Below are 99996 nucleotides of genomic sequence, written 5' to 3'. Positions count from 1 at the left end.
AAAAATGAATTGGCAAGGGTCTAGTTTCGTATTGCCTAAAAGTTACTTTAAGCGTATCTAGATTTTCAAGGTAGTTTGATCATTTTCGCCCATTCGCTTGAATTTAACTGTACAAAATACAGTTAGTCCCCCATGCAAGCTTGGTCGCACCGAAAGTTGAGTGCTAAAGACCAACAAATTTGCAGGTCCTGCAGAGGATTTTCATCGAACTGATTCCACCGAACTTATTAAATGCCGGGGATCTTCTCCCGTTTATGCTTCGTACGGAGGTAATGCTTCTCTAGCTTCTCGGCGCTGGCCGGGTCAATCTCCTTACCTTCCAGGTAGCTGCTGTTATCCTCATACGAGACGCCCAGCTCCTTCTCGTCGGTCTGTCCTTCCCACAGTCCGGCTGTAGGCACCTTGTCGATGACGCTGCGCGGAACACCGAGCTTCTCGGCCAGTTGACTGATCTGCCGCTTGTTCAACGAGCTGAGCGGATTGATGTCGACCGCACCGTCCCCATACTTGGTGAAAAATCCGGTTAGTGCCTCAGAAGCATGATCGGTGCCGACAACGATCAAATTCAGCTCGAAAGCCAAGGCGTACTGTACGACCATTCTTGTACGAGCCTTGATGTTTCCTTTACCCGGAATGCTGATATGTTTGTGAATTCCAAGCCCCTTCAGGCTGTGTTCGACCTCCAGGGCGATTTCATCCACCGCCTCCTCAATATTCGTCTCCGCCTTATATTTCAAGTCGAACGCCTGCGCCACCGCGTAGCTGTCCTCAATATCCTCCTGCCGGCCATACGGCTGGAAAACTCCGAGGGTCATATATTCCTTACCCTCCTCCTGCGATAATTCGTCCGTTGCCTGCTTGCACAGACCGGCGGCTACCGCGCTGTCCAATCCTCCGCTGATGGCTATGAGCAAACCGGAGGTCCCGCTGTCCTTAACATACCTCTTAAGAAAATCGACTCTCTTGCGGATTTCCGCATCCACATCAATGACCGGCTGTACTCCGAGTGCTTCAATAATTTGACGCTGCAACGACATGGCCACTTCACCCTTTCCCTTTCATTTCAATAAATGGATTCAAGCACCGAATTTATCGGCTTGCTTTTGTTTCTCTGCTATCAGTTTAACCTTAGTTTGCGGAAAGCGCCCGCCAAAATCAAGTGGATTTTTGCCTGTACTTTTGTTAGGATGACAGAAAAGACCCTGGTTGCATAGAGCCAATGGATAACATTCCATAATAGAGAGGAGAATCAGGATGATTGATATCCATTGCCACATCTTAGACGGCGTAGACGACGGGGCGAGCGACCTGAAGGAATCTGTCGCCATGGCCCAAGTAGCTTATGTAGACGGTGTCCGCCATATCGTGGCCACTCCCCATTTCAATACAGTGTATCATGTCCCTAAATCCGTGACTTATCATAAAGTAAGACAGCTTCAGGATGCCCTGGAGAAAGCGGGCCTTCCGATCACCGTATCCTGCGGCCACGAAGTGACGCTTAAGAGCGCCGAGCAGTTCTATCAGCAGACGGAGAATGAAGAATACTGGCACTTGGACAGTGATAAAACCTTTATTCTGCTGGAGCAGCCCTGGGCGAATTACATGCCGGATTCCATTGAGGTCATCGACTACCTGATCTCCAAGGGAGTGACTCCGATCGTTCCCCATCCGGAAAGACATGTATTCTTTAGGGAGAAGCCGGCCTTATTAACGGGTCTCATCGAACGGGGAGCCTGGACTCAGGTATCGGCAGACAGCCTTGCCGGCCGCAACAATGAAGATGCCAGGAAATTCGCTCTGTGGCTGCTTGAGAATGACCTCGTTCACACACTGGCTTCCGATGCCCATAACGTCCGGCGCAAGCCTAATGTCGGAGAAGGCTACCGAATCATCGTCGAGCATGCCGGGGAAGCCAGGAAACATGAAATCATCGAGCGAATGAATCAAATCATCCCCGATGACGGGCAAGCAAACAAAAATCCTGTTACGGCTTAATCGCCTAACAGGATTATTTGTTACCCTCAGTTACCCTCAATATAGAGTCTGCAGTATCACCGGCAATATTTATCGAAGGCTTGAGTCAGATCGTTCGCGATCATCTCTGCGGAACGGTCTTCAATCTGATGGCGCTGGATGAAATGGACCAGTTCCCCGTCTTTAAACAAGGCAATGGAAGGAGATGAAGGCGGATACCCGGTAATATATTCGCGGGCTTTAGCCGTCGCTTCCTTATCCTGCCCGGCAAATACGGTGAAGAGATGGTCCGGCTTGGCATCGTGCTCAAGAGCTCTAGCCACTCCCGGACGGCATTGGCCCGCGGCACAGCCGCACACCGAATTGACGACAAGCAGCGCGGTTCCCTTGGCGTTCTCCAAGTTCTCGACCACTTCTTCCGGGGTCCGCAGCTCCTTCACACCGATTCGGGTCAGTTCATCCCGCATCGGCTGAACCATATCTCTCATATATGCGTCAAAGGACATTGACATATCGTTCACTCCCTATATTCTAGTGTATAATCTTTATTTATTATACCGCCCCGGGGAGTGAATGCAAAGGCAGTCTTTGCAGGAAGCCCGGGCTTTGCTCGGCCCATCCTTCCTTATTCTTGTTCTTGCCCGTTTTTTCGCTTCCCTGAATCCTCTTCCGGCTCCCCCCTGCCCAGATTGAACTTGTAGGAGGAGTTTTTGTCCGGATGCATGAAAATCCCGCTTTGCGGAGGAATGCCTTTCTCAAAGTAATCGCGATTCTCATTCGAATGAAACCCGGTATCTTTGAACGGATGGACCCATTGATCCCCTGCCATCACTGCCGGATCGGTGTCTGTTGTCCACTGCTCCAGCGGAGAATTCTCGGATTCATAATCATGGTCTCCGATAACCACTCCGAACGAATTGACGAATGGCTTCCGAGGACCGCGACCCTTACGGAATTCCGGCAGAAAGTTTATTTCGAATGGATCGAGGTCTTCTTGTCCTGTCTGATCCCTTATCGATCCCTCGTCCATCTCCTGTTTACGTTCATCCATCTTCTTACCAACCTCCTAGGTAGATGGGCGGTTAGGTCCGTCCAGCTTCTTGCCGCGAGCCATCTCCATCTCCTGCTCCTTACTGCGCCGCTCGTTCTGCTTTTCCTGCAGCTGCTGTTCCTTGGAGTTGTTGGATCGGTTCTTCATCGTCATCGCTCCTTTCTGCCAGTATTATGTGCCAACCCTATTCGATTTATCAGCCGCTTGCAGAAGATTCATTTCTATTCCTAAGGCCTTTAAGGTACAATATAAAGGTCTACAAGTTCTGAAGTGAAATGAGGTTCGTAATGGAATGGACTATGATGTAATCGTCATTGGAGGAGGTCCTTCCGGCTTAATGGCCAGTATTGCCGCCGCCTCTCACGGGGCGCGGGTGCTCGTTGCGGATAAGGGAAACAAGCTTGGCCGCAAGCTTGGAATTTCCGGAGGCGGCCGATGCAATGTAACGAATGCGAAAGACATAGATGAGATCATTCTTAATATTCCGGGGAACGGGCGGTTTTTGTACAGTGCCTTCGCCGAGTTCAGCAACAAGGATATTATTGCCTTCTTCGAAGGCTTGGGAATTCCGCTTAAAGAAGAGGACCGGGGTCGAATGTTTCCGGTATCGGACCGGGCGCAAACCGTAGTGGATGCCTTGATCCGCAAGGTTCGCAGCCTCGGAGTCGACATTCTCGTCAACCAACCGGTGGAGCGCGTGCTCTACAAGGATGGGAGAACCGCCGGAATCCGTCTGGCATCAGGGCAAGAAATACGGTCGTCCTGCGTCATTATCGCTACAGGCGGCAAGTCGGTGCCGCATACCGGAAGCACCGGAGACGGGTATCCGTGGGCGGAGGAAGCCGGGCATACCATCACCGAATTATATCCGACCGAGGTGCCCATAACGTCTGGTGAATCCTTCATCCAGAGCAAGGAGCTTCAAGGGCTGTCCCTGCGTAATATTACTCTTTCCGTTTGGAATGCCAAAGGGAAAAAAATCATTACCCATGAAGGAGACATGATTTTCACGCATTTCGGCCTGTCCGGTCCGGCAGCGCTTCGCTGCAGCCAATTCGTCGTCAAGGAGCTTAAACGCTCCAACAAGACGACGGTCACTCTGACCATCGATCTCCTCCCGGAGCAAAACGCCGGGCAGCTTAGCGATGAATTGCTGGCACTGGCGCGGAAAGAATCCAGGAAAGCGATCAAGAATGTCCTTAGAGAGAGGCTTCCGGACAAAATGATTCCCCTTCTATTAAAGAAGGCGGGCCTTCGCGAAGACGTTACCTATGATCACCTTCCCAAGCAGCCTTGGGAGGAGCTTGTCCGGACGATCAAAGCCTTCCCCGTCGAAGCGAATGGTACGCTGTCGCTTAAAGAAGCATTCGTTACCGGGGGAGGCGTCCATCTGAAAGAGGTTGATCCGCGAACGATGCAGTCCAAGAAGATGCCCGGCCTATTTTTCTGCGGAGAGGTGCTGGACATCCATGGCTATACGGGGGGTTATAACATTACGGCGGCCTTCGCCACAGGCTATACCGCAGGCAAGAACGCCGCGGCTGCCAGCCGGTAGTAGCCTCCTAGGGTCGCGCGGAGGCTTGGACGGGGACGGACAACGTCCTTTTCTTAAGATCCGATAAGTAGTCGCCGAACCGCGCCGCCATAGGGCCGTTCTTGTCTTCTCCTCAAGAGGAATTAGTTAAAGTTGAAAAAAGACCCGCAATTGTGCAGGTCTTTTTCATGGTTTTGCTTGAAATCGGCCAAAGACATGCAATTGTGCAGGTAAATTCCGCCATTTTACTTGAATTTCGCGATTTTACGGTGAAAGACCTGCACTTTTGCTCGTCTTCTTCAATGTTGGCGCAGGAGCACTAGCGCCAGCACCGGTGCCGCACCAGTGCACCATTTTCAGCGGATGATTAGAGCAGGGACAGCCCCCAACCGGCGAGCGCGGCGAACGCTACCACCATCCAGGGCGGAAGCTTCCCGTATACCAGGAGAGCGAAAGAAGCCAGAGCCAGGCTGAAATCAGCGGAAGTATGAATCGAGCTCGTCCATACCGGGTTATAAAGGGCAGCCAGCAGTATGCCTACCACCGCCGCGTTCACCGCTGCAAGCATTCCTCTGGCTGCGGCATGACGGCGGATGCGTTCCCAATACGGCAGCACCCCGATCACGAGCAAAAAGGCGGGCAGGAAGATAGCGAGAGTAGCCACTATCGCTCCCCACCAGCCATTCGCTACCGTCCCCAGATATGCCGCGAAGGTAAACAGCGGACCGGGCACAGCCTGTGCAGCCCCGTAACCGGCGATAAACTGCTCCTGCGTGATCCAGCCTGCGGGAACTACTTCCCTCTCCAGAAGCGGAAGGACTACGTGCCCGCCCCCAAACACGAGCGAGCCCGAGCGGTAGAAGCTGTCGAACAGAGCGAGCGTGTCCCAGGCAAGCAGCGCCCGCAGCACGGGCAGCAGGACGAGCAGCAAGCCAAACATAGCCAGCGCTACCGCCCCGGCAGTTCTGCTGATCGGTACACGGGAGAAGGGACCGGGCTCCCCGTTATTCTGCCTGTACAGCACCCAGCCTAGTCCGCCCGCGGCGGCCAGCAGAAGGAGCTGGGTCCAGGCGGAGGGCCACAGCAGAGAAGTGATCGCAGCCCCGAACAATATGGCTATGCGACCGCGGCCCGGTGCCAGACTTTTTCCCATCCCGAGCACCGCCTGCGCCACCACCGCAACGGCTGCAATTTTCAACCCGTGAACCCAGCCTGTATCGGCCCATCCCAAGCCTTCAACCGCATAAGCGAACAGAATCATAAGCAGGACAGAGGGCAGAGTAAAGCCCAGCCATGCCGCCACAGCCCCGGTCCAGCCTCCCCTCATCAGGCCGATTCCAATGCCGACCTGTGAGCTTGCAGGTCCGGGCAGAAACTGGCATAACGCGACCAGATCCGCATAGCTGCGGTCATCCAGCCATTGTCTGCGCTCAACATACTCATTGCGGAAATAGCCCAAATGGGCAACCGGTCCCCCGAAGGAGGTCAGTCCCAGCTTGGCCGAGACTTTAGTTATTTCCCATATCGAAGCCCAGGCGGGCTGCCTGGTTTTCCTGCGGCCTCGGTGATGCTCCACCCTACTTCCCCCATTCCTAAAAAAACTCGCCAAAATTCCTTATGGCGCTAATCATATACCACATCAAGCAAAACAAGGATAAACGGCTTTCGCCGTCCTTTGGACAGGCGCGTTTACCGATGAAATATAAGAACAGGTATAAAGTAAAACTTAAACTTTCTTATATTTTGAAAACAGCCCGAGCTCGCCAATGAGCGGTTCGGGCCATTTTTTAATCTAACCTTAATAAACTTTCATCGATTTCTCGTACTCCTTCTTCTCCCCATTCGCCAAAGTGACTCGTACCTCTACGGTCCATTCCCCGGAGAATGCCAGCGAGGAGCCCTCGTAACTATATACATACTGTGTATATCCGGGAAACCAGCCCTGTTCCTTATTGGCGGAAGCCGGCTGCAGCGGAATCGGGATCGGTTCAATTCCGTCTTCGTTAATATGCTTAAGAATCATCTGAACCTTCTGCGGCTCCTCCTCTTCCTTAGGAACCCAGACTTGAAGGGTGAACGTGTTGCGCGCTCCAGGTATATTCGGAGCAATCTTGGCCGTCATATGGAGCTCTTCCCCCATCTCATGCCAGTTCAATGGCTTGTTGGGGGGCAGCGGATTCAGAGCAGTCAGCACTCCGACAATGGAAACTATCGCTACCATAAGTCCGATTTCGATTTTGACGGCCGTCATTAAAGAACTGAATTTCTTCTTCTTAATAAAGCGTCTGACGATAATCCCGGCTCCAATCACGATGAGCACCAGACTTATCTTGATCAGCAGCGCGGTTCCCCACTGGGTATACAGCAAATAAGCAGGGTTCGGAAGGAACAGGAGCAGAATAAACACGCCTGACAGAACGAGCAATATCATGCTGTCCAGTGCCAGGAAAGAAAATTGCGGCAGAAACTGCAGAGCATGCTCTCTGTTCCTGCGCCAATGCGCCGTAAGGTATAGCAGTCCCCCGACCCAGACGGCCGCAGCCAACAGATGGATCAGATCGATCAGCACCGCATTCTTGCCGTCTACCAGGCCATTGGCGTGGCCGGTGAAGCTCTTGGCTGCCAATAGCAGCACAAGCCAGGCCGCATCGGCCAGCCTGGAACGATGCAGAATAACAAATCCGAGCAGGGACAAGCCGATGGATACCATCCATGAAATGGCCTTGGAGGTCCCGATGAATGAAGTGAGGTTCTCCGTCGTCCATTCTCCCAATGCGGACGGCAGCTCCACTGCGACGAGCAGGATAAGCACCAGAAGATAGGCCCGCTGCAAGCCTAACGACCACTTCCGGTCAATCTGGGCGACCGATTCGGGTGTCCTGCGATAAAACAATCTCCAGAACACCCATCCGGTCAAGCAAAGCAAGCTAATGTAATAAAGTATTCTGATGAGATAAGCAGCATATTCTAACAGCCCCATCTTCCAGGAAAGCTTGCCGGAGCCGCTTAATGCCGATCTCTGGGCCGCCAATTGGGCGGGATCCGGCTCTCCGATGGTGAATACGTAAGATCCGGCGACGGTATGACCATCCGCGGAAGAAACGCGGTACGTGACGGTGTACGTACCATTCTGAAGCTTGGGCAGCCCGACACTAAGCTCCTGCCTGTCCTCGCTCAAAACTGCTTTCTCCCGGGTGACTTCGTTCTTGCGGTAATCCACCACTTTGATCTGCACGTTAGGCTCCAGCGCCTGATTAAACGTAAGCACAATCCTTTCCGGAGATTCCTCCAGCTGGCTATCCTCTCCGGGAACTGCCTGGATCAAGGATGCATGTGCCGATACCTGCTGAGGCCATATAAACAGCATCAGCAGCGCTATAATTAACCAATGCCTTGCTTTAAGCAATTGCTTCGGTCCCCTTCCTGCCTTTATCTAGTCTGAATGTTACAATAAATTCGGCTAAATGCACAACGATTTTATATTGGAGAAAAGTGCATGTCTTACGCCTATCTCTTCACCATATCGATTGACGCCCACGAACGGTATGGCCCATTAGGGCTATAATCATGAACTTTTAATGGCAAAACAAAGAGCCAAACCGGGATATGCCGGTTCGGCCTTCTTGTCAATCGCGCCTTGTTCCAGGCTGATGGATTATCATTATGATTATCTTTCATCCAATCTTATACGGTAAGCGTCATTATGATACCTTTCTTCGTCTTGCCCAGCTTCAAATGATTCCAAATGCCGGGCTTGTCCGAAATGACCTCAATGAGTTCCCCGTTATCATCATATACGAAGATCACGTTGTTGCGGTCAAACTCGGTATCACATTGAACGCAGTACCAATGCTTAATCGATGAGATGAAATTAACGTTATGTGTTTTCTGGCAAACCGGACATTTCTTAGCCTCTTGCTTCTGTTTCCTTCTTCTGGATCTTGTGGATGCTTTCGCTTCCTGAGGCTTTGCCGCAGATTTTACATTAAATTTATCCAGCCAGGATTTGACGGTTTGTGGTGTGGTGATCATCATCCTTTCCTCCCTTGCATTGAAAATGCCAAAGACAATTTCAACTGATTTCTTATAAGGATACATTGCTTACCTTAATTTGAAATTAAAAAAATGTGACTAAAAAGTACACATTTTCTTAAAAATTTATTAAGTTTTTAAGATTTTCGGCACATTCGGCGATTTCTTTAAGTTTTTTGCAGCTTTTCAAAAGTTTGTACTTATACAGAATATCGTAGTCAGAGCTTTTTCACAATAGTTTGGTTAAAGACACCGTCACTCCTTCCGGCCGACGATATTCTAAAGGCGGTTGCAAATTGGTTAAACGGGCTGTAACTTTTACCAATCTTAAACGTGTATTGGGTGAAGGGGGGAGTCAATGAAACGAAAATCGTTGGACGAAATCTATCAACTATACATGAAAGACGTGTACCGTTATTTGCTCTCCCTTTCCTGCGACCATCATACGGCTGAAGATTTGGTCCAGGAAACCTTCTACCGGGCGTATTTGTTCTTGGAGCAGTGCCGGGAAGACAAAATCAAACCCTGGCTTTTTAAGGTGGCTTATAACGCATTTGTTGATTTCAAGAGAAAAGAAAAACGAAGCGATGCAAAAGAAGCCGGTTATTTTGAACAGCTTTCCGATGCCGGCACCCCGGAAACGGAAATCATGCGCCGGGAATATTGGGGAGGCATTGAACGGACGATTGCCGGTCTGCCCGACCATCAGAAGCAAGCAATATTGCTGTACGATTTTCACCAGTTGTCCTATAAAGAAGCCGCCGGCATTATGGGAGTCAGTTTGTCCCATTTTAAAATATTGCTGTTCCGGGCGAGGCAAAAACTGCGGCTAAATCGAGAAAGGAATGATGTCGATTGAGCGAGCGCTTTAAACAACAACTGAAAGATTACGCCGAAGGCAAGCTTTCAGCCGAAGAAAAGGTGGAAGTGGAGAAAGAGCTGGAGAAGATGGAGACTTATCAAGCCTATTTAGATGAAGTCATGGGCGAAGAAAACCGGGTGGCCGGGCAAGAACTCCAGCAAGATGAGAGTGATCCCCAAGCGGCCAAAAGAGAAAGAAGGATCATTCAGAAAGGGAAATGGCGCGCCCGGATCAGCAATGCATTCACGGTACTGGCGATTTTTATAGTCTTCTCGATCGTCAGCTCCCTCATTACTGCTCTGTATTTCGGCACAGGCTCTCCGAACCGGGGTGAACTATATCGAGACGTTATTCGTTCGGCTGTAGCGGTTACTCAACCTAATATTTCGTTAAATTTAAGCTTTAATACCAACGCATATTACAACGTCGATTTTAAAGGCCAATTGAACAAACAGATCGGCGATGCGCGCATCAATATCGGCGATTTTTCCATGAATATGTTTCTTGGCCTGCCCCGCAGCAAAGACGTTGTATGGCGAACGGAAACGGAACCGCAGCGTTTCGTATTTGCCGACCCGAACCGGACTAAACTGTATCAGGGGGAAAAGAAGAAGAGTGCGGAATCGGGGTTTGCGGGAGAATGGGCGACTCTGGATAAGCTGCCTGAAGGTACGGTGGCGGAAGCTTTTCTTTCCCTGGACCGATTTTATTCGACTGAGGAGCTTCTGAAGATGTTCGATGGCAAAAATATGTCTCCGGAATGGTTCGCCGTCTATACCGGAGATGATTCCGGAACCATGAGTCCGATTGGCTTTCCCTATTATCCGATGTGGCACCATGACGATTGGACCATGACCGGTCAAACGGTAGAGAAACGCGGTCTGTTCGGAAAAACTGTCTCACGGGGGTATTCCGCCCCTCCGGTCGATTCATTGGACGGCAAGATTCGGAACGAAAATTTTATAAAGACACTGTACTTGCTGCAGAAGTATAAAAGGATTGCGAATTATGTGGCGTTTGATCTGAATTTAGATGCACGGATTTCCTACCTTGAAGAGAACGGAATCCAATTGTATGGAGTTGCTGTTACCGGGCCGACCAAAGAACTGTTAAAGCTGCGGGACGAAGACTGGATCGCTTCGATACAACTGGGCGAAGTCCGCTTATGGAACTGGAATAATCGTTAGCCGCCGTCCAAGAATAAATCCATCCATCCAAGGAATATTAAAAACGGATTTCATATTCAATGGAGGAGGGATTTCATGGCGGTTACTGAAGCCATAAACCAGGCAGCGGCCGCGCCGCCCCGGCTCAAGGATCAAATTGCTGTCGTTACAGGAGCCGGCTCCGGAATCGGTCGTGCCGCGGCATTAAAGTTGGCGGAGCATGGGGCAAAAATATGTCTTGTCGATTTGAAGAACAACCGCAGCGAAGCCGTCGAGCAGCAGATTAAACAGGCGGGGGGCGAAGCGGTCTTCGTCGATACGGACATTTCCGACCCTCAGCGGGTCCAACAAGCCATCCGGGCAGCAGCCGACCAATGGGGGAGGATTGACATCGTCTTCGCCAATGCGGGAATTAACGGGACCCTGTCCCCTATCGAAGACCTGACCCCCGAAGATTGGGATCAGACGCTAGCGACGAATCTGAAGGGTACTTTCTTAACGGTCAAATATGCCATTCCGCATATGAAACAGAACGGGGGCAGCATCATCATTACAAGCTCCATTAACGGCAGCCGCAAGTTCTCCGGCTTCGGCATGTCCGCTTACAGCACGTCGAAAGCGGGACAGCTCGCCTTTGCCAAGATGGCCGCTCTGGAATTGGCGCGTTATAAGATCCGGGTAAACGTCATTTGTCCGGGAGCCATTCAGACGAATATACAGGAAAATACCCATCCGACACCGGCCGTAGAAGCTATTAAAATTCCGGTTAACTATCCGCAAGGCAATCAGCCGTTGGAGCATGGGCCGGGGCAGCCGGAGCAGGTCGCCGATCTGGTCCTGTTCCTCGCCTCTAACGAATCCAGCCATATAACCGGTACGGAAATATTCATTGATGGCGCCGAATCGCTTCTTTAAACCGGAAAATGCCGCGAATTCGCGGCATTTTTTTAATGTGTCCGTATAAAAGCTTATATAGCAAAGCAGCAAGCGGGCATCAGACGTCGGGTGCTTCCATTGGCAGAGCGAGCCCTATTCTTGCTTAACGCCCATAATAGCGCTCATAGAGCTCCAACGCTTCCGCTCTCTCTTCATCATTGCCGTAAAATAGGTTTTTAAGCAGAGCCTTCTTCCTTTTAATGGAAAATGGCTTTCGGGGCTGCAGCAGCGGAAGCTCCTCTTCCTTGACATCGTTCCATAGCCGATAGATCAATACTTCCGCATTGCGGTCATACCGGATCAGACGGGATGGACGGAAGCGCAGCCCGGCAAATAACGGCAGATTCTCGGGCATGGCCGGACCGCACTCATCCCGGACAAGTGCCTCCAGCGTCCGCTCATTCTCGAAGGTCACCGCAATCGCCTGGCATATGCGTGTTTCCCAGGCCGGATGAAGCTTCCCGTGCCGGGAAGTAATTCTTCTGCGGGAAATTCTCGTCAAATCCGACACCAGCAGGGTGGTTTGGCCTTGCGGAAGTCCGCGAAGCTTCCCCACCGTAAAGACGTTGGCATATTCCGTCTTGCGCTGGCTGGTGGCCGGGATGACGGTAATATCCTCAAAATACGGATTATCCTCCCAGACCACAGCATAATGCCCCCCGCTATATTCCGATCCGACACCCGAAAATTTGCAGTGAACGATATCCCTCCGCTCGTAATGGGGAGTAAATTTGCCTCGGGCATCTTTAGCGAGCCTCACCTGCTCGCATTCCGAAAATAAACGCAGCTTAAACCATAAGGAGTTTATGTTTGGTGTATATTCGCCCTCCAGGAAGGGGGCTGCCGACGGCCCGAACAGCATTGGAGCGGGCAGTCCCATCGCAGAAGACGCTTCCTGGGTCTTTCCATTTGGGGGTCCGTTCTCATGAAGTACGCTTGAAGCTTCGCTCATGAACCCGTTAGGCATTCCGAACGTATTATGCTGCGCCTGATGATCCCCTGTCGGAAACAGCGAATGATCCACGGCCACCGGCTCCTTTCTTTCCCTGCTCGCCAAGATGTGCTTTTCAGAGATTTAGTTTGCCGGCAGACCGTTCTCTTTATTCAATGGAAAAGGCAATTCTCCCATGGTCCGTTGGAACTTCCTCCATCCCCTCGGCGCGGCGAAACTCCAAATCGGATATAAGGACGCCTTCCCTTAACACTTGCTCAAAACGGCGAACAGCCTGTTTTCCTTCGTCATCCCCATCAATAACCAGTCGAATCCGCTTGTCGATGGGCAGCTTCATTTTTTTCCGCTGATCCTGAACCGCCCTTACCAGCTCGCGTACAGCTCCCTCCTGCACAAGCTCAACGGTGAGGCGGGTATCGAGGGTAACGGTGATCCCCGCTCCGGATGCGGAAGCAAAGCCTTCTTTGGGAAGCTGATCCACCAGCAGCTCATCCAATTCAACCCTCATCGCTTCCCCGTTTTCCATCCATTCGAAGAAGCCCTTACTCAGTCCCTCCCGAATCTCGTCGGGGCTTAAGTCCTGCAGACGCCGTTGTATTGCCGAGGCCGCCTTGCCGAATTTGGGACCGGCCAGTTTCCAATTCAGCTTGACGGTATAGTCTACGAAGCGCTCCAGATCATCGGATCGTTGAACGGTCTTCACATTGATTTCTTCCGCAATGGTTTCCTCATAGGCAGCAAGATCGAAGTCGTCGGCCAGTGTCACCGTAAGTCCGGATAATGGCTGTCTCGTTTTGATCCCGGTATCGTTGCGAACACTACGGGCCAACTCTACAATCTTGCGGGCGGTTCCCATCCCCTGCTCCAGACCAGGGTCGATCTGCGCTTCATCATATACGGGGAATGGCGCCAGATGGACGCTGGACTTCTCCCCTCCCAGATTGAGGTACAAATCTTCCGCGATAAACGGGGCATACGGAGCAATCAGCCGGCTAACCGTCAGAAGAACGGTCCGCAATGTCTGGTAAGCGGAAATTTTGTCCCTGATCAGGCCACTTCCCCAGAAGCGGTCCCGGGAGCGGCGGATGTACCAATTGCTCAGTTCATCTATGAACGCTTCTATAGTTTTGGCCGGATTGAGGAAATCATAGCCTTCCAATCCGCGTGCCGCCGCCTGAATGGTGCTGTTTAGTCTGGAGAGAATCCAGCGGTCCAGCGGGTGGTCCGGCCGCAACGCTTCGTGCTCTTCATGGCGGAACCCGTCGATTCCGGCATACAGCACATAGAAGGAATGGGCGTTGGTGAGTGTATCGATCACCTTCGATTTGGCTTCCGCTACAAGCTGCTTCGAGAATCTTTTGCTGTTCCACGGAGCGCTGTCAGCCAGAAGAGCCCAACGGAACGCATCGGCGCCGAATTCCTCGATCACTTCCCAGGGGTCCACGACGTTGCCCTTGCTCTTGGACATTTTCTGACCATTCTCGTCGAGGATATGTCCCGTAGACATGACGGCTTTATAGGGAGCCCGGCCATTTAACAGAGTAGAAACGGCCAGGAGACTGAAGAACCATCCCCGGGTCTGATCAATTCCTTCGCAGATCATATCGGCGGGATATTGTTCTTCGAATACCCGCTCGTCACCGAACGGGTAATGGTACTGGGCAAAAGGCATCGATCCGCTGTCAAACCAAACATCGATCACTTCGGGGGTGCGCTCCATCTCCCCGGAGCATTGCGGACAGCTCAATCTGATTTCGTCCACGTACGGCTTATGCAGCTCGATATCCGTCCCCAGAGGGGCCGCTGCACGGCGCCGCAAATCTTCCCGGGACTCCGGTGCGTATTCGCAGCCGCAATCACGGCACAGCCATACATTCAGAGGGGTTCCCCAGTAACGGTTGCGGCTGATGTTCCAATCCACCAGCTCCTCCAGAAATTTGCCGAACCTCCCTTCCCTTATATGGCCCGGATACCAATCGACCTGACTGTTGTTCTCGATAAGCTTCTCTTTGACGGCTGTTGTCTTGATGAACCAGCTTTCCATCGCATAATACAGCAGCGGAGATTTGCAGCGCCAGCAGAACGGATAGCTATGCTCGTAGCGCTCCTTGGAAAACAGCAGGTTCCGGGAGGCAAGGTCCTTCACGATATCGATGTCGCAATCTTTGACGAAGCGGCCGGCGAACGGCTGCACAGCCTCCACATATCGGCCGGAGGAGTCCACGACCTGCAGCATGCTGATGCCGTTCTCCTGGCAGGCCCGGTAATCATCTTCCCCGTGTGCCGAAGCGATATGGACAATCCCCGTTCCATTCGCATCGCTGACGAAATCGGCTCCTATAACGATATGGCCCTGTTCGACCGAAGCGAAATCGAAGGGAGGCCGGTAAGCCGTCCCGATTAATTCGGAACCCCGGTGTACCGATAAAATCTCATAATCGCCGTTCATAACTTGTGCGACACGATTCTCGGCCACGATGAACACTTCATCCCCCTGCCGGACTCTCGCATAGGAAAGCTTGGGATTAACCGCCAGTGCCGTATTGGCCGGCAAGGTCCAAGGGGTGGTCGTCCATGCGAGGAAGAGGTCGCCTGTCGTCATGGAAGCAAATTTGACCGTGGCACTTAAATCTTTGACATCCTCATAGCCCTGCGCGACTTCATGGGAGCTGAGCGATGTCTGACAGCTTGGGCAGTATGGGCTGACGCGGTGTCCTTTGTAAAGCAGCCCCTTCCCATGAATCTGGGACAAAATATACCAGACACTTTCGATGTAATCATTGGTCAGCGTCACGTAGGGGTTATCCAGATCGGTCCAATATCCGATGGCCTCGGTCAAATCCCGCCACTGCTTCTCATATTCGAAAACGCTGGCCTTGCACCGGTCCACGAATTTCGCTACGCCATAGCGTTCGATTTCCTGTTTGCCCGAGATGCCCAGCTGCTTCTCAACTCCAAGCTCTACCGGAAGCCCGTGCGTATCCCAGCCGGCCTTGCGGACGACCCGGTAGCCCGTCATCGTCTTGTAGCGGCCGATAAAATCTTTGATGACCCTGCCGAGCACATGCCCGATATGCGGCGCTCCATTGGCCGTTGGGGGCCCTTCGTAGAACACAAAATTCGGCCGGCCGGCTGCCTGTTCTACGGATTGGGCAAACGTGCCGTTCTTTTCCCATTCCTTAAGGATTCTTCGTTCCCGTTCTCTGGCTTTTTCCTTTACGTCCACCGGTTTCATAAACGATATCCCCTTTCTTCTTCCAATCCATAGGTCCCGTTCAGATCAACAGATTGAACAGAACCGGGTCTTTGTTCAGCTCGACGTATTGGAAGCCTTTCTTCTCCATTCTGTCGATAAGAGGCTTGTAGTCCTCCCGGCTCTTCAATTCAATTCCGACAAGCGCCGGCCCGTTATCCTTGTTGTGCTTCTTCGTATATTCGAAGCGGGTAATATCATCGTTCGGACCGAGCACATCATCCAGAAATTCACGTAATGCCCCTGCGCGCTGCGGGAAATTGACGGTAAAGTAATGCTTCAAGCCTTCGTAAATCAGAGACCGTTCTTTAATCTCCTGCATCCGGTCAATATCGTTGTTGCCCCCGCTCACAATGCAGACGACATTCTTGCCTCGGATTTGCTCCCGGTACAGGTCCAGTGCGGCAATGGCAAGGGCGCCGGCCGGCTCGGCCACAATGGCATTTTCATTGTACAAATCAAGAATGGTGGTGCAGACCTTGCCCTCCGGCACCAGCAGCACATCATCCAGCACCTCTTTACAGATGGCGCTGGTCAGCTCTCCTACCCGTTTGACCGCAGCCCCGTCGACGAATTTATCGATGTTATCCAGCGTAACCACTTCGTTATTCGCTATCGCCTGACTCATGGAAGGAGCCCCGCTCGGTTCCACACCGATCACCCGGGTTGCGGGGCTGATCGTCTTGACGTAGGTGCCTACCCCGGAAGCCAACCCGCCGCCGCCAACGGTAACGAACAGATAATCGACGGCACCGTCCATGCTCTCCAATATTTCCATTCCGACGGTTCCGTTGCCCGCTACAATCTGGGGATCATCGAACGGATGAATAAAGGTCATGCCGAATTGTTCACAGGTTTTTATCGCTTCGGAGTAGGCGTCATCGAAGGTATCCCCGGTCAGAATGACTTCTACGTATGGGCCTCCGAACAGCTTCACTTGCTTGACCTTCTGCCTTGGGGTTGTGCTGGGCATAAAGATTTTCCCTTGAATCTGCAGAAGATTGCAGGAATAAGCCACCCCCTGGGCATGGTTTCCTGCGCTTGCGCATACGATTCCGCGAGCCAGATCCTCCTCCGGCAAGGTACGGATCAGATGATAAGCCCCCCGGATTTTGAAGGACCGGACGACCTGCAGGTCCTCTCTTTTCAAGAATACATTGCACTCATAGCGGTCGGACAAAATCTTGTCCCTCTGCAGCGGGGTTCGCACAATCACTTCCTTCAGCACATGATGCGCATAAACGATGTCTTCCATGCCGACCGCTTTTTTCGTGTTCGATTTGTTCATTATTTTTGGCCCCTTCTTTTCAAGGATTGTTACTTAATAAATGTTGCAACGGACTTCAAACCGGGCTGCAGAGCCGGAGCTTGAGGAGCGTGTTCAACAGAATTTACTTGCAGCAGCAAATAAAAAAAGCCCCGCCCCAACAAAGGGACGAGACTTTAGCTCGCGATACCACCCTAATTCCGCCGTGCCTGCTCCAATAATATACGCAAACAAGCACTGCGACACTCTGCAACGTACCATCATACGCGTTCCTTGTAACGGCGGACTCCCGGTAAAGCTTACTACGAACGTTCAGCTTTACTTCTCTGAGATGATTTTCAGCTATGTTCTGAACATTGGCTTTCAGCGGCATGCCAACTCTCTGGGGAACAAAATCACAGCCTACTCTTTCTCTTCAACGAATTTATCAGAAAATTAATTTAATAATAGTTATACCTCGTTTTATTTTCGTTGTCAATGCCCGGGTTTACAGATGGACCCCTGCGGAAAAATGGTTATAATCTTCCCCGGACGGATCAAACGGCTCTTGTTCTTCGTCCCCTGGAGTGTCATCCGATAATAGCGCCCCATCCGAATGAAGATATTGCTCCGGCCAGTCCTCGTTCACGGTATGAGCAGGAATAGGGACCGCATCCATGTCATAGGCCGAGGCCAGCACCGTTTCTTCTTGACCGTTCTGCGTTTCCCGCAATCGGCCGCCATATGCCTGGGCAATTTCCAATGCGGAGGTAAGATCTCCTTGCTCAATCTGAATATGGACTACCGCTTTGCTTTTATAGCCCAGCTCATTCAGCATATCACAAGCCTGAGCGGCCGATCCGGGCTGATCGAACTCAAAGGCAACGGTATCTTTCATTAAGATCAACTCCTAAGCATGGTCGTAGTTAATGATAGGTTAACCTTTAGGAAGAAGCTTAATACCCCCCATTTGCATCGGCCGTTCTTAATCCTGTACTTGATCCGGATTTTTCTGGTTATTTTTCAAACATCGTCAGGACACCCGCTGCCCAATAAGCGAACATCCCTCCAACGGGTAGCAGCAGCAGAGCCCCCCACCAGGAAAATAGAGCCGCCCCCATCACCGCGCTGATCACCGCAAAACCGGGAATTACCGCCAAGCCCACCGATTTGCGGGCCGCCTCGCGAATCACTCCGTCCTTCCACGGGAACATTCCGAGCAAGGGGCCGGACCGGGTCTCTTTCGCCGCAAGCTTCACCATGCTCGCCAGCAGAAATGCCGCCGCCAGCCAAAGCACCCATTTCATCGGGTCAGGCAGGGTCAGCATGGCGAAGGAACAGACGGAAACCAGCTGAATGTACAGCATCACCGACGATCTATTCCGGAAAAATAATTTAATCCCCGCCTCGGCCAATCCGTTAACTGAGTTTCTCTTCTTAAACAGCCGGTTGGAAGAACGGAACAAGAAAGGGCGTTTGCGGCTGGATTTCGGCCGTGCGGGAACGGAGTAAGCGAGAATAAAGCCCGCCAGCAGCATTTTCGCTTCGTAATCACTCTTGATATCCTGCTGGATCGTCCTCAGATCCCCTACCTTGCTCCGCCATAGGATCTGTCCTGTTAATACAAGCACAAGGGATATTAGAAGAGCCAGCGGCTGAATCGGCAGAAGCCAATAACTGACGGAGATATAAACGGCGCAGGAAATGACGAACCAAACGATATGCAGCCAAAGATTTCTCAAACCCGGATACTTGCTGTCCAGCCATTTCTGAATGAGCTGCAAATTCCATTTGCTTAGAAAGGTAAAGATACCGAGCCAAACGACAAACGGAACATTAACCGAATAAATCCGTATCAAAAAAGGAGCCAGCAAAGCCATTATGAGGGCCGTCAACAGGAACTGTTTCGTCAGACTGTAGATCAGTCCCGTTCTCCGGAGCTCCCTGATCCAGTGAGGATGCTGCAGCAAAATCAACTGGTCGGCATTTTCCAGAAAAAATCGGAGCTTACCCGAACAGACATATAAAAACAGTACGAAAGCACATAGCGGGAAAGGAATGAAGGCGAACCAATCCGGAGGGGACGATATCCAGGTATAATATTGCAGCCCTGCGAAGAACAGCGCGGGAATGACAATATACAGCGCCACAGTCCAGTCCACGGCCTGCCTTAGAGCTTTCCACTGAAATCCGGCGTTCTCTTTAATTCTCCGCCTAACCAATAGCTTTGGTGTGATCATGGTATATCTTCTCCTGTTTCGGACAGTCCTGATCCCTTTCAGGTTATTAGGCCGCCCTGTATCTATAACAATTGGTGATTCGGGTTCACAATAGGGAGTTGAAGCATTCAAAGAGCGTTTCGCCCGGCAGCCCGCATTGCTGCTGAATCGATTCCAGATCGCCCCGGGCGGCCAATCGCCCTTCATTCATAAGCAGGAAGGAATCGCATATCCTCTCCGCCGTATCCAGCACGTGTGTCGACATTAACACACCGGCGCCCTGCTTGCGTTTCTCATTCAGCATATCGAGAAAATCTTTAATTGCCCGGGGATCCAGCCCTATGAAAGGCTCATCCACGATATAGAGGGCGGGCTCGTGCAGAAACGCCAGGATGAGCATGACCTTCTGCTGCATCCCTTTGGAGAAGCTGGACGGGAGATGATGGCGGACCTCCGTCATTCTGAAGGTGGCCAGCAGCCTCTCCGCCCTTGCCTCGAATACGTTCTGATCCAACTCCCAGGCGCTGGCGGCCAGCTCCAGATGCTCCCACAAGGTCAGTTGATCATAGAGAATTGGCTGCTCGGGAATATAAGAATAAGTTCCAGCCATCGAAATTTCGCCGCGGAAATCCTGGAGGAGGCCTAAAATAGCTTTTACGGTCGTGCTCTTACCGGCCCCGTTGGGGCCTATCAGTCCAACTAATTGCCCGGGGCGGATGGAGAATTGAATCTCTTTAATGACTCCATCCCGTTCAGCGTATCCTGCCCGCTCTATGTTAACCCGTAACAGTTCGTCCGGATTGAGTGGTGAAGTCCCGGCGGATTCCTGTGTGGATATGGATGTTTGTTCGGTTTGCATGGCTTCCCTTCTTTCTTTCAAGATAAACCGAAACCGTTTTGCTTATAATAGCCTCGCTAGAAGCTTTCTTTTATTACTCTATTACGTTATCCGGATGCGATCCGTTTCAAGCTTCCCAATTAATATCTATAGCATTATAGCCCCTATAGGCCGTTTTTAACGCTTCACCATTTCCATTTCACTTTTATTCCTCTCCTCTATAGCTAGAACCTCCCTTGCTGCTTCTATGAAAGATAAGATGATAGGTGAAAGCCATTTGTCTTTATGCCATAGCATCTGTGTATACACGTGCAGGTCCGGAATTTGCCAAGGAAGAGCAACAAGATCGCCCCGTTCAACTTCGGCCACCGCTGTTACTTCAGGAAGAAAGGCGATACCGATTCCCGTAATGGCACATTGTTTAATGGCTTCGGCATTATGAAACTCTAAATACGTAATACTATCAATGCCCTCTTTCTCAAATTGCCGGTCAAACATGGTTCGATAGGGACAACCCTTTTCATTCGTAAGGAACACTTGTCCGTGAAAATCCTCCAGCCGCAGTACATCCAGTTTCGCGAGTGGATGGTCTGGAGCGACGAATAAGCGGAAAGTTTCTTCCACCAGCGGCTCCACTGCAAGTCCGCTTGAGCGAATGGATTCGTCCAGCATAAAGACGACATCCGCAGTTCCCTCAAAGAGCGTTTGCTTGAGCTCTTGATTTGGAACGGAGCGGAAGATGAGACGCACTCCCGGATGGCGCGAACGAAATAGGTGAAAGACAACAGGAAGCCGGTAGGCGCAAAGAACCTCGTTGGCACTTATCGTTAGGGTGCCGCTTAAATCTTCATTGTCATGAACGACGCTGCGAGCTTCGTCCAATTTGTTTAGCACGCCTTGGATATGAGGTAATAAGCGTTTACCTGCGCTTGTGAGAACGAGCTGCTTGCCCAAGCGGTCAAAGAGACGAACACCTAGCTCATCCTCCAATGCTTTTATTTGCATCGTGACATTGGAGGGGACATAGTTCAGCACTTCCGCAGCCCGACTGAAATTTAAAGTGGATGCAACCGTACAGAACGTAATCAGTTGGCGCAATTCCATCATACGATCCCCTTTCACTTTCAATATAATTGAACATTAGATTGAATTCTATTCACTTTTCTTGAGACTATCACAGATCTATACTAACAACAAGAAAGACATTCTAGAGGTATGTTTCATTTTGAAGGGAGAGACAATACGATGGATTATGAGATTTTTGATTTGGGTGACGTAACCCTGCAATCAGGAGTGACATTACCAAGCGCTTTTCTTGCTTATAAAACTTATGGAAGATTGAATGAAAAGAAAGATAATGTCATCGTCTATCCAACCGCTTTTGGCGACCAGCATCCTCAGAATGAATGGTTGATTGGAAACGGCATGGCACTAGATCCGCAAAAATATTTCATTATCGTTCCCAATCTGCTTGGCAACGGATTATCTTCGTCTCCCAGTAACACGCCTCCCCCATTCGACCGGGCTTATTTTCCGCAGGTAACCATCTATGACAACGTTAAATTCCAGCATCGGCTGGTGACCGAAAAATTCGGCATTCAAAAAATCGCTCTCGTCGTTGGATGGTCAATGGGAGGCATTCAAGCATTTCAGTGGGGGGCAAGTTATCCCGACATGGTGGAACGAATTGCGCCTTTCGCCGGAATTGCCAAGACCTGGCCTCACACGTATGTTGTTCTGGACGGGATGAAAGCTGCGCTCATGGCTGCAGTAGGCTTCGATTTAAGCAAACTAAATCAGTTGACTTCTGCAGATATGCGTGCCGTTGGTCGTGTCTATGCGGGATGGGGCTTATCGCAGGCATTTTACAGAGAGGAACTTTATCGTGAGTTGGGATATGACTCTTTGGAAGATTTTGTGGCTGGCGTCTGGGAAGATAGCTTTATGAAGATGGATCCGCACAATGTATTGGCCATGTTGTGGACAGGGCAAAATGCCGATATTAGTGCAAACCCGACCTATAACGGAGATTTCGATAAGGCACTCAAGAGCATTAAGGCGCTTGCCTGCATTATGCCGGGGAGTACGGATCTCTTCTGCTCAGCGGACGATAACGAATACGAGGCTAAACTTATACCTAATGCTGTTTTTAATCCGATCGATTCGGTCTGGGGCCATATTGCCGGTCGTGGAATCCACAGTGCCGACAATCAATTTATTGATGAAAACCTAAAACGCTTGTTGTCGCTTGTTACAAACGGATAGTGCGGATGGTATAATGTCATGCCGCCGAACGGCTTACAGTACTCATAACACCACGGGCGGGATTCTATCCCATTCCGCTGATCATCGCCCACGAATATCGGATCCCGTCGGTGGTCGCGACGGGCAGATCGTGGCGTGAACGGTACGACGGGCGAAATAACGGTGCAGTTAGCATCAACTGCGAGAGTGCCGATGACAATCGGCACTCTGAGCCTGGAAGGAGGTTATCATCCGTTATTGCACCATCTATTGCAGGCCTAGAATAAATTGACCAGCTTATAAATGACATAGGCCAGAACCATGGAGATAGGAATCGTAATGACCCAGGTCATGATCATCCGTCCGACGGTTCCCCAATTGATAGAACGGTAGCGGACGGCACTGCCTGTCCCGATAATAGCCGACGTAATGACATGTGTTGTCGATAAGGGCATTCCGAAATGTGTAGCGGTCTGCAGAACGACGGTAGATGTCAAGTCCGAAGCAAATCCATTCATCGGCTCGATTTTAATAATTTTCTTACTTACGGTTTTGATAATCTTCATTCCGCCGAAGGCTGTTCCAAGTCCCATCGCGGTAGCCGCGGCTGCCTTAACCCAGAAAGGCACATGCAGCTCCTGTTGGAAATCTCCTGCCACCAGGGCAAAGACGATAATCCCCATCGCCTTCTGAGCGTCGTTCGCGCCATGAGAGAAGGCCTGCGCACCGGCAGATACGATCTGCATCAGGCGGAAATTGCGGTTAACCTTGCTGGGTGAGCGATTCCCCAACAGAAGGATAATCCAGCGAATAATATGCAGCACGATAAAGCCGACTGCAAACGCGATGATCGGAGACAGAATAAGTATAATGATGATTTTGTTGAAGCCGGTCCAATTAATCGCATCCATCCCGGCCCCGGCGAAGACAGCCCCTCCCAACGATCCAATCAATGTATGAGAGGAAGAAGAAGGAATACCGAAATACCACGTTACCAAGTTCCAGACGATAGCGGATATTAATGCTGCAATGACAATTTGCATACCATTCTCGATATGGAAAGGGTCGGCAATGCTCCCCCCTACATTCTTGGCCACTCCTTCGAACAGGATCGCACCGACGAAATTGAGAACCGCCGCGTACATAATTGCGACTCGGGGTGTCAAGGCTTTGGTAGATACCGAGGTAGCTATGGCATTGGCCGTATCATGAAACCCGTTGATAAAATCAAAAATAAGCGCCAGTAAGACAATTATAATAATAACAGTCACGCCGGATCCCCCTATTAAGTATTAACTTTTGCAGAATTTATGGAATGCCAGAGGCTTATTTTCGTCTGTCATTTGTTTCGAGAATGAAACAACATTCAAATGATACCATAAAAAATTGAGATTTCGTAAATATTTTTTGACTTTATTCTACACCGTTCGAGCGGACGTTAACGAAACTTTAACATTTATCCCAATGGGCTACAATCATCCATAAGCATGTCAAAAAGAGCGATAGAAGAATTACTCTCTATTCTTCCCATCGCTCCAAAATTCCATCAATTAAAAATAAAAAGCCCGACTTTTAGAACTTTTTAATGATAGCGGTTACAAAACCTCCCACCAAACCGGCAAGCAGGAATAAAACAGCCGCCCCTGTAAGTAGAAACATGACTCTCTGAGTATATGGCTCTAACTGGCTGTCTCCGCAATGCGGGCACCATTTGGTTGTCTTCGATATTTCTTTAGCGCAGGTCTTGCACTTCGAATTAAGACCCATAGCTCCTGCCTCCGATCATCCGCTCGTAATAAAATAATCCAACAATACCATCTTTATATATACGACATCTTCACAGGCTGTTATGTTCCGGTCCAATATAAATTTATTTCCTCCATTCGGCCGGGCCGGATCGAGAAGGCAGACGGCTGTAAAAATGATATTACACAAGAAATTACATACTTACATACTCGCTTACTCCTCAGGGCTTACTACCGCCACAGAGCGATAATGATTCTCATTATCGAGCGACTCAATAAAAAAAATTTCCCTCTATCTTAATTATATGAAGGCCAGGCTTTATTGTCGACCAAATCACGGTAACCTTTGTTAACATTTAGAGAAATTTGCATTCAGCACATGCGCCGAACAGACGAATTTTTGAGCTTCCAGTGCGCTTTTTCTTAGTTTAAATAGCATCTTGAAAAACACAACAATTTATGATATAGTTAATACTTTCTCTAAAAAATACCCATAAAACGATGGCGAAGCGCGGTGAACTTGAACTTGCCTGATTAGGCGCAACCCGCCTGAAACGTCAGGTCGCCGGTTTCCCGTATGGAGGTAACTGATTTGGATTCTACCCGTCAAAGTGCCTATCAAGAGGAACGTCATCATCTGGAGCGGACCCTGTCCGTTCTCGAGTCCCGGCTCCAAGAGCTGGAAGCGATTGCAAGGTATTACGGAACAGACTTCACGGAGCAGGCGCTCGAATCTGCCCGGGAGAAGGCCCGGCAGAAGCTGGCTAAGGCTCTGGTGGAGCCATACTTCGGCCGTCTCGATTTCCAGGAGGAAGGCAGCGAACAGAAGCAGACGCTCTATATCGGCAAATCCGGAACAGAGGATGAAGATTCCGATAATCCGCTAGTGGTTGACTGGAGGGCGCCGATTGCGAGCCTGTTCTATTCCTTTACCGGCGGAGACGGCCCTGCAACCTATGTTTCGCCCGACGGCCCGATATCCGGAACCGTCCATCTTAAACGCAATCTGGTGATCCGAAACCGGGAACTGTCGAGAGTGGTGGACACTTACGTCCGGGGCAGCGCCAACCTGGGAGTAACGGATGAATTTCTCCTTTACCGGTTAGGAGAGAACAAGGATCATCGACTTAGAGACATTGTTTCCACGATTCAATCCGAGCAGGATCAAATTATCCGCGCACCCAAAAATACGGCGCTGGTCATTCAGGGAGTGGCAGGAAGCGGCAAAACGACCGTCGCCCTGCACCGTCTAGCCTATTTATTATATCAATACCGGGAGAATATCCGTGCCGAACGCATGATCATCTTCGCCCCTAACCGGATGTTCCTGGATTACATCTCGGGTGTGCTCCCCGAATTGGGTGTAGGGGACATTCAACAGACTACGTTCACGGATTGGGCGCTCGAACTGCTTGATAACGAAGTGACTCCAGCCGACCCTTCCCCCCATCTCGCTTATTGGTTCAGGCCCGGTCCCGATCGTCCATCAATCCATGAACAGATCCCCGGACTATATAAAGGCTCCACAGCCTTCAAGGATCTGATCGACAGTGCTCTCCAATACTACGATGAGAATGGTGTCCCCTCGCAGGACTATGAGCCTTTCCCCGGAAGCTTGCTGCCGGCCGCAACTATCCGCCATTGGTATTACGTGGATAACCGGCATGAGCCTCTGGCCAGGAAGAGGGAACGCACCTTAGCCCGGATCAAAAGATGGCAGGAGATGGAGCTCGATAATATATGGGAGGCCCATCTGAAGAAAGAGTACAAGAAGAAAGCCAATGCCAAATGGAGAGCCTTCGCCAAGGGCTGGCACGAGATGACTCCTCTCATTTTCTACTCCCAGCTCTTTGACCCGGCCAAGCGGTTGATTGATTTTCCCCCTGCTTTATTAGCCCGGATTCCCCGCCCTGTGGCGGAGCTTACGGCCAAAATATTAAAGAAGAAACAAGCGATGTGGGAAGACTTGGCACCCCTTGTTTATATACGCCACCGTTTATACGGTATAAGCGGACTCCGCTTTGACCATGTAGTCATTGACGAAGCCCAGGATTTCTCCCCATTCCAGATCGTCCTGCTGAAGCTTCATACCCCCGGGGATTCCTTCACTATTCTCGGTGATTTAGCGCAGGGCATTCATTCCTACCAGGGAATAGAGCAATGGGAAGCCTTCATCGAGCTGTTTCCGGAAGATCAATCCGCTTTCTACCGGTTAAGCAGAAGCTACCGATCTACAATGGAAATCATCCGGTTCGCCAACGCCGTCCTCTCGGAATACTCCGAGAGTTTCCGTCCGGCGGTCCCTGTATTCCGCAGCGGGGAGAAAGTAAAGCTGGTCCGGCTCTCTGAAGGGCAAACCGTCGATTGGGTCCGGAAAATGGCGATTCGGCTTCGGAAGGGCTCCTCCGAAACAGCGGCCGTGATTACCCGAACCGGCGAACGATCCGCAGAAATTCATGCGGCGCTGGAGGCTGCAGGGATCCCAGCCACACTTATCCAAGCGGATAAGACGGAATACGCCGGGGGGCTATCGGTTCTGCCGGTGTATTTGGCCAAGGGACTGGAATTCGATGCGGTACTTCTGCTCGATGTGGATTCCTTCCATTATGACGGCGGTGTCCAGGATGCCAAGCTGCTGTATGTAGGAGCAACGAGAGCGCTCCATGAGCTGTGGGTGCTGTACGAAGGGGAACCCTCTCCGCTCTTGCAGTGGGAAATCGGGGATTTTGCCGAATTTGTCGACGGGGATATTTGATCGTTTAGGGGAAATATCCCGCAAAGTGAACGTATGTATTCTCTTCCGCATCCTATCAGGGGCAGCATCTAAACCTGCCTCTAACTACGGTCGCTCCCCCTGGCTTAACCTCGAAAGAGGGGCAATACGTTACTTCGCGGGGGGCCCGGAGCAACGGCTTCCGACTCGGCGGTTGACTCTTTAATGAGAGAATCCTCGGAGGACGCCCCTCCGTTAGCCACAGTCACAATGACATAGCTGAGAATAACGATGAACGACAGAAACCCTAATAGGGAAGGTCCTTCCGTATTATAATCGTCCATTAGTTTCCCTCCTAACGGTCATATTTTCCATTAGGATGGTTAATAATGGGCTTTTCTATTCTTAAATATCGCAGAAATAGCGACGCAAGGATAAACGGCTATATTTAAACAAAGCCCGGGACAGAGATCCCGGGCCTTTCATCGATACAGCAGATTAGCTTGATTTATATCTTTCGTAAGCCGTCGAATAAATTTCCAAATACTCGTCTAACCCCATCTTTTTAAGCGTATCCACATAGGTATCCCATTCCGAGAACGGGGCTGCCCCTGTAATAAATTTCGCTCTCATCTCTTCCATATAAGCATTGATATCCGGGTGCAGGGACTGATATCTCTCGGACTCCTCCTCCGTAAAGGTAAATACCGGCCACACCTCTTTCGTCAAATACGGCCTCAGCTTGTCGGTTGCTTCTATAGAAGCAGGCAAGGATTCCGCCCCTTTGAAATATTTCTGCCGGACAATTCCCGGATAGCTGCCGCCCGGCCATGTCACATATTTAACCAGTGCCTGTTCCAAGGTTAGTCCTTGCGGATTGTTCTTAATTTCATCCGTATATTCAATTTGTCCATCCGCTGTTTCAATATAGCTCTTGTCCTTGAAGCCCATGAAGAACATCTTGTTGCCTTCCTCGCTATAGAAATAGTCCATCCAGCGGACAGTGGCTTCCGGATATTTATTCTTGTCGGTAATGACGAACGCTCCAGCCCCGGTAAGTGAAGAACGGCTGGGCACAAGGCGATCTCCGAACGGCCCTTGCAGTGCCGGCAAGCCAACGAAGCTCTTCTGATTCATCAGAGTCTCCGGGCTTGTCGTAAGTACGACCCCGTAAGTATTTTCCGCACCTTTGGCAAAGAACTCATTAGCCTTCAAAGTAAAGATCTCCGGCTCCAACAAGCCTTCTGTATATAACTTATTTAAAAATTGCAGCAAGTCCTTGTACCGTTCATCAGCCGGAACATAGCGAAGCTTGTCCGTCTCCGGGTTCATATCGATATTGCTATTGGCTACCCCGCGGTTCATCAAGCCCCAATATCCGCTAAGCTTGGTGATCACATCCGAGATACTGTAAGAACCGAACGGAATTTCATCCGGTTTCCCGTTCCCGTTCAGATCCGTCTTCTTAATGGCTACAAGAAACTCGTAAAATTCATCCACCGTTTCCGGCTCCTTGACGCCCAGGGCATCCAGCCATTCTTTGTTATACCAAAGCTTCGATCCCATCAGAACGGAAGTAAAATCCGGGTCGTAAATCGTCGGCATTCCGTATATATTTCCGTCGGGTAAGGTCATTCCCTTGCGCAGATCGGGATTTTCATCCATTAATTTCTTAAGGTTGGGGGCATACTTGTCTATCAGATCATTCAATGGGATAAATATCCCCTGGGAGCCGTACTTGGCCAGGTCCTGAGTAGTAATCCGGGCGGTATGGAAGGCATCCGGGTAATCTCCGCCGGCCAGAACCAAATTGCGTCGTTCCGTCAAGTTATCGAAGGGGACCAGTTGAAAATCCACATTAATATTTGTCATCTTCGCATATTCCTGCCAAAGCATCGTCTCATTCCAGTTATTGGCGGTTGTCGCCGACTTCCCCGTGAAGAAGGCCAGGTTTATCGGTTCTTTCATGATCGGAAACCCGGTCGCATTGAAATTGCTTTCCTCCTTGGGCGTCCCTCCGTCACCTCCGTCTCCCTCTGTACCGCTCCCGCTGCCGTTACCGCCGCCTCCGCCGCATGCTGCCAATAAAGATACGGACATAGTTGCTGTCAGCATAACAGCTCCCCACTTCTTAACTTTCATTTCTAGACCTCCCTGAGATAGAGTTTAAAAATGTATTTTTATGAAGCGGAATGCCGCCTGCATCTGAAGACGGCTGTCCGCAGTTCATACGGGCTAACCTTTCAATGCGCCGATCATAACCCCTTTGACGAAATACTTCTGCAAGAAGGGATACAGCGCAAGAACCGGCAAGTTGGCGACAACGACGACCGCATATTTGATCGCCTCAACCTCCATGACCTTCTTGGCAAGCGAATCGTCGGCCATATCGATCATATCCTGCATCTGTCCTTGAATAAGAATTTCCCTCAGGACCAATTGAAGGGGATACTTGGCACGGTCCGTTAAATAAATCAACGCATTAAAGAAAGCATTCCAGTGGCCAACCGCATAGAAGAGGATCATGACCGCTATAATAGGCATGGATAACGGCAGCACCACTCTGAATAAGATCTGAAAGTTATTGCAGCCGTCAATCGAAGCGGCCTCCTGGATTTCGTACGGAATGCTGCTCTGGAAGAAGGTTCTCATAATGACGATGTTCCAGACGGATACCGCATTCGGAATAACCAGCGCCCAGAAGGTATTAAGCATTCCGAGATTTTTAACCAACAGATAAACCGGAATCAAACCTCCGCTGAAGAACATCGTAAACACTATGAATGCCGTAATCACGTTGCGCCCCTTAAAGTCTCGGCGTGACAGCGGATAAGCCGCGCACGTTGTCATGACCAGATTGATTGCCGTTCCCAGCAAGGTATAGAAAATTGTGTTGCGGTATCCCGTAATGATGTCGTTATTCTCGAAAATTCTTTGATAGCCAACGAAGGTTATATCTTTGGGCAGCAGCCAAAGCTCCCCTTTAACCACTGCATTCGGGCTGCTTATCGATGCGCTGAGAACAAAGACGAGCGGATACAGCACAATGATAGTAAGCACGATCAGCAGCAGCGTATTGACGAAATCGAATATTTTGTCTCCCCGGGAATGATCTACCATATATTCCGCCCTCCTGTCACCATAGGCTGGTTTCGTTAAGCTTTCTCGCCGTAAAATTGACCAGCACCAGCAAAATAAAGTTAATCACAGCGTTGAACAAGCCGACCGCAGCCGAGAAGCTGTACTGCGCCCCCAGAATCCCGCTACGATATACATAAGTCGCTATAACATCCGAGGCTTCCATATTTAGCGAGTTCTGCATCAGGAACACTTTCTCAAAGCCGACTCCCATGATCGATCCCACATTCAGGATCAGCAGAATGACAATGGTCGGCAGAATCCCCGGCAGATTCACATGCCAGATTCGCTGCAGACGGGTCGCCCCATCCACCTTGGCGGCTTCATGCAGTTGCGGATCTATCCCGGCCAGGGCAGCCAAATAAATAATGGAGCTCCAGCCCATTTGCTGCCAGACACCTGACAACACATAAATCGTCTTGAACCACTTCGGCTCGGACATGAAAGCAATCGGCTCTCCGCCGAAGAAGACGATAATTTGATTAACCAAACCGCTCTGCGGCGACAGGAACATAAGGAGCATTCCGACCAGCACGACGGTGGATAGAAAGTGAGGAGCGTACGTCACCGTCTGTACGAATTTACGGAAATACTTCATGCGCACTTCATTAATCATCAAGGCCAGAATAATCGGAGCGGGAAAACCTACGGCCAGCTGATACAAGCTGATGCCGAGAGTATTCTTGATCAGTCTCCAAAAATAATAGCTGTCGAAAAACCTTTCAAAATGTCTGAATCCGACCCATGGACTTCCCCATATTCCTTTCGTGGCTATAAAGTTTTTGAAGGCAATCTGAACCCCGTACATTGGGAAATACTCAAAAATGATGTAATAAAGGATAACCGGAGAAATAATGACGTAGAGCTCCCAATTTTTACGAAACGGCTTTAAAGAGCGGGACAATTTAGAAGGCCGGGTTGCCGGCGCTGAATTAGGAACGGTTGGATTTGGCAACGATTCATTCACCTCTTTTTTTGTAACGGAAATGTTATCATTGGTTTCTCCTAAGAAGACAAGCTCTTTCTCTATGACGGAGAAATATAATAGCGCTTTCATTCTTTGCTTGCATCAAATTGCAATATGTGCCGGCTTTACTCAATCATTTGATAACATAATTATGATAGCGCTTTCCATAAAGTGACTTCCCTTAATGCATTTTTCACCCCCTCGAATATCCGGAGCTTCATTGTTAGATAAATTCGTTCTTTAACATCCTATTTTTGATTCCGCTGTACAATACTTTCCTGTTAAGGCTAATCCTTTACTTGATGTGGTCGTGTTACTAAAGGAGCAGAATAACGCGAAGAGGAAGTGACAATATTTCCAATTAAGTGCATTTTTTTGTAATAAAATTATCTCATTACAGGTGGGCTGTCAAGGAAAATACCTCCCGGTTTACGTTAATTTAATGTAAAGCCTGGATGAAGCCTTGCGGGACCGGCAGTCGTTGTCCCTCATAAAGAGCAACAAAAAAAGACAATAAGAAAACAGTACCAAGCGAACAAAATACAGTCCCTAATTGTTCGTATTCAGCACCGGGTTTTCTCATCGTCTCTACCCGTCATACCTATTCCCAAACTTAAGATATTCAATTTTTCATACCCGGCTTGTTTCTACAATAGCTCGAGCAAGAATGTAACAGAAAGTTACAATTTACGTAGAAAGCGTTTTCTTAATCTAATAAATATTATCGTTTGTATTGATCAATATTGCAATAGATATCAGAAAATTTACTTTATTTTTAATATTATTTTTTTCAATAAATATATTGTTTACAATTAAACACATTGACTAGCGGTCAATTTCTCCAGATTTTTTTGCCAAAAAACCCAAACAAATTCATATAATAAATTCATGAACAAATTATTGCTATTCTTTAATTAGTCATGTATTATGACTAATATAACATGTAAACGCATACACCAAGGAGGAATGACATTTGAGTGGATTAGATTGGGGCGTTATCGGTTTATATTTCTTATTGATGGTCTTCATTGGTTTTTCGGCTTTCAAGAAAGTGCAAGGATCTAAAGATTTCTTCGTTGCCGGAGGAAAGCTGCCGTGGTGGTTATCCGGAATTTCTCATCACGTTTCCGGTTATAGTGGAGCGGTGTTTGTAGCTTACGCCGGTCTTGCATATACCCATGGATTCAGCTTATATGTATGGTGGGCTATTCCGATTGCTATTTCAGTCATTGCAGGTGCTTATATTATGGCTCCCCGCTGGGCCAAATTAAGAACGAAGCTGGATATTGAATCCCCCACCGAATATTTGGCCATGCGATTCAATATTCCGACTCAGCAGCTAATTGCCTGGAGCGGAGTTTTGCTGAAGCTGTTTGATGTCGGTGCCAAATGGGCGGCTATCGGTATCCTGCTCAACGGCTTTACAGGCATCCCGATTATTTACGGAATTTTAATCTCGGGGATTGTCTCGCTCATTTATATTACCGTGGGCGGATTATGGGCGGACATCTGGACGGACTTTGCCCAATTTGTCGTACAAATTATCGCGGGAATTGTCATGTTCGTTGTCGTGGTGCAAACTCTCGGCGGCATAAGCTCCATTACCGGTATGTGGGATCAGCTCCCTCCGGCCAACAGCCAGCCGTTTAACGAGCCTTATTCTCTCGGCTATGTCATTGTATACGTTTTCGTTGTCTTCTTAAGCTACAACGGCGGTACTTGGAACCTTGCAGCGCGGTATATCTCTTCTCCTTCAGGCAAAGAAGCGAAGCGTGCCGGTTTGCTCTCGGGTATTCTTTATCTTATTTGGCCGCTTATTTTGTTCTTCCCGATGTGGGCGGCTCCAATTATTCTGCCGGGTCTCAGCCAACCGGATCAGTCCTATTCCCTGCTGACTCAGGAGCTTCTGCCGGTTGGACTTATCGGACTTGTACTCGCTTCCTTGTTTGCGGCAACCATGTCCATGACCTCCTCTGATGCCAATACCATCTCGGCGGTCATCACGCGGGATATTCTGCCGGTCATGAACAAAAAGTTCAGAGGCATCGATCAGAAGCTTTCGTTGAAAATTGCGCGGATTACTACGTTTACCTTTACATTTATTACACTCGTGATCGCTATTTATTCCGACGTGTTCGGCGGCGTACTCGGCCTGCTGATCACTTGGTTCGCCGCTCTGGTAGGTCCGGTTTCCATTCCAATGCTGCTCGGACTGCTGCCGGCCTTCAAACACAGCGATTCCAAAGCCGCAATAGCTTCCATTCTTGGCGGGTTCATTATGTTCGCCTTTACCAAGGTGGTTGTCGAATGGCCACTATATATTGAAATCGGGGCACCTGTCTTCACTGCCGGTATTATCTTCATCTGGATGGGGCTTATTAACCGGGGCAAACCGGTACGGCCGGAAATTGAAGACCTGCTGCAATCCATCAGCAAAAGTGATGAAGATTTAGCCAAAGACATGGCAAATTAGCTATATAAATGCGGCACACCCCTGAACTGCGAATGGAATTAGCCAAATATAGCTCTTTACTGATATCCTCATGCTAAGAGGATAGATAGAGAAAAGAGGGATCATTATGGCAATCAAAGGGCCTGGCTTGTTAAGAGAGCAAAATCAGAAGAAGCTTATCCATTTACTCAGGAAACATAAGCAAACCTCCAGAAAAGATCTGGCCAAGCTAATGGGGGTCAGTAAAAATACAATCTCCTTAATCGTCGATCAATTTATCCATGAAGGTGTGATTAAAGAAGTTGGGATCAAGGACAGCCGCAGGGTGGGCCGTCCCAAAATATTGATCGAGCTTAATGCCGATGCCTTCAAATCGCTCGGTGTTACTCTATCCAACGAATCCGTTGATTACGTTGTAACGGATTATTGCCTCAATATCATCGATAAAGGCTCCGATAAAGTGGACAGCCGGCAGGTAGGCGAAGTAGTTGCCTGCCTGACCCGGCTCATTCAAAGGACCAAGCAAGCACATGACGGATTGATTGGCGTGGGAATAGGCATCCCCGGAATCGTAAATACGGATGAGGGCATTGTGTATGTTTCCACGAAGCTGGAATGGAAGGATGTCCCCCTCCATTCCTTGCTCACCCAATCCGCCGCGCTTCCCGAGCATATTTCCCTAACTATCCAAAACAGCGTGAAAATGACGGCCTTATGCGCTTCGTTAACGGAAGAGCTTCACCATAACCCCAGCTTCTTTTATATTCGCATTGGTGAAGGGATCGCCGGGGCCTTCTTTCAACACGGACAAATTTGGGACGGGGTCAGCTGGACTTCGGGGGAGATCGGCCATCTTCCTGTGGAGCCAGCGGGACCGCAATGCAGCTGCGGCCAAACCGGCTGTCTGGAGCAGATGATCAGCATCCGCTCCTACGCCCAATGGATGTCCGAGCACGAGCAGGCTCCCACCCAGGAGCAAATGGATGATCTGCTGAAGCAATACGGTAAATATTTGGGCGTGGCATTAATCAGTGTAATCAACATTATGAATCCTGGCCTCATAGTCATTGACAGCCCGTATAATTCGAACGCTTATTTCAAACAGGCCTCGCTGAATTATCTTGCGGCCAACGCTCTGGAGATTCCTCTGAGCAAAACTAAAATCGAGTTCAACGAACAGCCGTACATGCAATCACTAGGCGCGGCCGTCGCGGTTATTCATAATTATGAGCATTGAAGTGGCGAGAGTCTGATCACCCACTGTTCTTGCATCACAGATGAAAACTCCAACTTTTAAGTGGAAAGGTTCATTTCATTCATGTGTTGGTGCCCGTCCAGCAAAGAATCAATTTACATCCCAAGGCCATTTTTCAAAGCTGGTTAATTGATCCGCCTTACACTATAATAATTTTTAGTGACGAAGAACGTCCCGATCCATTCCAACAAGGAATGGAGGGGCGTTCTTTTATTTTATCGGGGAGGTGCAGGCTGAAATGAATGTGAATTTTCGAAGAGGCCCATACTGAGTTTATCCAGAAGCCTGGATAGCGTGGCGGAACGGGAAATCATCCTTTATGCTTGCTCGGGCTCTGCGTCCCATCGATGTGAGAACTCATTTAAACATCAACCAGCGCACTGCAGTGCGCATGCTCAAATCTCTGCAATAAAGGCTGGTTTACGCTGGTAACCGGCTCGACAGGCAAGCATGTGGTGCGTTATGAACTTATACGAGGCATCCTGCAGCTTTGATAGAAAAACTGTACGGAGAAAGCCGACAGAACCTGAGCAGCAACGCGCTTTCCCGGCATGCATTACAGAAGATGCCACTCATCGCTTTAAGCGCAAAAAGAGCCGTCCATTAGACAGGACAGCTCTTTTCGCTTATTAAAATTGTAGGATGCCTGACGAATGCAGAAATACGAGAAATACAAGTACAGGCGCAACATAACGCAGCATGAACAGCCATACCCGAAACCAGCCGGCACTCAAGCCGGAAGCCTCGGCAGCCCCCTTCCAATAATAACCCGCAAATACCGTTATGGCGAAACCGCCGATCGGCAGCATAAGATTGGAAGTAATAAAATCAACCCAATCAAAGAACGATTTGCCGCCAAACGTAAGAGCGGACACGTGGCCCAGGGATAAGACAGACGGAATTCCTAGGACAAAAAGAATCGCTATTATAATGCAAACGGCCTTGGCCCTCCCCCAGCGAAACCGCTCCATTGCGTAGGAAACCGGAACTTCTAGCAGGGATACGGCCGAAGTCAGTGCTGCAAAAGCAAGCAGTATAAAGAACAATCCGCCAAACAGCATGCCGAGCGGCATTGCCGAGAAGGCAGCCGGCAACGCAATGAAGACTAGCGAAGGGCCCTGGTCTGGAGCAATGCCGAAGGAGAACGTCGTCGGGAATATGATCAACCCGGCAATGAAAGCATAGATAAGATCCCCCGCTCCGATAGCCAGCGATGCTGTTCCGAGCGATTGCTCCTTGCGCACATAAGAGCCGTACGTAAGAAGAATTCCCATTCCAAGCGACAATGAGAAGAAGGCATGTCCAAGCGCTACTAAAGCGGATTCCGCCGTCAACTGCGAGAAGTCCGGCTTCAGAAAGAAAGAAACTCCCTCGTCCGCGCCAGGCAAGGTAACAGCTCTTATCATCAAAATCAGGAGAAGAACCACCAAACTAGGAATGATGAGCTTGTTAAACTTCTCAATCCCTTTGGCAATCCCGAGAATCACGATTCCTCCCGAAATAAGCAGGGCGACCAACTGCCATACGACCGGCCAATAACCGGAAATAAATCCGGAGAATTGACTGCTGAAATCCTCGCCGCTATACAGCTTGCCGCTAAAGGAAAATACCGCATAATGCAGTGTCCACCCCGCGACGATCATATAGAAGGTTAAAATTAAGAAAGGAGCAATAACCTGCAGCAAGCCGACGCTCTTCCAGCCCCGGCCCCCGCCTGCTCTGACGAACGACGTTGCCGCACTTCCCCTTCCGCTTCTTCCTATAGCCAGTTCGGCCAGCAGAACAGGCAAACCAATAATAATCAAACATAGGATGAACAGCAAGAAAAAAGCGGCCCCGCCATGTTCACCCGTAATATACGGAAATTTCCACATATTTCCTAATCCGACAGAACTTCCGATTGCCGTCAGAATAAATCCGGCGGATGAAAAGCGCTCTTGCTTTTGACTAAGCTCATAGTTGCTGAATTTCTGCTCGTCCATTAACTCGACTCCAATTATTTTTGCGTTTGAATGCATTATACAATATTCGTTCTAAATTTCGTATATGTACTTTTATCCTATAAGGTATATGTATAGAAAGGCTCATTTTTCTTTATGCCTACTAGGACCGACGGGGCTCCACAAAAAACCCAAAAAAACAAGGTGCGCTTATTCAGCACACCCCGTTTGTTCCATTTAACCGAGCTTCACCGGCTGGCCCTTCTTGATCGACTCATAGGCGGCAAGCGCCACTTCGGTCGATCTTAATCCGTCCTCCCCGGTAATCGGCACTTCGCGATTATCACGAATAGCATCCAGGAAGCCGCGCACGAGGCCTTCATCCATTCCGTCGGCCCAACTGCTCCATTGAGCCTTCATCTTCTCATCATTATACACTTCGTTCTTCTGTGCGAAGGAATCTACGGAGATGACCCCGCGGGTTCCGATAATCTCCATCGTGACGTCTCCCCAGGTCGGGAATGACTTCGGTCTGGACCAGCTTGTATCGAGCACGGCCACGACTCCATTCTCGTACTTGACATGAACGAGTCCGGCATCATCCACTGCAATATCATGGAATAAGGTTCCCGCTTCTGCGTAAACTTCCTTCACCCTGCTGCCCAAGAACCAATTCATTAAGTCCATGACATGGACGGTATGATCTAGAACCGCTCCGCCGCCGGACAAGGACGGCTCAATGAACCAGCCGCCCGGCATGGTTCCGCGGTTAGTGCCTTTGATCGCGAGAATTTCGCCGATTTCTCCACGTTCAATCGCTGCCTTCGCTTCGGTTACTGCAGTAATATACCGACATGGAAACGCAGTCATCAACTGCACTCCGTTGTCCTTGCAGACGCGGATCATCTCCTCCATCTCTTCAACCGAGACTCCCAGAGGCTTCTCACATAGGACATGCTTGCCCGCATTGGCCGAATCGATCGTCAACTTCGCATGGTGCACGTTCTCCGAACAAATCACCACCGCATCGATATCTGTTTCCAGAAGCTGACGATAGTCTTCATAATAAGGGATCGAATGCTTCTCCGTTAATTCCTGAACACGGCTTTTCACTTCATCGGCAATTCCGGCAACTTCCACATTGGGGATGTTCATCAGCGCCCGGAAATAACTGAAGGCATGGCCGTGGGCAAAGCTGATCATTCCGACTTTAAGCGCTGCTGTCATACGTTCTCCCTCCCGGCTTCACTTTGAAACTGGCGCATATCAATGACCGCTCCCGTACGAATAGATTCGAGCGCAGCGAGAGAAACCTCCACCGCCCGGTATCCGTCCTCCGCTGTAACAAGCGGCTCGGCTCCTGTCCGAATGCACTCCAGAAAATGTTCCAACTCATAATAATACGGATCGCGCAGCGTAGGACTGGCAGTGCGGGAAACCGTCTTGCCTCCGTCTTCGCTGTCTGCTGTTTTATGAATGCGTACTGAATGGGTCTGCTCACTGTTAAAGCGGACCACCCCTTTATTGCCGGCCACTTCCACTGCCGTAGTGAATGGCCCCGGGTAACCCCAGAACGCTTCCAGATTGGCCATAGCCCCATTATCGAATCTTAAAGTAACTAAAGAATAGTCCATATTTTCCGTGCTGCGCTCCATGGCATAAACGCTCTTGATCTCTCCGGCAATTCCACGGACAAAATCGATATCGTGAATCATCAGATCCATAATGACTCCGCCGCTCTTGCTCCTGTCGTTATACCAGGCTTTGGTTTGTCCCGGACGGCCGCCGATTCTCTTCGTATGTACAACTCCAACATTTCCTACGGCGCCATTCATGACTTGGCGGGTAATATCCTTGTAGCTCGGGAAGAACCGGACGACATGAGCGATGAATAAACGGACGCCGTTGTTCTTACAGACTTCTATCATTTCGCGGGCTTCGGACAAAGTTGGAGCCATTGGCTTTTCACAAATAACGTGCACGCCGCGCTCCGCCGCCTTGATCACATACTCCTTGTGCAAGTGGGTGGGCAGGCAAATGCTGACCGCCTCCGGCTTGGCCTTCTCGATCATGTCTTCAAAGGAAAAGTAAGGCTGCGTCTCATATTGCTCTGCCGTCGCCCTGGCTGCTTCTTCAACGAAGTCGCATACTCCGACCAATTCTGCGCCGGGCAATTCGCGATAGGCGTTCGCATGAGTTTTCCCCATAATTCCGCAGCCGATGACTGCTACCTTCATATCGAAAACTCCTCCTACGTCTTAATTAAGATTGTTTAAAAAAGAAACTGTCGGGTACGAACCCGCCCACTCGGATGCGGAAGGATCAGCCCCCATGGACATTGTACAACTTATTGCGCACAAAAAATACATGAAAAGAAAAAATAATTTTTTTGTTGAAGAATTAACCGGAGCTTTAATCCTCAAATCCTCAACCTCCGCAGCATCACTTTATATCCGCCTGCCGTACAATTCACGGAACTCGGTCGGGGTCATCCCTTCGTGCTCAAGAAAGCGCTTGTTGAAATAGCTTGCATTCGGATAACCGCACTCTTCGGCAATCCGTTTAACCGGCCAGTCCGGCCGCTCCAGAAGCCGCTCCTTGCCGGCTTGGATTCTGCACAAGGTGATGAAGGCCAGCGGTGTCATTCGGGTGGCCCGCCGGAACAATTTGCAGAAATAGAAGGTGCTCACTCCGGCTTGCTCCGCCCAATAGTCGAGGTTAAACGGCTCGCAAGCTTGCTCCTGCATAAGCGGCAGCAGCCCGTCAATCCGTTCCGTTGAAGGGGCCGATCCTTTAGCCGGCATGAAGGGAACCGCCTGCGACATAAATTCGACCAGCAAAGCATACATAAGTGTCGTCAGCTTCGCATCGTGAAGCAATACATGTCGCTCCGCTTCCTCCATAAGCCGCTGATGGGCCTCTTCCAGCGGTTCCAGTTGCCTGATCGACCAGAGTGTGGAGCGTTGAATCCCCATTCCGATCAGAAATTCATTCAGCTTCTTCCCGTAAAAATGGACCCAGCGGATACTCCAAGGCTCTTCTTCGGAGGAATAGTAACGCTGCCGCTCATAAGGGTAATACAGGAATGCATCCCCTCTCCCAAGAGTATGGATAGCGCCATCGAGTTCGACATATCCTTTGCCCTCCAATACAAAATGAATACTGTAATCGTTCCATGCCCCTTTGCTGCGGTCAACTATGTGCTCGGGCTCGTCCCAATACCAGCCTACCGAAACCGGAAGACAGAGCAGGCGGTGCTCCGGTATGGTGGGCAGATGCCTCTGCCGCATCACCATGGCCATCCCCTCCCCTCGAGGACAAAATCGTGTTATTGACATCAATATTTTATTATATTCATTTTAAAATTGCTGGTTTATAATAACAATAAATTTTTAACAAGGAGCTGAAGACATGAGCAGAAAGCTTCGCTGGGGCGTAATGGGATGCGCCAATATTGCCATAGGGTCCGTGATACCCGGGATTCAACAGTCTTCCCGGGGAGAAGTAATCGCCATTGCGAGCCGGGACGAATCCAAGGCGCGGGAAACCGCCGGAAAGCTCGGAATTGCCAGATCATACGGAAGCTACGAGGCGCTTCTGGAGGACGAATCGGTCGATGCCGTATACATCCCCCTCCCTAATCACCTGCATAAGGAGTGGACCATCCGCGCCGCAGAAGCAGGCAAGCATGTACTGTGTGAGAAGCCCTTCTCCATCGATGCCGGAGAAGCGGAGGAAATGACCGCAGCCTGTTCCCGGGCGGGCGTTCACTTGGCCGAGGCATTCATGTACCGTCATCATCCCCGGTATAACAAAATCCAAGAGATCATTGCCTCCGGAGAGCTTGGGGACCTGCGTGGAATCCATGGAACTTTCACCTTCAACAGCTCGGCGAATACCGGCAATTTCCGTTTTAATCAAGCAATGGGAGGCGGCGCTTTATATGATATCGGGGTATATCCGATCAGTGCGGCTCGTTTGGTTACCGGTTCGGAGCCGGAAGCGGCCATTGTTCATGCCTTCTTCTCCGAGCACCATGACGGCGTCGATATGATGGCTTCCGGGCTGCTGGAGTTCCCGGGCGGGATCGCTCTGACCTTCGATTGCGGAATGTGGGCCGCCTCCCGTAACACACTCGAGATCTTGGGCACGGATGGCCGGATTGAAGTACCGTCTGCCTATGTGTGCGATCCGAACAGCCCTAGCGTCTTCTACGTCACCGTACGCGGACAGAGACGGGAAGTCGAATTTCCGCCGATGAACCATTATTCCCTTCAGGCGGATGATTTTGCCGCTGTAGTATTGGACGAAGCCGCGCCGGCCTTCGGACAGCAGGATTCCGTTCGGAATATGCGTGTGCTGGATGCGTGCCTGGAATCGGCCCGGACACGTTCGAGAGTTGTTATTCCACATTAGGAGGTTAGAAGCGATGAATTTTATCTCCATTGATGGTTTAGAGACGAAAGTATCGCAGCTCATTATGGGCTCGGACTATTTCATGCCGGAAAAGATCGATCTAGTGAGCGAAATCCTAGAGGCCTATATCCGTATCGGCGGGAATACTATCGATACCGCCCACATCTATTGCGGGGGCAAAAGCGAAGTCGCTATCGGCCTGTGGTTGAAGCAAAGAGGCAAACGTGAGGATATCGTGATACTGACCAAGGGGGCGCATCACGATGCTGCGGGGCCGCGAGTTCATGCGGAAGCCATTCGCCAAGACTTGCTGGAAAGCCTCGAAAGACTGCAAACGGATTATGTAGACCTCTATGCCCTGCATCGTGATGATCCGAACGTTCCCGTCGGCCCGATTATGGAAGCGCTCAACAGCCACATCGAGGCCGGACGAATCCGGGCCATCGGCGCCTCCAACTGGACGCACCAGCGGATTCAGGAGGCCAACGATTATGCTGCCCGGCACGGACTGACGGGCTTCTCCTTCAGCAGCCCCAATCTGAGCTTGGCCAAGGCCAAGGAGCCTTATTGGGAAGGCTGCGTGTCCGCAGACGCGGATACGTGCGCCTGGCATACGGCCAGCGGGCTTCCGCTGCTGTCATGGTCGTCGCAGGCCCGCGGCTTCTTCACGGGAAGGTACCGCCCCGATGACCTGAGCGATCCGGACACGGTCCGCGTGTTCTACAGCGAGGCCAATTGGGAGCGCCTGCGCCGGGCGGAAGAGCTGGCCGCCAAGCGGGGAGTCACGGCGATTCAGATCGCTCTCGCTTACGTTCTGAATCAGCCCTTCCCGACCGCCGCCCTGATCGGGCCCCGGAATCAGGCCGAGATGGAGTCCTGCGCGGAAGCGACCCAAATCCGGCTGACACCGGAGGAAATTCGTTGGCTGGAAGACGTGGAAGCCTGATTTTTTTGTATCACTTGTATCACCCTCTATACTTCAAATCAAGCGGAGAACCTGATATAGGTTCTCCGTTTTTTGTATTCAGCAATCCTTTCAATCCTTTCCTGCAATCACGTATCTTACGGCGAAATTTTGGGCAAACCAACGAGGAAATCCTTTTTGGAAGGGAGAGTTCAATCTTGTTAAGAAACGAATCGGATCGCACGGTCGAAGCCACGGACAATGGACAGATTTCCGATATTCACCAGATCACCACACTAATCGTTAACCTCTATATGATCGGAAAACCGAAGGAATCCGGTGCGGCAGACTGGGTGCTGGTCGATACAGGCATCGGCCGCTTTGCGAACAAAATTATCGGTGCTGCCGAAGAACGATTCGGAGTAGGCAGCAAGCCGAAGGCGATCATTCTCACCCACGGACACTTCGACCATGTAGGCACCGTTATCGAGCTGGCCGATCATTGGGAAGTTCCCGTCTTTGCGCATTCGCTCGAGCTTCCTTACCTTACGGGGCGCAAGGATTACCCCCCTGCCGATCCTACCGTCGGAGGTGGGCTGATGGCCGGAATTTCTCCCCTCTATCCCAATGAAGGGATAGACTTGGGCGGCCGGATCGAGCCCCTGCCATCGGACGGCAGCGTTCCTTCCCTGCCGGAGTGGCGATGGATTCACACGCCAGGGCATACCCCCGGACACGTTTCCCTGTTCAGGGAGAAGGACCGGACGGTCATCGCGGGTGACGCTTTTATTACGGTCAAGCAGGAATCCGCTCTGTCCGTCATGACTCAGACCAGGGAAATCCATGGTCCGCCCGCCTATTTCACAACCGATTGGCAGCAAGCCCGAGAATCGGTTCGGAAGCTCGCTGCATTAAATCCGGCCACTGCCTATACAGGTCACGGTCAACCGATGTTCGGCCGGGATCTCGCCGGGCAGCTAGAGACTCTGGCCCGGGATTTCGACCGCTTGGCCATTCCGGACCAAGGCCGCTACGTTCACCAATAATCTGGCAGGTTTTGATGCTCATAATCCGGGAAACATCATATCACACTAACGGGGAGTGAGGAGGTGAGATAATGAAGAAGATCAGCTTGACCCTTATGTCTTTAGCTCTGTCCTTCATGTTTGCTTTGACGGCTAGCGCCGAGTCTTCTCCTGCTCCTACGACAACCAATCACACTTACGGAGTATCGGAGCCGACGGATAAAACGACCGTACCGACTCCCCCGGCAGGCTCACCTGATCCAAATACGACTGTAGATGGAGTTAGAGGTACCGGTCTAGACGGGACGCCCCGCGGCACAACCACTATGGATGGGACTAGAGGTACCGGCACAGACGGAACGACTCGCGGCACGGGCGTGACCTATAGACCTTACGGAACAAGAGCCCAGACCTACACTACCCGAGAAACGGGGAACTACGGAAACTGGAGCTGGTTAGGTTTGTTGGGTCTGGTGGGCTTGGCCGGCTTGACGGGCCGTAACCGCGAACGGAACGGAGACCGGGATCCCCAACGTTAATCTTCGGCATGAACCAAACTTCAAGATGGCTTGAATATCCAGGCGGATTTTCAGGCCGTTTTTTTCATCGGATGATAAGGAGATGCAGACGAGCATGAATGGATATGAGCCGCTGGATGCCCGCATTGAATACACGGTGTGGTACGATAACGGGCAGGATGACCAAGGTGTGGCTGAGTTCAACAATCGTGAGGAAGTGGATCAATTTAGCGCCCATAACCGGGTCATTCGCACGGAATTATTTATAGGAAACAAAGAATAGCAATTCGGATAGCCGTTCCGGTTCACGAAACAACCCGCTTTAATAGCGGGTTGTCGTCATCAATAGTAATTAGATTACCATCGAAAGTTAAAAAAATACTATAGGATTTCAACGTCTCCTTCGTTTACAATCTTATTTGTAATCGTTTTCAATTAGTTGATCATAACGAAGGGGATGAAAGGATTGAAGAATGTTAAATTCGGTACCACATTCATGCTGTTATGTTCGCTAGTCTTGATTTTATTCCTTGCCGCCTGTAATTCGGATAAGGGAGCTAACGAGCCGACACCGACGTCGGACACCACCAACAACAACAAGGATGGGGACCAAGGGCAAGGGCAGTCCAACTCTAACGATAAGAAGCTCACGCTGAAATGGTTCGTAAACGGCTCCAACAATTCAAGCTTGCCCCCTAAAGACAAAGACTTCGTAAGAAAGACCATTGAAGAAAAATTCAATGTCGACCTGCAAATTGAACATATGCAGCTCGGTGCGGATTTCACGACCAAGCTGAATCTGATGATGGCCGGCCGGGACGTGCCCGATATGTTCATGTCGGACGGTGCCGCATCCAACAATTACATTAAAGACGGGCTGACCCTGGATATGACCGGGCTCGTAACTCCGGAGAAAATGCCGAATTACTTCAAATACTGGGTTAAAGAGGATGAGCTGGAGCGTTATCAGGTACAGAACAAATTTATGCGCGCCCCGGTTCCGTTCCCCAAACAGCAATATGTTTCCTACTACGTTCGCAAGGACTGGATCGACAATCTGAAGGCCAAAGGGGTCGATGTCGATATCCCGACAAATTATGATGAAATGATCGAGGTCATGAAGGCGTTTACCTTCAATGATCCTGATAATAACGGGAAGGATGATACCAAAGGGTTTACAACCTTCGGCAACGGAACTCTCCCTTATGTCTATTGGCCGGAGTATTTGAAAAACGGGCTCTATGGATTGGGACTTGTGGACGATCAATTGGTCGACGGATATTCCGACCTGAAGGTCGGGCAAGTGCTGGATGATATTCGCAAGGTCATCGATATGAAGGTTGTGGACGAAGATTGGTATTTGCAAAAATCTGGCGAAGAACTCAATAAAGCTGCACAAGGAAAGGCCGGAATTTTCTGGGGATCCGCTCGATTCGCTGGACTCGACAACGATCCGAACAGCGTCCAGTTCAAAACAAAAGAGATTCTGAAATCCGCCGGGAAAACCGAGGATGCGGAAAAGGTTGATTGGCAGCCGTTTCATCCCTTTGCGGACACTGGTGTTGCGACAGAAGCCTTGCCCGGTGCCCCCTTTATGTTCGGTAAAGATGCACCGGCAGAGAATGTAGAAAGAACTCTGCAAATTCTGGACTGGATGGCCAGCGAGGAAGGGTTCCTGCTGGTCCGCTACGGGCAAGAGGGCGTTCACTACAAGAGAGACGGCAATACCATTACGCTGGATGCGGATGCCTACAAGCGGGATGTCGTCGACCAGGGGGATTTCCTGAACATATACCAGTTCTTCGCTGCGGCGGATGAGCCACAGGTGTTCGGGCTTGAGGTGGTCCGTCCCACGGAGACAGATCGCGACCGCGCCATCCTGGAGAAACTGAGAACTTATAAATACCTTCCTTCTATCGGAACGAACGTAGCTCCGCCGGAAGGGTATAATCTGGCCGATTTCCGTAATCAGTTATATTCGGTTCTGAGCAAGATCTTGTTCGAAGAACAGGATGCCTCCAACTGGCCGACATACCGCGAGGAGCTGATGGATAAATACGGCGGGCGGGCCGTCTTCGAAGCCTATGCGGAACAGATGTCCAAGGCTCATGGGCGTACAATTACTTTCAGAGACAAATAAATAAGTCGTTGTCGTATGGCGCTTGATGGTATGAATTGGCGGATATCGCGGGGAAAGCTACCTTTCTCTGCGGTATCCGATTTTTCAACAGACCAGCCAAGCTATTAATTTCTCGACAAAGGAGTCTGTGCAGATGAAACCAGAAATCGCTATGCCGCTAAAATCGAAAAAATCGAAGCCTAAAATCCAGTGGAAATCGATTTATCGGGCCCGTTGGTTTTACCTGATGATGCTTCCCGGTTTGGCTTACTATCTTATCTTCTCCTATTTGCCGATGGGCGGACTGATCATTGCCTTCAAGGATTACAACCTGCTCAAAGGAATTTGGGGCAGCGAATGGGTGGGGCTGGATAACTTCCGGAGAATTTTTGCCTCCCCCGATTTTTTCATCATTTTCCGCAATACGGTTCTTATAAGCTTTTATCGCATTATTTTCGGGATGTTCCCCGATGTTCTGCTGGCCTTGATCCTCAATGAAATCCGGGTAGCCTGGTTCAAGCGGATCGTACAGACCATTACTTACGGCCCCCACTTTCTCTCCTGGGTCATTGTATTCGGACTTGTATTCGCCTTCCTTGCTCCCGGCTCCGGGCTGTACACCCAGTTCCATCAGAACATGGGGTGGGGAGAGGTCAATCTGATGACCGACAAAAGCTTCTTCCGCCCACTGCTAATTATTACGGACTTATGGAAAAGCACCGGCTTCGGCGCCATCATCTACCTGGCTGCCTTAAGCTCCATTAACAGCGAGCTGTATGAAGCCGCAGTCGTTGACGGGGCCAGCCGCTGGCGGCAGATCTGGCACATTACGCTGCCGGGGATCCGGGATGTCTTCCTGCTGCTGCTTATCTTGCGTATCGGACATATTTTGGATGCCGGATTCGAGCAGGTGTTTATTTTCCTGAATGCCCGCGTTTATGAAGTCGGCGACATCATCGATACCTGGGTTTACCGGCAAGGTCTGGAGAAGCTGGAATTCAGCATTTCGTCCGCTACAGGCTTCTTTAAATCCATAGTCGGCTTTATTCTCGTCCTGGGAGCCAATAACCTATCCAAGAGAATGGGCGGCTCCGGAATTTGGTAAAAGTTGAACTTTAACTAGCATCAGGTTAGGAGGCATAGTTATGTCATTAGTACTGCATAAAACGAAAACAGATCGTGTCGTTGACGCCATTCTGTATATTATTCTCGGCTTGTTCGCCCTCGCCTGCTTGTTTCCAATCTATTATGTATTCATAATGTCCATTACGCCATTCTCGGAGGTGTTGAGCCGGGGCGGCTTCGTCATCATACCGAATTCCGTTACCTTCGATGCCTACAAGGAGATTTTCTCCAGCCAGCGCATTCCGCAGGCATTGAAGATTACCGTATTCGTTACCGTGGTAGGAACCGCCTTGAACCTTGCCACGACCATTCTGCTAGCCTACCCGCTATCCAAGAAATTCGTTCCGGGACGCAATTTCTTCCTGCTGGCCATCGTGTTTACGATGCTTTTTAACGGCGGACTGATCCCTACCTATCTCGTCGTCCGTGGAGTCGGATTGACCAATACGATCTGGGCGTTGATTATCCCGGGACTGGTCTCCGCTTTTAATATGCTGATTGTCAAGACTTACTTCCAGAACCTCCCCGACGAAATAGAAGATGCGGCGAAGGTGGACGGCTGCGGCGACTTTCAGACCATGTTTCGCATCGTGCTGCCCCTCTCCATGCCGATCATTGCAACGATAGGACTCTTCTACGCCGTCGGACATTGGAATGATTTTTTTAAGGCCATTCTGTATATAAGTGATAAATCCCTCTATCCTATCCAGCTTGTACTGCGGAATATGATCCAGAATCCGAACGTCAGCCAGGAGCTGCAATTGATGAACAGCCAGCTTATGCAGCAGCTTCCTCCGGAAACGATCAAGATGGCCACGGTCGTTGTAGCGATTCTGCCGATCCTTGCGGTTTATCCGTTTTTGCAAAAGTATTTTGTCAGAGGAATGCTGATCGGTGCGGTTAAAGGGTGATATTAAAGGGTTTCCCGGCCTTCTGATCGAATGAATAGATATCAACTTCATTCCCGGTTGGGAGGTCTGCCATGAAATTACTGCATTGGTTTGCAAATCGGTGGGTTGAGTCCCTCCAGCTTCGTCTCACGGTTTACTTTCTGCTCATTCTGATTCCACTCGTCTTCATTAGTTTGTATGCCAACTTCAAATCGAAATCGATCCTCGACCAGCAAGTAAGCGAGCGCATACAGAACGCCATGTCGGGAGCGATGGAATACATTGATCTCACCATACAAAATGTAGAAGAGCTCTCCATGATTGTCGCCATGGACGGCAATATCAATCAGAAGCTGACCCAACTGGATACGAAGACGCTTCCGCAGTCCAACTTCGACTTCGGTCAAGTATTGGCCAGCATATCCAACATTAATACGATTAATCCTTTACTGTCTCAAATATCGATTCTGCATGCCAAATCCGGTACTATCCTGTCCACCCGTTTCGGAGGAAAGCGCATCGAGGATCTGGAAGCCCAGATGTGGTATCAGGCGGTCATTAGCCATAATAAAGGGGCCGGCATCTGGTTAGTCCCACGCCACAATGAACCCGGCTACGATATAGAGCTGGAATCTATCTTCAGTCCGAAGAGCGTCACTCTGATGCGGTTGATGGATTATTTCAGCCCCGACGCCAATAATGTCCTGATGCTTACGATCAACAAGCAGAAGCTGCTGCAGATGATCAGCAATCTGTCAGGCTCCGAGCAGGAGAACGTCTATCTGTTCAATGAGAATATGCAGTTGATAGTGTCCACCACGGAGGAGCCTCTGCCCTCTATGGCCGATACTCTGACCACCAAGAACGGAATGGTCGAAACGGCGACGGATCATGACAATGAGCTGTTTATCCGGCGGATTAATTCCAAGGAAACCGGGTGGTCTCTTATTCTGCTGCAGCCGATTCATGCCATTCACCAGTCTTCGAATCATTTAAGCCAATACACTTACTATATAGTTGCTGTCAGTATTGTTCTAGCCGTTATTATTGCATGGGTCATCTATCGCGGAATATCGTCCCCTCTTGCCTCTCTGGCCTACGGCATGAAACAAATGAGGCAGGGAAATTTGAATACCCGCCTGCCTATGGACCGAAAGGACGATTTCGGCAAGGTCACCCGCTCATTCAATGATATGGTAAAGGAGCATCGGGACTTGATCAAAAATAATTATGAACAGCAGCTATTGATGGCAAAAACGGAATTGAGATTGCTGCAATCTCAGATTAACCCGCATTTTCTGTACAATACGTTGGACTCCATTTATTGGAAGGCGGAAAATTACGAGGCTGAAGAAATCAGCGAAATGGTACTGAATCTTTCGAAATTTTTCCGGACCAGTCTAAGCAAAGGGAAGGATGTCTTTACCATTGAGGAGACGGTGGAGCATTTAACCTATTATTTGACGGTTCAGCGGCTGCGCTATGCAGATCATTTCAGCGTACGCTTCGATATCGAAGAAGAGAGTAAACCGGTTCCGCTTCTCAAGCTGATTCTGCAGCCTTTAGTGGAGAATGCCATCCTTCATGGGCTGGAGAAGAAGCCGGAAGGGGGAGAACTGAAGATTTCCAGCCGGATACGGGATGGCCTCCTTATTCTAACGGTGGAAGATAACGGTAAAGGAATCGACAGCGAGAAGCTCTCGGCCATTCGTCGGCAGTTGGATAAAGTCTCTTATAATGACTATGCGAAATTTAGCGGGATTCAGCCGGTTTACTATGAATTTTTCGGTCTGAGGAATGTGAAGGCACGCTTGAAGCTGTTCTACAAGGAACAGGCTGATTTGGAGATTGAAAGCACACTGAATGTCGGAACGGCCATTACGATTACCATTCCCTTGGAAAGCTGCTATGAGATCGGAAAAGGACAAGAGGAGGACTAGAGCCCGTGGATTTGATGATCGTCGATGATGAAATTCAATTGCTGGACAATATGGCCCGCAACATCCCGTGGGATGAGCATGGCATCGAGGTTGTCGCAACAGCGGAAAACGGCGCCGAAGCCTTGGAGCTCTTCCAGATCACCAAGCCGGATATCGTCCTGCTGGATATCCAGATGCCGGAGGTCGACGGCCTGACAGTAGCCCAGCAGATTACGGCGGCCAATCCCCGCGTCAAGATTATTATCCTCAGCGGTTATGACGACTTCTCCTACGCCCAGAAAGCGGTGGAAATTAATGTCGTGAAATACTTGTTAAAGCCGGCCGGCTTCAAGGAAATTACGAATGCGGTTCTGGAAGCCAAGCGATTGATCAAGCAGGAGTTGGATGCTCTGTACAAGCAGGAGCAGCTGCAGAAAGCTTGGGAGGATCATCTGCCGGAATTGCGCAGCAACTTTTATTTAAACTGGGTGCTGGGGCAATATACCGGATGGGAGCTGGAAAAGCGCAGCCAGGACCTTATGATCGATCTGTCTTCGGTCCAGTACTACGCCGTTATCATTGTAGATATGGACCCTTTGGAGGAAACGGAGACACGCTTTACCGAAAGAGACAATTCCTTGCTCCGGTTCTCCCTGAATCAGATGGCCAAGGAATACTTACACGACATTCCCTGCCAAGTCCTGAAGGATTACGATGATTCCACCATCCTGCTGTTTATGGAGAAGAACGAGAGGAAATCCAGTGATTTCATGACGGAGATTCACCGGCTTACCTCCCGCCTGCTGGTCCTCGTGAAGGAATACTTAAAGGTAACGGCCAGTGCGGGAATCGGCAATGCGGTCGCCTCCAAGGAATCCATCTTCGAGTCCTATCAGCAAGCCCGCCGGGCGCTTCAGGAAAGAGTCATTTACGGGCATGATTTGGCCATCCCCTATCGCGGGCAGAAAGACAGAATGGCGGAAATTCCGTATAATCCGCCATTGGAAAAGATGCTCTCCAATGCATTGAAAGCCGGAAATGAGGACAAAGCTATTGAAGTCGTCGATGAACTGGTCCGGCTGGGAATCCATCGGGCGCAATCTGTAGAGCAGGTGCGGGAGATCGCTCTGTATTTCAGCAGCCTGTTCGTCAGGACGGTACATTCCCAAGGCTGGGCGATGCAGGAAGTCGTCGGGGACAATTATGTTTATTTCCAAAACCTGCATTCTCTGCAGACGAAGGAGAAGATTGTCCAATGGCTGTACAGTACGGTCCGCAGCATAACCCGCTATGCCAAACAGCTCAGCAGCTCGAACAGCCACCAGATTGTCGAGGAAATTATGAAATTCGTCGAGGCCGAACTCGACCAGCCGATCAACCTGCATACGATAGCGCAGAGATTATATGTCAATTCGTTCTACCTGTCGCGATTGTTTAAACAGGAAACCGGACAGTCATTCTCCCACTATGTGCTGGACAAGAAAATGAAGCTGGCCATGGAAAGGCTGAACGAGGGAACGAAGGTTTTGGAGACGGCGCGCTCGCTCGGTTATAAGGATGTCAGCTATTTTACTAAAGTATTCCGCAAATATTGGGGAGTTACCCCCGGTGAAGTAAGGGGTTAGGCATCTCGGGAGGCTCAAGGATAGCAGGCCGGATAAAAAGGAGTTTCTATTGAAGCCCGGCACAGAAGATGAACAACCCGGTATTAGAGGCAGCTTTTTTTGCCGGGTGGAAAATTATTCGATCCTATGTGGTAAGAAAAGCTTCTATATGAAGCAATTTCGGGGATGTTGTAAAATTGTTCCTTACCAGACGCTTTTCATGGCATGTGGGGAATTATTCCATGCGGTTTGCAGCTAGCTTGCTCCGAATCTGGGGTGAAATTTGAAAACTAAATGGATTTCATACAGTTAGATTTCTATATTCGGAAGAAATATGGAAACTAACTGGAAAACCTACAGCTAGTTTGCGCCAAAACAGCCGTTTCGCCCAAAGTTGCCCATTTTAACTGTAGTTTATCCAGTTAGTTTGATCATTTTCGCCCATTCGCTTGAATCTACCTGTACAAAATACAGTTAGACGTGCCGCTCCGCTTGCAACGAATTTACCTGCATGAAATACAGTTAGGCGCCCATTCATGCCGCTTGGCCGCACCACCAGATGGTGAAAACAAGCCAGCGGATTTAATTTTCAAGATAGTTACGTCAGTTTCATTCCAAACCCGCAGGTATGAAGTGCAGTTGTGCCCTGGACACAAGACCGCGGCCTTTAGCCTGGTCTGGTCAGGCCTTAGCTTGCTGAAGCCTCGGCCTTGGCGGACGTCAGACCGGCACCCACACTTTCGGGACGCAGTGTCCCGTCGGGCCTCGATAGCCTCCGTTGGTACAGATTGTTGGCGATCAACGCTCCCATGACGAGCAGGGTTCCGCTCAGATCGTACGGAGTCATTTGGTAGCCTTGGGCCGCACTCACTACGAACGTGGTCACCGGGATAAAATTAATAAATAAAATTCCGTTCATCGGAGTAAGATGCTTGACTCCCAAATTCCAGCTCAGTAGAGCAATGACTCCGGGAAACAGGATCATAAAGCCCATCTCCGGGCCAATGAGCATGATTGTCTCCATACTCGGCGCCTTCAGAATACCTAACCATGTCAATACCGCGACAATGACTGCCGAGGTGCCTGTACCGAGCAGACAGCTTAAGGTGGAGTAGCGCAGGGCCGACCACCGGGGATAGCTCTCCCCTCCCACAGTGTACAATAACCAGCCCAATACGGCTATCAGCATCAGGCCGATGGCCAGCATCTGATGGAAGGACAGCAGCAGAGAACGCAAATCTCCGTGAGTAATGATAAGAATAACTCCTGTGAAAGCCACACTGACGGTAACCAGAGTGAACCGGCTGGGCCGGACATTTTTGTACAGCCACATAAAAACAACCGTCAGCATCGGCATGAGAGCTTCCATAATCGAGGCGATGATAATGCCTGATGTGCCAAGCATGTCCTGCCCGAGAAAAATACCAAAGTTATATACCGTGAAAGCCATCGTTCCGAAGAACCACAGACGCTTCCCTTCCTTCCCCAGGCGAAAGGCCTCCCTCCCCTCCTTCCACCAAAGCAGCCCGATTAAAATGACCGTGACCGCGGAATACCGGATCAGAGAAAAATATAGCGCATCGACATGCTTCAGTGCGCTGTGAGCAACAGGAAACATAGCCCCCCAGGACATACTGGCGAGCAGGCAAAGCAATCCCCCTATTACTATACGGTCTCTCTTCATCTTGTTCTCTCGTTCTCCTATCCATCGTGTAGTCCGTAAAATCTGCCTTTCCATCATATCCGGTATTTTACATCAAGTAAAACGATTGAAAATGAACGAATCTATCATTATTATTAATAGATAGGAGGGAGGCCGGGTTATGGAGATTAGCGATCTGATTATATTTCAAAGCGTTGCCAAGCAAGGGAGCGTAAGCGGGGCCGCCCGCCAGTTGAATTACGTGCAATCGAACGTAACCGCCAGAATCAAGCAGTTGGAGAAAGAGCTGCATACCTCCTTATTCTACCGCCACAGCCGGGGGATGACTTTAACGCCCGAAGGAAAGCGGCTTTTGGAGTATTCGGATAAAATTATTTTTACTATGAAGGAAATGCAAAGCGCTTTTCAAGACCCCGACCATCCGGCGGGTAATGTAGAAATCGGGACGGTAGAAACGGTTTTCCGGCTGCCGCAAATTCTGTCAGTCTATTATCATCGCTATCCCATGGTAGATTTGTCACTGGTTACCGGCGTCACGGAGGAATTAGTACAGGACGTCATTAACCACCGCTTGGACGGAGCTTTCGTCACAGGTCCGGTTATCCACCCCCAGATTGTGCAGCATGAAGCGTTCGAGGAGAAGCTGGTACTGGTCACACACAAGAGCGCCACCAGCCCTCTGGATGAATTGACCAACAAGCCGCTGCTGGTATTCGGCTCGGGGTGCGGTTACCGTTCCAAGCTGGAGCAATGGCTGCAATTGGAGGGCATCACACCTGTCAAAAAAATCGAATTCGGAACTTTGGAGACGATACTTGGCAGCGTAGCTGCCGGCTTGGGGATAACCCTCGTTCCCGAATCTGCAGCCGCCACCTTTCGCGAGCTGGGGAAAGTGGGCGCCTATTCGGTGCCGGAGGAAATCGGCCAGATCCGCACGGTGTTCATTCGCTCCGCGGAATCGTTCCTGACCAATTCCATCCAGAAATTTATAGAGGTGATTGAGGCCACCTCCAAGGAGCAGCTTTCCCCCATAGGGTAAGCCCTCTCCGAAAACGGGAGATAACAAGACCTTATTTCCCGCGCAATAGGCTTTTAATACCATTTGATCGGGAATAGCCATGAGAGATAAGACTCATTTTCCCTGACAGGAATCGGCAATTCCTTGATGTTTCCATTCCCTTCCCTTAGAATGAAGGGAGTTTTCTGCAATTCTTATACCTTTCCCATGGGGCGGGATTCAGGAGATTTGCCGCGGCCCATTGCCAGTCTGCTTAGTTAAGATGGGAAAGGATTGCGGACCTAACATTTACTCGGGAGGTTGTTTCAGTGAAGAAGAAAGCAGTCGTATTTGCATCCACCGCGACACTAATGTTCGGGTTAATCGCTGGCGCAACAGCCGCTCCAGTGTTGGAGAACATCTCCGCCTACCTCAACTGGGGCATCAGCTTCAAAATTAACGGACAAAGCTGGACTGCCAAGGATGAGGATGGCAACAAGCTCGTGCCTATCACTTATAACGGCAGTACCTATCTGCCTGTAAGAGCGGTGGCTGAAGCGCTCGGAACCGCCGTAGACTGGGATAATGACACTCAGACCGTCCTTCTCGGCGAGAAACAAGACACTGTTCATATGAACGACGTCAAAATAGACTTAGGCTACAGCAGTCATGTCATGGCTACCACCGATAAGCAATATACGGTACAGGAAGGCCAGGATTACAAGGCCGGGATAGTCGTTGACGACATTAATTCCGTGCAGAAGTCCTTCAAGCTCGTACCGGAAGGCAAATATCAGAAGCTGGAGCTGCAATTTTTCGGCTTGGAAATTCAGAAAGACGTAGAGATAAAAGTGTATGGGGCTAACGATACGGTCATCAAGCATGTAATGCTCTCCGGCAGCAATTCTAATCAGAAGGTGGACCTGGACATCGGCGGCCTTAAAGAAGTGAAGGTGGAATTTAAGAGCGGCCTCACTGCAGCCGACAAAGTATTTACTACAGGCACTTATCGTTAATTTATATGAGATGCATTAACCCCCGCACTTGGAGACCGTTCTTCGCGGACCTCATAAGGCGGGGGTTCGTCTTATTGATGCTTAATCATTGAGCCTTTCGTCTATTTTGTATCACTAAATATACGAGGTAGAGCACAATCAGGCCAATCATGATTCCGAGACTGACTATAGCACGATCCTGGGGGGACGCTGTCAAGAGATCGGCGATAAAGTCGGGAACTATGATAATACACGGAACGATAATGGTGACCCACGTCTTGGCAAAGATCGAATACCCGATCAGGAACAATCCGCAGGCGACGGCAATCATATAATTCTGGGACGGCGTTGCAATAAATACGGGGCTTAGATCCATGAACCGATTGAGCAGCTTGATGCCGAGGAAAATCCCCATAGGAACAAACCCTATTACCCAGTACATCGCGATGCGGGCTGCTTTGGAGAGAGATCTGGAGCTTTCTAACCGCAGGAAGAGAATAAACATCCCCAACCCGATCACAAAAGCCGTCAGGTTGCCGATAATATCAAGCAGAGTATACGCTGCGTTTCCTTGCAGGGCATCCGGCAGAATAACGAAGGCCAGCGCCAGCGGGAAAAAGAGCAGCAGCGCCGACAATATTTCCTTCTGATCGGTCTTCATTTCAACTCTCAGTTGATCCATATAGGCTTTCGGCGAGCCGCCTGTTATTTCCTCAATGTTCTTTCCGTGCTTCTCCGCTTGAACGAAATGATCCTCCAACTCGGACACAATGTCTTCAATTTCTTGCTCATTCTTACCGTACGTTGTCAAGTATATTCTTAAGTCGGATAGAAATCTCTCCGCTTTTTTAGATAACATTCCTTAACCTCCTTTAGTAAAATCTATCTCAAATAACGCATTGACGGCTTGAGAGAGCTCCTTCCACCGGGCTTCGAAACCCGCCAATTCCTTCAGACCTTCCGGGGTGATTGAGTAGTATTTGCGCTTCGGCCCCGTAGGCGATGCTTTCATAACCGTGGAAACCAGACCTTCCTTCTGCATTCGGATCAGTACGGGATAAATACTGCCTTCGCTCACCATGTGAAAGCCAAACCGCTCAAGCTTCTCTATCATTTCGTATCCATAGGTCTCGCCGCGCGCTATGACAGCAAGCAAACAGCCCTCCAGTACCCCCTTCAACATCTGGGTGGATGTCGACATAGTCACACTCCCTTGCAATACAAGATAGCTGGCTAAAAAAATAACAAGAACATCGAGGTATCTTGTATTACATTATAGCAAGGCGGCCGGCATAAATCAACCGCTGGACAATAATGGCATACAAACACACAGGACTCACCATTCACGCCAACCATGTCATAGTTAAGGCCATAGCGAGACCTGTGCCTTTTTGTCCATCTATTTCAAACTCTTCTGCACCATTGGAGCCTCGTCTCATTCCTGCTCTGCATGTCGTCGTTAAGCGGCCGCCTCACTTCTCTTAGAATCGATCGGCAGTCGAACCAGTTCTAAAGTAATGATTCCAGCCTCTGGCACAAAGAATTCTCGTCCTCCATGTTAGACCAGAACCATTTCAGCTCATTACGCAACGTTGCCAGCTCGTCCAAGCTCAGGTTTAATTCGGATACCAGACGAAACGAGGGAATGATCTCCCGGTACATATGAAAGCGGGAAGGCCGGGGCAGCGACTCCTTGCCGGTCCATTCGGCCGCCCGTTTGTGGGCCGGCAAGCTTAACGTATTTCTGCGAATCCTTAGCTGCGCGGAATAGGAGAGCAAATAATCGACCAGTACCTTGGCCGCTTCCTTCTGCTTGGAATGACGGTTGACCGCCAGCCCGATCACAACCAGCAAAGACCTGGCTTCGTTCATATAGGGCAGCGGGGCGACATCGAAGTCAAAATTGGCATGCCGCATATGGTTGAGGCTTAAATAAGTGGTCATGATCATCGACACCTTGCCGGAAATAAACAATTGTTCCGCATCCGCATCGCTTTCGGACAGGAATGTCGGGAAAATCCCCTGGTGATAGATCAGGTTGCGGCAGTGAACCATGCTTTCCTGAAGCCTCGTATGGCAGATCACATAACGCCCGTCTTCATTACGCTCGAATTTCTCCCCGCTCTGCAGCAGAAACACCGGCCATCGGTTATCGGACAGAAGATGAAAGTAGAAGCCGTACCTGTTCTTGCCGTCGCTCAGCTTGACGGCCGCCTGCATAACATCGTCCCAAGTCCAGCTGCTGTCTGGCTCAAGCACCTGCTTCTCTCGAAAATGCCCGCGATTATAGCACAGAATTACAGGCGTAAAAAGAAACGGCCGAATAAAACTGACTCCATCCTGTGTGAATAGCCTCGATAAAAAAGGATAAATTTCAGAATCCTCCGCTTCTAGCGGCTCCAGATGGGATAGCTTCTCCTTTTCACAAATCCGCTGATAATCGGTATGGTTTAAGGTAAGAACGTCCAGCACATCATTGCCCATATAAACCATGCTCAAATCATCATATTCACCATAGGTCAACGGAACAGGCCGGACCCGGATATGCGGATGCTCCCTGTGGAAATCATCCAACAATCCGTGCAGATCGGCTTCCCGAACGACGGAAGGGTAGTATCCGAATGTAAGGGTAATTCTATCCCCTGCATAAGGCTGAGTAACCCGGTTGCCGATCCTGGGCACTTTCTCAACGAGTCCTTCGGCAACGAGAAGCTCCAGGCCCTGACGGACCGAGTTTTTACTCAGTTGAAATTCGGAAGCCAGCGCTCTTTCGGAGGGCAAATACTGGCCGATGGGAAGCTTGCCGGATACAATATCGCTGCGTAACGTGTTGATCATAACATCCAGCCGTGCACGAAATGTCGTGCGGCTTGGCTTGCTGCTCGTCATAACCTTCCTAACCACCCGTCTATACTCATGTCCTGTATTTGAAAGAATCATATCCTCTGGTTCATATCCTGTCAAGATAGATAAGACCCAAGCCTCGTCCCGAAGCAATGGGGCCGAAGGAAGGATAAACGGCTATCGCCATCCTTTGGACAGGCGCATTTACCGATGAAATATAGAAACAGGTGAAACTTATACTTGCCTATATTTTAAAAACATAAAATCCGGCCTGACAGCCGGATTTCAACTTAGCGTTTCCTTATTCTACTTCAACCTACCGGGCAATCGTTCATCCCAAGAAACCGCAGAGCGTTGTCTCTGCATAAGGCCAGACGATCCGCTTCGCTGATATTAGCCGCCGCTAGCTGAAGTGCCGTCGCTCCCATTTCCTGCAGAGGAGCGCATGAGCTATAAGCGAATGCTCTGGCTCCCCCCCGTTGACACAGTTGGGCGATAACCGCGAGCGGGCCGTTGATATACCACAGATCGAAGATTACGCGATCCATCCGCCAATCGGGCGTCCTGAAGCGCATAACGGCATCCCACTCATAATCGCGGAGACCACTGATTAACAGCGGGTGACCTCCGCACGTTCCTATCAACTCGGCTAGTGCATGCACGGGGACGGTTTCCGCCGGGTAGCGCGGGTGCTGCAGCCGCTCGTCCTGCAGACGGGCGATGACCGAGAGCGGAAGCCCCCGCTCACGCAAAGCGGCGATGAGCTCTGCGGCGTGTTGGCCATTGATCGCATACCCGTGATAGCCCGGGAGCAGCCGGACGCCCCTCGCCCCATTCCGCGCGGCGTAATCGAGCTCGGCTTCCCAGCCGGGCTCGGCCGGATTCAGCACGACGAATGGCCACAGCCGCTCATCGGCAGCCGCTTGCGCGAACAAAGCCTCGTTGCCGGAACGGGTATCATGGCCGAAAACGGAGGCCAGATGGCTGACGCACAGCCCGACAAGTCCAAGTCGGTCAGCCATCATCATTAAGTCTTCTGCCGAAGCCTGCGACCGGTAGCGAAACGGCCATTGCCCAATGAAGGCAGTGACGTCTACCCCGCGACCATTGACGAAGGATTCGAAAGACAAGCCATCTCTCATTATCTAGCCACCTCCTCAAGCAATCTGCTCATGTTCCCTTCGGTAATCTGCTTCACTGCCTCCGGCGATAAACCTGCGCAGAGCACCTTGCCGAGATTGCTGGCGAGACAGGCGCCCGGCAGATCCGAGCCGAAAATGACGCGATCCGCTCCGAGCCGTTCGACCGCCAAGGCAACCTCATACGCGCCGATCGGAGTGCCGGACGTATCCGTACTTACATTCGGATATGGAGCTATAACATTCATCGCGCTTTCCACTTGCCCTCCCATGTGGGCCATAATGATACGAGCCTCCGGATATCGGCGCGCGAGATCCGCCACATGACCGGCCGTCGATTCGTACGGAAGCTGTCCGACCGCTTTGCGCCAGGAATGAACAAGAATGGGCGCGCGATAGGCAATAGCCTGTTCGATGAAGGGAAAGGCCAACGGATCATTGCACAGCGTCGCAACCCATAGCTTCAGACCGATCATTCCCTGATCCTCGATACGGCGGCGAAAATCCGCAAGTGCTTTCTCCCCGTGCCGCGGATTCACATAGCAGTACCCAGCCACCCGGTCCGGGTAGCGGCGGGTGACCGCGACCATATCGTCATTCGCTAGTCGCACCTGTTCCCATGTAGGATAGTGTTCATAATTGCAGATCGAGCTGCCGACGAAGAGCCGGACGCCAAGCCGGTCCCCTTCCTCCAGTGTAGCCGGATGAAGCTCGGAGCCATCCAGGTGAATATGCGCGTCGATCATCGGCTTTCCCTCCACCGGTTCAATTCCTCGCACGCCTTTTCCAGCCTCGTCAGGGCTTCATCGATATCCGGCCCGCCATGGCTGAAATTGACATACGAAATGTTGTAAAGCGACACCCCGTGGCGATAGGCCAGCCGGAAGAAGCTTTCTCTGATTCCTTCGTCCGGCCCCCCGTCTGCCTTCTCTTCCGTGCCCGGACGATTAACGAATGCCGGACAAGGCCAGAAGCCTTGTACAGAGAGTGGAATATCCAATTGCTCAAAGAGACCGTTCAGCCTCTTCCACATCCTCTCCCCGCGCTTCCATAAGCCGGTAACAACGTCTTGCTCGACATAAGTGTTAATGCACGCTTTGGCAGCAGCCAACGATAGAGTTTCTCCGCCGAAGGTGGAGGTGATAATCACGCCGCCGCGGTCACAGCACCCCATGACTTCCTTCCGCCCGGCTATGACCGATAACGGCATTCCGTTCGCGATTCCTTTGCTGAACACGGCCAGATCAGGAACGACGCCGAAATACTCCTGAACCCCGCCTATAGCGATTCGGAATCCGGTCACGATTTCATCGAAAATAAGAAGCGCACCATGCTTCCCGGCCAGCTCGCGAAGTGCCGGGTAATAGGCTGCCCCTTCCTGCATAGCCGCATAATCCGCGGCCACGACAACAGCGGCTATCTGTCCGCCGTAGTCGGCGAACAGCCGCTCCATGGCCGGAAGGTCGTTCCATGCGGCTGCATGATGGAGCGAGCTGAGCTCCCGCGGAACTCCCGGCACTTGGGCAGCCGCCCTTCCAGGCAGTTGGGAACCGCCGGGCGCCAGACTGTTCAGCCAGCCGTTATAACCGACCTGGACGATATGATCCCTCCCGGTGTAATGGCGGGCTATGCGAATCGCGGCAGCCACGGCCTCCCCGCCGGTCTTCAGGAAGCGGACCTGATCGGCGCACGGGATGAGCTCACACAGCATTTCCGCCACTTCAGCTTCCAAAGGATGCGGATGGCCGAACGAAATCCCGCTGTCTAGCTGTCTGCGCAATGCTTCATCCACAGCCGGGAATCGATAGCCGAGTGTAACCGGTCCCAAACCATTGCGGAAGTCGATATATTCCTTGCCATCCGCATCCCATACCCGGCAGCCGTCTCCTCTCACGATAACTCCCGGTTCTTCGGGCAGAAGCCCCGGGGCCTTGGAGCAAGTGCTTGATCCCCAAGGAATGACCTTGTTTAAGCGATTGTTCCATTGCAGAGAAACCGGGGTCGCCGTCCCGTTCCGGATGGAATCCCCTTCCTCACCGGTTGATCCATGGCTTTGCACATCTCTAACCGTTTCCGTTCCTCTCATTTTCCTCTCAGCCGTCACATCCCTCTACTCCCCTCTTTATAATCCCCCCGCTTCTCTCTCCTCCAGCCATTCAGCAGTTTTTCTCTTTATTGTTTTCGCGTTATCCATTCTCTTTTCGGTGGAACAATGATACAATTAATGGTTGTTTAAGCGGTGTAATCTGCGAAGCTTGCCGTACTGTTATTTGTCCAAAGGACGATTCGATAGGTAACGACAATTTGGGACATGTACCATACATATACCATTATACTTGAATATTACGAGGATGGGAAGGGATCATTTTGCGCAGGGAAAACGAATTTCTGTACATGAGGCTGTACCATACTTTGAAAGAACAGATTATGACCGGCTTGGTGAAGCCTGGTGATTATCTGCTGCCGGAGAACGAACTGTGCGAATTTTACAAAATGAGCCGTAATTCGGTACGCAAAGCTCTGGAACAGCTTCAGAATGACGGACTTGTTATCAAACGGCCGGGGCTCGGCACGATGGTCCCCGCCGATCTCGTCATCTCGCCATCAGACCGCAATGTACTGCGAATTCTGACTCCATACCCGGCTCACTTCGTCGATAACGGGCTGCCCGCCATCATCGACGCATTCTCCAAGAGATATCCCCATGTAGATGTCAAGGTGCTGAGTCTGCCGGCCTTGAACTTCTGGAAATCGTTCCAATCGAGCTCCGAGATGGGGCTCAGTCCCGATATCGTCATGGTATCGGATTTGCAGCTTGCCGACAGCGACGTCCTTGCTCCCTTTTCCGATGTGACGACCGCTTTGGAAGATCGCCTGCACACCATTTACCCGAAATTGCTAAACCGGTTTCGTCATGAAGGCCAACTGATCGCGGCGCCGTTAACCTTCACGCCGGTATTTTTGGCATACAACCCACAGCTTTTTGCGAATGATAACATTTCCCGGCCGACAGAAGCCTGGACGCTGGACGATTTTCTCAATGCCGCCGAGGGATTGACTCATGTCAGCAACGGGATGCCCGTTCGCTACGGCTTTTCCGTCTACCCCTATATTTCCCGCTGGCCGGTGCTTGCCCTGCAGAACGGCGGAGCCAAGGAGGGGGGCGGCTTGAAGGAGAACAGCCTGCGGACAGCCCTGACGCTGCTGCAGGACATGCTGTACCGGCGGCGCATCGCCACGATGTACCCCGAGTCTGACGCGAATCCTTTCCTGTACGAGAAAGCAGCCATGACGCTAACGACAACATTCGAAATGTCCGGATGGAAGGACCGGAGCCTCAGCTTTACGCCTGAAGTCGCTCCGCTGCCGTTCGGCCCGTTGAAGGCTACGCTGCTGCAGGCCAATGCGCTGATGATACCTGCCGAGGCCAGCTCCCCCGAGCTGGCCCGCGAATTCATTCGAGTGGCCCTGGATCCCGGCGTACAGCAGGCCATGTATGAGCGCTCGTCCTTCCTATCGGTTATCCGGGAAGTCAATCAAGCGGCATGTACCGAAAGCTACCTGCGCGCGCTTAATATTGAGGACCCGTTAATGAACAACAACTTCTTTATTCATGATTTGTTCAACGAGGCCGAGATCGCTGAACTCAAATCCGAGTTTGCTTTGTTCTGGCTCGGGCTCGAGTCCGCAGAAGCGGCGGCCACAGCTTGTGCCCAAATCCGTTAGGGGACTCAAAAAGAACCCGGGGTTCTTTCATAATGATTAGGTCAACGGAGTTTCCGTCTGGCCTTTTTTTCATGCTGCCAATGCCAATCATTTCCAAGAAAAAGAAGCCTCCATTCCCACTTTACAACGGGTTGGAGGCTTCCTTGCTGTGGCCCATTCCGTAAACTTCGGACAAGCTCCAGTCTTCTTTTTGCAGCGTTAAACCTTATAGGCTTTCATCGCTTTGCGGACTTCCTTCAAGGAAGGGCGTTTGCCGTACATCAGAACGCCTACTCTGTAAATCTTCGCCGACAGCCATCCGAAGAAACCGATGGATACAATCAGTATGACTATGGACAGCCCAACCTCCCACAGGGCCGGATCACCGACCCCTATACGCAGGAACATAATCATCGGCGTAAAGAAAGGAATATAGGACGTCACGGTGACGAAGGTGCTGTCCGGGCTGCTTAAGCCAAACATGCCGATATAAAATCCGGCCAACAGAATAAACGTAAGCGGGGTGACCGCCTGACCGAGATCCTCCGTCCGGCTGACCAGAGAACCGACTGCCGCAAACAGGAACGCATAGAGCAGAAACCCTGCCAGATAGAAGAAGAAAAAGCCTGCGATCAACGGCAGCGGAATTTGACTCAACTGAATCCCCATGGAGCTTAGAATCTCTATATTATGCGGAAGCAGTAGATTAATGGCCGCCACTACAGCGAAGATGGCGATTTGTGCCAGCCCGAGCAGCAGCATCCCGATCACTTTCCCGAACATTTGCGTCATGGGCGAAATGCTGGAAATCAATATTTCCATCACCCGAGAGCTCTTCTCCGCCGTCACTTCGGTGGATACCAGGTTGCCGTACATCATGACGGACATGAACAGCAGGAATACAAGGACATAGACAAGCCCCATAGCAATCGCCCTTTCCCCAGGGTCCTTCTCTGCCATTCCCCCTTCTTGAGGACTTATCTCCATCGTTTTAAGCTCTACCGGTGTATTCAGCCGGACCAGCTGCTCCTGACTCAATCCAAGCTCTTTAACGACCGCTTCTGTCTTAACGGACTGCATAACCGTCGTCAGAATCGACTGTTCACCCGTTCCCAGGCTGCCATCGGAATGGTAGATCGCCTGAACTAATGTTCCTCTCTCTTCCACCAGCTCCAGGTAACCTGATATTTCTCCGCTGTCAATCTTGCCCTTCGCTTGCTGCAGATTGGCTTCCGGAGATCCGACATCCGGCAGCAGCACGATCTTCAGCTCTCCATCTTCCTGTTGATTGAGAGACGCAGCTATGTCCTGAGAGTAACGGCTTCCCTTCGCTATCCCGACCGCTTTCACCTCATTGGAGGAAAATAACGAAATAATGTAAGGCAAATTAATGACTATACTTATGATTACTGCAAAAATGATGGTGGTTACTAAAGACGTTTTTGATAAAAACCGGTTTCTGAATGTGAACCGGATAACGCTCATCATATTACTCATGTCCGCTACCTACTTTCTTAATGAAGATTTCGTTCAAGGTAGGCTCCAACACCTGGAATCTGGAAACACTGGTCTGCTCCATGGCCGTTTTCAAAATATGCTGTGCGCATTCGATCTTGGAAATACGAATCTCCACACCGTTCTCCCGTGGCAGAACCGCCTTCACGCCGTCAATTTTCTCCAGGCCGGTAACCTTGGAGTCCGTCTCCAAAATAATGCGTTCTTTAGGAAACGAGCTCTTGATCTCCTTCAGATTGCCTTTCAGCACCACATTCGATTTATGAAGGATGCAAATATTTTGGCAGAGCTCCTCCACGTGATCCATCCGGTGGCTGGAGAAGAGGATCGTCTTGCCTTGGTCCCTTAGCTCCAACACCGTCTTTTTGAGCAATTCCACGTTAACCGGGTCCAATCCGCTGAAAGCTTCATCCAGAATCAGAATATCCGGATTATGAATCACCGAGGCGATAAACTGGATTTTCTGCTGGTTTCCTTTGGACAGCTCTTCCACCTTTTTATTGTAATATTCCGGAACTCCGAATTTATCGAGCCATTCCTTCAAATGTTTATCCGCGGTTTTGCGGGACACTCCCCGTAGTTCGGCCAGATAAACGATTTGTTCGCTCACTTTGATCTTCGGATACAGCCCCCGCTCCTCCGGCAAATAGCCCATCGTCTTCCGCAAGCTCTCGTTATAAGGCTGTCCCTTCCACAGGATTCTGCCGCTATCCGGGACAATGAGCCCCAAGACCATCCGCATCGTCGTCGTCTTCCCGGCACCATTACCGCCCAGGAGCCCGAAGATTTCCCCTTCCTTGACCTCCAGACTGACTCCATTGACAGCCGTATGCTCTCCGAACCGCTTGATGATTTCGTGTACTTCTAATCCTGCCATTATCCAGCTCCCCTTTCCTTTCCTGCAGATACCCCGTGTTTATTCATTAAATGATAAAAAATTTCGTCCAGCTCAAGCGACTCTGTTTTAATAATCGGGTTTCCTTCCTCGGCCAGAGCCTGTCTCGTTTCCTCGAAGGAACTGGTTACGATTCGAACAGGCCCCGAACCCGAGCTTTCCATTACGCCGGGAAACTGTTTCGAACGGTCGGAAGAGCGCTCCACCCATACCGCCTTCCACTCATCCAGCAAGACATCCTTCTCATACATGCCTAACTGCTGCCCGTAACATATAAAAATAACATAGTCGGCCAGCTTCTTAACTTCGTCCATGATATGCGTAGCCATAAGTACCGATTTACTGCCGCTTTCCATAAAGCGGTGAATGTCCTCCACCATCGCCCGGGAAGCAAATGGATCCAGCCCGGAGGAAGGTTCATCCAGAAGCAGCAGATCCGGGTCATGGGCCATGGCCAGGGCAATGGACAATTTTCTCCGTACCCCCTTGGACATCCCTTTGAAACGGAGCTTGGGATCCAAGGAATAAAGCTGCATCAATTCCTGGAATCGGTCCTTCTGCCAGTTTGGATACCAATGCGAGTAGAAGCGGACAGCATCCTTAACTGTTCTCCAGCTATCGTCCCATTCTGAAAGCTCAGGAACATATCCTGTCCTCCGCTTGATCTCCACCCCATTCTCGGGGTAGGAACGGCCGAATAGACGGATCGAGCCTTCGTCGGGATAAGCCAGGCTCATCAGCATCCGGAAGAGCGTGCTCTTGCCGGAGCCGTTCGGTCCTACTACGGCGGTTATATAGCCCGGCTCCAGGCTGAAATTCAACGGGCCGAGAACAAACCGATTATCGTAATGCTTGCGTACATCTGAAACGGTCAATACCGGTTCCATAGTCTCTCCCCTTTTTTCTTTAAAATTCGGTACACGCTTGCTCTCCAACCCTTCATGCAAAAAGGCCCATCATGTTCTAAGTCGGCCTCATGGACACGGCTATGCTTTCTAGATTTTGAAGCGCTTCGGTTATTCATAGTCCTACAAGACGCAAGCGCCCATTAATTCGGTTCTGTATCCTGCAGCAGCTCGTCCAGAATGGATCTCATTTCATCGGAGGAGCACTGTACCTGTCTTCCTGTCTCTACTGCTTGACGGAAAGCTTCATAGACTGCCACATTACGGAACCGTTCCCGTTCCTCTTCGCCCACTCTGGCCACAAATGTGCCGGTGCCTTGTCTTGTATAAAGCAATCCCTCCTGCTCCAAATCCTGATACACTCTGCGGATGGTAATGACACTGCAGGACAGATCCGCTGCGAATTCCCGAATAGAGGGCAGTAGCATGCCTTCCGGCAAATGTCTGCTTAGAATCATGGCTCTCAACTGCTCCTTGATCTGATGATATAGAGGCTTACCGCTATCATTAGTAATTGTGACCGGAATGCGCATCATCCCCACCTCCACTCCATTCTCTTGCCGCACAATCTAACTTGCATCCCGCCAGTCTAACCGTCGAACGGAAATGCGCAAGCAGACTGCTTGGATCACCCCACCAACCGCTATACTGATTAAGGGGGCCAGAATGCTGCTCTTGCCGGCCAGTTCCATACTTTCCTCCACGAGATGAATTCCAGCCAACTGCAGTCCCGCCACGACAAAGATTAGAAGGAACATATGAATCACGCAGCATATAAAATACGTTCTCTCTTTAAGAGAGAGCTCCATCGGAAGATATAAGCCGCCGCAAGCCAATGAATATCCGAGCCAAATAAACACGAAGGAAATGTACTGCTCTCTCGTGAGAGGAAGAAGTTCCCATTGACTTATAAAATATAGAGGGACAAAATAAACTAGACTCATGATTACAAAAACCAGTAAGTATGCAATGTAACGGCTGAAAACAATCTCAAAGGTAGTAACGGGAAGGCTCTTAAGCAGCGTCAGTTTCTTGGACAGAGCATGGGATTTCCACCAATTGCTCCCATAATCTCTGGACATGAAAGTAAACCCAATCGTTCCCGTAACGGCCAAGAAGAATATATCGGCAGCAAAGCGAGTAAACAGTGTGTAGCTCTGACTGTATAGTAAAGAAACAGTCGTCAGGGAAAAGAAAAAGTAAAATATCGTTGTCCATAACCATCCCCAACCGGTTCGAACACTTTCGTATTTTATTAAAAACCGGACATTCTTCCACATGAACATCCTGTCCACCGACGATCACCTTCTCCTCTGTTCTCTATCCGTTTTCCAATCCATATTTATGCTGTGATTACTGTATATATTGTTATATACAGTATACAGATTTGAATTCTGTAATGCAATACTATTCATCGATTTTCTTTATACTCTCCAAATCTATCTACGCTCTCCTAATCTTCCTGCCTGTAAAATACTTGGTTGCCAGTTCTTTTTGCTATATTTATATATCTCGTTTCTTAATGAGTCTAAGCCAAACATAAAAAAATCTGCACCTTTAAGTGCAGATTTGATTTAGCGTATAGAAGGTTACCAGCCAAAAATAGCGTCAATGACCGGCTTGGTATCTCCCCCAGGATAGAGGACATAGAGCAAAGTATAAACAATAACTCCCGTCGGAGCTGTTATCAACCACATGACAGCCGTCCAACGGCCGAGTTTTCGGTGCTTGGCAAAGCTTTTCTTATAAGCGAGAGTTAAAGTCACAATTCCGAATACCGCAGATACCGTTGCCAGCACAATGTGAAATAATAAGAAGACATAATAAAACGATCTTACCGCATCAGGAGCACTCTCGGCTATAGCGGTATTTCCCGCAAAGATGGTTCTCGATACATATACGATAAAAAAAGCAACGGCAAATATCGCTCCGGCTACCATAAACCGTTCGTGCGCTATCCGGTTTTTCTGACGAATATGATACCAGCCAATCGCTACCAGAACAGCGCTAATGACGATAAAAGAGGTGCTGATCGTTGGAAGTAAGTAGTTCAATGCCATCCCGTCCCATTAATTTATGATGATGGTACTTGTTTAGGATTTAATACAGAATCCCGCGTTTCCCCCGATTCGCTGCGCTTCATCGGCTGCAGTGATTCCAGGAGATCCCGATCCATCTGCTCTTCCTTCTTCCTTTCCGAACGGAACCATTCGAAGAAGCTGTAGGCCAGAACAATTCCATAGACAATCTCCTGCATAATCTTCATGACGACTCCGCCCATCTGTTGGTCATCTAACGAAGGAAGGAAGAATAATGTTTGCGGTGCCCCCATATACACGTCGTAAACCAACACTTGAGTAAAAATTAACAGAGCGCAAGCCGGAGTCAACAGGACGCCGTTGGCAAACATATACACCATCTTCTGAAGACCGTTGAGTCTGCTCCATTTCGGATCTTTGACAAAAATCGGAAACCACATTTGGAAAGCCGTCAGCATCAGAACCCAATGATAGATTAGATGGAGATAATGAACTTCCATAATATAGTTAAAAATTGTCGGAATGTGGTAGAAAGAAAATAAAGCGTTAAAGACAATCACGCTAATAAGCGGATGAGTAATCCGGTACAGCCACGGTTTGATCCACTTAATCTCAATTATCGATTTTATAAGCCAATGTGGCAGCCCCAAATAAAATAAAGGCGGGAAGACGAGGTAAATCAAAGACATCTGCAGCATATGAGAACTGAACAAATGGCTGTGTCCGTAATAATTGATCGGCGTTCCCTGAGCCAGATAATAGACGCCAAGCGCCGTAATCATTAATGCCTTGGTGCCTCCGCTTACCGGTCCCGACTCTGCAAAAAATTTGCGCCCGGGGCCCATCAAATAAAAATAGACGACACCGGCCAGAATCACCAGCAGCAGAATGTCAGGTCTCCATAGAGCGAAGAAATCCGGGTTTTGATGGATATGTCCTGTATTTGGCACGGGTTTTACCCCCTTATTTTCCTGTTTAACAAAGCCAAAGCATCATTTTATCCAAGAAGAAACGGCGGCCATCCTTGTCCAAGGAGTACAGTTTCTCGATGAAATATAAGAACTGAATAAGCATGCAAAACTTATACTTTCTTATATTTTAAAGAAAGAGAGGCGGTACCAGTCTAATCTAATCCCGCCTCTCCCCCTATAAATACTTACCACCAAATCCAAAATAGTGCCGCTACGACTCCACACATTCCGAAGATAGCTCCGAAGAAAATGCCGATAATCGGGAAGGTGTGATCCTTTTCCTTCATATGCATCCACACCGCCAATTGGAAAACCGCCTGGACGATGGCCAGCAGAATCAGGAACGCTACCAGAAATGCTTTGCTCAAGCCGCCGTAGATTACAGCGGCAAAAGCAAACATCGTCAACAAAATCGAGACAAGATACGTAATATAATGGTTTTTCGGGCCTTCAACGCGATGACGTACATTTGGCGCAGAAGATTGCTGTTCTGAACTCATCCGTTTAACCCACCTTTCCCATTAAGTAAACTACGGTGAAGATAAATACCCAAATTACGTCGACATAGTGCCAGTACAAGCTGGCTACGTAAAATTTAGGCGCGGTCACTACCGTTAATCCTTTTCTGTAACCTTGAATAATCAGCATTGTGATCCAAATCGTTCCGAATACAACGTGCGCACCGTGGAAACCGACCAAGGTGTAGAAGGATGTACCGAAGGCGCTGCTTGTAAATGTATGGCCTTCATGAACGTACTCCACAAATTCATAAATCTCAAGACCCAGGAAGGATAAACCGAGAACAACGGTTGCGATCAGCCATCCGAGCATAGCCTGGACCTTGTGCTTATGCATGGCGATCATTGCCAGCACGCTCGTCAAGGAGCTTGTGAGAAGAATCAATGTTGCCGTACCGACCATGCCGAGCTTGAATATTTCATCGGCCGTCGGGCCCTCCGGAACCTGATTCCGAAGGGCGATAAAGCCCGCGAACAGAGTTCCGAAGAGGACGGTCTCGCCGCCTAGAAAAAACCAAAACGCCAAAAGTTTATTTTTACCTTCAAGTGTCGCTTTTTCCGGTTGGGCAGGAAGTGTGCCGTTCATGTGATTTGCATTTGCCATTTAAGCCTTACCTCCCTTTCCTTGCAGTTCCTCCAGTTCGATATGCCAACCCGGATCGTCCTTGAACGAACGGATAATCATGCACAGGAAGAAGATTGCAAGGCCGAAAATCGCGATAATATGGTCACCGAACAATGTATTCATCAGGCTGCTGCCGAAATCATATCGGGCAAACATGAAGCCGAACCCGGAAATAAACAGCGCAAGCGACATGATGAATGGCAGAATCGATGGAGACGGCATATGAATCGGCCCGAGAGGCTCCGCCGGAGTCATCTCTTTGTTACCTGCCATCTTCTCTTTGAACAGAGCATCCAATCCGCGAACGAGCGGAAGCTGCTTAAAGTTATATTCCGGAGCAGGAGAAGGAATCGTCCACTCCAATGTACGTCCATCCCACGGATCCGCAGGAGCGTCTGCCGGTTTCATAGCTGCAATAATAATGTTAAGAACGAATACGACTACACCGACTCCCATCAATGCTGCGCCTATAGTACTCAAGAAGTTGCCCAGCTCGAGCTGTTGTCCCGGCAGGAACGTATATACCCGGCGCGGCATTCCCATCAAGCCCAAGAAGTGCTGCGGGAAGAATGTAAGATGGAATCCGATAAAGAATGTCCAGAAGTGCAGCTTGCCCAGGCCTTCGTTAAGCATACGTCCGAACATCTTAGGCCACCAGTAGTAGAAGCCTGCGAAGATACCGAACATCATTCCGCCTACGATAGTGTAGTGGAAGTGAGCAACAACGAAGTAAGAGTCATGGTATTGGAAGTCAGCCGGAGGAACAGATAACATAACCCCGGTCATACCGCCGATCAAGAAGGTTGGAATGAATCCGACCGCCCACAGGTTAGCGGCGGTGAAGCGGATTTGTCCTCCCCACATCGTGAACAGCCAGTTAAAGATTTTAATCCCGGTCGGTACGGCGATAGCCATGGTTGCTACAGCAAAGATCGAGTTAGCTACAGGCCCCATTCCTACCGTATACATATGGTGAACCCAAACCATGAAGCCCAGGAACCCAATCAGGATAGTCGCGAACACCATGGAGCTGTATCCGAACAATCTCTTCTTGGAGAATGTGCTGACGACTTCAGAGATGATCCCGAATGCCGGCAGGATCAGAATATACACCTCAGGGTGTCCGAAAATCCAGAAAATATGCTGCCAAAGAACGATATTTCCACCCTTGGCTACATTAAAGAAGTTTCCGTCGAACAGACGGTCGAACATTAGCTGGACCAAACCTACGGTTACCGCAGGGAAAGCAAACAGAATCAATGCCGAAGTAATAAATGCAGTCCACGTAAACAACGGCATACGCATGTAAGTCATTCCAGGAGCACGCATATTTACGATCGTAACGAGGAAGTTAATTCCTCCAATCAGAGTACCCAAACCGGAAATCTGCAAACCGACTACGTAGAAATCCACTCCGAACAAGCTGGTATCTGTAGACAACGGAACGTATGCGGTCCATCCGGCGTCCGGGGCCCCACCCATGAACCAGCTCAGGTTCAGCAGCAGACCGCCGAAGAAGAACAGCCAAAATCCGAGAGAGTTCAGGAACGGGAACGCTACGTCACGTGCACCGATCTGTAAAGGAACGATAGCGTTCATAAAACCTAAAAGCATCGGCATGGCCGCCAAGAAGATCATGGTCGTACCATGCATAGTTATTAACTGGTTAAACGTGCCTCCAACGAAAATTTCCAGGTTGGGGTAGAGAAGCTGAATCCGGATCAGGAGGGCTTCCAATCCCCCGATGAGGAAGAACATTCCCCCTGCAAGGAAATATAGAATCCCTATTTTCTTATGGTCAATCGTAGTTAACCAATCCATTAAGCCGGTGTAACGTTTTACCGCATGAGATTGAGCCAACGTGGTTACCTCCTTTTTTCAAAGCTGTCCGTTATTGCAACGATAATTGATTTAAGTATTTAACAAGCTGATCCAGCTGCTCTTCCGTCAAATTGATCTTAGGCATCTTATTGCCCGGCTTGACGGCTTGCGGGTCCCGAATCCATTTCTTTATGTTCTCATCGTTATGTTCCAGGATGCCAGCGACCAATTCACGGTCAGCGAATCCGGTCAGGTTAGGCCCCATGCTTAAGCCTTCTGCTCCGACCGCATGGCAGGACAGACAGTTGTCTTTGAAAATTTGCTCTCCCTGAGATGCTTCAGCGGTAATCGTTGCAGGTGTCTTCATCTTGTCGATCCATTCTTGGAATTCAGCCTCCGTCTTCGCCACTACTTTGAAGTCCATCAAGGCGTGGGAAGCTCCGCAAAGCTCTGCACATTTACCACGGTAAACTCCCGGTTCGTCTGCCTCCAGATGGCTGACGTTCATCATACCGGGGTTGGTGTCAATCTTCCCTCCAAGAGCAGGAATCCAGAAGGAGTGGTTAACATCGGAAGCTGTGACTTGGAACGAAACTTGCTGTCCCGCAGGAATTACAAGGTCTTGAGCGGTGATAATTCCATATTGAGGATACTCGAACTGCCACCAGAATTGATGCGCGGTTACCTTCACCTGGAGAATATCGTCGTTCTGAGTGTAGTCCTCTGAGTGCTTAAATGTATACGTAACAGTAGGAACCGCAAGAATGATCAACAGAATGATCGGAATGACGGTCCAGATCACTTCCAGCAAGTGGCTGCCTTCCACCTGCTTCGGAATGATATCCTTATCTCCCTTACGTTTCGTGAAACGCAGAAGAACGTAGGTGTAGATGGATATTACGACCACAAACACAAAAATCATGATCCCTATGCTGAGCTTTATCATGAACAGTTGTTCCCTAGCTACAGGCCCTTTGGGATCAAGCGCGGAAAGGTTAGGTTCGCCACACCCGGTCAGCAAAAACGCCAATACCGCCAGCAGGGGCATTAGACGCCATACAAATTTCCAACGATTCATCTTTTATCAACCCCAATTTTCTGTTTTAACCGCTATCACCATGGATGCGCACCGTGTCAAGAAACCTAATCACGTATTAACTATAAATTCGTTATACAGGTTTGTCAATCTTCCTAGGAAAGTTCACACAATGTTCTAAATCCTTGCCACGACTCGGTTTAGAGCCATCCGTTTTTGTCATTTCCATCTCGAAAATGCAGGTTTTGCCTTCTGGGAATGGGCATAATTTGAACTTCCTGACCCATGCTATCTATACAACGATTATTCGCAACAAGGAGGAAAAACATGCATACTCGTTTAAATCGTACGGCCTGTTTCGTTTTCATCTCGATTATGCTTCTGATTACAAGCGGCTGTTACGATCTGAAGGCCGACCGCCGAAACGCCAACAATTATGGGAGCCGCATCGAGGTCCCTGCGGAGGAGCAGGGCAACAGAACTTACGGCATTAAGCAGCAGAGCGCTTCTTTCCACGATAATAAGACATTAGCGTTCAGCCAAAGCTTGTCCCGGGAAGTGGAGGAATTGGACGGCGTCAACAGCGCTATTGTCATGCTGACGGATCGCAATGCTTACTGTGCCATTCTCGTTGACAGCTCCGCCACCGGAACGACAGGCAGTACATCTGCACGCAAAGAAACGAACAATTCCGGCACCTCACTCGGCCGATACAACCCGTTTACCTTTAACCAGTACGCAAATCCGGAGGATCTCGCAACAGGAATTAACAACTACGATACCGTCGAGGACCCCGACCGCCTGGCTCACGGCTTCAAGCAGTCTATTGCCGAGCGGATTAAAGCCGCCTATCCCTCTGTCCAGCAGGTGTATATTTCCGCTAACCGGGATTTCATTAACCAAATGAACACCTACGCACAGGAAAGCTGGAAGGGATACCCTCTAGACGGTTATGTAGAAGATTTCAACCGGACCGTCCGCCAGCTATTCAGTCGTTCCGACAATAAACCCGTCCGGTAAGCTCTGCAGCCTTCCCCCCGGCCCCCGATCCCGGGATAAGCCGGGAAGGCTGCGGCCTTGGGCCGCGTTCTTTGCCCGAGCCTGTCCGGAAAATCTACATATTAAAGTAGTAGGTATTCCTTTAGTTAAACTTTATAGACCAGATTTTAGCGCAAAATATGGTATCCTTAATATGAATCCTTATTACGCAAGGAGGTTGCGCTTTAATGAAAATCATATCTATCGAGCCGACGCCTAGTCCGAATTCGATGAAAATCAATCTGGACGAGAAGCTTCCTGACGGCGTCCGCAAGGAATATAGCACTACTAATAAAGATCAAGCCCCCGAGAGCCTGCAGCGGCTTCTGGACATTGAAGGCGTGACCGGTATTTATCACGCCGCCGATTTTATCGCCATTGACCGTCACCCGAGAGGGGACTGGCAGCGGATTCTCACCGAGGCAAGGGAAATCCTCGGCGAGAGCGATCAGGCGGTGGCCGGCTCGGCTGCCGGGCCGGCTCCTGAAGCGGAAGCCCCGGCAGCCTTCGGTGAAGTGAAGGTGCTGGTCCAGACGTTCCGCGGAATCCCCATGCAAATTCGGGTGAGCAACGGAACGGAGGAACAGCGTGCCGCTCTCCCTGAGCGTTTCTCTCAAGCGGCCATGACCGCCGGCCTGGCCTCCCCCAATTTGATCAAGGAACGCAAATTGGAGGAGCAGGGCGTCCGCTATGGAGAGCTTAAGGACGTTCTGGAAGAGGTAATCCGCGAATACGATGCAGCCTACGACCAGCAACGTCTGGAAGCTATGATCGAGCAGGCCGCCCAGCAAGCGCCCGGCGAAACCGTCGTAGAAGAAGCCGCGTCGCTCGATGAGCTGGCTTCGGCAATGGAGAGCAGCGATTGGCGGACCCGCTATGCTGCTCTGGAAAGAATAGAGCCGACCGAAGAAGCTATCCCCCTGCTCTCCCGGGCACTGGATGATCCGCAGATGTCCATCCGCCGGTTGGCGACCGTATACCTGGGCGATATTAAAACTCCGGAAGTGCTGCCCTTGCTCTTCAAGGCTTTGAAGGACAAGACCGTGGCCGTGCGCAGAACGGCAGGAGATACGCTGTCCGACCTTGGCGATCCCGCTGCTATTGGTCCAATGGCAGACGCCCTGAAGGATACGAACAAGCTTGTCCGCTGGAGAGCGGCCCGGTTTCTGTATGAAACCGGCGATGAGACAGCCCTGCCGGCCTTGAAAGCAGCAAAGGACGATCCCGAGTTTGAAGTAAGCATGCAGATTAACATGGCCATAGAGCGGATCGAGGGCGGGGAGGCTGCTCTCGGATCAGTATGGCAGCAGATGACGAACCGCAATCGGGATTAGAGAGTAAATGTAAATTATCCTTTTTCTCTCAACGGGGACCGGTCAACCGACCGGTCCTTCTAATGTCATTGAGCCTGTTCCGCCAATCTTCGCCCTTGCTCATAATCGTTCGGGGCGCTGAATTGCGTCCCGGTCTGCTCCAAGTTTACGGCCGTTGCCCCAGATGCTTGTCTATCAGCTCCATCTTCATATTCCATAATTTCTGGCTCAATGATACGGGATACAGCTCCGGATTAAGCTTGCGCAAATATTCCGGCCAGAATAATTTTAGCTGCTCCTTGTGATGCTGACGGATTTGTTCCAAACCGGGAAGAGAATAAACCTGTTTCCCTTCTATATAAATCGGCTTAAGTATCGGATAGGCATCATAATTGGCAACCGTCTTGCGAATGAACGTATGGGTCGGATTGAACAGCTTGAGGCTCTGCCCCTGAACGGCATCCTCCTCCCCCTGGAGAGCGATATAGTCCCCTTCCGCCTTGCCCGTTGTGCGGTTGACTATCCGATAAACCTCTTTAATGCCCGGGGTCGTAATTTTCTCGGGATTTCCGGATATTTTGATCGCGGGAACATACTCCCCATCGACCTCCCTGGCCACCAGCTTGTAAATCCCTCCCAGCGAGGGCTGGTCTCCGGCTGTAATCAGCTGCGTCCCGACTCCCCATACATCAATCTTGGCTCCCTGGGCCTTCAGATTGAATATCGTATTCTCGTCCAAATCGTTGGATGCGGTAATCTTGACCTCGTTAAGCCCTGCTTCATCGAGCATTTGCCTTGCCCTTATGGACAGGTAAGCGAGATCTCCGCTGTCCAGACGAATTCCGAGCAGCTTCTTCCCCTGCTCCTTCAGCTTCAAGCCTACCTTGATGGCGTTCGGAACTCCGGACTTAAGCGTATCATAGGTATCTACCAGCAGAATTACCTGTCCCGGCAGTGCAGCGGCAAAACGCTCGAATGCCTCCTCTTCGGATTCGTGGCTCTGGACCCAGGCGTGAGCATGGGTCCCTTTGGTCGGGATGCCGAACCTCATCCCCGCAAGCACATTGGAGGTACCGTCGAAGCCCGCAATATAAGCTGCCCGCGCCCCCCATAACGCTGCATCGGCTTCCTGGGCACGTCGTGTTCCGAACTCCAGCAGCTGATCGTCGCCGGCCACTTGCTTAATTCTTGCCGCTTTGGTCGCCAGCAGCGTCTGATAATTCATGAAGTTAAGCATGGCCGTCTCTATCAATTGAGCTTCGAACACCCTGGCTTCCACTCTTATGAGAGGCTCATTCGGGAACGCGAGAGTCCCCTCTTCCATGGAATAAAGATTACCGGTAAACCGGAAATTCCGAAGCTCCTCGAGAAATCTCGGATCGTACCGCTCCTCTTGTCCGGCCAAATATTGAATCGCGGCTTCATCGAATTTCAATTCATTTAAATAATTAACAATTCTTTCCAACCCTGCGAAAACCGCGAATCCATTGCCGAAGGGCAGCTTGCGAAAATAAGCGTCAAAGACGGTTTTACAGTTGTGGGTTCCGTTATACCAATGCGCATACATCATGTTGATTTGATATTTATCCGTATGCAAGGCTAAGTTTGCTAAATCCAATGCGGGTCCTCCTATTCCTTAACGACCGATCCGGCGTTGACAATCGTAGCGCCCAATGTTCCTCTGAAATGAGAAAGCGCCCAGTCATGTCCTGCCGGATTGAAGCTGGCCACCGCATCCTGATGAATAAAGATTTGAAAGCCTTTGTTATAAGCCTCAACAGCAGTATGCAGGACACAAATATCCGTACATACTCCAACAAGATGCACCTCTTTAATTCCCCGTTCCTTGAGCTGAGCCTCCAGATCCGTACCGTGAAAAGCGCTGTATCTTGTTTTATCCATCCAGTAAATGCGATCCTTGTATTTGTCGTACACTTCTTTCAATTGACCATATAATTCCCGGCCGCTGGTTCCTCTGATATTGTGCGGCGGAAAGAGGAGCGTCTCCGGATGATCCGGGTCATTCTCTTCGTGCAAATCGACCGCCATCACGACAAAGTCTCCCCGTTCTGTAAATTCCCGCGTCAACTCCGCCATGCGTCCTTCAATCGCTATGGCCGGTTCGCCGCAGGGCAGCTTTCCTTCCACAAAATCATAAGTATAATCGATGACAATCAAAGCTTTCATTGCTTACCCTCCTCGGTTATCGGCAGAACGGCCGGGCCCGACGTTCCATCTTCGGTACCAGGCAAGAATGGCAAGCCCTTCCTCCGCCGGCATTCCTTTAATCCGAAACTCGGTGCCTCCCCCGCCTGAGGCGACTGTCGCTTTGGCCGTGCACAGCCCTTTCCTTAATTGGAAGGGATGGCGGCCGACGCTGTAAGACTGGATCCTTCCTCTAGGAATGATGGCCGTCATCCGGCTGATTCGCCGATATCGGAAAATAACCTTATCCGCATCGACGATCCAGCCTGCCGTTTTATATTTCCACCAGCCAAGCAGCAGGAACAGAACGACCAATCCCCAGCCGATTGCCCCCCATTTTGTAAAATAGCCTATAATTAATGTAAGGACGGCGAGTACGGCCGGTACGGGAAACAAATAACCGGGCAATGCTTTACGGGATACCGGAGTATAAGCTTTATCCTCTTCCTGCACAAACACGGGGGCAAATTCCTTAAGAAATTCTCTGACCTCATCTTTGCGCAGCAAAGGAAACAACAGGGTGGACTCCCCTTTCTCATTGCCATACCCGACACTCTCCACCTGAATGGAGGCCAGGCCGAACGGCTGCCAAACCGGTTCCTCGACAATCACTATCGCCTGAATTCTTCTGATCGGCAGCGTCACCCTCTTGATTTCGAGCAGCCCCCGCTCGATAAGCAGCTCATCTCCGTCCCGCGTGACGGTAAAATTGGCGAACCGGATCATAGCGGACAGAATAGCGACCAGTACAGCCAGCAATAAAATACATAATACCGCGAGGATCAGCATTCGCCAACCCCAACGGGCCACATTGCTGTAAAGAAATAAGTTCGGGAACCATTCATCCAGCTGTGTAAAGGCGGCAAATATAAGGGAAAACGCGACACCCAGACTCCCCGAAGTAAGTCCGGCAATGAACAATTGCCCGAACGGCAGCCTTCGGCTGGGTTTAGGCATAATAACATTGTCCTTGGCAGGCTCGAGCACCTCGGCGGGTGAGTCGACCCTCTCCTCCGGACCGCTATCCGCATCTTCTCTCTCCCGTTCGTCGCCCAATTCCTGCGTGTCCCGAACCGCTTCAGCCCTCTTCCGGCCCCGCAGTTCAAGCTGCAGATCAGCCGCAGCCTCCTTGGTCACCGCCGTCAGGACGGCTTCCGGCTTCTGGCCCCCCGCAGTCTGAACCTGCACCCGGACCAGGCCGAACAATCTGTGCAGCAGGCCTTCCGTGAGATCAATGCTTTGTATCCGTTCATAAGGAATGTACTGCCTTTTCTTAAAAAATACACCTTGATAGACAAACAATTTGCCGTCTTTGGTCCCATAACGAAATACTGCCCATGACCATATCCCCGAAACGATAGCCAGAACGAGGAACACGGCCCCGAACAGGATTCTGTAGGAATATTCTCCCGTTGCGCTTTGCCCCCTGAAAAACTGGGAAACAAAAATGATCAGAAGAGGAAGAAGAAAATCTTTAAGCGCACGCAGAGCCAGCAAAACCGAACTCAGTGGATGAAGCCGTTTTCCTTCAGACGTCTTCATTGGAAACCCTCGCTAACTCGGCAATCCGATCCCGGACCTGATCAGCAGTTTCATTGGCCAATGCGGGAATTTCATGGCCCCCTGCCGCCGTGGAGAAAGTTACGGTGGACAGCCCGAATTTACGCATAATCGGTCCTTGATTCGTATCGACATGCTGCACCCGGACCATCGGAATAATCGTTCGGGTCCGGAAGATGATGCCTCTCTGCAAATCGATTTCTTCCTCGCGGATCTCATAGCGCCAGCGGTGCCAGCTCCACTTGGGAACGATTACGACAAACCACACCGTCCCTATGGCAATCAATGCCCATACTATGGCGGAAATCCAGTAGGGCCAATCAAATTTAATGGTCAAGAACAGCAGAACTCCGCCGGCCGCCGCCATCAGAAATGACGTAATGGCGCCCTCCCATCTCCAGACGGTCAAGGCGCGAATATCTATCTTGTGCCTGGGTTCCGGGCGCATAGGGTACAACTCCTTCACTACACTCGAATGACTTCAAATTTACATTCATGACTTAAGTTTAAACCAGGATCCTAATGTACTATTGTAACGCAAAACATTCCCTAATAACCGTTGGTTGATTGCATCCTCCTGGTTATTCTACTCGTACGGCCTTCTTCTGGGCTATTAAACAAAGCTCGGCGGCCTTGAAGGCATGCTCCTGAGTCATGGCCTCCTCCGTCCTGTTCAGACAGTCCAGAATAAGCCGGCCGAAGTAAGGGAAGCCGACTTTGCCGCGGACGGATATATGCTGTTCCCCGTCCCGGTTAACCAAATAAACATGGTCCCCTTGCGGATCTCTGGCCACATCCGTATACTTGCGAAGCTCGATCGTTCCTTCCGTGCCCAGAATGATCGTTCTCCCGTCTCCCCACACCCCAAGGCCATCCGGAGTAAACCAGTCTACCCTGAAGTAATGGGTTGCTCCGTTATCTCCTATCAGAGTGGCGTCTCCGAAATCCTCAAGCTCGGGATACTGTTTATTATGATAGTTTGCTACCTTGCTGCTGACCACCTCTGCTTCCTTCACGCCGGCAAAGGTAAGGAACTGTTCGATCTGATGGCTTCCGATATCACATAGAATGCCCCCGTACTGCTCCTTCCGAAAAAACCAATCCGGACGCGATGAAGCATTCAACCGGTGCGGACCGAGACCCAGCACCTGCAGAACCCGGCCGATTCTTCCTTCACGAATGAGCTGCTCGGCATACACGGAGCTTTCGACATGCAGCCGCTCGCTGTAGTACACCGCATATTTGCGCCCGGTTTCGCGAACCTTCACCCTGGCGGACTCCAGCTGCTCCAATGTAGTGAACGGAGCTTTGTCGGTGAAATAGTCTTTGCCGTGGTCCATAACCCGCAATCCCAACGCACAGCGTTCGGAAGGAATTTTGGCCCCGGCCACCAGCTTGATCTCCGGATCATTCAGTATTCTTTCTTCGCTATCGGCAATCTGCACCTGAGGATAGCGCTTTTGAAAATTGGCGCATTTCACCGGGTCCGGATCATATACCCATTTCAACTCGGCTCCTGCCTCCAGCAAGCCGTTGCACATCCCGTAAATATGTCCGTGATCCAGACCGATGGCGGCGATTTGAAATTCCCCTTTGCCGCAAACGGCATTCGCCTTGCCGGTCGGCGCGTAATTCATCCCATCTTTTGCTTGCATTCCTATTCTCCAGCTCCCTTCGCCTAACTTCTGTTTATAGTGTAATGAATTGTCACCCAATTGGCAAAGCATCCTTTGGATAAATTTCTCAACATTTTGTAGTTTCAATCCTCCTGTTGATGTTTATTAACTTCATGAAGGCAAATCAAACAGAATGCCTCGAATGGATAAGGAGGAGAAATACGTGAAGAAAACCGGATTTTTGTTGTTGTCGGTAGTCATGGCGGTAATGTTGGTGTTGACCGGATGCGGAGACGGAGGCGGCAGCCCTGTAGATTCCGGAACGACTCCTTCTGAAAATGGAAGCACAGATCTCGGAACCGGCGGGAAGCTCAACGATTCTCTGGGAGATACGGATAAAGAAGCTCCCGGCAGCGATATCGGCGATAGCAAAGAGGGTACAGGAGACTAATCCTGTTCAAAAAAAGCGGGGCACCTTAAACAAGGTGCCTCTTTATTTTGTTTCCATTTATTTTCTTTTTGCCTATTTACAAAATATTCCGTCATATATTACAATACGAGTAAATATATTTGACCGAGTAATTTAAAGAGGATGTGTGACAGTATTGAATCAACTACCCTATCTAATGATCGATAAATTCGATCAGCTTAAAGCGTTGAGTGATCCGTTCCGGGCCCGAATCGTCATGCTGTTGATTGAAAACTCCTATACCGGGCAACAACTGGCGCAGCAACTGGAAATCCCCCGTTCGAAAATCCATTATCATCTCAATGAATTGGAAAAGAACGAATTGATTCGGGTCAACCGGACCGAAGTGAAGAACGGAATCATCCAGAAATTTTACCGTTCTGTCGCCAGAGGCTTCTTTCCATCTCCCGACCTGCTCCCCCATGCCACAGAAGTCAGTGATTACTTCCGGGAGAGTACGATCTCCAGCTTGGACCGTGCCAAGTTAAGGGCTCTTTCCGCTCCCGAACGAGCTTTTCAGCATACTTCCCCCGACAAGAACTCCTGGCCCCGGACTTCAATGCAAGCCGAGGTAAGAGCAACGGAAGAACAATTCGTAGAATGGCTGCGCAAATTCAGGAAGCTGGTCGCTGAGCTAGCCGAAATAGAATGCGGGGATGAAGGAAATTTGTACTATATTTCTACGGTCGCTTTTGAAATTGACGAACCTTGGTTCAATATCGAAGACGAAAATCAAGGAGGGCTCTCCTTCGATGAGAACAGCGAGAAGATAGACCCGCCGAATAAAGAAAATCTTGATAAGCAGTAAATTTTATAGAGCAATAAGGAGGCTGGAACCATGTTCATGGATTATTGGGCGAAAGAGAAATTCGCCGAGGAAAGACAACGGGAAACCGAGAGAGAGGCCCGCCACCGTTGGAAGGAAATGACGGATGCCTGCTCCCCTTCCACTATCGGAGCCGATGTCTCTTCCTACGAGTCTCTTCAACGGAAAGCAATGAGAGTGCTGGAGGACATGCTGAACAACGGCAAACCGGAGAACAGGCTGCGCGCAGCGGAGATTATTCTGAAAAATATGCCTAGGGCTGGGAGCGGCGGTATCTGCTGAAATGCTGTATCATTCGGAGGGCTTCCGAGCAAGCCCTCCTTAAACGTTGTGCCAAATTCATTTACTACGGCCTTCCAGCGGCAAGCCTGCAATAAGGCGGCTTTTCAACCAACAACCATTTGTTCACGCCATGCTTACGCTATAGTGGGGGGAAAGCCTGCAATTCTGCATCCTTTTGGCCGTTGGACCCCGCGTCCGTAGCAAAGCCTGCGAAAATACATCTTTTTTCTCGTTCCGAGGGTGTTCGGGTGATTTTTTACTGAAATTGATGTACTATCGCAGGCTTTTCGCTGAAGTGTTCCAAATCGACTCAAAATTGATGTATAATCGCAGGAATTCGGGCCCGCTATAATGGCGTTAAAGGAGTCACCGAGGGACGGACAAGCAAGCCGTTCTCAGACAGCTAATGCTTAGTATGATTAAATATTACTATGGCTTATATTCTTCCTCTTACAATCCAACATTCTCCAATTTCCCACAAAATGGATTTTTTTCTTAATTCTAAAGTACCATTTCCGCCCAGGAATCGAATCCTAACCCTTCCCCTTGCGTATAAAATACAACCAGGCAGCGAATCACCTTTCCATGACAAGATATATTGCTATACATCTTTATACATAATACATAGATTAGGGGAGTGGTGAGATGAGAAGGGCCGTCGGCTTGGTTTTCTTTGTGGTTATCTTGGCTCTGTTGGCGGGATGCAAAGAAGGCCGTTCCTTTACCATCGACAAGGTGGATATTCGGGCGCAGCTCCTGGAAGATGGGGATCTGTACGTCGAAGAACTGTACACTTACCAATTCAAGGGAGAGTTCAACGGTACTACGCGGAAGCTCAAGAGCGGCGGTCATGATGGGGTCGAGTTTTTCGAAGCTTATCTCCCGCCTGCGAACGCGAAGCTGGGCGGCTTTTCTTATAAGGAAGCCGATCGATTGACAACGGAGCTGAGAGATAATACTTATCGGATCCATACCAAGTCGAATGACGAAATCAAGCAGGTCTACTACCGGTACCGCCTGGATCATGCCGTTTGGAAATATTCGGATACCGCCGAATTCTACTGGGCTTTCTTCGATTCGGATAATGAGACCGACTTGCATAACATGTCCGTCGAGATCATGCTGCCCCAACCGGTCGACTCGGGGGAAGTAAGCTATTTTTTGCATGATAAGACAGGAGGGCTCATTACCGGGACTTCCGGCCGTTCCATCCATTACGAGACGGAGCTGATGCCGGCCGGACAGAAGTCGGAGTTCCGCCTGTTGTTCCCTACAGAATGGCTGCCGGATTCCCCATTTACGGCAGAAGAGAACCGCAAGGAGTCCATTCTCGCCCGGGAGCAGAAGCTGCAGAGCAGATACGAGCAGCGCGGGGAAAAACTCTCCTACGCGGAAGACATAATAAAAATAGCTTCCGGCATGATTCTGCTGGGCATTCTTTATCTCGCCCTGCTGACTCCCTACAAGCTGACGGGCTTAGCCGGCAGGCATATTTCACGGGATGAGCTGGAAGCCCTCGATCCTTTGTTCGTCGCTTATATACACCGTAACGGCAAACTGATTCCAAAGGACATTACCGCCGGCCTGTTTTCCTTATACCAAAAGGGCTGGATAGAAATCAAGAAAATTCCTGCCAGTCTACATTATAGACAAGATCCGAAGGCACCGAATGAAACGTTCCGATTTACATTCATCGGCGACCAACGCCTGCTTAATGAATATGAACGGGATTTCGTCGGTTGGCTGTTTAAGAATATACCCGGAAGAAATCGTTCCTTCTCTTTGGAATCCATCTGCGGACCGTCCAAAGAGGAACGCAACAATGGCAAAGCGATGGAAGCTTACCGCAAAAGAAAGAAGAAATTCGATGAGAGATTCGAGGCCTGGAAACAAAAGGTGCTGCATCATGAACGGTTCGCTCCGTTCTTCAAGAATAATAAGGCGGTTGCATGGGTAGTGCCGATACTAACCGTCTTCCTCTATGCCATGACCCTATTTCTCTACTATGCGGAGGTAAGCTCGTGGACCGCTATGGGCTGGGCCGGCGTTATTCTTGGGGCGGCTGCCGCAGTCACTGTAGCATTATGGCGGTCGACCCGGACTTTTATGATCTACGGTGTCATATGCTTCTTTACCGTCGCCATGGTCACCTTTAGCCATGCTATATTTCTGTTTGTAGGAACGATCCTTCTGTCCATGATTCTGCGGCTGCTGCTGCCGCTGCGAGTCCCTACTTCGGAAGGTGCCCCCTACAAAGCAGCCGTGGCCAAATGGAGAAGAGCGCTGAAACGTAAAAGGTACCCCGCAGGGACAGAAGCTGCCCGGTTGGAACGGCTGATGCAGTATGCTCTTATTCTCAACATCTCCAAGCCGTTCGCCAAGCATCATGCGAGCTTCGAGAGCTACAAGGAGCTGGAGAAGGCGTTCCCTCTAATCTCCATTCCGCATAGTACAACGAAATCTTTCAATCACACCTATGATTCCTGGAGTACGTGGGGGGGCTCGTATAGCTCCGGGGGAGGCAGCAGCTCTGGAGGTGGTGGAGGCGGAGGCGATTCCGGGGGTGGGGGCGGTGCCGGCGCTTTCTAGCTTGGTTGGATGATTCACCTGTCAAAATCAGCCCCGGGAAGCAGCAGCCGAGGCCTTCTTTCCATAGGAGGTCCGGCTGCTGTTTTTATTGTGGACCATTAGATAGCGTCAAACAAGTGATCCCCATTTATTTCCTATTCCCGAGATTATCGGTTAGAAATAAGTGATTGCTGCCTTTATTGGGTCCCAATTACGGATGATGTTCTCGATACAGACCTCTTATTGGGTTCGTTCTTGGTTATGCTTTCGAAAGCAATACAAAGTGCATCGGACGGACTTTCCGCCCATTCAGATGCACGGTGCGAGCAAACAAACATCGCTTCAAGCAGCGAACCTGTTCCATAACATTCAGCCTTCGGAACGGAGTCGGGATTCCGTGATCTCCTTCAGCCTCCGCTGTACAAGATGAACGGCTATGGCATCGTCCAAATAGCCGAACGGAAAGATATAATCCGGTATAATATCGGTCGATAAAATAAAATAAAGCAGCCCGCTGCCGAGAACGGCCCGCTCCTCCGGCGACGCCTGCCCCTCTTCATAGATTCGGTACATATCGCTTAATTGATTTATGAAAGGCCCCGCCCCGCTTACCTGATCCAGCTTGGCCCGAAAATCGCTATGGATGACCTGCTGCCCTTCCTTGGTCCGGGCATATTGCTCGTATTTGTTCAGCTCCTGTTCGATCCGCTCTACCGTAAAATGCTCGTGGAACCATTGGGAAGAGGCCAGCACCTCATAAATAATCGAGACGATTTCATCGATCTGAGACGGATTTTCCTCCAGCGGCTCCCCGACCGCATAGCCTGCCGCCCGAAACAACTGCTCCGCCGGCACCTGCAAATGATCGGACAGCTTGCGCAGATGGTCCGGCTTGGCCTGCTGTTTGCCATTGATAATCCGTGAAATGGTCGCTGTATGAATACCGGTCCGTTCACTCAATTTCCGCATCGAGAGCGAACGCTCCCGCAGCAGGTCCTTCAGCAACGAGCCGAGAGGAAGCTCCCTGGAATCGACTGACATCGTCTGCTTCCCTCCTTATGGGCATAGAAATGCCATCTGTATAGACTAGTCTATACAGTCTACGAACCCCTGCCGGACAGTATGACAAAAATGGAATTTCCTTCCCGCTCGGGATCATAAAGAAAGAGAGGTAAGGCAGAGACAGGACTCGAAACAAGAGTTAACGGGGAAAAGAATCAAGGCTCCGGGGCACGACCCTCCGAAGCCTTCTTCCATTAAAATGCACCTCTAGCATAGCGACTTTTAACAAGCCTTAACGAACTACTTGGATTCTGCATCGGAGCGGTAAGTGAACAGAAACTCCGGCGCATCGGCAAAGATATCATTGATTTCCTCAACAATATCGACCCACTTTCCTCCGCGGGCCATCGTAAGTGCCAAATCGTCCGCCGTATTCTCCACATGATAGCCATCCAAAAGCTGTGCCGTCCGAGAGAAAAGCTCATGAGCGGTGCGAAGGTAATTCAATTCCTCCTCCTGCAGCGGCCCCTCGTGACTTCCTATCCTCCCCAACGCATTATTGATCTCCGTGAACCAGGCTTGTGGAGTATATTTTATCGTTCGGAACGGCTTCCCCTTGATCTCTTCCGCCCCTGCAATTAAGGCGGGGATGGCCCGATTGGAGCGGTAAGCCAAGCCTACCTGATACTTATAGCCCAGCCTCTGTTCCATCTCGTGTTCCTGAAGCAGGCTTCCGGTGGCATCGCGCAGGATTCCGGCAAACATAATCGCATCATAGTAATGCAGAATTAACTGCTTGCCCCGGTCTACTTCCGCTTGCTGACGTTCCTTCATGTTATGATTGATAAAATATAGATTCCAGGCGGCACTTGCCAGCAATAGAAGCGTCAGTACCGGTAGCATTAATTTTCTCCTTGTAGTCAAACGGATCAACTCTCATTCTTTATAAACTGCTTGCTCACATTATGAAAAAACATAGGTGTATCCGCTGCGGCCGTCAGGTTTTCAGGACAGCGGCGGAACCCCTATAGTATATACCATAAACTGGATGGCATCAATTGTTTGGCTCGAACAGTATACCCCGAGTCTCATTCGCCGAAGAACGGGACTTATACCGATTCGGAAATCTATATCCAAGGGCGTGTAACCCAAGAAGAGCTGGAGAAAATCGTTTTATCCATGATCGGCAAGAGCAAATAATACCCCCTCCCGGCTCTACCCACAGCCGCCCATGCCGGACACACAAGAGGGGTTGTCTCATAAGTTTAACTATGATTTTTCAAGCCCCACCTAGAGTTAAATTTGGCTACTGAAAAAGGACCCCGTTCCCACCCATAGTGGAACTTGAGGTCCTTTTTGCTTCATTTTTGGGATGTTCCTGTTTTATGTGACGCTTCTGGGATAGCCCCTTGCCACGGAGCCTCTATAACGGTTAATCGCCCTTCTTCGGTCCGTTGCCGTTTTTCTTCGCAACTTGAATTTGCAATCGCTCGGAAGCAACCTTCTTACCGTTCAGAGTGACCTCGGCCCATATCTCCGCCGTTCCCGTCTTCTGTGTGACGACCATTCCGTCTTCTACCCTCGCTATCTTGTAATCTGTAGTGAAGTAACGGATTTCCGCCCCCGCCAGATCGACAGGCTCGGAGGAATTGAGATAGCCTTGGATTTCCAGCGGAACGCGGTCTTTCCGTTTGATTTCCTCCTGGTCGATAGAGAGGACAACCCTTTCCAGCTCATAGGCGGGACCGTAAATCCCTGTCTCGGTAATGCTGTTCCACATATTCTGATTGTTGCCGAATCCATTGACCCGGACATAACGGGCATTCACCGGAGCAATCGGATACACCTCGTGATCCTTTGTTCTGCCTGAGCTGGAGCCGTCGAATACTTTCGTCCACTGCTCCCCGTCTGCGGAAACCTCAATGTTGAAAAAGCCGGTTCTGGTATCGCCGTTGTACCAGGCCAAGCTGACGGCCGTCACTTCGCGGATCTCTCCGAGATCATAGCTTATCCATTGCTTACCCGAGGCCGACCAGCGCGTCTCCAGATTGCCGTCTATCGTATTCTCCGGCACGTTGCCATCGTCTTCGCTTGCGGCGACCGAAGCTATCGGCCAGGAAGGACGGTCCGCAGGAATCCCGTACTGGGCCTGGCTCGTAAAGTAGATATAATAGACTCCCTCGCTTCGTACACCGGACGGGTCCGTAACGGTTATGCGAGCCATACCCGGAATTTGCTCCGCCTGCCGAACATGAACCTGATGCCCGTCCACAGATGGAACGGCATTGACGACAGGGGGCTTCTCCTGATCCGCCGGCAGTTCCATTTCATATACATATTTCTTGGATTTGAAACGGGCCACCGGCTGACCGTCGACCGTTATGCCCCCAGCCTCGGCCAACTCCCCTTCCATGACCTGCCATTGATCGAGCGGCACAACCGCCGGCGCCTGCTGCGGCAGGGGCTCTCCCGGCATGAGAGGCACCATCCAGACGCTGATCGTCGTGTTCAATACCTCCTCCATATGGATGGCCAGCTTCCGGACCCCGATATTCGGATTCTGGCCGGAAGGATTCGGAGAGGTAGGCAAGGGCTCGGCCGGCATGACGCTGAACTTCGCCTCTCCCGGGGACAAGATTTTGACCAGCAAACGCTTGTCGCCATAACTCAACACGGCCGAGGTTCCCGTATCGTCTATATCGATATTCGCCCGTGTATGCATGAACCAATACAGCTCGGAAGGCACCTTGTTCTCCACTTCATCCTGAACGAGAAACTGCCTCCGATGATCCAGAAGCGCCGTGCCTCTGCGGACGGACACTGCCTGATCCCGATAAGCGGGCGTCATATCCGTTATCGCAAACGCGCCTTGCGGGCGGTTGAATTCGCTGCGGACGATTTCGGAAACGGCCGCTTCCCTCTGATCCGCTCTGGCGGACGGCTGGATCACCAACGTGTTATGGCCTTCCGCACGCTTGCGGTAATAATTCCATCGGGCGCCGTTAACCCCGTTGTCCCAATAACCGGGAACATTATAGTCTTCACTGCCGAAGTCTTCGGCCCAACGGACACCATACGCATCGAAGACGAACGATCCGGTATCCAGGTCGCCATGCGGAGCGCCGTTCACTCCTCCCTTGAAGCCGACGAATAAGCCGTACCGGTCATTCCAGGAGCTCCGCATCGTGACGGCCTTGGGACGCCCGAAGTAGCGGTCCAGGTCGGCAGGCTCGGCCGCTCCGTATATTTCCGGGCGATACCATAACAGATCATACATTCCGGCAGCCACGTTATTCTCTGTGGCGAACCGGTGATAGCCCGTATATTCCGGCTTGTCAAACCGGTTGGCAAACCAGAGCAGCAGTCGCCCGGGCACCAATCCCGCACTATTATCGGAATAATTAAATCCTCCCGTTGACCCGGCTATATAGATCGGGAACTCGGGGGTTTCGAACAGGCCGTCCCGTTCGGCGAACCCGTAATCATGCCCGACCGCCGTCTCCAGAGCGGACAGGAAATAGACCAGGGAAATCGTACCGTACTCCCAATAAGCAGGGCCTTCGATGGCCGAGCCGTCGGGGGCATACTGGGTAAGCCCGTATTGAATCGACTTGAAAGCTTCGCGGAGAATCAGGCCGGCCAATTGTTCCTCTTCATCGGCAATGGCAAGGGCGCCCAGGGCCATTCCGCCATTGGAGACGAAGTTCCAATTGTCACGGTTATAGACCCACCAGTACGTTTTGTCGATGTACATCGGAACGGCAGGCTTCAATCCCTTGTTGACGATCGCCTGGCGCACCGTCGCCCGCTGCTCCTCGCTCAAATAGCTGTACAGCCAATCATAGCCAAGCGCAATTCCGTGCGTCATCGTCGCGGTGTCGAGGAAATGCTGCGGACTCCAATCCGGATAGGCATCGGAGGCAGCATATTCCAATTCCACCCAGGCTCGTTCCGCATATTTGGAATCCTGTGTGATCTGGTAAACGAAGGCCAAGGTAGCCACACGCTTCGCAGCCGTAGAATCCAGCCTCAAACCGTCCGGCTTCCGATACACCGCCGGGGGCTGGGGCAATATGCTGTCGGCTTCCTTCCGCACCCCTTCAAACCAGGAAGCCGCCCTATCATCCGAGGATACCAGATTCCGAATCCGTTCGAAGTCGCTCGCTTCAGCCAACAGCCTCGGATGCTGATTGCCCGGATTGCTTGCCTTGATCTCCGCTATGATCTCCTCTGCCGTCGGGGCCGTGTACAGACGGACGATCGTCCGGCCGGTTCCGCCATGCGGGTCGGAGGCCGTTACCGTGAAGGAATCGGCACCGACGTATTCCGCATTCGGGGTATACGTCCATTTTCCGCTCTCCTCCATCGATAACCGGCCGTGCTGCGGCTGCTGCTCCACCGTGAAGACCAGCGGGTCGCCGTCCGGATCGGACGCCGCTATCTGCCCGGAGACAGGTGTGTTCTTATCCGTAGGCTGAATACCTTCCTCCAGAACGGGCGCATGGTTGACCGGATGCACAAGGACCGTCACCTTGGAAACGGCAAAGGAACCCCTGCCATCCTCTACGGCCACCAAAAAGCTGTCGGTACCCGTGAAGGAATCGTTCGGATAATAAGACCAATGGCCGTCGGCCTGGACATAGACCACACCTTGTGCGGCGTCCATCGCCTTCCAATAGACAAGCGGAAGCCCCTGTTCCGACACGCCCTCTATCCGGCCGCTTGCGTATTCGTTCTTGTTAACATCTGCCGAGTAATCGAACACCGCAATCCCCCTCTGATTCCCGACCAGAACTACACAAGAAGCGGTATGCCCCCCGTCTGCGGTTACTGCCTTAATGACGGCAATCCCTTCGGAGTGCGCCGTGACCATTCCCTCCTCCACAGATGCCACGTCGGAATTGGAGCTGTTCCATTCCACGGCGGGATTAGAAGCATTAGGAGGAGTCAAGTAGACATTCACGGTGACCGATTGCCCTATTTGAAGCGAAACCTGCTCTTGATCCAAACGGATTCCCTCCACAGAGTGCCAAGGCACCATCCGTATGTCGTCAAACCAAACCTTGCCGGTGCCCGTCTCCAGAAAATTCTCGATTTTCACTGCGGAAACAGCAGCGTTGTCCGGGATTTGAACGACGCGTTCCAGCAAGGTCCAATCGTTCGTTCCTCGCAGCGTATCCAAATAGACGAGATCGCCCACCCTTTTCCCGCCGGAATCGGTAAATTGCAGCCTCGTCACTCCGCCGCCGGTCGCTTCTTCTGTCTTTATCCAGAGCTGCAGCTTTACAGCTCGTCCGATATGCTCGGGCTTCAAAGGCACACTCTGAACGACGGCCGCTCTAGACGGCTGTTCCGCGGAGATTCTGAGCGAAGTTTGCCCGGAATGATAAACTTCATTGTCTGCCTGAATGGAAGGAGAACCGCTGGCTATCCAATTAGACCAATTAATGAAGCCGCCCTTATCATCCCTTTTCTCGAAATCGCCGTTCATCACCATCTCCTCACCGATCGGCCCGGATTCCACCCCGATCAGCAGGGCATCGTCAAACCATGCCGTCCCGGTGCCGGTTTCCAGGAAATTTTCAATTTTGACGCCGGCCACTGCACTATCCTTGGGAACGAAAATGGTTCCTTCGATTTGAATCCAATCCGCCGTTCCCTGAACCTTCTTCAGTTCAATCAGGTCGCCTGTGCGCCCTCCGTTCTGATTAATGAGAAACATCCGGTTGAATGCCCCGCTGCCTGTCACGTTTTCCGTTTTGATCCATTGCGAAAATTTAAAATGACGTCCTTTCAATTCGTCCGGAATAAGGACATTTTGATATAAACTGGCCCGGCTGGGCTCTGCGGCATGTATTCGGAACGATCGGTTACCCTCCTTCGCTATCGTATCGTCCACTGTAAACTCCGGGTTTCCACTGAAGCGATAAGGCGTCCAACCTGCGGGGATCCCGCCGCTCTCTACCTCATACCCTCCATTCTGCAATAAATTGTCCGGCTCCGGGGATTCCGCATAAACTAACTGTCCCCATCCGGCAAACAGGGTTCCCACCAGCAATGTAAGCGTTAGCAAAACTGCCGTTCCGGAAAACCATTTCCTTGGAATCAAACATACCATCTCCTTTATTTAGGTAGTCGACTCCATAGTAAATGATTGTATATCCGTTGATAACTATACATATTCAAGATAGCCTATCCACATTTAAGATTTATCTATCCCATAGAGGCTGTCGATTCATTGTGGGAAAGGTGTACAACAGGATGTTGTACTAGTGAAAAGTCCAACAGCGAAAACATAACGGACCTGGGAGACCCTATTTCGTCAAAATAGGCGATTTTTTTAGACTAACGGACACCGTTGCGCTTATTTCATTGAAATCCTCATACTTTCGCCTGCATTTCTTGGGAATAAGGTCATCTGGTTCCGTTAAAATTTCCGAAAGGACCTTGTGGAGCAATTAAGGTCTCCGGGGTCCGTTATAACCAAACCGTGTAGGTTTTCGCATGATCTTTGGTTGTACACCTTTATTCGACAGCCTCCCATAATCTCATAGCCGCATTGTTCTATGCTTCCTTATGCGGTACGGCCGTACCCTCCCCCTCCGAATAGCGTTTCATCAGCTTGGCTTGATGGGCCGACGCAATCTCCTCCAGGGAAACGTCGTACAGGTTGGCGAGCAGAATGATATTGCCCAGCACGTCTCCCAGTTCCTCCACAAGCTCCTGCTCCAGCTCCGGCAAAGGCCGGTCCGTTTCGTCCGGACGGTCCCTTCCTATTTCCAAGGCGCGAACCGCTCTGGCGACCTCCCCCGTCTCCTCCATCAGAAAGCCGACCCGGATAAATGGACCGTATTCGGACCAGCCCCTCTGCCTGTAAAACTGCCGCACCCATCTCTGGAATTCCTCTAGCTCCATATCGTTCTCCTTGTCATTTCCTTGTCATATGAAAAAGTTTATACTAACATATTGTATGTCACTGACAATATAGATACAAGATATAGTATATTTGGAGGGAAACTTATGAAAAGAGTATGCGTCTATGCCGGTTCCAACCCGGGGAATGACCCGGCTTACGAGCAAGCCGCCGTTCAGTTGGGCGTCAAGCTGGCGGAGAAAGGCTTGGAACTCGTGTATGGCGGTTCCTCGGTCGGTTTGATGGGACGAATCGCCAATTCGGTGCTGAATCAAGGGGGAGGAGCCATCGGTGTCATGCCAAAGGGCCTGTTCCGCGGAGAGGTGGTCCATACCGGCTTGACCCAGCTATATGAAGTTAACGGAATGCATGAGCGGAAGGCCAAGATGATGGAATTGTCCGATGCTTTCATCGCTCTGCCGGGAGGCTACGGCACCTTGGAGGAAGTATTCGAGGTCGTAAGCTGGGGGCAGCTCGGCATTCACAGCAAGCCGCTTGGACTGTTGAATATTAAAGGTTATTATCAGCCTCTGGTAGATATGGTCGACAACGGCGTCAAAGCCGGCTTTATTCCCGCTGCCCAATCCCGGCTTCTGATTGTGGAAGAGGACCCGGATATTCTTCTGGACCGCTTGGCCTCCTATGAGCCGCCTGAAGGTGTGAACAAGTGGAGTGAGCTGCCCCCGGCTTAAGGCTTCCGGGCATTATGATTTCAACTCAGAAGAAACCTGTCCAACTGATTGAGTTTCCAAAAGTGAATCATCAGATCACGCTGAGCATGATCCACAAGATCAATGAATTTCTTGATAACCCCTCACTGCCACTCTAAAGAATACAAAAAACAAACCGGCCTCCGCGATTATGGCAGCCGGTTTTTTCACCATACAATACAAAGAAAGTCTATGTCCTACTATTGTTCGTCGCTGCTACTCTACTTATCACTGAATCCTTTGCCGATCACCGTTTTTTTGTCCAAATCGACATATACGACGAAATTTCCGACGGAAGGAGTCTCCGTATGATTAAAAGTAACGGAGTACACTTCTTTACCGGAATAGCTGCTGCCCAACAAGGTAGCCAAGTCTTCATTAACCGTCACTTTCTCCACTACCGAATCCTTCGGGCTCACGGGAATGAGCTGTTCTTCCTCCTCCGTCAAACTGCTATAGGCCACCATTTCGATCGGCCGCTCCATACTTTGAGATTGAAATGCACATCCGATTAAAGCCATCGCCGAAAGAAGCAGCACTGGAATCCATCTCAGCCTCTTCAACATATTCGACCTATCCCTTCCTTTCCAATAGACCATCGCAGTTAACCGTCGAGGGCTTCCCGTCTTCGGGCCGCCGCATGGTTTGATCCCGTTCAATTCAAATTCTGCAGAAAGACAGCCGCATTCCAGTACCTTCTGGCCAAAGACTGAAAATAGGAGGTTTGCACGGAAATCGTCGCTATAAAGATCATATGACTGACCGCCTCCCGCTGCTCTTCTTCCAATCCCGTCAGTGTCGAGGCGAATTGATCCGCTCTATGCTTGATCAGATTTTCCAGCATATGATCCTGGTTCCGCATCCCGCTCTCATGCCCGGACAGATCCAGCACCTGATCGTTGTTGGCGTCCAAATCTTCGAATATGGAAGAATAAGCGGAGTAAAGCTGCAGGGGGCGGATCAAATCATCGGCCTCGATATGCGGGTCGTTGAATACCAGGGCCAGCAGCTTGCGGATCGATTCAAAATCGAGAGCAGCCTTTAAATCTTCGATAATAAACAGAATAGCGGTTTGGTCGATCGAATACTTCTTTCCGAGCCGGGGAGAGCCGATCCAGTCTTTAAAGTCGCGTTTCACCCAATTTTGCACGGAAGTAACGGAGAAATGAGTGTATTCAATCTGATTCCCCATGGCAACAATATCCGTAAGGGAGAAGCCTTCTCCTCTTTGTTTCATTTTAATCATTTTCTCAAAAATCGGAGGCAGTGAGGTCGACATAAACGCCCCCAGCGATTTACCGTCCCTAATGTCGATTTGATGGGCTCTGGACCACGCTTCCCGCAGTACAGCCAGAGGGGTTTTATCGATTTGGCCGGCCAGCGAGAGCAAGAGACCCGCCATCTGCTTGCGGGTTAATTGAAACATCTGCATTGTGTTCTCCCCCTCACATTTCAAGTTCATACGAACTTATAATAAGACCTGTCGAAAAGAATGTCAAAGCGCTAGAAAATAAAAGTGCGGGCTCAGTACATAAGTTTAATGCAAGCATTCTGTCCTATTCGGCACAATATGAACCAAAATGAGCTTTGCAAATTGCCGGGAAAGTTCATATTATAGGTTCATAAGAACTTGTATTTGGAAAGCTCACAAAAAATGAACTCAGGAGATGGAAATGATCGCTTTTAACTTAGTTTTGGTTGCTATTCTTATTATCGCAACGGCCTTCTTCGTCGCTACCGAATTTGCCATCGTCAAAATCCGCCCCAGTCTGGTTGATCAAATGGTGCAGGAAAAACGCAAGAACGCCCTCGCCGTCAAGAAAGTCATTCAAAATCTGGACGGCTATCTCTCCGCCTGCCAGCTCGGGATTACGATTACGGCCCTCGGCCTCGGCTGGCTTGGGGAACCGACGGTCGAACGGCTGCTGGATCCTCTGCTCGCTCCGTTGAATTGGCCGGGTGAGGCTGTTTCCTTCGTCTCGTTCATTATCGCCTTTATCTCGGTTACTTATTTGCACGTGGTGCTCGGCGAATTAGCCCCTAAGACCGTCGCTATCCAGAAAGCCGAGTGGATCAGTCTGGTGACTGCCCGTCCCATTATTTTCTTCTATAAAATCATGTATCCCTTCATCTGGCTGCTGAACGGATCGGCCAACGGCATTGTCCGCTTGTTCGGCATGAAGCCGGCCAAAGAGCACGAAGAAGCTCACTCCGAGGAAGAGCTGCGGATTATTCTGACGGAAAGCTATGAAGGCGGAAAAATTAATAAAACCGAGTACGGATATGTAGAGCGGATTTTCGCTTTCGACGATCTGCTGGCCAAGGAAATTATGGTCCCCCGCACGGATATGGTTTGCTTGAGTCTGGATAAACCGCTGGAGGAAAATCTTCGCATCATTAAAGAAGAGCAGTATACCCGTTTTCCCGTCATGAAAGAGAACAAGGACTATATCGTGGGAATGATCAATACCAAGCGCTTCTTCCTGTCCCGCGATGACCAGCCCGACCTGGCGCTGGAGGATATGCTTCAGCCGGTCATTACCGTTTCCGAAGCGATGCCGATCAAGCATCTGCTCAAGAAGATGCAGAAGGAACGGGCTCATATGGCAGTTCTGGCCGATGAATACGGCGGAACGTCCGGGATGATTACGATTGAAGATATTCTGGAAGAGATTGTCGGAGACATTCGTGACGAGTTCGATGCGGATGAAAAGACGGAGATCGAAAGAATCGATGACCATCATCTGATCGTGGACGGCAAAGTGACGATTACTCATATTAATGACCTGCTAAATACAGAGATCGAAACCGAAAATCTGGACACGATCGGCGGCTGGCTCTACGGGCAGAATACAGAGTTAAAAAAGGGCGAGGAGTGGAGATATCACAATTTGACCTTCATTATCCGGGAAAAGGAAAAGCACCGGATTCGCAAGGTGGAAATTATTAAGCATCCGGAGGAGGCTCCCGATAAGGAGGAAATAACGGAGCAGGATTAATCGGCGGATGGAGCATAACGGCATTTGGATTTCCGGGCTTTCCCTCTTCTTCCAATGAAGAACAGGGGGCCTTTTTTTGTTATGTTAAGAGCAGGCGACTTTGGTATTATTAGAAGATACAACATTCGCATAGGTCTCACTCTTATAAATACAAAGGATGGAATTTAGCAATGAGTTTTCAATTGACAGATCGGATTATCAAGCTGCTGTGCGGCCGGACCTCTTATGATAGAGGGGCGGCTTACCATCGCGGTAAGAGAGTAACCTTCACCCGATACGATTCCGAAGCATCCATATACGAAGCTGTGGTCACAGGAAGCAAACATTACGAGGTTTCCGTTGAAGTGGACGGGAACGGGGATGTGGATGCGGAATGCACCTGTCCCGCGTTTCATACCTATGACAACTACTGCAAGCATATTGCCGCCGTGCTGTTTTCCATCCAGGAGAAGGAGTATTCCGGACAAGCGCCGGAGCGCATATTTCCCTCCCTGCTGCATCTGGCGGATTCTTCGTCGGAGGACACCGGGATGCTGTCCCCGCGATTTTCTGCTACTGCCGGCATGCCTTTGGGAAGCTCGGCAGGGGATCTTCAATTGACCCGCGGCCTGTTGAAGCTTTTTGGCGATACGCCCACCCGTCCCAGCGGGACCAGAACGATGTTTGACAGCAGGGAGCCGCTGAATGTTCAATTTATTTGCAAGCCGGTTTCTTATGGCTTCCGGAAGAGCTTGTTCGCCATAGAAATGAAGGTAGGCATCCAGCGGCCGTATATCGTGCAGAAAATCAAGATGTTTCTGGAGCGAATCGACCGGGGGGAAGCCCAGGAATTCTCCAGGCTGTTCACATACGACCCGCAGGTCCACCGCTTTCTGCCGGAAGACGACGCCATCATTCAGCAGTTAATTCAGATCACGCGTAACGAAACGATTTATCTCGAATCCGCGAATGCCTACTCCTTTTCATATGGAGGCAAGGACAAAGACCGGCTTCTTATGATTCCTCCCCTCGCTTGGGAAGCCCTTCTTCCCCTGCTGGCCAAAGCTCCGGCGCTGCAGCTCCAGCAAGGAATGGAAACCTACGAAGGAATCGGCTTATCCGATGAGCCCCTTCCTCTTCATTTTGAGTTCGGTCAGGCGCAGGAGGAAGGTTATCATCTGGAGATTCGGGGCCTGGATGAAATGACCATCCTGGAACCATACGGAATGATCCTCACCGCAGGCAAGCTGCAGAAGCTGCCGGCGGAGTCTTGCAGACGTCTTGCGGAGCTGAAACAGATGCTTGAGGCTTACCGCAAGCAAGAAATTCGAATCCCGTCCGAGCAAATGGAACCGTTGATGGAGAAGGTCGTCCCCAGCTTGATTAAGCTCGGCAGTGTCCGCATCGCGCAAGCCGTGTCCGACCGTATTGTCCAAGCCCCGCTCAAGGCCAAGCTGTATCTGGACCGGGTGAAGGACCGGCTGCTCGCCGGCCTGGAGTTTCACTATGGAAATATAGTGATCCATCCCTTGGAAGGAGATGGCCGGGAACACAGCTCCGATCGGATTCTCATACGTGACGGCGAACGGGAACGGCGCATTCTGGAGCTGATGGAGCAGAGCGACTTCGCCAGGACGGAAGGCGGATATTTCCTGGATGATGAAGAAGCGGAATATGAATTTCTATACCATGTCGTTCCCCGGTTGGAGGAGTTGGCCGAGGTGTATGCCACCACAGCCGTCAAGGTACGGCTGTTCACCGGACATGCCTCCCCGAAAGTGACGGTGGATGTGGATGAACGGACGGATTGGCTGGAATTCCGCTTCGATATCGCGGGGATTCCGGAGTCGGAGATCGGCCAATTGCTGAAATCTCTCGAGGAGAAGCGCAAATATTACCGGCTCCCGAACGGAGCGTTAATGCCGCTGGAAACTGCGGAGTTCCAGGAAATCAGCCGCTTCATAGGGGAAGTGGGCATTCGCAAGGGAGAGCGGAAGGAAGCGACAATCCGCGTTCCGGTCGTCCGCGGGCTCTCGCTGATCGACTCCGATCGTTCCGGAAATGCCGTCAAGCTGGGCAGAGCCTTCCGCCAGCTTCTGGACAATATGCGCAATCCGGACCAACTGGAATTCCCGGTTCCCGACAGTCTCGCCCCGGTCCTGCGGGATTACCAGAAGTATGGATTCCAATGGATGCGAACGCTGGCGCATTACCGGTTCGGCGGCATTCTGGCAGACGATATGGGACTGGGCAAAACGCTGCAAAGCATCGCCTTCCTCGTCTCTATGCTGCCCGAGATCAGGGACAGGAAGCAGCCGGCGCTTATCGTCTCCCCGGCTTCCCTCGTCTATAATTGGCAGAATGAGCTGAAGAAGTTCGCGCCGGAGATACGGGCGGCCATTGCCGACGGGAGCCAGGCGGATCGCAGCGATATAGTGATGCAGGCGGCCCAATTGGACGTCATCATCACCTCCTATCCTCTGCTTCGCAGGGATATCGGGGAATATGCCGGCCATTCGTTCCACACCCTCATCCTGGACGAGGCCCAGGCCTTCAAGAACCATGCCACCCAGACGGCGCAGGCGGTGAGGCAGCTTCAGGCCCGGTATCGCTTTGCTCTCACCGGCACCCCGGTCGAGAACAGGCTGGAGGAGCTGTGGTCGATCTTCGAAGCGGTCTTCCCCGGGCTGTTCCCTGGCCGCAAGGCCTTCAACGAGCTGTCCAGGGAAGTGGTAGCCAGGCGGACACGGCCGTTTCTGCTGCGCCGGTTGAAGGCCGATGTGCTCAAGGAGCTGCCGGATAAGATCGAGTCGCTGCAGGCCTCCGAGCTGCTGCCGGAGCAGAAGAAGCTGTATTTGGCCTATCTGGCCAAACTGCAGCAGGAGACGTTGAAGCATCTGAACGAGGACGATCTCCGGAAGAATCGGCTCAAAATTTTGGCCGGCTTGACCCGGCTTCGCCAGTTATGCTGCCATCCCGCCTTGTTTGTCGAAGGCTACGGCGGAAGCTCGGCCAAATTCGAGCAGTTGATGGACATTGTGGAGGATTGCCGGAGTGCGGGAAGGCGAATGCTGATCTTCTCCCAATTTACCGAAATGCTCGCTCTGATCGGTCAGGAACTGGGGAGCCGGGGAGTGCCTTTCTTCTACCTGGACGGCAAAACTCCCGCTTCCGAGCGGGTTGAGCTGTGCAGCCGGTTTAACGAAGGGGAGAAGGACTTGTTCCTCATCTCCTTAAAAGCGGGCGGCACCGGATTGAACCTGACCGGGGCGGACACCGTCATCCTCTATGATCTGTGGTGGAACCCCGCCGTAGAGGAGCAGGCCGCCGACCGTGCGCACCGCATCGGGCAGAAGAAGGTGGTGCAGGTTATCCGCCTCGTCGCCCAGGGCACAGTAGAGGACAAAATGTACGAGCTGCAGCAGAAGAAGAAGCATCTGATCGATGAAGTCATTCAGCCCGGCCAGGAAGCTCTGTCCTCCTTGACGGAGCAGGACATCCGGGAAATTTTGATGATAGGCTGAACCCTACCATTGATGGGAAACGACAAACGACGGACGTTGAGAGTTGAATCGTCCGTCGTTTGTCGTTTCTGGAAAAAAACGCGGAGTGCCCTATTCTAGAGCGATAGTGCAGGTCTTTTTGGAGAAAAAGCCACGCAATGCCCTATTCTAGAGCAATAATGCAGGTCTTTTTTGAGAAAAGCCTCGAAGTACCTGATTCTAGAGCGATAGCGGCTAGGCCCCCTAATTCCGGAGTCCGCACCATAAAAAAATAACCATGTATACAATTCCTCTCTTTTGGGAGGTTT

At 50.6% G+C, this 99996-nt stretch carries 84 protein-coding genes and 1 other annotated feature; of the genes, 32 read left to right on the top strand and 52 right to left on the bottom strand.

Annotation, left to right across the window (positions count from 1 at the left end; translation table 11 throughout):
- Positions 1-227: 227 nt before the first annotated feature.
- The gene (gene nadE, locus ACTHRH_RS16015; RefSeq protein WP_440416508.1) at positions 228-1037 is read right to left on the bottom strand and encodes an ammonia-dependent NAD(+) synthetase; all 810 of its coding nucleotides are present in this window, start codon (positions 1035-1037) and stop codon (positions 228-230) included.
- 217 nt (positions 1038-1254) lie between these two features.
- On the opposite strand from nadE, the gene ACTHRH_RS16010 reads away from it, so the two are divergent.
- Positions 1255-1995, top strand: a complete 741-nt coding sequence (locus tag ACTHRH_RS16010; RefSeq protein ID WP_440416506.1) for a tyrosine-protein phosphatase — start codon at positions 1255-1257, stop codon at positions 1993-1995.
- 56 nt (positions 1996-2051) lie between these two features.
- Here ACTHRH_RS16010 and ACTHRH_RS16005 read toward each other — a convergent pair whose 3' ends face one another.
- The 3 genes from ACTHRH_RS16005 to ACTHRH_RS15995 all read right to left on the bottom strand — a co-directional run bounded on the left by ACTHRH_RS16005 (position 2052) and on the right by ACTHRH_RS15995 (position 3172).
- On the bottom strand, positions 2052-2486 hold the full coding sequence (locus ACTHRH_RS16005) for a BrxA/BrxB family bacilliredoxin (RefSeq protein WP_144934433.1): 435 nt from the start codon (positions 2484-2486) through the stop codon (positions 2052-2054).
- A 113-nt stretch (positions 2487-2599) separates the two neighbouring features.
- Positions 2600-3025, bottom strand: a complete 426-nt coding sequence (locus ACTHRH_RS16000) for a DUF3905 domain-containing protein (protein ID WP_144934431.1) — start codon at positions 3023-3025, stop codon at positions 2600-2602.
- Between the two features lie 15 nt (positions 3026-3040).
- Positions 3041-3172, bottom strand: a complete 132-nt coding sequence (locus ACTHRH_RS15995; protein ID WP_379286678.1) for a hypothetical protein — start codon at positions 3170-3172, stop codon at positions 3041-3043.
- 145 nt (positions 3173-3317) lie between these two features.
- Between ACTHRH_RS15995 and ACTHRH_RS15990 the strand changes: the two genes are divergently transcribed.
- Entirely contained in the window at positions 3318-4580 is a 1263-nt protein-coding gene (locus tag ACTHRH_RS15990; protein WP_144934429.1) for an NAD(P)/FAD-dependent oxidoreductase, read from the top strand.
- Between the two features lie 346 nt (positions 4581-4926).
- On the opposite strand, the gene ACTHRH_RS15985 is transcribed toward ACTHRH_RS15990, so the two are convergent.
- The 3 genes from ACTHRH_RS15985 to ACTHRH_RS15975 all read right to left on the bottom strand — a co-directional run bounded on the left by ACTHRH_RS15985 (position 4927) and on the right by ACTHRH_RS15975 (position 8591).
- Positions 4927-6135: a chromate transporter gene (locus ACTHRH_RS15985; protein ID WP_440416503.1), complete on the bottom strand. Its 1209-nt coding sequence runs from the start codon at positions 6133-6135 to the stop codon at positions 4927-4929.
- 222 nt (positions 6136-6357) lie between these two features.
- The gene (locus ACTHRH_RS15980; protein WP_379286680.1) at positions 6358-7965 is read right to left on the bottom strand and encodes a copper resistance CopC/CopD family protein; all 1608 of its coding nucleotides are present in this window, start codon (positions 7963-7965) and stop codon (positions 6358-6360) included.
- Between the two features lie 278 nt (positions 7966-8243).
- A complete protein-coding gene (locus ACTHRH_RS15975) occupies positions 8244-8591 on the bottom strand; it encodes a hypothetical protein (protein WP_144934423.1) in 348 nt (115 codons plus the stop codon).
- A 358-nt stretch (positions 8592-8949) separates the two neighbouring features.
- Between ACTHRH_RS15975 and ACTHRH_RS15970 the strand changes: the two genes are divergently transcribed.
- The 3 genes from ACTHRH_RS15970 (at position 8950) to ACTHRH_RS15960 (ending at position 11534) form a co-directional block, all read left to right on the top strand.
- Positions 8950-9450 (top strand): sigma-70 family RNA polymerase sigma factor, encoded by a 501-nt coding sequence (locus tag ACTHRH_RS15970; protein WP_144934421.1) that lies wholly within the window; start codon positions 8950-8952, stop codon positions 9448-9450.
- A complete protein-coding gene (locus ACTHRH_RS15965) occupies positions 9447-10640 on the top strand; it encodes an anti-sigma factor (protein ID WP_440416500.1) in 1194 nt (397 codons plus the stop codon). The genes ACTHRH_RS15970 and ACTHRH_RS15965 overlap by 4 nt, the downstream gene beginning before the upstream one ends.
- Before the next feature lie 75 nt (positions 10641-10715).
- Positions 10716-11534 carry an SDR family oxidoreductase gene (locus ACTHRH_RS15960; protein WP_440416498.1) on the top strand — a complete coding sequence of 273 codons (819 nt, stop codon included), beginning with the start codon at positions 10716-10718 and terminating at the stop codon, positions 11532-11534.
- Positions 11535-11658: 124 nt separating this feature from the next.
- On the opposite strand, the gene ACTHRH_RS15955 is transcribed toward ACTHRH_RS15960, so the two are convergent.
- From ACTHRH_RS15955 to ACTHRH_RS15925, 7 genes are all read right to left on the bottom strand, one after another.
- A complete protein-coding gene (locus ACTHRH_RS15955; protein WP_440416496.1) occupies positions 11659-12579 on the bottom strand; it encodes a type II toxin-antitoxin system PemK/MazF family toxin in 921 nt (306 codons plus the stop codon).
- A 76-nt stretch (positions 12580-12655) separates the two neighbouring features.
- Positions 12656-15742: an isoleucine--tRNA ligase gene (gene ileS / locus ACTHRH_RS15950; RefSeq protein WP_440416494.1), complete on the bottom strand. Its 3087-nt coding sequence runs from the start codon at positions 15740-15742 to the stop codon at positions 12656-12658.
- 40 nt (positions 15743-15782) lie between these two features.
- Positions 15783-17048 (bottom strand): threonine ammonia-lyase IlvA, encoded by a 1266-nt coding sequence (gene ilvA, locus ACTHRH_RS15945; protein ID WP_379286690.1) that lies wholly within the window; start codon positions 17046-17048, stop codon positions 15783-15785.
- 140 nt (positions 17049-17188) lie between these two features.
- Positions 17189-17455, bottom strand: a binding site (T-box leader).
- Between the two features lie 59 nt (positions 17456-17514).
- Entirely contained in the window at positions 17515-17904 is a 390-nt protein-coding gene (locus tag ACTHRH_RS15940) for a hypothetical protein (protein ID WP_440416492.1), read from the bottom strand.
- Between the two features lie 118 nt (positions 17905-18022).
- The gene (locus ACTHRH_RS15935; RefSeq protein ID WP_440416490.1) at positions 18023-19246 is read right to left on the bottom strand and encodes an ABC transporter permease; all 1224 of its coding nucleotides are present in this window, start codon (positions 19244-19246) and stop codon (positions 18023-18025) included.
- Between the two features lie 85 nt (positions 19247-19331).
- Entirely contained in the window at positions 19332-20084 is a 753-nt protein-coding gene (locus ACTHRH_RS15930) for an ABC transporter ATP-binding protein (protein ID WP_144934404.1), read from the bottom strand.
- A 156-nt stretch (positions 20085-20240) separates the two neighbouring features.
- Positions 20241-21167 carry a LysR family transcriptional regulator gene (locus tag ACTHRH_RS15925; RefSeq protein WP_440416488.1) on the bottom strand — a complete coding sequence of 309 codons (927 nt, stop codon included), beginning with the start codon at positions 21165-21167 and terminating at the stop codon, positions 20241-20243.
- A 141-nt stretch (positions 21168-21308) separates the two neighbouring features.
- Here ACTHRH_RS15925 and ACTHRH_RS15920 point away from each other — a divergent pair, with 141 nt between their 5' ends.
- Positions 21309-22328: an alpha/beta fold hydrolase gene (locus tag ACTHRH_RS15920; protein ID WP_440416486.1), complete on the top strand. Its 1020-nt coding sequence runs from the start codon at positions 21309-21311 to the stop codon at positions 22326-22328.
- Between the two features lie 257 nt (positions 22329-22585).
- Here the strand turns inward: ACTHRH_RS15920 and ACTHRH_RS15915 are convergent, their stop codons facing one another.
- Entirely contained in the window at positions 22586-23578 is a 993-nt protein-coding gene (locus tag ACTHRH_RS15915; RefSeq protein WP_144934400.1) for an inorganic phosphate transporter, read from the bottom strand.
- Between the two features lie 1066 nt (positions 23579-24644).
- Between ACTHRH_RS15915 and ACTHRH_RS15910 the strand changes: the two genes are divergently transcribed.
- Positions 24645-26807, top strand: coding sequence for a HelD family protein (locus ACTHRH_RS15910; RefSeq protein WP_440416484.1), 2163 nt, complete (start codon positions 24645-24647; stop codon positions 26805-26807).
- 104 nt (positions 26808-26911) lie between these two features.
- On the opposite strand, the gene ACTHRH_RS15905 is transcribed toward ACTHRH_RS15910, so the two are convergent.
- From ACTHRH_RS15905 to ACTHRH_RS15890, 4 genes are all read right to left on the bottom strand, one after another.
- Positions 26912-27109 carry a hypothetical protein gene (locus ACTHRH_RS15905; protein WP_440416482.1) on the bottom strand — a complete coding sequence of 66 codons (198 nt, stop codon included), beginning with the start codon at positions 27107-27109 and terminating at the stop codon, positions 26912-26914.
- A gap of 154 nt (positions 27110-27263) precedes the next feature.
- Complete coding sequence (locus ACTHRH_RS15900; RefSeq protein WP_440416480.1) at positions 27264-28907, bottom strand: extracellular solute-binding protein; 1644 nt, start codon at positions 28905-28907, stop codon at positions 27264-27266.
- Between the two features lie 93 nt (positions 28908-29000).
- Positions 29001-29885 (bottom strand): carbohydrate ABC transporter permease, encoded by an 885-nt coding sequence (locus ACTHRH_RS15895; RefSeq protein WP_440416478.1) that lies wholly within the window; start codon positions 29883-29885, stop codon positions 29001-29003.
- Positions 29886-29901: 16 nt separating this feature from the next.
- Complete coding sequence (locus ACTHRH_RS15890; protein WP_440416516.1) at positions 29902-30807, bottom strand: ABC transporter permease; 906 nt, start codon at positions 30805-30807, stop codon at positions 29902-29904.
- A gap of 1036 nt (positions 30808-31843) precedes the next feature.
- On the opposite strand from ACTHRH_RS15890, the gene ACTHRH_RS15885 reads away from it, so the two are divergent.
- Positions 31844-33343 (top strand): sodium:solute symporter family protein, encoded by a 1500-nt coding sequence (locus tag ACTHRH_RS15885; protein WP_440416476.1) that lies wholly within the window; start codon positions 31844-31846, stop codon positions 33341-33343.
- Positions 33344-33449: 106 nt separating this feature from the next.
- The gene (locus ACTHRH_RS15880; RefSeq protein WP_440416474.1) at positions 33450-34559 is read left to right on the top strand and encodes an ROK family protein; all 1110 of its coding nucleotides are present in this window, start codon (positions 33450-33452) and stop codon (positions 34557-34559) included.
- A gap of 647 nt (positions 34560-35206) precedes the next feature.
- Here the strand turns inward: ACTHRH_RS15880 and ACTHRH_RS15875 are convergent.
- From ACTHRH_RS15875 to ACTHRH_RS15860, 4 genes are all read right to left on the bottom strand, one after another.
- A complete protein-coding gene (locus tag ACTHRH_RS15875; protein WP_440416472.1) occupies positions 35207-36559 on the bottom strand; it encodes a sodium-dependent transporter in 1353 nt (450 codons plus the stop codon).
- 195 nt (positions 36560-36754) lie between these two features.
- Positions 36755-37744, bottom strand: coding sequence for a Gfo/Idh/MocA family protein (locus ACTHRH_RS15870; protein ID WP_144934383.1), 990 nt, complete (start codon positions 37742-37744; stop codon positions 36755-36757).
- A complete protein-coding gene (locus ACTHRH_RS15865; protein ID WP_440416469.1) occupies positions 37741-38754 on the bottom strand; it encodes a Gfo/Idh/MocA family protein in 1014 nt (337 codons plus the stop codon). Before ACTHRH_RS15865 ends, ACTHRH_RS15870 begins: the two co-directional genes overlap by 4 nt.
- A 210-nt stretch (positions 38755-38964) precedes the next feature.
- Positions 38965-39813 carry an AraC family transcriptional regulator gene (locus ACTHRH_RS15860; RefSeq protein ID WP_440416467.1) on the bottom strand — a complete coding sequence of 283 codons (849 nt, stop codon included), beginning with the start codon at positions 39811-39813 and terminating at the stop codon, positions 38965-38967.
- Positions 39814-39928: 115 nt separating this feature from the next.
- Here ACTHRH_RS15860 and ACTHRH_RS15855 point away from each other — a divergent pair, with 115 nt between their 5' ends.
- The 10 genes from ACTHRH_RS15855 (at position 39929) to ACTHRH_RS15810 (ending at position 51058) form a co-directional block, all read left to right on the top strand.
- Positions 39929-40933: a Gfo/Idh/MocA family protein gene (locus ACTHRH_RS15855; protein ID WP_144934377.1), complete on the top strand. Its 1005-nt coding sequence runs from the start codon at positions 39929-39931 to the stop codon at positions 40931-40933.
- 13 nt (positions 40934-40946) lie between these two features.
- Positions 40947-41879, top strand: a complete 933-nt coding sequence (locus ACTHRH_RS15850) for an aldo/keto reductase (RefSeq protein WP_440416465.1) — start codon at positions 40947-40949, stop codon at positions 41877-41879.
- A gap of 176 nt (positions 41880-42055) precedes the next feature.
- The gene (locus ACTHRH_RS15845) at positions 42056-42883 is read left to right on the top strand and encodes an MBL fold metallo-hydrolase (protein WP_144934373.1); all 828 of its coding nucleotides are present in this window, start codon (positions 42056-42058) and stop codon (positions 42881-42883) included.
- Between the two features lie 71 nt (positions 42884-42954).
- Positions 42955-43401, top strand: a complete 447-nt coding sequence (locus ACTHRH_RS15840) for a WGxxGxxG family protein (protein ID WP_225312514.1) — start codon at positions 42955-42957, stop codon at positions 43399-43401.
- A gap of 94 nt (positions 43402-43495) precedes the next feature.
- Positions 43496-43663, top strand: a complete 168-nt coding sequence (locus ACTHRH_RS15835) for a hypothetical protein (RefSeq protein ID WP_186328268.1) — start codon at positions 43496-43498, stop codon at positions 43661-43663.
- Between the two features lie 183 nt (positions 43664-43846).
- The gene (locus ACTHRH_RS15830) at positions 43847-45520 is read left to right on the top strand and encodes a hypothetical protein (RefSeq protein ID WP_379289236.1); all 1674 of its coding nucleotides are present in this window, start codon (positions 43847-43849) and stop codon (positions 45518-45520) included.
- Positions 45521-45653: 133 nt separating this feature from the next.
- On the top strand, positions 45654-46604 hold the full coding sequence (locus ACTHRH_RS15825; RefSeq protein ID WP_150959258.1) for an ABC transporter permease: 951 nt from the start codon (positions 45654-45656) through the stop codon (positions 46602-46604).
- A 40-nt stretch (positions 46605-46644) separates the two neighbouring features.
- Entirely contained in the window at positions 46645-47535 is an 891-nt protein-coding gene (locus tag ACTHRH_RS15820) for a carbohydrate ABC transporter permease (RefSeq protein WP_144934367.1), read from the top strand.
- Positions 47536-47606: 71 nt separating this feature from the next.
- Positions 47607-49454, top strand: coding sequence for a sensor histidine kinase (locus tag ACTHRH_RS15815; RefSeq protein WP_440416461.1), 1848 nt, complete (start codon positions 47607-47609; stop codon positions 49452-49454).
- 14 nt (positions 49455-49468) lie between these two features.
- On the top strand, positions 49469-51058 hold the full coding sequence (locus ACTHRH_RS15810) for a response regulator (RefSeq protein WP_225312524.1): 1590 nt from the start codon (positions 49469-49471) through the stop codon (positions 51056-51058).
- A gap of 667 nt (positions 51059-51725) precedes the next feature.
- On the opposite strand, the gene ACTHRH_RS15805 is transcribed toward ACTHRH_RS15810, so the two are convergent.
- Positions 51726-52721: a DMT family transporter gene (locus tag ACTHRH_RS15805; RefSeq protein WP_440416459.1), complete on the bottom strand. Its 996-nt coding sequence runs from the start codon at positions 52719-52721 to the stop codon at positions 51726-51728.
- A gap of 139 nt (positions 52722-52860) precedes the next feature.
- On the opposite strand from ACTHRH_RS15805, the gene ACTHRH_RS15800 reads away from it, so the two are divergent.
- Together ACTHRH_RS15800 and ACTHRH_RS15795 are read left to right on the top strand one after the other, a co-directional pair.
- Entirely contained in the window at positions 52861-53739 is an 879-nt protein-coding gene (locus ACTHRH_RS15800) for a LysR family transcriptional regulator (RefSeq protein WP_379285527.1), read from the top strand.
- 287 nt (positions 53740-54026) lie between these two features.
- Positions 54027-54713, top strand: coding sequence for a stalk domain-containing protein (locus ACTHRH_RS15795; protein ID WP_440416456.1), 687 nt, complete (start codon positions 54027-54029; stop codon positions 54711-54713).
- Between the two features lie 85 nt (positions 54714-54798).
- Here the strand turns inward: ACTHRH_RS15795 and ACTHRH_RS15790 are convergent, their stop codons facing one another.
- From ACTHRH_RS15790 to ACTHRH_RS15765, 6 genes are all read right to left on the bottom strand, one after another.
- Positions 54799-55551, bottom strand: coding sequence for a DUF1129 family protein (locus ACTHRH_RS15790; RefSeq protein ID WP_440416454.1), 753 nt, complete (start codon positions 55549-55551; stop codon positions 54799-54801).
- Positions 55552-55554: 3 nt separating this feature from the next.
- Positions 55555-55893, bottom strand: coding sequence for a PadR family transcriptional regulator (locus tag ACTHRH_RS15785; RefSeq protein WP_379285521.1), 339 nt, complete (start codon positions 55891-55893; stop codon positions 55555-55557).
- 308 nt (positions 55894-56201) lie between these two features.
- Positions 56202-57581 (bottom strand): extracellular solute-binding protein, encoded by a 1380-nt coding sequence (locus ACTHRH_RS15780; RefSeq protein WP_440416452.1) that lies wholly within the window; start codon positions 57579-57581, stop codon positions 56202-56204.
- A gap of 266 nt (positions 57582-57847) precedes the next feature.
- On the bottom strand, positions 57848-58678 hold the full coding sequence (locus ACTHRH_RS15775; protein ID WP_440416450.1) for an amidohydrolase family protein: 831 nt from the start codon (positions 58676-58678) through the stop codon (positions 57848-57850).
- Positions 58678-59421 carry an amidohydrolase family protein gene (locus ACTHRH_RS15770; RefSeq protein WP_379285515.1) on the bottom strand — a complete coding sequence of 248 codons (744 nt, stop codon included), beginning with the start codon at positions 59419-59421 and terminating at the stop codon, positions 58678-58680. Before ACTHRH_RS15770 ends, ACTHRH_RS15775 begins: the two co-directional genes overlap by 1 nt.
- A complete protein-coding gene (locus tag ACTHRH_RS15765) occupies positions 59418-60779 on the bottom strand; it encodes an aminotransferase class III-fold pyridoxal phosphate-dependent enzyme (RefSeq protein WP_379285513.1) in 1362 nt (453 codons plus the stop codon). The genes ACTHRH_RS15770 and ACTHRH_RS15765 overlap by 4 nt, the downstream gene beginning before the upstream one ends.
- Positions 60780-61042: 263 nt before the next feature.
- On the opposite strand from ACTHRH_RS15765, the gene ACTHRH_RS15760 reads away from it, so the two are divergent.
- Complete coding sequence (locus ACTHRH_RS15760; RefSeq protein WP_440416447.1) at positions 61043-62401, top strand: extracellular solute-binding protein; 1359 nt, start codon at positions 61043-61045, stop codon at positions 62399-62401.
- 198 nt (positions 62402-62599) lie between these two features.
- On the opposite strand, the gene ACTHRH_RS15755 is transcribed toward ACTHRH_RS15760, so the two are convergent.
- The 11 genes from ACTHRH_RS15755 to coxB form a co-directional block, all read right to left on the bottom strand.
- Positions 62600-63877 carry an ABC transporter permease gene (locus ACTHRH_RS15755; protein WP_150959266.1) on the bottom strand — a complete coding sequence of 426 codons (1278 nt, stop codon included), beginning with the start codon at positions 63875-63877 and terminating at the stop codon, positions 62600-62602.
- The gene (locus ACTHRH_RS15750) at positions 63870-64772 is read right to left on the bottom strand and encodes an ABC transporter ATP-binding protein (RefSeq protein WP_150959267.1); all 903 of its coding nucleotides are present in this window, start codon (positions 64770-64772) and stop codon (positions 63870-63872) included. The genes ACTHRH_RS15755 and ACTHRH_RS15750 overlap by 8 nt, the downstream gene beginning before the upstream one ends.
- Positions 64772-65677: an ABC transporter ATP-binding protein gene (locus tag ACTHRH_RS15745; protein WP_379285507.1), complete on the bottom strand. Its 906-nt coding sequence runs from the start codon at positions 65675-65677 to the stop codon at positions 64772-64774. Before ACTHRH_RS15745 ends, ACTHRH_RS15750 begins: the two co-directional genes overlap by 1 nt.
- 161 nt (positions 65678-65838) lie before the next feature.
- Complete coding sequence (locus tag ACTHRH_RS15740; protein WP_440416444.1) at positions 65839-66261, bottom strand: GntR family transcriptional regulator; 423 nt, start codon at positions 66259-66261, stop codon at positions 65839-65841.
- Between the two features lie 3 nt (positions 66262-66264).
- Positions 66265-66981 (bottom strand): ABC-2 transporter permease, encoded by a 717-nt coding sequence (locus ACTHRH_RS15735; protein WP_440416514.1) that lies wholly within the window; start codon positions 66979-66981, stop codon positions 66265-66267.
- Positions 66982-67284: 303 nt separating this feature from the next.
- A complete protein-coding gene (locus ACTHRH_RS15730) occupies positions 67285-67755 on the bottom strand; it encodes a DUF420 domain-containing protein (RefSeq protein WP_186328309.1) in 471 nt (156 codons plus the stop codon).
- A gap of 14 nt (positions 67756-67769) precedes the next feature.
- Positions 67770-68684, bottom strand: coding sequence for a cytochrome c oxidase assembly protein (locus tag ACTHRH_RS15725; protein ID WP_144935424.1), 915 nt, complete (start codon positions 68682-68684; stop codon positions 67770-67772).
- A 206-nt stretch (positions 68685-68890) separates the two neighbouring features.
- Positions 68891-69205: a cytochrome C oxidase subunit IV family protein gene (locus ACTHRH_RS15720; RefSeq protein WP_440416442.1), complete on the bottom strand. Its 315-nt coding sequence runs from the start codon at positions 69203-69205 to the stop codon at positions 68891-68893.
- A 4-nt stretch (positions 69206-69209) separates the two neighbouring features.
- Complete coding sequence (locus ACTHRH_RS15715) at positions 69210-69827, bottom strand: cytochrome (ubi)quinol oxidase subunit III (protein ID WP_440416440.1); 618 nt, start codon at positions 69825-69827, stop codon at positions 69210-69212.
- Positions 69828-71669 carry a cytochrome c oxidase subunit I gene (gene ctaD, locus ACTHRH_RS15710; protein WP_440416512.1) on the bottom strand — a complete coding sequence of 614 codons (1842 nt, stop codon included), beginning with the start codon at positions 71667-71669 and terminating at the stop codon, positions 69828-69830.
- A gap of 70 nt (positions 71670-71739) precedes the next feature.
- On the bottom strand, positions 71740-72747 hold the full coding sequence (gene coxB / locus ACTHRH_RS15705; RefSeq protein WP_144935435.1) for a cytochrome c oxidase subunit II: 1008 nt from the start codon (positions 72745-72747) through the stop codon (positions 71740-71742).
- A gap of 285 nt (positions 72748-73032) precedes the next feature.
- Here coxB and ACTHRH_RS15700 point away from each other — a divergent pair, with 285 nt between their 5' ends.
- Both ACTHRH_RS15700 and ACTHRH_RS15695 read left to right on the top strand, forming a co-directional pair.
- Entirely contained in the window at positions 73033-73725 is a 693-nt protein-coding gene (locus ACTHRH_RS15700) for a YhcN/YlaJ family sporulation lipoprotein (RefSeq protein WP_186328310.1), read from the top strand.
- 206 nt (positions 73726-73931) lie between these two features.
- The gene (locus ACTHRH_RS15695; protein WP_440416437.1) at positions 73932-75077 is read left to right on the top strand and encodes a conserved virulence factor C family protein; all 1146 of its coding nucleotides are present in this window, start codon (positions 73932-73934) and stop codon (positions 75075-75077) included.
- Positions 75078-75222: 145 nt separating this feature from the next.
- Here the strand turns inward: ACTHRH_RS15695 and ACTHRH_RS15690 are convergent, their stop codons facing one another.
- The 5 genes from ACTHRH_RS15690 to ACTHRH_RS15670 form a co-directional block, all read right to left on the bottom strand.
- Positions 75223-76626 (bottom strand): nicotinate phosphoribosyltransferase, encoded by a 1404-nt coding sequence (locus ACTHRH_RS15690; protein ID WP_440416510.1) that lies wholly within the window; start codon positions 76624-76626, stop codon positions 75223-75225.
- Between the two features lie 59 nt (positions 76627-76685).
- The gene (locus tag ACTHRH_RS15685; RefSeq protein ID WP_144935447.1) at positions 76686-77243 is read right to left on the bottom strand and encodes a cysteine hydrolase family protein; all 558 of its coding nucleotides are present in this window, start codon (positions 77241-77243) and stop codon (positions 76686-76688) included.
- 3 nt (positions 77244-77246) lie between these two features.
- Positions 77247-78803: a PH domain-containing protein gene (locus tag ACTHRH_RS15680; protein WP_440416435.1), complete on the bottom strand. Its 1557-nt coding sequence runs from the start codon at positions 78801-78803 to the stop codon at positions 77247-77249.
- Positions 78790-79269: a PH domain-containing protein gene (locus ACTHRH_RS15675; RefSeq protein ID WP_144935453.1), complete on the bottom strand. Its 480-nt coding sequence runs from the start codon at positions 79267-79269 to the stop codon at positions 78790-78792. The genes ACTHRH_RS15680 and ACTHRH_RS15675 overlap by 14 nt, the downstream gene beginning before the upstream one ends.
- Before the next feature lie 133 nt (positions 79270-79402).
- A complete protein-coding gene (locus ACTHRH_RS15670) occupies positions 79403-80476 on the bottom strand; it encodes a Gfo/Idh/MocA family protein (protein WP_144935455.1) in 1074 nt (357 codons plus the stop codon).
- 184 nt (positions 80477-80660) lie between these two features.
- Between ACTHRH_RS15670 and ACTHRH_RS15665 the strand changes: the two genes are divergently transcribed.
- The 4 genes from ACTHRH_RS15665 to ACTHRH_RS15650 all read left to right on the top strand — a co-directional run bounded on the left by ACTHRH_RS15665 (position 80661) and on the right by ACTHRH_RS15650 (position 84603).
- A complete protein-coding gene (locus tag ACTHRH_RS15665) occupies positions 80661-80888 on the top strand; it encodes a hypothetical protein (RefSeq protein ID WP_144935458.1) in 228 nt (75 codons plus the stop codon).
- 154 nt (positions 80889-81042) lie between these two features.
- Entirely contained in the window at positions 81043-81714 is a 672-nt protein-coding gene (locus ACTHRH_RS15660) for an ArsR/SmtB family transcription factor (protein WP_144935461.1), read from the top strand.
- A 30-nt stretch (positions 81715-81744) separates the two neighbouring features.
- The gene (locus tag ACTHRH_RS15655) at positions 81745-82014 is read left to right on the top strand and encodes a hypothetical protein (RefSeq protein ID WP_440416431.1); all 270 of its coding nucleotides are present in this window, start codon (positions 81745-81747) and stop codon (positions 82012-82014) included.
- 645 nt (positions 82015-82659) lie between these two features.
- A complete protein-coding gene (locus ACTHRH_RS15650) occupies positions 82660-84603 on the top strand; it encodes a DUF2207 domain-containing protein (protein WP_440416429.1) in 1944 nt (647 codons plus the stop codon).
- Between the two features lie 348 nt (positions 84604-84951).
- Here ACTHRH_RS15650 and ACTHRH_RS15645 read toward each other — a convergent pair whose 3' ends face one another.
- Both ACTHRH_RS15645 and ACTHRH_RS15640 read right to left on the bottom strand, forming a co-directional pair.
- On the bottom strand, positions 84952-85623 hold the full coding sequence (locus tag ACTHRH_RS15645; protein ID WP_144935472.1) for a helix-turn-helix domain-containing protein: 672 nt from the start codon (positions 85621-85623) through the stop codon (positions 84952-84954).
- 261 nt (positions 85624-85884) lie between these two features.
- Positions 85885-86487: a hypothetical protein gene (locus tag ACTHRH_RS15640; RefSeq protein ID WP_379285495.1), complete on the bottom strand. Its 603-nt coding sequence runs from the start codon at positions 86485-86487 to the stop codon at positions 85885-85887.
- 159 nt (positions 86488-86646) lie between these two features.
- Here ACTHRH_RS15640 and ACTHRH_RS15635 point away from each other — a divergent pair, with 159 nt between their 5' ends.
- Complete coding sequence (locus ACTHRH_RS15635; RefSeq protein ID WP_379285493.1) at positions 86647-86784, top strand: hypothetical protein; 138 nt, start codon at positions 86647-86649, stop codon at positions 86782-86784.
- A gap of 232 nt (positions 86785-87016) precedes the next feature.
- Here the strand turns inward: ACTHRH_RS15635 and ACTHRH_RS15630 are convergent, their stop codons facing one another.
- Together ACTHRH_RS15630 and ACTHRH_RS15625 are read right to left on the bottom strand one after the other, a co-directional pair.
- Positions 87017-91693, bottom strand: a complete 4677-nt coding sequence (locus ACTHRH_RS15630; protein WP_440416426.1) for an Ig-like domain-containing protein — start codon at positions 91691-91693, stop codon at positions 87017-87019.
- A 455-nt stretch (positions 91694-92148) separates the two neighbouring features.
- Entirely contained in the window at positions 92149-92499 is a 351-nt protein-coding gene (locus ACTHRH_RS15625; RefSeq protein ID WP_144935481.1) for a MazG nucleotide pyrophosphohydrolase domain-containing protein, read from the bottom strand.
- A 105-nt stretch (positions 92500-92604) separates the two neighbouring features.
- Between ACTHRH_RS15625 and ACTHRH_RS15620 the strand changes: the two genes are divergently transcribed.
- Positions 92605-93189 carry a TIGR00730 family Rossman fold protein gene (locus ACTHRH_RS15620; RefSeq protein ID WP_379285487.1) on the top strand — a complete coding sequence of 195 codons (585 nt, stop codon included), beginning with the start codon at positions 92605-92607 and terminating at the stop codon, positions 93187-93189.
- Between the two features lie 239 nt (positions 93190-93428).
- Here ACTHRH_RS15620 and ACTHRH_RS15615 read toward each other — a convergent pair whose 3' ends face one another.
- Positions 93429-93773, bottom strand: coding sequence for a hypothetical protein (locus ACTHRH_RS15615; RefSeq protein WP_440416423.1), 345 nt, complete (start codon positions 93771-93773; stop codon positions 93429-93431).
- An 89-nt stretch (positions 93774-93862) separates the two neighbouring features.
- Complete coding sequence (locus tag ACTHRH_RS15610; RefSeq protein ID WP_379285483.1) at positions 93863-94639, bottom strand: DUF1836 domain-containing protein; 777 nt, start codon at positions 94637-94639, stop codon at positions 93863-93865.
- A gap of 241 nt (positions 94640-94880) precedes the next feature.
- Here ACTHRH_RS15610 and ACTHRH_RS15605 point away from each other — a divergent pair, with 241 nt between their 5' ends.
- Both ACTHRH_RS15605 and ACTHRH_RS15600 read left to right on the top strand, forming a co-directional pair.
- Complete coding sequence (locus ACTHRH_RS15605; RefSeq protein WP_379285481.1) at positions 94881-96206, top strand: hemolysin family protein; 1326 nt, start codon at positions 94881-94883, stop codon at positions 96204-96206.
- A gap of 170 nt (positions 96207-96376) precedes the next feature.
- Positions 96377-99709 carry a DEAD/DEAH box helicase gene (locus ACTHRH_RS15600; RefSeq protein WP_440416421.1) on the top strand — a complete coding sequence of 1111 codons (3333 nt, stop codon included), beginning with the start codon at positions 96377-96379 and terminating at the stop codon, positions 99707-99709.
- Positions 99710-99996: the final 287 nt, after the last annotated feature.

This window comes from Paenibacillus sp. SAFN-117 (assembly GCF_051966115.1).
Lineage (GTDB): Bacteria > Bacillota > Bacilli > Paenibacillales > NBRC-103111 > Paenibacillus_L > Paenibacillus_L residui.
Note: the sequence above shows the minus strand (reverse complement) of the source record. Positions and strands in the feature narration are given on the sequence as shown.

Excerpts from the sequence above, each read along its gene's own strand:
- ACTHRH_RS15770 (WP_379285515.1), bottom strand. The coding sequence starts at position 59,421 with ATGATCGACGCGCATATTCACCTGGATGGCTCCGAGCTTCATCCGGCT.
- ACTHRH_RS15940 (WP_440416492.1), bottom strand. The coding sequence starts at position 17,904 with ATGAAAGATACCGTTGCCTTTGAGTTCGATCAGCCCGGATCGGCCGCT.
- ACTHRH_RS15675 (WP_144935453.1), bottom strand. The coding sequence starts at position 79,269 with ATGCGCCCGGAACCCAGGCACAAGATAGATATTCGCGCCTTGACCGTC.
- ACTHRH_RS15780 (WP_440416452.1), bottom strand. The coding sequence starts at position 57,581 with ATGACGAGCAGCAAGCCAAGCCGCACGACATTTCGTGCACGGCTGGAT.
- ACTHRH_RS15820 (WP_144934367.1), top strand. The coding sequence starts at position 46,645 with ATGTCATTAGTACTGCATAAAACGAAAACAGATCGTGTCGTTGACGCC.
- ACTHRH_RS15900 (WP_440416480.1), bottom strand. The coding sequence starts at position 28,907 with ATGAAAGTTAAGAAGTGGGGAGCTGTTATGCTGACAGCAACTATGTCC.
- ACTHRH_RS15970 (WP_144934421.1), top strand. The coding sequence starts at position 8,950 with ATGAAACGAAAATCGTTGGACGAAATCTATCAACTATACATGAAAGAC.
- ACTHRH_RS15640 (WP_379285495.1), bottom strand. The coding sequence starts at position 86,487 with ATGCTACCGGTACTGACGCTTCTATTGCTGGCAAGTGCCGCCTGGAAT.
- ACTHRH_RS15785 (WP_379285521.1), bottom strand. The coding sequence starts at position 55,893 with ATGTCGACATCCACCCAGATGTTGAAGGGGGTACTGGAGGGCTGTTTG.
- ACTHRH_RS15880 (WP_440416474.1), top strand. The coding sequence starts at position 33,450 with ATGGCAATCAAAGGGCCTGGCTTGTTAAGAGAGCAAAATCAGAAGAAG.
- ACTHRH_RS15790 (WP_440416454.1), bottom strand. The coding sequence starts at position 55,551 with ATGTTATCTAAAAAAGCGGAGAGATTTCTATCCGACTTAAGAATATAC.
- ACTHRH_RS15600 (WP_440416421.1), top strand. The coding sequence starts at position 96,377 with ATGAGTTTTCAATTGACAGATCGGATTATCAAGCTGCTGTGCGGCCGG.
- ACTHRH_RS15615 (WP_440416423.1), bottom strand. The coding sequence starts at position 93,773 with ATGTTGAAGAGGCTGAGATGGATTCCAGTGCTGCTTCTTTCGGCGATG.
- ACTHRH_RS15810 (WP_225312524.1), top strand. The coding sequence starts at position 49,469 with ATGATCGTCGATGATGAAATTCAATTGCTGGACAATATGGCCCGCAAC.
- ACTHRH_RS15650 (WP_440416429.1), top strand. The coding sequence starts at position 82,660 with ATGAGAAGGGCCGTCGGCTTGGTTTTCTTTGTGGTTATCTTGGCTCTG.
- ACTHRH_RS15895 (WP_440416478.1), bottom strand. The coding sequence starts at position 29,885 with ATGGTAGATCATTCCCGGGGAGACAAAATATTCGATTTCGTCAATACG.
- ACTHRH_RS15620 (WP_379285487.1), top strand. The coding sequence starts at position 92,605 with ATGAAAAGAGTATGCGTCTATGCCGGTTCCAACCCGGGGAATGACCCG.
- ACTHRH_RS15925 (WP_440416488.1), bottom strand. The coding sequence starts at position 21,167 with ATGGAATTGCGCCAACTGATTACGTTCTGTACGGTTGCATCCACTTTA.
- ACTHRH_RS15920 (WP_440416486.1), top strand. The coding sequence starts at position 21,309 with ATGGATTATGAGATTTTTGATTTGGGTGACGTAACCCTGCAATCAGGA.
- ACTHRH_RS15935 (WP_440416490.1), bottom strand. The coding sequence starts at position 19,246 with ATGATCACACCAAAGCTATTGGTTAGGCGGAGAATTAAAGAGAACGCC.
- ACTHRH_RS15975 (WP_144934423.1), bottom strand. The coding sequence starts at position 8,591 with ATGATCACCACACCACAAACCGTCAAATCCTGGCTGGATAAATTTAAT.
- ACTHRH_RS15960 (WP_440416498.1), top strand. The coding sequence starts at position 10,716 with ATGGCGGTTACTGAAGCCATAAACCAGGCAGCGGCCGCGCCGCCCCGG.
- ACTHRH_RS15715 (WP_440416440.1), bottom strand. The coding sequence starts at position 69,827 with ATGGCAAATGCAAATCACATGAACGGCACACTTCCTGCCCAACCGGAA.
- ACTHRH_RS15605 (WP_379285481.1), top strand. The coding sequence starts at position 94,881 with ATGATCGCTTTTAACTTAGTTTTGGTTGCTATTCTTATTATCGCAACG.
- ACTHRH_RS15730 (WP_186328309.1), bottom strand. The coding sequence starts at position 67,755 with ATGGCATTGAACTACTTACTTCCAACGATCAGCACCTCTTTTATCGTC.
- ACTHRH_RS15805 (WP_440416459.1), bottom strand. The coding sequence starts at position 52,721 with ATGAAGAGAGACCGTATAGTAATAGGGGGATTGCTTTGCCTGCTCGCC.
- ilvA (WP_379286690.1), bottom strand. The coding sequence starts at position 17,048 with ATGAACAAATCGAACACGAAAAAAGCGGTCGGCATGGAAGACATCGTT.
- ACTHRH_RS15800 (WP_379285527.1), top strand. The coding sequence starts at position 52,861 with ATGGAGATTAGCGATCTGATTATATTTCAAAGCGTTGCCAAGCAAGGG.
- coxB (WP_144935435.1), bottom strand. The coding sequence starts at position 72,747 with ATGAATCGTTGGAAATTTGTATGGCGTCTAATGCCCCTGCTGGCGGTA.
- ACTHRH_RS15860 (WP_440416467.1), bottom strand. The coding sequence starts at position 39,813 with ATGGTGATGCGGCAGAGGCATCTGCCCACCATACCGGAGCACCGCCTG.
- ACTHRH_RS15610 (WP_379285483.1), bottom strand. The coding sequence starts at position 94,639 with ATGCAGATGTTTCAATTAACCCGCAAGCAGATGGCGGGTCTCTTGCTC.
- ileS (WP_440416494.1), bottom strand. The coding sequence starts at position 15,742 with ATGAAACCGGTGGACGTAAAGGAAAAAGCCAGAGAACGGGAACGAAGA.
- ACTHRH_RS15870 (WP_144934383.1), bottom strand. The coding sequence starts at position 37,744 with ATGACAGCAGCGCTTAAAGTCGGAATGATCAGCTTTGCCCACGGCCAT.
- ACTHRH_RS15745 (WP_379285507.1), bottom strand. The coding sequence starts at position 65,677 with ATGGAACCGGTATTGACCGTTTCAGATGTACGCAAGCATTACGATAAT.
- ACTHRH_RS15995 (WP_379286678.1), bottom strand. The coding sequence starts at position 3,172 with ATGAAGAACCGATCCAACAACTCCAAGGAACAGCAGCTGCAGGAAAAG.
- ACTHRH_RS15865 (WP_440416469.1), bottom strand. The coding sequence starts at position 38,754 with ATGAAGGTAGCAGTCATCGGCTGCGGAATTATGGGGAAAACTCATGCG.
- ACTHRH_RS16010 (WP_440416506.1), top strand. The coding sequence starts at position 1,255 with ATGATTGATATCCATTGCCACATCTTAGACGGCGTAGACGACGGGGCG.
- ACTHRH_RS15875 (WP_440416472.1), bottom strand. The coding sequence starts at position 36,559 with ATGGACGAGCAGAAATTCAGCAACTATGAGCTTAGTCAAAAGCAAGAG.
- ACTHRH_RS15905 (WP_440416482.1), bottom strand. The coding sequence starts at position 27,109 with ATGGACGATTATAATACGGAAGGACCTTCCCTATTAGGGTTTCTGTCG.
- ctaD (WP_440416512.1), bottom strand. The coding sequence starts at position 71,669 with ATGGATTGGTTAACTACGATTGACCATAAGAAAATAGGGATTCTATAT.
- ACTHRH_RS15695 (WP_440416437.1), top strand. The coding sequence starts at position 73,932 with ATGAAAATCATATCTATCGAGCCGACGCCTAGTCCGAATTCGATGAAA.
- ACTHRH_RS15835 (WP_186328268.1), top strand. The coding sequence starts at position 43,496 with ATGAATGGATATGAGCCGCTGGATGCCCGCATTGAATACACGGTGTGG.
- ACTHRH_RS15930 (WP_144934404.1), bottom strand. The coding sequence starts at position 20,084 with ATGCAAACCGAACAAACATCCATATCCACACAGGAATCCGCCGGGACT.
- ACTHRH_RS15670 (WP_144935455.1), bottom strand. The coding sequence starts at position 80,476 with ATGCAAGCAAAAGATGGGATGAATTACGCGCCGACCGGCAAGGCGAAT.
- ACTHRH_RS16005 (WP_144934433.1), bottom strand. The coding sequence starts at position 2,486 with ATGTCAATGTCCTTTGACGCATATATGAGAGATATGGTTCAGCCGATG.
- ACTHRH_RS15755 (WP_150959266.1), bottom strand. The coding sequence starts at position 63,877 with ATGAGTAATATGATGAGCGTTATCCGGTTCACATTCAGAAACCGGTTT.
- ACTHRH_RS15990 (WP_144934429.1), top strand. The coding sequence starts at position 3,318 with ATGGACTATGATGTAATCGTCATTGGAGGAGGTCCTTCCGGCTTAATG.
- ACTHRH_RS15680 (WP_440416435.1), bottom strand. The coding sequence starts at position 78,803 with ATGAAGACGTCTGAAGGAAAACGGCTTCATCCACTGAGTTCGGTTTTG.
- ACTHRH_RS15700 (WP_186328310.1), top strand. The coding sequence starts at position 73,033 with ATGCATACTCGTTTAAATCGTACGGCCTGTTTCGTTTTCATCTCGATT.
- ACTHRH_RS15855 (WP_144934377.1), top strand. The coding sequence starts at position 39,929 with ATGAGCAGAAAGCTTCGCTGGGGCGTAATGGGATGCGCCAATATTGCC.
- ACTHRH_RS15735 (WP_440416514.1), bottom strand. The coding sequence starts at position 66,981 with ATGTTCATGTGGAAGAATGTCCGGTTTTTAATAAAATACGAAAGTGTT.
- ACTHRH_RS15750 (WP_150959267.1), bottom strand. The coding sequence starts at position 64,772 with ATGGCAGGATTAGAAGTACACGAAATCATCAAGCGGTTCGGAGAGCAT.
- ACTHRH_RS15850 (WP_440416465.1), top strand. The coding sequence starts at position 40,947 with ATGAATTTTATCTCCATTGATGGTTTAGAGACGAAAGTATCGCAGCTC.
- ACTHRH_RS15645 (WP_144935472.1), bottom strand. The coding sequence starts at position 85,623 with ATGTCAGTCGATTCCAGGGAGCTTCCTCTCGGCTCGTTGCTGAAGGAC.
- ACTHRH_RS15625 (WP_144935481.1), bottom strand. The coding sequence starts at position 92,499 with ATGGAGCTAGAGGAATTCCAGAGATGGGTGCGGCAGTTTTACAGGCAG.
- ACTHRH_RS15825 (WP_150959258.1), top strand. The coding sequence starts at position 45,654 with ATGAAACCAGAAATCGCTATGCCGCTAAAATCGAAAAAATCGAAGCCT.
- ACTHRH_RS15655 (WP_440416431.1), top strand. The coding sequence starts at position 81,745 with ATGTTCATGGATTATTGGGCGAAAGAGAAATTCGCCGAGGAAAGACAA.
- ACTHRH_RS15840 (WP_225312514.1), top strand. The coding sequence starts at position 42,955 with ATGAAGAAGATCAGCTTGACCCTTATGTCTTTAGCTCTGTCCTTCATG.
- ACTHRH_RS15690 (WP_440416510.1), bottom strand. The coding sequence starts at position 76,626 with ATGATGTATGCGCATTGGTATAACGGAACCCACAACTGTAAAACCGTC.
- nadE (WP_440416508.1), bottom strand. The coding sequence starts at position 1,037 with ATGTCGTTGCAGCGTCAAATTATTGAAGCACTCGGAGTACAGCCGGTC.
- ACTHRH_RS15685 (WP_144935447.1), bottom strand. The coding sequence starts at position 77,243 with ATGAAAGCTTTGATTGTCATCGATTATACTTATGATTTTGTGGAAGGA.
- ACTHRH_RS15775 (WP_440416450.1), bottom strand. The coding sequence starts at position 58,678 with ATGAGAGATGGCTTGTCTTTCGAATCCTTCGTCAATGGTCGCGGGGTA.
- ACTHRH_RS16000 (WP_144934431.1), bottom strand. The coding sequence starts at position 3,025 with ATGGATGAACGTAAACAGGAGATGGACGAGGGATCGATAAGGGATCAG.
- ACTHRH_RS15720 (WP_440416442.1), bottom strand. The coding sequence starts at position 69,205 with ATGAGTTCAGAACAGCAATCTTCTGCGCCAAATGTACGTCATCGCGTT.
- ACTHRH_RS15815 (WP_440416461.1), top strand. The coding sequence starts at position 47,607 with ATGAAATTACTGCATTGGTTTGCAAATCGGTGGGTTGAGTCCCTCCAG.